At 50.9% G+C, this 112039-nt stretch carries 102 protein-coding genes and 3 pseudogenes (1 of these 105 running past the window's edge); 25 read left to right on the top strand and 80 right to left on the bottom strand.

The features are described 5' to 3' along the window. The 3 genes from ACFQI7_RS15795 to larE form a co-directional block, all read right to left on the bottom strand. Window positions 1-248: the start of a class I SAM-dependent methyltransferase gene (locus ACFQI7_RS15795; RefSeq protein WP_218097863.1), read on the bottom strand. It extends 346 nt beyond the left edge of the window; 248 of the gene's 594 nt are visible here — the first part of the coding sequence; it begins with the start codon at window positions 246-248; the stop codon falls past the left edge of the window. A gap of 175 nt (window positions 249-423) precedes the next feature. Further along, window positions 424-1416 (bottom strand): 2-hydroxyacid dehydrogenase, encoded by a 993-nt coding sequence (locus ACFQI7_RS15800; RefSeq protein WP_218097864.1) that lies wholly within the window; start codon window positions 1414-1416, stop codon window positions 424-426. 21 nt (window positions 1417-1437) lie between these two features. Continuing rightward, window positions 1438-2295, bottom strand: a complete 858-nt coding sequence (larE, locus tag ACFQI7_RS15805) for an ATP-dependent sacrificial sulfur transferase LarE (RefSeq protein ID WP_218097865.1) — start codon at window positions 2293-2295, stop codon at window positions 1438-1440. A 422-nt stretch (window positions 2296-2717) separates the two neighbouring features. Here larE and ACFQI7_RS15810 point away from each other — a divergent pair, with 422 nt between their 5' ends. Then, window positions 2718-3056, top strand: coding sequence for an ArsR/SmtB family transcription factor (locus tag ACFQI7_RS15810; protein WP_218097866.1), 339 nt, complete (start codon window positions 2718-2720; stop codon window positions 3054-3056). A gap of 14 nt (window positions 3057-3070) precedes the next feature. Next, the gene (locus ACFQI7_RS15815) at window positions 3071-3580 is read left to right on the top strand and encodes an SRPBCC domain-containing protein (protein ID WP_218097867.1); all 510 of its coding nucleotides are present in this window, start codon (window positions 3071-3073) and stop codon (window positions 3578-3580) included. 53 nt (window positions 3581-3633) lie between these two features. Here the strand turns inward: ACFQI7_RS15815 and ACFQI7_RS15820 are convergent, their stop codons facing one another. Further along, on the bottom strand, window positions 3634-4116 hold the full coding sequence (locus tag ACFQI7_RS15820) for a glutathione peroxidase (protein ID WP_218097868.1): 483 nt from the start codon (window positions 4114-4116) through the stop codon (window positions 3634-3636). 242 nt (window positions 4117-4358) lie between these two features. On the opposite strand from ACFQI7_RS15820, the gene ACFQI7_RS15825 reads away from it, so the two are divergent. Both ACFQI7_RS15825 and ACFQI7_RS15830 read left to right on the top strand, forming a co-directional pair. Continuing rightward, entirely contained in the window at window positions 4359-5660 is a 1302-nt protein-coding gene (locus ACFQI7_RS15825; RefSeq protein WP_218097974.1) for an AAA family ATPase, read from the top strand. Between the two features lie 24 nt (window positions 5661-5684). After that, window positions 5685-7406: a hypothetical protein gene (locus ACFQI7_RS15830; RefSeq protein ID WP_218097869.1), complete on the top strand. Its 1722-nt coding sequence runs from the start codon at window positions 5685-5687 to the stop codon at window positions 7404-7406. 213 nt (window positions 7407-7619) lie between these two features. Here ACFQI7_RS15830 and ACFQI7_RS15835 read toward each other — a convergent pair whose 3' ends face one another. The 3 genes from ACFQI7_RS15835 to ACFQI7_RS15845 all read right to left on the bottom strand — a co-directional run bounded on the left by ACFQI7_RS15835 (window position 7620) and on the right by ACFQI7_RS15845 (window position 11544). Further along, a complete protein-coding gene (locus tag ACFQI7_RS15835) occupies window positions 7620-8852 on the bottom strand; it encodes a serpin family protein (protein WP_218097870.1) in 1233 nt (410 codons plus the stop codon). Between the two features lie 211 nt (window positions 8853-9063). Further along, window positions 9064-10155: a DUF3900 domain-containing protein gene (locus ACFQI7_RS15840; RefSeq protein ID WP_218097871.1), complete on the bottom strand. Its 1092-nt coding sequence runs from the start codon at window positions 10153-10155 to the stop codon at window positions 9064-9066. Window positions 10156-10266: 111 nt separating this feature from the next. Beyond that, window positions 10267-11544, bottom strand: a complete 1278-nt coding sequence (locus ACFQI7_RS15845; protein ID WP_218097872.1) for an adenylosuccinate synthase — start codon at window positions 11542-11544, stop codon at window positions 10267-10269. A 110-nt stretch (window positions 11545-11654) separates the two neighbouring features. Here ACFQI7_RS15845 and ACFQI7_RS15850 point away from each other — a divergent pair, with 110 nt between their 5' ends. The 4 genes from ACFQI7_RS15850 to ACFQI7_RS15865 all read left to right on the top strand — a co-directional run bounded on the left by ACFQI7_RS15850 (window position 11655) and on the right by ACFQI7_RS15865 (window position 14603). Continuing rightward, window positions 11655-12536: a LysR family transcriptional regulator gene (locus tag ACFQI7_RS15850; RefSeq protein WP_218097873.1), complete on the top strand. Its 882-nt coding sequence runs from the start codon at window positions 11655-11657 to the stop codon at window positions 12534-12536. A gap of 93 nt (window positions 12537-12629) precedes the next feature. Next, window positions 12630-13130 (top strand): CBO0543 family protein, encoded by a 501-nt coding sequence (locus ACFQI7_RS15855; protein WP_377517078.1) that lies wholly within the window; start codon window positions 12630-12632, stop codon window positions 13128-13130. A 213-nt stretch (window positions 13131-13343) separates the two neighbouring features. Beyond that, window positions 13344-14309: a phospho-N-acetylmuramoyl-pentapeptide-transferase gene (locus tag ACFQI7_RS15860; protein WP_377517080.1), complete on the top strand. Its 966-nt coding sequence runs from the start codon at window positions 13344-13346 to the stop codon at window positions 14307-14309. Window positions 14310-14360: 51 nt separating this feature from the next. Continuing rightward, the gene (locus ACFQI7_RS15865) at window positions 14361-14603 is read left to right on the top strand and encodes a zinc ribbon domain-containing protein (protein ID WP_218097875.1); all 243 of its coding nucleotides are present in this window, start codon (window positions 14361-14363) and stop codon (window positions 14601-14603) included. Between the two features lie 113 nt (window positions 14604-14716). Here ACFQI7_RS15865 and ACFQI7_RS15870 read toward each other — a convergent pair whose 3' ends face one another. The 7 genes from ACFQI7_RS15870 to ACFQI7_RS15900 form a co-directional block, all read right to left on the bottom strand. Then, complete coding sequence (locus ACFQI7_RS15870; RefSeq protein WP_218097876.1) at window positions 14717-15238, bottom strand: GNAT family N-acetyltransferase; 522 nt, start codon at window positions 15236-15238, stop codon at window positions 14717-14719. A gap of 409 nt (window positions 15239-15647) precedes the next feature. Continuing rightward, window positions 15648-16283 carry a superoxide dismutase family protein gene (locus ACFQI7_RS15875; RefSeq protein ID WP_218097877.1) on the bottom strand — a complete coding sequence of 212 codons (636 nt, stop codon included), beginning with the start codon at window positions 16281-16283 and terminating at the stop codon, window positions 15648-15650. 125 nt (window positions 16284-16408) lie between these two features. Next, window positions 16409-17086 carry a GNAT family N-acetyltransferase gene (locus ACFQI7_RS15880; protein ID WP_218097878.1) on the bottom strand — a complete coding sequence of 226 codons (678 nt, stop codon included), beginning with the start codon at window positions 17084-17086 and terminating at the stop codon, window positions 16409-16411. Between the two features lie 18 nt (window positions 17087-17104). Beyond that, entirely contained in the window at window positions 17105-17968 is an 864-nt protein-coding gene (locus tag ACFQI7_RS15885) for a carbon-nitrogen hydrolase family protein (protein ID WP_218097879.1), read from the bottom strand. Window positions 17969-18179: 211 nt separating this feature from the next. Then, window positions 18180-19175 carry a helix-turn-helix transcriptional regulator gene (locus tag ACFQI7_RS15890; protein ID WP_218097880.1) on the bottom strand — a complete coding sequence of 332 codons (996 nt, stop codon included), beginning with the start codon at window positions 19173-19175 and terminating at the stop codon, window positions 18180-18182. Between the two features lie 212 nt (window positions 19176-19387). After that, window positions 19388-20317 carry an aldo/keto reductase gene (locus tag ACFQI7_RS15895; protein WP_218097881.1) on the bottom strand — a complete coding sequence of 310 codons (930 nt, stop codon included), beginning with the start codon at window positions 20315-20317 and terminating at the stop codon, window positions 19388-19390. A 45-nt stretch (window positions 20318-20362) separates the two neighbouring features. After that, window positions 20363-21364 (bottom strand): Gfo/Idh/MocA family protein, encoded by a 1002-nt coding sequence (locus ACFQI7_RS15900; protein WP_218097882.1) that lies wholly within the window; start codon window positions 21362-21364, stop codon window positions 20363-20365. Between the two features lie 126 nt (window positions 21365-21490). Between ACFQI7_RS15900 and ACFQI7_RS15905 the strand changes: the two genes are divergently transcribed. Both ACFQI7_RS15905 and ACFQI7_RS15910 read left to right on the top strand, forming a co-directional pair. Beyond that, entirely contained in the window at window positions 21491-22330 is an 840-nt protein-coding gene (locus ACFQI7_RS15905) for an AraC family transcriptional regulator (protein WP_218097975.1), read from the top strand. 124 nt (window positions 22331-22454) lie between these two features. Continuing rightward, the gene (locus ACFQI7_RS15910) at window positions 22455-24602 is read left to right on the top strand and encodes a DNA topoisomerase III (RefSeq protein ID WP_218097883.1); all 2148 of its coding nucleotides are present in this window, start codon (window positions 22455-22457) and stop codon (window positions 24600-24602) included. A 232-nt stretch (window positions 24603-24834) separates the two neighbouring features. On the opposite strand, the gene ACFQI7_RS15915 is transcribed toward ACFQI7_RS15910, so the two are convergent. Both ACFQI7_RS15915 and ACFQI7_RS15920 read right to left on the bottom strand, forming a co-directional pair. After that, the gene (locus ACFQI7_RS15915; RefSeq protein WP_218097884.1) at window positions 24835-25143 is read right to left on the bottom strand and encodes a hypothetical protein; all 309 of its coding nucleotides are present in this window, start codon (window positions 25141-25143) and stop codon (window positions 24835-24837) included. Further along, complete coding sequence (locus tag ACFQI7_RS15920) at window positions 25140-26048, bottom strand: TIGR01777 family oxidoreductase (protein ID WP_218097885.1); 909 nt, start codon at window positions 26046-26048, stop codon at window positions 25140-25142. Before ACFQI7_RS15920 ends, ACFQI7_RS15915 begins: the two co-directional genes overlap by 4 nt. A 355-nt stretch (window positions 26049-26403) precedes the next feature. Here ACFQI7_RS15920 and ACFQI7_RS15925 point away from each other — a divergent pair, with 355 nt between their 5' ends. After that, entirely contained in the window at window positions 26404-26841 is a 438-nt protein-coding gene (locus tag ACFQI7_RS15925; protein WP_218097886.1) for a MarR family winged helix-turn-helix transcriptional regulator, read from the top strand. A gap of 166 nt (window positions 26842-27007) precedes the next feature. Next, entirely contained in the window at window positions 27008-30883 is a 3876-nt protein-coding gene (locus ACFQI7_RS15930) for an ATP-binding protein (protein WP_218097887.1), read from the top strand. A gap of 287 nt (window positions 30884-31170) precedes the next feature. On the opposite strand, the gene ACFQI7_RS15935 is transcribed toward ACFQI7_RS15930, so the two are convergent. From ACFQI7_RS15935 to purT, 16 genes and pseudogenes are all read right to left on the bottom strand, one after another. Continuing rightward, on the bottom strand, window positions 31171-31968 hold the full coding sequence (locus tag ACFQI7_RS15935; protein WP_218097888.1) for an alpha/beta hydrolase: 798 nt from the start codon (window positions 31966-31968) through the stop codon (window positions 31171-31173). 33 nt (window positions 31969-32001) lie between these two features. Next, entirely contained in the window at window positions 32002-32343 is a 342-nt protein-coding gene (gene ytxJ, locus ACFQI7_RS15940; RefSeq protein WP_218097889.1) for a bacillithiol system redox-active protein YtxJ, read from the bottom strand. Between the two features lie 42 nt (window positions 32344-32385). Next, window positions 32386-32889 carry a metallophosphoesterase family protein gene (locus tag ACFQI7_RS15945; protein ID WP_218097890.1) on the bottom strand — a complete coding sequence of 168 codons (504 nt, stop codon included), beginning with the start codon at window positions 32887-32889 and terminating at the stop codon, window positions 32386-32388. Between the two features lie 89 nt (window positions 32890-32978). Further along, window positions 32979-35108, bottom strand: a complete 2130-nt coding sequence (locus tag ACFQI7_RS15950; RefSeq protein ID WP_218097891.1) for a hypothetical protein — start codon at window positions 35106-35108, stop codon at window positions 32979-32981. Window position 35109: 1 nt separating this feature from the next. Next, a complete protein-coding gene (locus ACFQI7_RS15955) occupies window positions 35110-36006 on the bottom strand; it encodes an ATP-binding cassette domain-containing protein (protein WP_218097892.1) in 897 nt (298 codons plus the stop codon). 13 nt (window positions 36007-36019) lie between these two features. Continuing rightward, entirely contained in the window at window positions 36020-37060 is a 1041-nt protein-coding gene (locus tag ACFQI7_RS15960) for an ABC transporter permease (RefSeq protein WP_377517142.1), read from the bottom strand. A 639-nt stretch (window positions 37061-37699) separates the two neighbouring features. Next, window positions 37700-38947, bottom strand: a pseudogene (locus ACFQI7_RS15965) (ABC transporter permease); the annotation flags it as partial. A gap of 26 nt (window positions 38948-38973) precedes the next feature. After that, entirely contained in the window at window positions 38974-40023 is a 1050-nt protein-coding gene (locus ACFQI7_RS15970; RefSeq protein ID WP_230414703.1) for an efflux RND transporter periplasmic adaptor subunit, read from the bottom strand. After that, complete coding sequence (locus tag ACFQI7_RS15975; protein WP_218097976.1) at window positions 40007-40696, bottom strand: ABC transporter ATP-binding protein; 690 nt, start codon at window positions 40694-40696, stop codon at window positions 40007-40009. The genes ACFQI7_RS15970 and ACFQI7_RS15975 overlap by 17 nt, the downstream gene beginning before the upstream one ends. A 131-nt stretch (window positions 40697-40827) precedes the next feature. Further along, window positions 40828-41340 (bottom strand): hypothetical protein, encoded by a 513-nt coding sequence (locus tag ACFQI7_RS15980; protein WP_218097895.1) that lies wholly within the window; start codon window positions 41338-41340, stop codon window positions 40828-40830. Next, window positions 41337-41807 carry a hypothetical protein gene (locus ACFQI7_RS15985; protein ID WP_218097896.1) on the bottom strand — a complete coding sequence of 157 codons (471 nt, stop codon included), beginning with the start codon at window positions 41805-41807 and terminating at the stop codon, window positions 41337-41339. The genes ACFQI7_RS15980 and ACFQI7_RS15985 overlap by 4 nt, the downstream gene beginning before the upstream one ends. A 75-nt stretch (window positions 41808-41882) precedes the next feature. Further along, entirely contained in the window at window positions 41883-43436 is a 1554-nt protein-coding gene (locus ACFQI7_RS15990) for a response regulator (protein ID WP_218097897.1), read from the bottom strand. A gap of 3 nt (window positions 43437-43439) precedes the next feature. After that, window positions 43440-45158 carry a sensor histidine kinase gene (locus tag ACFQI7_RS15995; protein ID WP_218097898.1) on the bottom strand — a complete coding sequence of 573 codons (1719 nt, stop codon included), beginning with the start codon at window positions 45156-45158 and terminating at the stop codon, window positions 43440-43442. 164 nt (window positions 45159-45322) lie between these two features. Beyond that, window positions 45323-45601, bottom strand: coding sequence for a hypothetical protein (locus ACFQI7_RS16000; RefSeq protein ID WP_377517089.1), 279 nt, complete (start codon window positions 45599-45601; stop codon window positions 45323-45325). A 60-nt stretch (window positions 45602-45661) separates the two neighbouring features. Further along, window positions 45662-46447, bottom strand: coding sequence for a TIGR00266 family protein (locus ACFQI7_RS16005; protein ID WP_218097900.1), 786 nt, complete (start codon window positions 46445-46447; stop codon window positions 45662-45664). Window positions 46448-46591: 144 nt separating this feature from the next. Beyond that, window positions 46592-47776: a formate-dependent phosphoribosylglycinamide formyltransferase gene (purT, locus tag ACFQI7_RS16010; protein WP_218097901.1), complete on the bottom strand. Its 1185-nt coding sequence runs from the start codon at window positions 47774-47776 to the stop codon at window positions 46592-46594. Window positions 47777-48093: 317 nt separating this feature from the next. On the opposite strand from purT, the gene ACFQI7_RS16015 reads away from it, so the two are divergent. Beyond that, window positions 48094-48408, top strand: a complete 315-nt coding sequence (locus tag ACFQI7_RS16015; RefSeq protein ID WP_218094652.1) for a winged helix-turn-helix transcriptional regulator — start codon at window positions 48094-48096, stop codon at window positions 48406-48408. Window positions 48409-48454: 46 nt separating this feature from the next. Here ACFQI7_RS16015 and ACFQI7_RS16020 read toward each other — a convergent pair whose 3' ends face one another. Next, a complete protein-coding gene (locus tag ACFQI7_RS16020; protein ID WP_218097902.1) occupies window positions 48455-48676 on the bottom strand; it encodes a hypothetical protein in 222 nt (73 codons plus the stop codon). Window positions 48677-48768: 92 nt separating this feature from the next. Then, complete coding sequence (locus ACFQI7_RS16025; protein ID WP_218097903.1) at window positions 48769-48963, bottom strand: aspartyl-phosphate phosphatase Spo0E family protein; 195 nt, start codon at window positions 48961-48963, stop codon at window positions 48769-48771. 236 nt (window positions 48964-49199) lie between these two features. On the opposite strand from ACFQI7_RS16025, the gene ACFQI7_RS16030 reads away from it, so the two are divergent. Further along, entirely contained in the window at window positions 49200-49901 is a 702-nt protein-coding gene (locus ACFQI7_RS16030; RefSeq protein ID WP_218097904.1) for a response regulator transcription factor, read from the top strand. Window positions 49902-49973: 72 nt separating this feature from the next. Here ACFQI7_RS16030 and ACFQI7_RS16035 read toward each other — a convergent pair whose 3' ends face one another. The 8 genes from ACFQI7_RS16035 to ACFQI7_RS16070 all read right to left on the bottom strand — a co-directional run bounded on the left by ACFQI7_RS16035 (window position 49974) and on the right by ACFQI7_RS16070 (window position 56028). Beyond that, window positions 49974-50711, bottom strand: coding sequence for a YhcN/YlaJ family sporulation lipoprotein (locus ACFQI7_RS16035; RefSeq protein WP_218097905.1), 738 nt, complete (start codon window positions 50709-50711; stop codon window positions 49974-49976). 140 nt (window positions 50712-50851) lie between these two features. Beyond that, window positions 50852-51337 (bottom strand): hypothetical protein, encoded by a 486-nt coding sequence (locus ACFQI7_RS16040; protein ID WP_218097906.1) that lies wholly within the window; start codon window positions 51335-51337, stop codon window positions 50852-50854. Further along, window positions 51330-52040 (bottom strand): trimeric intracellular cation channel family protein, encoded by a 711-nt coding sequence (locus ACFQI7_RS16045; protein ID WP_218097907.1) that lies wholly within the window; start codon window positions 52038-52040, stop codon window positions 51330-51332. Before ACFQI7_RS16045 ends, ACFQI7_RS16040 begins: the two co-directional genes overlap by 8 nt. Before the next feature lie 7 nt (window positions 52041-52047). Further along, window positions 52048-53124 carry a Gfo/Idh/MocA family protein gene (locus ACFQI7_RS16050; RefSeq protein WP_218097908.1) on the bottom strand — a complete coding sequence of 359 codons (1077 nt, stop codon included), beginning with the start codon at window positions 53122-53124 and terminating at the stop codon, window positions 52048-52050. A gap of 76 nt (window positions 53125-53200) precedes the next feature. Continuing rightward, the gene (locus ACFQI7_RS16055) at window positions 53201-53866 is read right to left on the bottom strand and encodes a response regulator transcription factor (protein WP_218097909.1); all 666 of its coding nucleotides are present in this window, start codon (window positions 53864-53866) and stop codon (window positions 53201-53203) included. A 1-nt stretch (window position 53867) separates the two neighbouring features. Next, window positions 53868-55262, bottom strand: a complete 1395-nt coding sequence (locus tag ACFQI7_RS16060; protein ID WP_218097910.1) for a sensor histidine kinase — start codon at window positions 55260-55262, stop codon at window positions 53868-53870. A 23-nt stretch (window positions 55263-55285) separates the two neighbouring features. Then, window positions 55286-55666, bottom strand: coding sequence for a kinase-associated lipoprotein B (kapB, locus tag ACFQI7_RS16065; RefSeq protein WP_218097911.1), 381 nt, complete (start codon window positions 55664-55666; stop codon window positions 55286-55288). Between the two features lie 20 nt (window positions 55667-55686). Further along, the gene (locus ACFQI7_RS16070) at window positions 55687-56028 is read right to left on the bottom strand and encodes a thioredoxin family protein (RefSeq protein ID WP_230414705.1); all 342 of its coding nucleotides are present in this window, start codon (window positions 56026-56028) and stop codon (window positions 55687-55689) included. Window positions 56029-56123: 95 nt separating this feature from the next. Between ACFQI7_RS16070 and ACFQI7_RS16075 the strand changes: the two genes are divergently transcribed. Further along, the gene (locus ACFQI7_RS16075) at window positions 56124-56342 is read left to right on the top strand and encodes a hypothetical protein (protein WP_218097912.1); all 219 of its coding nucleotides are present in this window, start codon (window positions 56124-56126) and stop codon (window positions 56340-56342) included. 79 nt (window positions 56343-56421) lie between these two features. Here the strand turns inward: ACFQI7_RS16075 and ACFQI7_RS16080 are convergent, their stop codons facing one another. The 3 genes from ACFQI7_RS16080 to ACFQI7_RS16090 form a co-directional block, all read right to left on the bottom strand. Then, window positions 56422-58035, bottom strand: a complete 1614-nt coding sequence (locus ACFQI7_RS16080; protein WP_218097913.1) for an ABC-F family ATP-binding cassette domain-containing protein — start codon at window positions 58033-58035, stop codon at window positions 56422-56424. Window positions 58036-58245: 210 nt separating this feature from the next. After that, the gene (locus tag ACFQI7_RS16085) at window positions 58246-60171 is read right to left on the bottom strand and encodes an ABC-F family ATP-binding cassette domain-containing protein (RefSeq protein WP_218097914.1); all 1926 of its coding nucleotides are present in this window, start codon (window positions 60169-60171) and stop codon (window positions 58246-58248) included. A 33-nt stretch (window positions 60172-60204) separates the two neighbouring features. Then, the gene (locus ACFQI7_RS16090) at window positions 60205-61266 is read right to left on the bottom strand and encodes a M42 family metallopeptidase (RefSeq protein ID WP_218097915.1); all 1062 of its coding nucleotides are present in this window, start codon (window positions 61264-61266) and stop codon (window positions 60205-60207) included. 88 nt (window positions 61267-61354) lie between these two features. Between ACFQI7_RS16090 and ACFQI7_RS16095 the strand changes: the two genes are divergently transcribed. Both ACFQI7_RS16095 and ACFQI7_RS16100 read left to right on the top strand, forming a co-directional pair. After that, on the top strand, window positions 61355-61684 hold the full coding sequence (locus ACFQI7_RS16095) for an ASCH domain-containing protein (RefSeq protein WP_218097916.1): 330 nt from the start codon (window positions 61355-61357) through the stop codon (window positions 61682-61684). 127 nt (window positions 61685-61811) lie between these two features. Further along, a complete protein-coding gene (locus tag ACFQI7_RS16100; protein WP_218097917.1) occupies window positions 61812-62243 on the top strand; it encodes a hypothetical protein in 432 nt (143 codons plus the stop codon). Window positions 62244-62258: 15 nt separating this feature from the next. Here ACFQI7_RS16100 and ACFQI7_RS16105 read toward each other — a convergent pair whose 3' ends face one another. The 12 genes from ACFQI7_RS16105 to ACFQI7_RS16160 form a co-directional block, all read right to left on the bottom strand. After that, entirely contained in the window at window positions 62259-62549 is a 291-nt protein-coding gene (locus ACFQI7_RS16105; RefSeq protein ID WP_218097918.1) for a Dabb family protein, read from the bottom strand. Between the two features lie 28 nt (window positions 62550-62577). Then, window positions 62578-64137, bottom strand: a complete 1560-nt coding sequence (locus ACFQI7_RS16110; RefSeq protein WP_218097919.1) for an ABC-F family ATP-binding cassette domain-containing protein — start codon at window positions 64135-64137, stop codon at window positions 62578-62580. Between the two features lie 135 nt (window positions 64138-64272). After that, window positions 64273-64668, bottom strand: a complete 396-nt coding sequence (locus tag ACFQI7_RS16115) for an NUDIX hydrolase (protein WP_218097920.1) — start codon at window positions 64666-64668, stop codon at window positions 64273-64275. A gap of 331 nt (window positions 64669-64999) precedes the next feature. After that, on the bottom strand, window positions 65000-68059 hold the full coding sequence (locus tag ACFQI7_RS16120; RefSeq protein ID WP_218097921.1) for an FIMAH domain-containing protein: 3060 nt from the start codon (window positions 68057-68059) through the stop codon (window positions 65000-65002). Between the two features lie 277 nt (window positions 68060-68336). Then, a complete protein-coding gene (locus ACFQI7_RS16125; RefSeq protein ID WP_218097922.1) occupies window positions 68337-69623 on the bottom strand; it encodes an extracellular solute-binding protein in 1287 nt (428 codons plus the stop codon). Between the two features lie 72 nt (window positions 69624-69695). Continuing rightward, the gene (locus ACFQI7_RS16130; RefSeq protein ID WP_218097923.1) at window positions 69696-70784 is read right to left on the bottom strand and encodes a Gfo/Idh/MocA family protein; all 1089 of its coding nucleotides are present in this window, start codon (window positions 70782-70784) and stop codon (window positions 69696-69698) included. A gap of 44 nt (window positions 70785-70828) precedes the next feature. Then, window positions 70829-71809 (bottom strand): Gfo/Idh/MocA family protein, encoded by a 981-nt coding sequence (locus ACFQI7_RS16135; RefSeq protein WP_218097924.1) that lies wholly within the window; start codon window positions 71807-71809, stop codon window positions 70829-70831. Beyond that, a complete protein-coding gene (locus tag ACFQI7_RS16140; RefSeq protein WP_218097925.1) occupies window positions 71796-72557 on the bottom strand; it encodes a sugar phosphate isomerase/epimerase family protein in 762 nt (253 codons plus the stop codon). The genes ACFQI7_RS16135 and ACFQI7_RS16140 overlap by 14 nt, the downstream gene beginning before the upstream one ends. Next, entirely contained in the window at window positions 72554-72940 is a 387-nt protein-coding gene (locus ACFQI7_RS16145) for a cupin domain-containing protein (RefSeq protein ID WP_218097926.1), read from the bottom strand. Before ACFQI7_RS16145 ends, ACFQI7_RS16140 begins: the two co-directional genes overlap by 4 nt. 37 nt (window positions 72941-72977) lie before the next feature. Beyond that, window positions 72978-73808 (bottom strand): phosphoenolpyruvate hydrolase family protein, encoded by an 831-nt coding sequence (locus ACFQI7_RS16150; protein ID WP_218097927.1) that lies wholly within the window; start codon window positions 73806-73808, stop codon window positions 72978-72980. Window positions 73809-73827: 19 nt separating this feature from the next. Continuing rightward, on the bottom strand, window positions 73828-75069 hold the full coding sequence (locus ACFQI7_RS16155; RefSeq protein ID WP_218097928.1) for a Tm-1-like ATP-binding domain-containing protein: 1242 nt from the start codon (window positions 75067-75069) through the stop codon (window positions 73828-73830). Window positions 75070-75111: 42 nt separating this feature from the next. Then, a complete protein-coding gene (locus ACFQI7_RS16160; RefSeq protein WP_218097929.1) occupies window positions 75112-76215 on the bottom strand; it encodes a glycoside hydrolase family 172 protein in 1104 nt (367 codons plus the stop codon). A gap of 338 nt (window positions 76216-76553) precedes the next feature. Between ACFQI7_RS16160 and ACFQI7_RS16165 the strand changes: the two genes are divergently transcribed. Further along, the gene (locus tag ACFQI7_RS16165; RefSeq protein ID WP_218097930.1) at window positions 76554-77216 is read left to right on the top strand and encodes a GntR family transcriptional regulator; all 663 of its coding nucleotides are present in this window, start codon (window positions 76554-76556) and stop codon (window positions 77214-77216) included. A 97-nt stretch (window positions 77217-77313) separates the two neighbouring features. Here the strand turns inward: ACFQI7_RS16165 and ACFQI7_RS16170 are convergent, their stop codons facing one another. Genes ACFQI7_RS16170 through ACFQI7_RS16185 form a run of 4 tightly spaced genes read right to left on the bottom strand, consistent with a single transcriptional unit; the run spans window position 77314 to window position 81003 of the window. Further along, window positions 77314-78210, bottom strand: coding sequence for a PP2C family protein-serine/threonine phosphatase (locus ACFQI7_RS16170; RefSeq protein WP_218097931.1), 897 nt, complete (start codon window positions 78208-78210; stop codon window positions 77314-77316). Between the two features lie 3 nt (window positions 78211-78213). Continuing rightward, window positions 78214-79740, bottom strand: a complete 1527-nt coding sequence (locus tag ACFQI7_RS16175) for a DUF6382 domain-containing protein (protein ID WP_218097932.1) — start codon at window positions 79738-79740, stop codon at window positions 78214-78216. 28 nt (window positions 79741-79768) lie between these two features. Then, complete coding sequence (locus ACFQI7_RS16180; protein ID WP_218097933.1) at window positions 79769-80290, bottom strand: A24 family peptidase; 522 nt, start codon at window positions 80288-80290, stop codon at window positions 79769-79771. After that, the gene (locus ACFQI7_RS16185) at window positions 80287-81003 is read right to left on the bottom strand and encodes a TadE/TadG family type IV pilus assembly protein (RefSeq protein ID WP_230414708.1); all 717 of its coding nucleotides are present in this window, start codon (window positions 81001-81003) and stop codon (window positions 80287-80289) included. The genes ACFQI7_RS16180 and ACFQI7_RS16185 overlap by 4 nt, the downstream gene beginning before the upstream one ends. A 165-nt stretch (window positions 81004-81168) precedes the next feature. Here ACFQI7_RS16185 and ACFQI7_RS16190 point away from each other — a divergent pair, with 165 nt between their 5' ends. After that, window positions 81169-82020 (top strand): hypothetical protein, encoded by an 852-nt coding sequence (locus tag ACFQI7_RS16190; RefSeq protein ID WP_218097934.1) that lies wholly within the window; start codon window positions 81169-81171, stop codon window positions 82018-82020. Window positions 82021-82098: 78 nt separating this feature from the next. Here ACFQI7_RS16190 and ACFQI7_RS16195 read toward each other — a convergent pair whose 3' ends face one another. The 8 genes and pseudogenes from ACFQI7_RS16195 to ACFQI7_RS16230 all read right to left on the bottom strand — a co-directional run bounded on the left by ACFQI7_RS16195 (window position 82099) and on the right by ACFQI7_RS16230 (window position 92376). Beyond that, a complete protein-coding gene (locus ACFQI7_RS16195; protein ID WP_218097935.1) occupies window positions 82099-84381 on the bottom strand; it encodes a hypothetical protein in 2283 nt (760 codons plus the stop codon). A 24-nt stretch (window positions 84382-84405) separates the two neighbouring features. Beyond that, complete coding sequence (locus tag ACFQI7_RS16200) at window positions 84406-85341, bottom strand: hypothetical protein (RefSeq protein WP_230414710.1); 936 nt, start codon at window positions 85339-85341, stop codon at window positions 84406-84408. 544 nt (window positions 85342-85885) lie between these two features. Continuing rightward, complete coding sequence (locus tag ACFQI7_RS16205; RefSeq protein WP_218097937.1) at window positions 85886-87448, bottom strand: TniQ family protein; 1563 nt, start codon at window positions 87446-87448, stop codon at window positions 85886-85888. Window positions 87449-87775: 327 nt separating this feature from the next. Further along, complete coding sequence (locus tag ACFQI7_RS16210; protein WP_218097938.1) at window positions 87776-89251, bottom strand: amidase family protein; 1476 nt, start codon at window positions 89249-89251, stop codon at window positions 87776-87778. Window positions 89252-89749: 498 nt separating this feature from the next. Continuing rightward, window positions 89750-90094: pseudogene (locus tag ACFQI7_RS16215) on the bottom strand (response regulator); the annotation flags it as partial. 156 nt (window positions 90095-90250) lie between these two features. Next, window positions 90251-90448 (bottom strand): annotated as a pseudogene (locus tag ACFQI7_RS16220) (MerR family transcriptional regulator); the annotation flags it as partial. Between the two features lie 304 nt (window positions 90449-90752). Continuing rightward, complete coding sequence (locus ACFQI7_RS16225) at window positions 90753-91211, bottom strand: hypothetical protein (RefSeq protein WP_377517106.1); 459 nt, start codon at window positions 91209-91211, stop codon at window positions 90753-90755. A gap of 454 nt (window positions 91212-91665) precedes the next feature. Then, the gene (locus ACFQI7_RS16230; protein ID WP_218103311.1) at window positions 91666-92376 is read right to left on the bottom strand and encodes a phytanoyl-CoA dioxygenase family protein; all 711 of its coding nucleotides are present in this window, start codon (window positions 92374-92376) and stop codon (window positions 91666-91668) included. Between the two features lie 164 nt (window positions 92377-92540). Here ACFQI7_RS16230 and ACFQI7_RS16235 point away from each other — a divergent pair, with 164 nt between their 5' ends. Beyond that, window positions 92541-93395, top strand: coding sequence for an AraC family transcriptional regulator (locus tag ACFQI7_RS16235; RefSeq protein WP_218103310.1), 855 nt, complete (start codon window positions 92541-92543; stop codon window positions 93393-93395). Between the two features lie 437 nt (window positions 93396-93832). On the opposite strand, the gene ACFQI7_RS16240 is transcribed toward ACFQI7_RS16235, so the two are convergent. From ACFQI7_RS16240 to ACFQI7_RS16260, 5 genes are all read right to left on the bottom strand, one after another. Continuing rightward, complete coding sequence (locus tag ACFQI7_RS16240; protein WP_218103309.1) at window positions 93833-95053, bottom strand: mandelate racemase/muconate lactonizing enzyme family protein; 1221 nt, start codon at window positions 95051-95053, stop codon at window positions 93833-93835. Between the two features lie 146 nt (window positions 95054-95199). Then, window positions 95200-99552, bottom strand: a complete 4353-nt coding sequence (locus tag ACFQI7_RS16245; RefSeq protein WP_218103308.1) for a X2-like carbohydrate binding domain-containing protein — start codon at window positions 99550-99552, stop codon at window positions 95200-95202. 279 nt (window positions 99553-99831) lie between these two features. Then, window positions 99832-100092, bottom strand: coding sequence for a GNAT family N-acetyltransferase (locus ACFQI7_RS16250; RefSeq protein ID WP_377517111.1), 261 nt, complete (start codon window positions 100090-100092; stop codon window positions 99832-99834). A gap of 1170 nt (window positions 100093-101262) precedes the next feature. After that, window positions 101263-102447 carry an NAD(P)/FAD-dependent oxidoreductase gene (locus ACFQI7_RS16255; protein ID WP_218103307.1) on the bottom strand — a complete coding sequence of 395 codons (1185 nt, stop codon included), beginning with the start codon at window positions 102445-102447 and terminating at the stop codon, window positions 101263-101265. A gap of 784 nt (window positions 102448-103231) precedes the next feature. After that, entirely contained in the window at window positions 103232-103630 is a 399-nt protein-coding gene (locus ACFQI7_RS16260) for a hypothetical protein (protein ID WP_218103306.1), read from the bottom strand. 315 nt (window positions 103631-103945) lie between these two features. Here ACFQI7_RS16260 and ACFQI7_RS16265 point away from each other — a divergent pair, with 315 nt between their 5' ends. After that, complete coding sequence (locus tag ACFQI7_RS16265; RefSeq protein WP_218103305.1) at window positions 103946-104227, top strand: toxin-antitoxin system YwqK family antitoxin; 282 nt, start codon at window positions 103946-103948, stop codon at window positions 104225-104227. 215 nt (window positions 104228-104442) lie between these two features. Here the strand turns inward: ACFQI7_RS16265 and ACFQI7_RS16270 are convergent, their stop codons facing one another. From ACFQI7_RS16270 to ACFQI7_RS16280, 3 genes are all read right to left on the bottom strand, one after another. Further along, window positions 104443-105006 (bottom strand): dihydrofolate reductase family protein, encoded by a 564-nt coding sequence (locus tag ACFQI7_RS16270; RefSeq protein WP_218103304.1) that lies wholly within the window; start codon window positions 105004-105006, stop codon window positions 104443-104445. 176 nt (window positions 105007-105182) lie between these two features. Further along, window positions 105183-105716, bottom strand: a complete 534-nt coding sequence (locus tag ACFQI7_RS16275) for a FixH family protein (RefSeq protein WP_230415763.1) — start codon at window positions 105714-105716, stop codon at window positions 105183-105185. A 212-nt stretch (window positions 105717-105928) separates the two neighbouring features. Next, entirely contained in the window at window positions 105929-106378 is a 450-nt protein-coding gene (locus tag ACFQI7_RS16280) for a hypothetical protein (RefSeq protein ID WP_218103303.1), read from the bottom strand. 165 nt (window positions 106379-106543) lie between these two features. Between ACFQI7_RS16280 and ACFQI7_RS16285 the strand changes: the two genes are divergently transcribed. The 3 genes from ACFQI7_RS16285 to ACFQI7_RS16295 all read left to right on the top strand — a co-directional run bounded on the left by ACFQI7_RS16285 (window position 106544) and on the right by ACFQI7_RS16295 (window position 108972). Beyond that, window positions 106544-107758, top strand: a complete 1215-nt coding sequence (locus ACFQI7_RS16285; protein WP_218103302.1) for a sensor histidine kinase — start codon at window positions 106544-106546, stop codon at window positions 107756-107758. Then, the gene (locus tag ACFQI7_RS16290; protein ID WP_218103301.1) at window positions 107718-108395 is read left to right on the top strand and encodes a response regulator; all 678 of its coding nucleotides are present in this window, start codon (window positions 107718-107720) and stop codon (window positions 108393-108395) included. Before ACFQI7_RS16285 ends, ACFQI7_RS16290 begins: the two co-directional genes overlap by 41 nt. A gap of 274 nt (window positions 108396-108669) precedes the next feature. Continuing rightward, on the top strand, window positions 108670-108972 hold the full coding sequence (locus ACFQI7_RS16295) for a hypothetical protein (protein WP_218103300.1): 303 nt from the start codon (window positions 108670-108672) through the stop codon (window positions 108970-108972). Window positions 108973-109159: 187 nt separating this feature from the next. On the opposite strand, the gene ACFQI7_RS16300 is transcribed toward ACFQI7_RS16295, so the two are convergent. The 3 genes from ACFQI7_RS16300 to ACFQI7_RS16310 form a co-directional block, all read right to left on the bottom strand. Beyond that, the gene (locus ACFQI7_RS16300; protein WP_218103299.1) at window positions 109160-109591 is read right to left on the bottom strand and encodes an MFS transporter; all 432 of its coding nucleotides are present in this window, start codon (window positions 109589-109591) and stop codon (window positions 109160-109162) included. Between the two features lie 34 nt (window positions 109592-109625). Continuing rightward, a complete protein-coding gene (locus ACFQI7_RS16305; RefSeq protein WP_230415761.1) occupies window positions 109626-110123 on the bottom strand; it encodes a DUF3221 domain-containing protein in 498 nt (165 codons plus the stop codon). Between the two features lie 186 nt (window positions 110124-110309). After that, window positions 110310-110834 carry a cysteine hydrolase family protein gene (locus ACFQI7_RS16310; RefSeq protein ID WP_218103298.1) on the bottom strand — a complete coding sequence of 175 codons (525 nt, stop codon included), beginning with the start codon at window positions 110832-110834 and terminating at the stop codon, window positions 110310-110312. Between the two features lie 331 nt (window positions 110835-111165). Between ACFQI7_RS16310 and ACFQI7_RS16315 the strand changes: the two genes are divergently transcribed. Then, on the top strand, window positions 111166-112039 hold an 874-nt coding region (locus ACFQI7_RS16315), incomplete at its 3' end, for an IS110 family RNA-guided transposase (protein WP_377517118.1).

Below are 112039 nucleotides of genomic sequence, written 5' to 3' on the forward strand. Positions count from 1 at the left end.
TTTTCGAAGATCGCCACTTTGCAATCGGGCCTGGCCAGCTCATAAATCGCCTTCGTAAAGATGCCGGTTCCCGCGCCTAATTCAACGACGTTGCGCGCTTGATCCCACGGGATCGGTTCGAGCATTTTATTCGTCAAACGGTTCGAGCTGGGAATAATGCTCCCCACGTCCCGCGGATTTTGTATGAATTTTTTGAGAAACATCCATTTGCCTGCTGCGGATGATTTGACGGATGTGTCCGATAACATCGGCGTTCAACTCCTTTGGCTCTCGTCTTTCTTCATGCAACTATCATATCTTTTAATGTTTAGAATTTAAGCAGGGAATTATTAAAGATTTTCTTAAGATATGCCCGGATAAAAAAAACGGCCCATACCGATATTGTAATCGGTATGAGCCGTATAAACCACCAGGGACGCTTGTCTATTCCACCAGAGACTGCAGCTCTTTCACCACATGCGGCGGCCGCCCGCCGGTCAAGGCGGCTACAAGATTTTGCGCTGCAAGCATCGCCATATCAAACCGCGTCTTCGCCGTCGCGGAGCCGATATGCGGCATCGTCACCACATTCGGCATGCGCAGCAGCGGATTGTCCGGCTGAACCGGCTCCACCTCGAATACGTCGAGTCCGGCGCCGCGAATTTGCCCGGTCTGCAGCGCTTCGATCAAAGCCGCTTCGTCCACGGTTTGGCCGCGCGAAGCGTTGATGAAAAACGCGGTCGGCTTCATCATCGCAAAATGCTCCTTGCGGATATACCGCTCCGTCTTTGGCGAGAGCGGCGTCATCAAGACGACGAAATCCGATTCGCGAAGCACCGTTTCAAGGCCGCAATATTGCGCGCCGTACTTTTCTTCCGCTTCCGGCCGGCGGCTGCGGTTATAGTACAGCAGTTCCATTCCAAACCCGTGCACCGCGCGTCTGGCGATCGCCTCGCCGATGCGCCCCATGCCGATAATGCCGAGCTTGGCATGGTGGACGTCCATCCCGAAGAAATCTTCTTCGCTCAAGCCTGCACCTTTTCGCCAGTTCCCTTCCTTCACGAACGCATCAAGCTCGGTAATGCGCCGCGCGGAAGACAACATAAGCCCAAGCACGAGGTCCGCCACCGTATCGTCAAGCACATACGGCGTATGCGTGCCGACTACTCCGCGCGCGCGCATCGCCTCCAGATCAAAATGATTGTATCCGACGGAGATGCTGCTCACCGCGCGAAGCTTAGGCGCATGATCGAGCAGTTCCTGATTGACCGGGCCCCCGGTCGTAAGCAAGCCTTCCACGCTTCCGAGCTCGTCAAGCAAACCTTGCCGGGAGGGCGTACCTTGGCCGTCCCACATCCGGCAGTCGCAATATTGCTCCAAATATTGCAGCACCTCAGAAGGGATTCGCTTTGTAATGTATATTTTCGGTTTGCTCATGATCACTAGCTCCTTCCTATGTTAGCTTAGTCCCGCTACCGCTTTGATCGACTGCTGTTCCGGGGACAGTACTTCATTCAAACTGCCGGAACGGTAACCCTTGAGATCGAGCGTGACATAGGCGTACCCGATTTCTTTCAGCTTCGCATGCACCGTATCCGCAACGGCGAGCACCTCCGCCAGTTCCGCCGCCGGTACTTCGATTCTTGCAAGCGTATCGTGCTGACGGACGCGCACCTGGCGAAATCCGAGCTGGATGAGGAAATCTTCCGCCTGATCGATCATCGACAGTTTTTGAGCGGTAATCATTTCCCCGTATGGGATGCGCGAGGATAAGCAGGCGAACGACGGCTTATCCCACGTCTTCAATCCGAATTTACGCGACAGATGGCGGATTTCCGATTTTTTAATTCCGGCTTCGAGCAATGGCGCCCTTACGCCCTGTTCGTGGGCCGCTTGCAGTCCCGGACGGTGTTCGCCCAAGTCGTCGGCGATCGCGCCGAATACGACGTGTTCGTAGCCGCGGGCGGCTGCAATCGGAATCAGATGGTCGAACAAAGAGTTTTTGCAAAAATAGCAGCGGTTGGTCGGATTCTCGGCATAACCGGGAATGTTCAGTTCGCTCGTATGAATTACTTCATGCGGGGCGCCCATCTCCTTGGCCAGCTCGATCGCTTCGTACTTCTCGCGCTCCGGATACGTCTCCGAATCAGCCGTAATGGCGAGTACATTGTCCTTACCCAAATATTCAAGCGCAGCTTTAAGCAAAAACGCGCTGTCCACCCCGCCGGAAAAGGCGACGACCACTTTCCCCATCGAACGGAGAATGTCGCCAAGCTGCTCATACTTCTGCTCTATTTGTTGCTCCATGGTTATCATGGCATTTGGCCTCCCGTCTCCCTCGCGCGCATTATTATGTATGCACACGTTTGCAAGATCGATTATCAATATCCTTCAACATCATTATAGACGCTTTTTACCGGAAGAAAAAGAGGGTGCGGCAAATCGCGTGGAAATCCGGCGTTCTTTCTTCGTATGTCGAACTCATTGAATTAAGCTGCGGAGACAGGCAAAATTCGCGGTGAGCAAGCGCTGCAGGCATTCGAACATCGTAAGTCGGCCTTCATTGTAAAATTTTTCTGCAATATTCCTTGACAGGAATATTCCTAATGGGGTATATTAAGAATGCAGATACGATTCCACGAAACAAACGAAACGAGGTGGCCTGTATAGCGGAAATTTGGATACCTTCGCGCCCGTCCCTCATGCAAGCAATCGTTTCATGAAAGGACCATAGCAACATGGATATAACGACATTTAGCGCACTGGCCGAACCCCATCGGCTGCGCATTGTGGAACTGCTGCTCGACGGCCCGCTCACCGTCGGCGACATCGCCGACCGGCTGCAGCTGCGCCAGCCGCAAGCTTCCAAGCATTTGCGTGTCCTGCTGGACGCCGGATTGGTCGAAGTTCACGCTGAAGCCAATCGCCGGAACTATAAGCTTCGACTGGAGCCGTTTCAGCAATTGGACGCTTGGCTTGAAACGTACCGCGGCGTCTGGGATGAGCGGCTCGATGCGCTCGATCTTTACTTGCAAAAGCTGCGGCAAAAAGATATTAAACCTACGGGTAAACCATGAGGAGGAAAATTAAAATGGCTAATCAAATGATTACGAAAGTAGAAGGTTCGGTATTGGTTCTGGAGCGCGTGTTCAACGCCCCGCGCGAGCTCGTATTCAAAGCATTTTCCGAGGCGGAGCATTTAAAGCATTGGTGGGGACCTCGCGGATGGGAGATACCGGTATGTAACGTCGATTTTCGTCCGGGTGGCGTCTGGCATTATTGCATGAAATGCGTCGACAAAAACCAAGGCGATTTCTATGGCATGGAATCTTGGGGCAAAGGGGTCTACGAGGAAATCGTCGCGCCAGAGAAGATCGTCTACGTCGACTACTTTTCGGATGCCGAAGGCAATGAAAACGAGAGCATGCCTTCCACCCGCGTTACATTGACCTTTGATGAGCATGAAGGCAAGACAAAGCTGATCAACCGGGCGCTCTACGCTTCCCCCGAAGCACTCAAAACGGTTTTGGATATGGGCATGGAACAAGGTATTTCCGAAACTTGGGATCGTCTCGACGAGCACTTGCAATCCCTGCAATAAGCTGTTGCCAACAAAGCCGTCCGTCTTTGAACGGGCGGCTTTTTGACGTTTCGTTACTTTTTCAATTCGGCTGCAATATCCTCTTCCAGCTGTGCCGGTTCGGTTCGCGCACTGAATTGTTTCACTACCTCGCCTTGCTTGTTGATGAGGAATTTGACGAAATTCCACTCAATGTCGCCCGTCCGGTACGGTTCAGGTACGCTCTCCACCAAATAACGGAACAGCGGATGCGCGTTATCCCCTTTTACATCCACCTTGGCAAACATTGGGAAAGTAACGTTGTAATTCAGCTCGCAAAACTGTTTGATCTCCTGCTCCGTCCCCGGCTCCTGCCCGGCAAACTGATTACAAGGAAATCCAAGAACGGCGAAACCTTGATCATTGTACGTTTCATACAGCGACTGCAGTCCTGTATAGTGCGGCGTCAACCCGCAAGCGCTTGCCGTATTGACGATCAGCAGCACTTTCCCTTTGTAATCGGCGAGCGACTGCTGCTCCCCGTCGATGGTCGTGACAGTAAAGGAATATATCGACATCTTCATTTCCCCTTGTCCTATTGGAATATATGCTCATTGTAGCATGAATGCGGATGGAATTAAAATCCATGTACATTAGAGAAAAGAATGGAGGTCTGTTACAATAGGAACGATATTCATACCACTTATTTTTCGCCGAAGGAGGTACGCATGCCGGTTCGCGAACGTTACAATGTGATATTGCATTGTCGGTTGCGGGCAATTGCCCAGGTGTAGGCAAACGGAATGCGGCAATGACGACGATGAACGAGATGCAGTCCATTCAACACAAAATCGAGGAAGCGATCCGCCTGCTGGAGGCGCGCTTTCTTGAGCGGGAGGAGCTGATCCGGCTGCTGCTGCTCGGCCTGATGAGCCACGAGAACGCCTTGCTCGTCGGACCGCCGGGAACGGCCAAATCGCAACTGGCCCGCGCGGTATCCCAGCTGTTCGGCGGCGGCCGATGGTTCGATTACTTGCTGACCCGGTTTACGACGCCGGATGAAATGTTCGGTCCGGTTTCGCTGCAGCAGCTCAAGCAGGACCAGTACGTACGGCAGACGGACGGCTATTTGCCCGCAGCGGATTTTGCTTTTTTGGATGAAATTTTTAAGGCAAACAGCGCGATTTTGAATTCATTGCTGTCCATACTGAACGAGCGCGTATTTTTCAACGGCCGGGAAAAACAAAAAGCTCCTCTGGTCTTCCTGATGGCAGCATCCAATGAATTGCCCGAAGAAAACGATCAGTTAGCCGCATTATACGACCGGTTCCTGATCCGCTACGAAGTGGGCTACTTGAAGCATATGTCAAGCTACGAACGGATGTTTCAGCTGCCGGATGAGCCGCTCCCAGCGCTTCTCTCCCTGCAAGACGCGGAAGCGGTGGAGGCGGCGGCTATGCAAGTGACGATACCGGAGACGCTGATCTACATGCTTTATCAGTTGAAAACGAACATGGAAGCGAAAGATTTCGCACTCTCCGACCGCCGCTGGCGTAAAATCGGACGCGTCTGGAAAACGTCGGCGGCGCTGAACGGACGCAGCGAAGTCAACGTATGGGACACGGTATTCACCCCGCACATGCTCTGGGACTTCCCGGAAGACGCATCCGCGCTGCACGAGCTGTTCCAGAAGGCGTTTCAAGAGGCGCTCGGGCAGGAAACGGAACGCGAGCTGCCGATCCGCAAATACGACCGGATCGCCAAGCACTGGGCGGGCAAAGAAGATGAATTGCATGCATTCCAGTTCAAGAAGGAAGTCGGCGGCCGGATGAGCAGGGAAGATCAGGAGAAGGCGAAAGCGAATTTGGAGGAGTGCCGGCAGGAACTGGAGGAAACGGCGCGCGAACTGCGCGGCAAGCTGACCCTCTGGCTGCAGCGGGAGAAAGATTTGCCCGGGTATATTCGCAACCGCAATTTTTTGCTGCTGCACACGGCGCAATATGCGGTAAAGTATACGCATTTGCGCATTCAAGGCGAGCGCATTTTACAAACGCTGCAGGGCTTGTATCGCACGCTGTTCGATCGCGAAATCCCCGGCGTGGAGTATGACTACACACTGTAATTGTCGATGGCGAGGTGAAAGCTCATGATCATCCGTGCGGCGCGAATCGACCGCTATGTGTTTGACGGCTATGTCCATTCTTCGCGGACCGCTCAGGAGTGGATTCGCGGGGCCAAAGCGCGTACATCTTGGTTTACGCTCGAGCTGTTCGCCGATTTCTTCATGTGTTTTTATTTGAAGCGCCCCGAGATCGACCGGGGCGCGGAGGAATCGCCGTTTCACCGCTGGCTGGTGGCGCAGCTGCAGCAGCAATACTTTTACCGGACGATTCATCCGCGAACGGAAGGCGAAGTAAACGCATCATTCAAGACGGCGCTCAAAGCGCTGATGTGGCTGACGAGCAGCTTCGAGGAGGAAGTGAAGCGGCGCAAGCAGGAAGAGCGCCAGCTGCGCACGATCGGCATGAACGACCGGCAGCAGCAGCAAGGCGACGATCAAACGCAAATGAGCGAACGGCTGTCGGACAAGCAGATCGAGCAGCTGAAGCTCGTCGGATACACGCTGCAGCAGGGCAAGCGCAATGTGGAGGAGAAGCAGGCGGCGCTCGACAGCCGGCCGCTCGCCGAGGCGGAAATTGCGGCGCTGAAGGTCCGCATCCGCTCGCTGCAGGAGGAGATGCGCGTCGACTTCGTGCGCCGCGACAAGCTGCGGCACAAGATGCAGAAAGCGGAGGCAGAGCTGGCGCAGCGCGAGAAGCAGCTGGAACGTCTCTCCCGCCGGGAGCAAGATACGTTCCGGCAGCTCGAGGAGCAGCTAGGCGCTTGGCTCAGCCGCTCGCTGAAAGAGTCGCTCGGCCGGGAAGACACGGAGAGCCTGAATGTGTTCGAGCTCTTGCAGGCCAGCCAGCAAATCGCGAACCGCCGCTGGGGCAGCGATCTCGGCAAGCTGCACCGGCAGAAGTTCGCGAACTATATGGAGTGGCTGGAGAAGCTGAAGCGGCATCCGGAGCTCGTCGCCTTTGTGCAGGAGGTCGGTCGGCAGGTGCAGCATCTGAAAGCGATGCGCCGAAAGACCCGCTCGCCGCGCGTCCCTGAAAACTACGACGATCTGCGGTATTCCGGCGACATTACACACATGCTGCCCTCCGAAGCAAGCTTGCTCGCCGATGAAGACTATGAGGCTTATTTCCTCGTTAACTGGCTGGAGCGCAAGCTGCTGACCTACAACATCTCCGGGTGGACCGAGGAGCCGTTCAAAGGTCCCGTCATCTGCATGCTCGATACGTCCTACTCGATGCGCGGCGGCAAGCTCCGGCTCGCGCAGCTATTCACGGCCACGTTCGCGGCGTTCAGCCTGCTGGAACGCCGCGACTTCATGCTGCTCCTGTTCGGCGCCAGCGGGGAGCTCATCGAGCGACCGCTTTACTGGCGGAAGCCCGATTGGCCCGCGTTTTACGCCTTGTCGCAGCTCGCCTTCGGCGGCGGCACGCACTTCGACGCCCCGCTCCGGCGGGGCATCGAGCTGGTGTCCGCGCAGCCCCGCTACCATGACGCCGACTTCGTCATGGTCACCGACGGCGTCGGCGCGATCTCGCCGCCGGTGCGCGAACAGCTCGCCGCGCTCGGAGCGGAGAAGCAGGTGCGCCTGCACTCGCTCATCATCGGCGCGGCGCGGCAGCATCTCGCCCAGCGCTACGACATCCTCGGCGTCTCGCACAACGTGCGCTTCGCCGCGACGTGGGAGACGCAGGAGAACGGCGAGCTGCTGCTCGACGTCGTCGGACAAGGCAAGCGGGCGCGCAAATAGCCGGTGCGCAAAATGTACGAAGATTGCTATGATCCAAGCAACGTTCGTGTCAGGCATCCTATGCGGCAACCCTGCAACCAACGAATCGTATTCAATTCGTTCGTATATAGCTCTGTGAAAAAGACGCTTTCAACCACAACCCAAATGTGGATGAAAACGTCTTTTCGCATGCGGATTTTTTTGACCGGACGTGGGTTCGAGGACTCTATTTCATCAAGGAGAGTAGATCGAGCCGGCAAACAGCCACGCTCCCGTCTGACTGTCCTCAATCGCCATGAAGAAGGGGCGATTCACGTTCATGAGGAACGGGGCTTTGGGCACTTCCGCCGAAGCTGTCTTCATTGTGACCGATGTGGCGGCGGCGGCTTCCGTCCCTTTCTCGTTAACCTCCAGGAACGTTTTGTGCATCACCTGCCCTACATACAGGTTTGGCGGGACCGAAGCAATTCCGGAAAAATCCGCTTTGCCCGGGTCATATGCAAGCCCCATGCCCATGGACTGCAGCGCTTTATCCAGCGGCTTTCCATATTCCAGCTTAAAGCTCGGCAGACGGATCTCCCCGACCTTTCGCTCAAACGGCTTCTGCCAGCGGGTTGCATCCGACCACAACAGATCGTGCAGCGCGGATAAAGAAGACGATTCATCCGGGAGGATGACGAGCATACTCATTTGTCCTTCCCCGTACGGAAGACGGATCGCTTGGAACCCTTTCTCTTGCAAATATTCGTATGTTCCCGTCCTGGACATCATAGAGACTTTTTTGTCGGTTCCATCGATAAGCTTAAACGACTCCTCTTTCGTGGAGGATGGGGCAAATTCATCCTTCCATTGGCCCTTAAAGTAGATGGCGTTTACGAGCACCAAATCATCGTCCGGATTTAATGGTTTGTTCAATATGGACGGTATTTTATTGCGCGTTTGTTTGTCCACCCAGCTGTTGATCGTTTCATGCGCCTTTGGATTGTTGAAATCGAGCTCCGTGACCTTGGCGTCGTAGAAGCTGCGGTTCAGTTCCAGAAACGCTTTGTGGAACGGCTTTCCTTTCCTCCCCCATAGGGAATTCGCGACATTCAGCTCGACCCCTTTTCCGGTCTTCTCGAGCAATGCCTTCACCGTTTTATAGCCTTGATTGACCTCCTCGGCCGACATGCCCGTCCAGCCTAACGTGGCGGCCATCACTCGCTTCGTATCCCCAGCGCTCCCGTTGTATGTCATGGCCAGTGCCATGGATACGCTCGTCGGCGAGAGGAATACATTGCTTCCTTTGTCCTCCAGCACCATTTGACGGTGGAGAGACAACCCAAAAGCATTTTGCGCTTTTACGATTCTCGCATCCAGCGCGGATGCGGCTTCAGCCCGTTTGTCCAAAGAGATGTCGGAAGGCTTTCCGCAAGAAGCGAGAAGCGCCGCCAAAACCAATCCGGCACATGCCTGTGTTACACGCATTCGAATCCCCCCCTGCCTTGAATTGTTCCTTCGCATTACTAGACGGGGATGAATACTTGAATGTTGCCGAATCGCTCCAATTCTCCTCCACATATCATATAAATAACCCCTTTGATATACATCGGATGAACCTGCAGGTTTTTCCAATGTCTATCAAAGGGGTGCATTTCATCTGACGAATGTAACCAACCGGCAGGACTGCTGATTACTTTTAACTAAAAACTTCTTCCCGCTCTTCGTCCATAATCTTCCGCTTCAGCCGCTCCACCAGGACGTCCAGCGGCTCCGGCGCCAACAGCTCGATCGGCGAAATACCCCGCTCGAACTGCAGCCAGTCCCCTTCCATGACGACGACGTAACGGTCGCCCTGCTTCGCGATATGGAGACGGTCTCCGAAGTCGGCGAGCAGCGCTTTGACCGCCATGTGACCCAGCTTCAGCTTCAACTCCAGATCCGGCTTCTGTTCAACCATGATCGAGGCCGCCTCGACGACCTGCTGCGGCTCCCACTTCTCCTGAAGCTCGCGCTTGTCGCTGTGCGCCCACAGCTCCATTTCTTCAAGCTCCCGCTCTTTTACTTGCGGCTGATCCTCATATACTTGCTCGACGTACTGCTGCACGAAGCCGAGCACCTGCTCGTTCATCAGCTCCGGTACCGATTTTTCATACTCGACATATTTGAGAAAGTCCTCGAAATAATTGGCATGCGACGACTGATGAATTTTCAGCTCCCGCACTTCCATCATGCCCGGTTCCGGCATATGCGGGTACATGATCGATTTCAAATTTTTCGCGTTAATCGCCATTTCCACTTTGTTCAGCAGGCTGCGTTCGTCGGTAATTCGCGCGATTTTTTGCTCGAAGTCGCATTTGAACACAAACAAAAACGGCTCGTCGAAATATTGATTCAGCTTGGCACGCACGACAAACATCGCCCCGCCTCGAATCGCGCTCGCATCCATATACGTCGTGACCAGCTCGTCGGCGTGACCCATAAATTGATCCATGGTCGAGGCTGTCCGCAGCCTTGCGAACAAGTTATAATTCGGATTCGAGTCCAGATCGTAGCCCGGTTCGGTCATGAACATGCCGATTTTGGTCGGCACCTGCTCTGCCTTCGGATTGCGCTCGGCTTTGCGCTTCGCCGTCTTGGCAAACTCCCCGTCCAAAAACGCGCTCAGCTCGCTTTCCGCATAATCGTATCCGTCCATCGTTACGTAATGCTTGGAGCGCTTTCCGCTCTGTCCGTCTTCCCCGTCCACTTGAACGACAAAAAAAGAGATGAATTCCACATCGAATTTCATGCTGCGCGTCCCCTTTGATCCAGCGTTGACTTCCGTCTCCGTTCGAAGAGACCGACTATCAGTATACTATAGTTTCCGCTGAAGATCATAGAGAAAAATGTCCGAATCGATTTAATTTCGGAACATTTGATCGCGTTTCGGCCCGACGGAAATCGTGCGAATCTGTACGCCGATCCGCTCCTCGATCGCCTGCACATACGCTTTAGCCTGCTCGGGCAAGTCGGCGAACGAGCGTACTCCCGATAGGTCTTCCTTCCAGCCCGGAAGCGTGGCATACACCGGCTCCGCCCGGTCCAGCTTGACCGTCACGGGGAACCGTTCCGTCACGACGCCGTCAATCCGATAGCCGATGCAAATCGGGATTTCATCCAAATAGCCGAGTACGTCCAGATTCGTCAAGGCCACTTCCGTCGCCCCCTGCACTTGGCAGCCATACCGGGTCGCCACCGCATCGAACCAGCCCACGCGCCGAGGCCGGCCGGTCGTCGCTCCGTATTCGCCCGCATCGCCTCCCCTTGCGCGCAATTCGTCGCCTGATTCCCCCAGCAATTCGGTCACGAAAGGGCCTGTTCCGACGCAGCTGGAATATGCTTTCACCACAGCGACAATTCGGTCGATCGAATAAGGCGGCAGCCCGGCTCCGACGGCGGCAAAGCCGGCCAGCGTCGAAGAAGACGTTGAGAACGGATAGATGCCATGGTCGGGATCACGCAGCGCCCCCAACTGGCCTTCGACCAAAATCCGCTCCTTGCGACCGAGCGCTTCATGGAGCATCTCGGTCGTATCGCATAAATACGGCCGCAGCCTTTCCCCTTCGCTGAGCAGCTGCGCAACCAGCGCTTCCGTCTCAATAGGCGCTTCACCGTACCGGTGGGTGAGCAGCACATTTTTCGCCGAGACCGCCGACTCGATCCATTCCTTCAGTCTAACCGGGTCCGCAAGCTCTCCCGCCTGGATGCCGAGCTTCGCGTACTTATCCGCATAAAACGGTGCAATCCCTTTGCGGGTAGAACCGAAACTGCGTGCGCCGAGACGTTCCTCCTCCAGCCGGTCAAACTGCATGTGGAAGGGCAGCACCAACTGCACCCGGTCGGAAATGCGCAGCTTCGGCTTCGGCACGCCTCTGGCCTCCAATGCGTCCAGCTCCGCCACCAACTCCGAGACGTTAAGCGCCACCCCGGGTCCGATTACATTTGTAATATGTGGATGAAATACGCCGGAAGGCAGCAAATGCAGCGAAAATTTCCCGTAATCGTTAATGATCGTATGCCCCGCATTGCTTCCGCCCTGGTAACGGACTACCACATGCGCTTCAGCCGCCAGGGCATCGGTGATTTTGCCTTTCCCCTCGTCTCCCCAATTCGCGCCTACAATGGCCGTAACACTCATGTTCATCCCGCCTTCTACTTGAGTATTTGCTTTCATCCGTATTATAGTGGATGTACAGACCATAAATGTAATGAATAATGCTTATATCCGTCATAAAGGGAGTTTATGTTATGATCGCCAATATGGAATGGTACCGCGTATTTTATATGGTCGGCAAAATCGGGAGCATTTCCAAAGCCGCCGAGGAACTGTTTCTGACCCAACCTGCAGTCAGCCACTCGATCAAACAGCTTGAAAAAAAACTGGGTGGCCAGTTGTTCTTCCGCTCGTCCAAAGGCGTCAAGCTGACGGCGGAAGGCGAAATCTTGTTCAAATATATCGAACAGGCTTATCATTTTATGGAGACAGGTGAACGAAAAATCGGCGAGATGCACCAACTGATGGCCGGGGAAGTCAAGATCGGGGCCGGCGATACGCTGTGCCGTCATTACTTGCTGCCGCACCTGGAGTCGTTTCACCGCGATTTCCCCTCCATCCGGCTGCAGGTTACGAACCGGACTACGCTAGAAACGTTGGCGCTGCTCAAAGAAGGCCAAATCGACTTCGGCATCGTCAATCTCCCGCCGGAGGACAAGCAGATCCACGTTCGTGAAGGCATGCCGATTCAAGACGGTTTTGTAGCAGGCATGAAATATAAAGCACGGCTCGCCGACCGGCTCGTCCCATTGCAAGAACTGCTTGAATATCCGCTCATCATGCTGGAACGAGGGAGCAGCACCCGCCGCTATCTTGACCGCTATGCCGAAAGCCGTGGCGTTGTGCTTCGTCCCGAATTTGAGCTGGGCAGCGTGGACTTGCTGCTGCAATTTGCCGGGATCGGGCTCGGCATCGCATGTGTCATCACCGATTTTATCGGTGAAGAGCTGCGCAGCGGACAATTGTTCGAGGTGCGCCTCGACGCACCGATTCCTCCTCGGCGCATTGGCATCATTACGCTGAAGGACGTACCGGTCTCCGCCGCCGCCCAGCGTTTAATGTCTCGTCTTCCGTAAACAGCCGTGCTGCTCCCTCATTCCCGATTTCGTTAAAATCGATTTGAAATGGCTATACTTGTTACATAAACAACGGCAAGGAGTCTACATCGAATGATACTGGCTACGAATGTGCTTTTTGTGTTAGCTGCCCTCGTTTCTGGTGCAATTAAGAAATGGAAAACGTACTATGAGACGATACTTTTTATTTCTTTTTGCGATTTGCTATATAACCTTCTGTGTAAGAACCATTTAACCTGGGCGTTTTATCCGGATTTTCTGTTAAACCATAAAACCACGGAATTGGTTAATTTGTTCGTTCTCCTGCCTGCGACAACAATGCTATACTTACACTTTTTTCCGAATCATAAAACGAAGCAATTCGTTTATTATTTAGGTTGGATTGCCGGATATTCCGTAATCGAATTTGTGTGGTTTCGCTTCGGCCGCATAACTTATCATCATGGCTGGAATTTTTATTGGTCCATTGGGTTTTATTTCGCAATGTTTTATGTCCTCCGAACTCACCATACCAATCTAAAGAGAGCATTGCTTTTTTCGCTTGTTGCGGTCGTTTTATTAATCATTACTTTTAAAATACCGATCTGGACATAGCTGCTCTTGTCGACATACCGTAACATAACCGGCGGTAAACATCATCCTCCTCAACTTCTCGCAATATTGTAAAAGTAAATGAGTGTAACCGCATACGTTATCAGTTGGTGGAAAATAGGAAATCTGCAGGCGAAAAGTTTCACTTTTATCCACGGACAATCTGTATAAAGATGAAGCATGGAGATGTGATCCGATCCTTATTCGAGAGTCGAGGTGCCGACCGTGAATCCCGTGCTGCTTTCCGTGTTATTTGCTTTTGCCGCTACAGCCGTATGTTGTCCCCTGCTGATCTGGGGATTGAAAAGCTTAAAGCTGACGCAGCCCATCCTATCCGAGCTGCCATCCGATCACCAGGCTAAACGAGGAACGCCGCTTATGGCCGGACTTATTTTATTTTGCGGCATTGCTGCACCCTTTCTCGTACACACTTCCCCGTTAACCGGCTATCTTGGTGCCGTATTCCTGCTGTTCAGCTTGATCGGTTTTCTCGACGACATGAAGAAAGCGCTGTTTCAAAATCCGTCGGGGATATCTGCCCGCACAAAACTTTTGTTCCAGTTCCTGTTCACCGCTGTGCTGCTGTATGTGCTTTATTCCTATTTTGAACTGAGCACCAACATCCCGGTCACCGCAACCATGGAGCTTGTCCTTCCGGTCTTTCTCTATTTTTCGATAGCGGCCTTATTTATCGTCGGCTCAGCCAACGCCATCAACTTCACCGATGGGATGGACGGACTGCTCATCGTCGTGTCGCTGCCCACGTACTTGTTCTTTTTTGCCATATCCGAGCAGCCGGAGGTGCAGTTATTTTGCCTCACTATGATCGCAAGCCTCATTGGGCTGTTGTTCTACAATCTTTATCCGGCCAAAGCGTTTATGGGAGACACCGGGTCTCTTGCCATCGGCGGCTCGCTTGCTTTTTTATGCGTGATGGAAAAGGTGGAAATTCTCGCGCCGCTTCTGTTTTTCGTCTACTTTGCAGAACAATTGTCCGTCATATTGCAGGTATGGTATTACAAAAAAACGAAGCTGCGTATTTTTAAAATGGCGCCGATTCATTACCATTTCCGGTTAAAATACGGGTGGAGCGAAAACACGATCGTCCTCGTGTTCGGCTCGGTATCGTGGGCTTGCGCGCTGCTCTGTTATATGTTGTGGCGGTATGTATTGGTGACCTAGGAGAAAGAGAGTACATAAGAAAAACTGATAAACAATGAAGGAGGAACGACGATGAGAATTGAGGATGCGATAGAGGAGAAATTCAAATGCACCAAGTGTCGCGGCACCAGTTGCCGGATCAAAGAAGTTGCGATGACCGGGACCGGGTTAAGCAAGCTGCTGGACATTCAACACAATCACTTTCTGTTCGTATCCTGCGAAAACTGCGGGTACGTTGAAGTGTACAACCCGAGCATTCTTGAAGGCAAGTCACGCGGTCAACTGGGGACGGTCCTCGATATTTTGTTCGGATAACTGCGAAAAGCCCACTTTGATGGGCTTTTTTCATTTGAACCAGCGGGTTATCTCAGGCTCGTTCATAGGCATGCTTTAATTACCGTCAGCCGATGCTTGTCTTCAGCAGCAATTCATTCCTGCGGCTTCGTTCCTATGGCAAGATGTTCCCAGCCATATGCGATTTCCGTCAATCGAGCCCCGCCGATTTCGAGAGTCTGCTTCATTATTTCCTTGCCTCCCATCGACTCGTAAAAATATTTCGCCGGATTGTCCTCCAGCACCCAGATTAACATCGACTGAAAACCTCTTTGAGAGACGGCGTTCATTATTTCCCGGACAAGCTTTTTGCCAATCCCCTGCCGTTGATACGCTTGCAAGATGTAGAGCGCGTACAACTCACCGGAATACAAGGGATGCCCTGAACGCTCCTTGCCTCCACTTGCAAAGCCAACGATCGCTCCTTCTTCATTTTCTGCAACAAATACATGCTGATCCGCCTTCAAATTGGCTTCCCAACGTTTTTTGCGGTCTTCGTAGGACAGCGTATCCAGGTAAGCATCCGGTACGATGCCGCGGTATGTCGTTTTCCAGCTGTCGATGTGAACTTTAGCAATGGCCGCCGCATCCGATAAGGCCGCTTTTCGAATCTGCATGATATCCGCTCCATTTGGGTGAATGAATAGCACATATTATACCATATTTCACCTATCCTGTTTCAGCAAATTATCCCTTGTTTAGACGATACGGCTCCCGGATGCCGGTCACTATGCCGGTAAATACGACATCAAACTGCTTTAATGCCTCGATTGGCTCCGGCTTATCGGCACATTGCCATGCCGAGATTTGCGATGGCAGCGCTGTTAACACAACACAAAATAGAATCACATGAATACGACCGTCCTCATGGATTTCCTCTCTTCTAAATATACATATATAGGATGCTTCTGACGCATTATACGCTATTGACGTATCAGTTAGCCTCTTTGTTCCAAGAGTTCACCCACGAAATAAAAATAGCGGATATTCAGCGCGCAGCTGAACATCCGCTATGTATACATTGTTTTACTGAATGACGCCGCAAGCGATGCGTGCGCCGGAGTTGCCGCTTGGGTCCGTCTTGTAATCGTCCGCCTTCTCATGAATGACGAGCGCGGTACCGCCCGGTTTCAACAGCGAGTTCGGCTTATCTTTTTCCAGCGTCACCATCTTGCTCACAAAGCTCGCTTGCGCTTTTCCGTCGGCGGCGACCATCAAGTTCGGAAGATCGCCCGCATGCGGTCCTTCCGGATTCAATTCGCCGTGCTTTTTGTGCTGCGGGTTGAAGTGCACCCCGGCTGATTCGAACTTCGGCGCTTCGCATTTTCCGTTCTCATGCACGTGAATGCCATGCTCCCCGCGTGGCAAATAGGCTGCCTCCACATCGAACTGTACACCGCCATCCACCGGCGTCAGCTTCGCTTTCCCGATGGACGTTCCTTTCAGACCGATCAGGTCGACGGTTACCGGAGAAGCTGTGCCCTCGGAAGAAGCCGCAGCATGACCGTCCGGATGCGCCGATACCGCATGAGCATCAGGTCCGGCTTGTTTGGCTTGTTTATTCGCGCCGGATCCGAACCAGGAAAACGGTTGACCTTGGCATGCGCTGAGCACGAGCACGAACGCTGCAATCAGCGCTACTTTCACAAGTCGCAATTTCATGTTAACCCCCCATTTACCCTTAAAAAGGGCATGTTGTCAATGTACAGTAGACCATTGTTGCCATAATGGGAAAGGTTAAACATGCCGCATGCAACTTTTTTAGCCGTGCGCTCCGGCTTGGATGGCTACGGGAAGAACGGATTGCGCCACTCCATCAGCATGGCGTAGTGGTGCGATTCGTCATCTTCCAGGTAGTTTGGAACAAGTTTTACCGGCGTACGTCCGCAGCGGAGCAAAAACGTCATGACCGGATCGTTCAATTCTCCCTTGAGCACCGCTTCCACATATGCATCCGCCGCCATGTCGTTAGCGACCCGGTGATAGCCGGGAAGGCGGCCTCCGCCGAGCAGCCGCTTCAGGCGGAGCTGAACGACCACCTCGTACATCGAGAGCATCAGCCATTTTCCGAGCCCGAGCTTCCGGTAAGCCGGCCGCGCGCTAATATCGACGATGTACAGCGTATTTCCATGCGGATTATGGTTACGGACATAGCCTGCATCCGTAATCTCCTCCCATGTATGCTCGGCATGAGCCGGATCGAAATCGACGATCAGGCCGGTAATGGAAGCGGCCGGCTCCCCGTCAATCTCGACGCAAAGCGCCCCCTCCGGAAAAAACCGGATATGATTGGCAAGCTGCTCCTTGTTCCACCACAGCTCCGAAGGAAACGGCGGAGGAAAGCTTTCCTGTTGAATTCGGATCAAGCCATCAAAATCTTGTTCCGTGTAGTTTCGGATGACCGCATGCACGTTCCGGTCACGCCCGCGATCATGCACATACAGCTCCTTGCGGTACGAAGTCACAGGCAATCCGCCTCCTTCCTAGCTCCAATCCGTATAAAGATCCGTTCGGCGGTCGCGCCATGTCGTAACGGAGCCTTTTTCCCGAATCTGGTGCAATAGCGATATATCCAGGTCGCCCGTAATGACCATATCGCCGTTGATTTCACCGACGGTCATCAAACCGCCCGGCGGAAACGGCACATCGTTCGGCGTTATAATCGCCGCTTGCCCGTAGTTGCCGCGCATGAAATCGACCGTTGGCAGCGAACCGACGGTTCCCGTCGTCACCACGTAAACCTGATTCTCGATCGTGCGCGCATGACATGTGTAACGCACCCGATGAAACCCGTGCCTGTCATCCGTGCAGGAAGGGCAGAACAAGATATCGGCCCCCTTCGCCCTCGCCATCCGCACAATTTCCGGGAACTCCATGTCATAGCAAATAAGAATCGCGACCCGGCCTTTGGCCGTATCGAACACGCGAAGCCCGTCTCCTGCCGCCATGCTCCATTCCTTTACTTCCGTCGGCGTGATGTGCAGCTTTCGCTGTTCCTCTACCCGGCCGTCCGGATAAAACAAAAACGCGGTATTGTACAAGCGGCCGCTTTCTTCAATGATGTGCGTACCGCCGATCAAATGCATACCGGTCTGCTTGGCCAGTGTGCCGAACAGCTCCATGTAGCGGTCGGTGAACTGCGGCAGCTCTTCAATGGACAATGCCGAACCGCTTTCGTCCCCCTTGCCGATCGACATTAGCTGTGTCGTAAACAGTTCGGGAAACAGCACGAAATCCGATTCAAACTCCTCAGCTGTTTTGACATAATGTGTAACCTGCTGCGCGAATTGTTCGAACGTGGAAATGGTGTGTAAATGATATTGCACTGCGGATACTCTAAGTTTCATGACCGTTCCTCCGTCTCCCTGTATCATCTTGTTATGAAGTTTTTGTGAGACATTATACCATCTTGTATAGGAGAACACCATGATTCGTCATCGGATTGACCCGGTTCAGATCGTACTTGTTTACCGTGTGTGCGAATTCGAACGATACGCATCGGTAAGGTTGATATTGAATGTAAGATCGCGCCTCACGGCTCTCCCGTTACGGCCAAGCTCATGCCTTGTCCCCGTTCGATTGCACTCCGCATCCGTACGCTTCGTAAAGCCGGGCAACCGAATGTCTGATAAAATCGACCATCTCTTGCGGTTCAAGCACGACCGCATCGGCGCCCAAATTGACGAAATAGCGGCTGAAAAATTCGATTTCGTCAGGTTGAATATACAGCGTCAGCTGACCTTCCCCTGACGGCTCTTCCTTCAATTCTTCCTGAAACCAGGCTTCCCAGCGGCAGCGGCGCACCCCTTCGGCCGTCAGCCGAACGTTCACCCGAAGCTTCTGATCCAAGTCCGTACCGCGGTCCGTCTCTTCGGGCGGCTTAAACCAATCCGTAATCGTAAAATCGCTTAAATCCACTTTCGGATGCGTTTCTTCCGTCCATTCGGCTTGAAGCACACGATCTACGCGAAACGACAAGTGCATTTCCTTCAAAAAACAGTACGAGGGACAGTACCAAAAACCGTTGTAGGAATACACGCCGATCGGTTGAATCGTCCGTTCTTTCGAGCCGTTCTTGGATTCGTACACGACGCGCAGCGGCCGCTGCTGCAGTGCCGCATCCAGAAGCAGCTTCAGATGCGGGACGGCTGCCGGGCGCTTCGGCGTCCAGAAGACGACGCGCTGTTTCATTTTATCGATCTTTAGTTTCGTATCGTCGGGAAGGTAATAATAAAACTTGTTTAACGCCGATACGGACTCCTCGTTAAACGGCAGCGCCCCGTAATGCTGGAGCGACTGATAAGCGAAAAACATCGCCACCGCCTCCTGCTCCGAGAACATGATGGGCGGCAGCATCCGTTCGTTCAACACCCGATACCCGCCGTACGGCCCGTATTCCGCATACAGCGGAAGTCCGAGCTCTCCGAGCACCTGCAAGTCCCGCATGATCGTTCGGGCGGATACATTGAATTCTTCCGCCAGCTCCCGCACGGTAAACCGTCTTCGTTTGTTGACGGCAATCATCAGTTCCATGAGCCGCTTCGATTTGGACACGAACGTTCCATCTCCATTTCTATTGCTTGATGCTCTCAGTATACCATAAGACTATGTCAGATCATGTCATAGTTAGGCAAGCCTCTGTCACTCCGCGCTAAACAATAAAGCGCCTCCCACCGTATTCTTTCGGCGTGAGGCGCTTTATGATTTGCATTTATGCGGGATATACCCGTAAATCATGCGTTCGAACTACTGTCACTGGAGTACATTTACTCCACGTGCTCCAGCCAGTTCAACTCGTCGCGTGTCAGAACGATTTCCGCTCCCTGACGGCACGATTCCAACTCTTCCGGAGATTGGGCGCCGATCAGCGCGCACGTCGGGAATGGCTGGTTCAGCACATACGCCAGCGCAATTTGAATCGTGCTGACTCCTTTCTCCTTGCCGAGCTGCTCCGCACGGCGCAACCGCTCCCAGTTGGCATCGCTGTAAAATACGCGTACCATGTCAGCGTTGTCACGTACCTCCGGCGTGAAGCGGCCGGTGAAAAACCCGCGCGCTTGCGACGACCAGGACAATAGTGGAAACTCATGCTTCTCGTGCCATGCGCAATCCGCGGCGTCGACCGATACGCATCCAGCCCAGAACGGCTCTTTCGCTTTCGCCAGGCTCAGGTTCGGACTACTGAAGGTGAACCCGATCTGACCGCTGGCTGCAGCGTATTCGTTGGCTTCCTGCAGCCGCTGAACGGTCCAGTTCGAGCCGCCGATCGCCTTGACACGGCCGGCGCGGATATGCTCGTTGAGCGCGTCGACGATGATGCTTACAGCGATGTTCGGGTCGTCACGATGTAAAGCATACAAGTCGATGTAGTCCGTACCGAGCCGCTCCAAACTGATGCTCAGGTCGTGAGCGATCGCCTCGGGGTTGACGCGCGGGCCGTTCTTGTCATGATGCGCGCCCTTGGTCAAGATGACGACATCCGAGCGGTTTCCGCGGTCTTTCATCCACTGGCCAATCGCTTGCTCGCTCTCGCCGCCGCAATACCCATAAGCGGTATCGATCGTATTCCCGCCTATGGCAAAATAGGAATCAAGCACCGAGCACACTTTGTCATACACGCTTGGGCGGAAATAGTCCGAACCTTGAATCAAACATGATACCGGTTTATCCAAACCTTCGATACGAATCGTTCTCATATAGGCCGTTCCCCTTTATTAAAGTAAGATGAGTTCGTTGATCGATTACAATTCTACACGTCTGCGCTCTCTTGCGGAGGTCAGGCATGCATCGACGACGCGCATGCCCGCAATAGCGTCTGCCGGCGAGTACGGCAGCGGCTCCCCGTTCATGACGCAACGGGCGAATGCATCCGCCTGCAACGCGTATTGGTTAACGCGCGGTACTTCCACTTCGCGTCTGCCGTTTTTGGTGATCACAAAGAAGTTATCTCCTGCGTCCTGCCCGACGGTATATGCACGCGGCAGCTCGATGCGGCCATCGGTGCCGAGAATTTCCAGATTGTTGCGGCCGAACGCCCACATGCCGCAATCGAACGTAAGCGCGACGCCGCCGGAAAATTCGATCAGACCCGACGCCATCATATCGACATTGTCGTGCTGTGGAGAAAACAACGCGTGCATTGTCGCCGCTTCCGGCTCGCGTTCCAAAATCATGCGCGCGGCTGTAAGCGGATACACACCGACGTCATACAGCGAACCGCCGCCCATGTTTTGCTTGAAGCGCACATTATTCAAGTTGCCGGCGCTGTTAAACGTAAACGCGCCGTGAATGCCGCGGAGCTCCCCGATTTCGCCGGAGGCGATGATTTCCTTGATCATCGCGTAACGCGGATGATAGCGATACATGAACGCTTCGGCAAACGTAACGCCGGCGCGTTCGCAAGCGGCTGCCATTTCTTCCATCTCCGCAGCGGTAAGCGCCGCCGGCTTCTCGCAAAGCACATGCTTACCGGCTTGCGCGGCGCGGATGGTCCATTCCTTGTGCAGATGATTCGGCAGCGGTATGTAAACGGCGTCGATCTCGTCGTCCGCAAGCAGCTCTTCATAACTTCCGTATGCTTTCGGAATGTTCAGCTTGGCGGCGGTTTCCTGCGCTTTCTCGATGCCGCGGCTCGCAATCGCCGCGACCTCTCCCGTCTCCGACAGCTTTGTTCCCGGAATAACCGCGCGAATCGCGATGCCCGCACAACCAAGTACTCCCCAGCGCAGCTTGTTGGCGCTCATGTCAACAGCACTCCTTTAGATCTATGATTTAATACGATATTGTCATTATATTGAACGAGCCTTAAAATGAAAATAAAAGCTTTTTGCAATCATATGACACAATATTGCTCTAATGGGAGGCACATGATGCGACGCCAAGTTCAGCTGCCTACGTTTACGGAGAATGAATATATGATATTGCCGGAGTCGGTGGGCTGGTACAAAGACTGGTCCGAGCATTCGGTCAACCGAAAAGCCGGTTCGCTCAATAATTTCAGCATTCATCTGGTGCTGGAAGGCAAAGGCTATTTGCAAACCGAAAAGCAGCAGTATACACTGCAGCGCGGGGACGCGTTTTTATATTTTCCGATGCAGGAGCAGCGTTACTACAGCGATAAGGACGACCCGTGGAACATTCGCTGGTTTCATTTTTACGGGGACACACTCAAAGATTATTTGCTGAACAAAGGCTTTCACCGCTCCCCCATCTGGACGATGCGCCAATGGAAACCGCTTGAAGAGGCGATACTGTCGCTGTTAGCGGAAGCGGAGGAGCATGGCTTTTTGCGTATGACCCGTCTGTCCACCTTGACGTATGCGGCATTAACCGAGTTTACGGCGCACGCCGCTTCGCCGACTACCGCCAAAAGCCCGGAGACGGAAACCCGCATCCGCGCCCTGCTGCCGAAAATGCAGAGTGAGGCCGCTCAGCCGTTCGATCTGGATTATTGGGCCGGCATCGCCGGGGTCAGCACGTATTATTTTTGCAGGCTGTTCCGGAAAGCGACGCAAATGACGCCGATGACTTTCATCACTTTATGCCGGCTTCAGCTCAGCAAACGGCTGCTTCTTGAGAAAGAGGAGCTGACGGTCAGGGAAATCGCAGAGCAGACGGGCTATCCCAGCATCAGCTATTTCAACAAGCGTTTTTTGGAGCAGGAAGGCATGACGCCTACGGAATACCGGGAGCTTTTTCACAAGCGATGATGAAACGCGGATCGAGACCATTTCGGGTCGGATGGCGAGGAAAAGTTCGTCTCGGCTCCCTCGTATGTTACAATAGCCTTTGGAAATCATTGCACGATGTCGTTTACAGCGGAAAGGAGTACTTATGAAATCGCTCGTTTTGGCAGAAAAGCCGAGCGTGGCCAAAGAAATCGCCCGTGTGCTCGGTTGTCATCAGAAACATAAATCTTATATCGAGGGCCCGGACTATGTCGTTACCTGGGCGCTGGGCCATCTCGTTACGCTCGCGGAGCCGGAAGATTACGATCCGAAGTTTAAGACGTGGAATTTAGAAGATCTTCCGCTGCTGCCTTCCAAAATGAAACTGAAGCTCATTCGGGAAACGACGCCGCAGTTCAAGGCGATCGCCCAACTGGTGCAGCGCAGCGATCTAGGCCAGCTCATCATCGCAACCGACGCAGGCCGTGAAGGCGAGCTCGTCGCCCGTTGGATCATGGAAATGACCCGCTGGCGCAAGCCGTTCAAGCGTCTGTGGATTTCCTCCCAGACGGACAAGGCGATCCGGGAAGGATTCGCGCAGCTGAAACCGGGGCAAGCCTACGATAACTTGTACCGTTCCGCGGTATGTCGGGCAGAAGCCGACTGGCTGGTCGGCCTCAATATTACAAGGGCGCTGACGTGCAAGCATCAGGCGCAGCTCGCCGCCGGCCGCGTTCAGACGCCGACGCTCGCCGCGCTGATGGAGCGCGAGCGCCAGATCAAATCGTTTCAATCCAAAGATTACTGGATGCTGCGGGCGCAGCTCGGCTCGTTTCAGGCGGTATGGCGGAGTGCGGCGCAGCCGGATGGAAGATTGTTCGACCGCGAGGCGGCAGAAGCGCTGCTCGCGCAGCTGAATCAGGCGCGTTCCGCCAAGGTCGCGCAGCTGAAAACGACAGAGAAGAGCGAACCGCACCCGCTTGCCTACGATTTGACGGAGCTGCAGCGCGATGCGAACCGGCGCTTCGGCTTCTCTGCGAAGCAAACTTCGAACGTGCTGCAGCGGCTGTATGAGCAGCATAAGCTCGTAACGTACCCGCGCACCGATTCGCGCTACTTGTCCTCCGACATGGCTGCGACGCTGCCCGCCCGATTGGAAGCGTTGAACGTATCGCCATATGCCGCGCTGGTCAAACCGCTGCTGAGGAAACCTTTGCCGTTGTCCAAGCGGATCATTGACGACAGCAAGGTGTCGGATCACCATGCGATCATTCCGACCGACGAGCGTCCGCAGCTGCATACGCTGAGCGCCGATGAACGTAAGCTGTACGATCTGATCGTGAAACGGTTTATCACGTTGTTTTATTCGCCGTTCCGCTTCAACGAAACGGCGGCGATAATCGACATCGGCGGAGAGCCGTTCCACGCCAAAGGGCGCATCACGGTCGACGCCGGTTGGAAAGCGGTAACCGGCCAGGAGACGACTGCGGAAACGGACGACGACGAGGAAGGGTCGGCCGGCGACGAGCCGACCTCCCTGCAATCGCTCCCGCCGCTGCAGGCCGGTGGTGAACTGAAAGACTTCCGCTTGCAGCTCCATAAGCAGGCGACGAAACCGCCGGCGCGCTACACCGAGGCAGGTCTGCTCACTGTGATGGAGAAACAGCACCTGGGTACGCCGGCCACCCGTGCCGATATTATCGAAAAGCTGCTGCAAACCGATACGATCGAGCGAAAGATGAATACGCTGCAGCCAACCGGTAAAGGCGCCCAACTGATCGAGCTCGTCGTCCCTGAGCTTCGCTCTTCGGAACTGACGGCTGCTTGGGAACAGGAACTGGAGCGCATCGCCAAAGGTAACGGTGACGCCGGTGCCTTCATGACGCGAATTCGGGAGCAAACGTCCGTTATCGTGCGTCAGGTCAAAGAAAGCGATGTGGAATACAAGCCGCATAATTTGACCCATTCCCGCTGCCCCGAATGCGGCACCCCGCTGCAGGAGATCAAGAGCAAACGAGGCAAGCGGCTCGTTTGCAGCAGCCGCGAATGCAGTTATTCGCGTGCCGCGGAACCGGCGTTGTCAGGCAAGCGCTGCCCGCAGTGCCACAAGAAGATGGAGATTCATTCCGGCAAAGCCGGAAAATACGCGCAGTGCCGCCCTTGCAACGTCGTTGAGATGCTGAACGACGCCGGCGGCGGACGCGCTTCGAAACGGCAGCAGTCGCACCTCGCCAAGCAATTCAGCGACAACGTGCAGCTGTCCTCGAGTCTAGGCGACGCGCTTAAAGCCGCGCTGAACAAGAACGAGGATTAATCCTGGTATAACCAAGGCAAGACGCTCGAGATGGATGGCGGTGCCTTCCTTTTAGAAGGCATCTGCGAGCTCTTCAGATCAACGCAATCGACATCATTACGCGCTTCGTACGATCCGAAAAAGAGCACCTCCGCCGATAGTTGGCATGAGGTGCTCTTTGTATTTTGTATATAGGGCATCAGGCTTCATTCGAGACTTAATCGAATGAAGCGAAAGCCACGCTCCCGGCGAATCACCGCACAAGTTCCGAAAGCCTCGGCAGCACGTTGCTTTCATAGAAGGAACGCAGCTGCTCCTTCTCCAGTTCCGTGAACTGGAACTCACAATCCCTGCCTTCATCCTGCGGGACGAATTGCACGATTGCGCCATCATGCGTGCAGATCAGCAGTGCCGTCAAATGTTCCAGTTCTTCCGGCAGCTCGCTGCCGTCCGTCAAGTCAAAGCTTACTTCAATGTCCAACCATTGACCCCTGCGTTCCGCCATAGCCCGCATATTCGCAAATCGAATCTCCTTCAGTTCACTCGAACCGTATTGTATCATTTGCGCACCACCTGATTTCCCGTGACCAGATTTCTTAGCGCAAGGTCGATACTCGGAAATAAAAAAGGAAATTGTTTGTTCATAGCCACGAGCGGGATCACCCGTTGTCCTTTGAGCAGCAACTCGGATAATTCCCCGAACATCAGCTTCATGACAAAAGCCGGTACCGGGAACAAGTAGGGCCTATGCATCGCTCTTGCGAGCGCGCGGCCGAACTCATCGTTTGTCACTGCATGCGGAGCCGTTGCATTGACCGGACCTTCGATATCTTCATTTTCGATGCAAAAATCGATCAGACGGCATATATCGTCAATGTGAATCCAGGACAGCACTTGCTTGCCGCTTCCTACACGGCCGCCCACTCCAAACTTAAACGGTAATGCCATCTTCGGAAAAGCGCCGCCGTCATTTCCAAGCACGATGCCTACTCTCAGCAAGACGACCCGCGTATCGGGAATATGCTCTGCCGCCATCTCCCATTGATCCACGACTTTGGACAAAAAATCGTCCACATGCAGCTCGCTTTCCTCGGTAAACGTTTCTTTCTCGGATGTGCCGTAGATGGAAATGCCCGACGCGTTGACAAGCACCGGTTTTTTTTCCAACCGCTCGATCATGCTGCTGACTCGCTCAACGGCATCGAGACGGGATTTCAAAATCCGCTCTTTCGCCTCGTGAGTCCAGCGTTGATTGATGGACTCGCCCGCCAAATTGACGATCGCATCCACGCCTGCAAGCGGCATAATATTCGTCTCGAGCTCCGACCAGGTAATATGCCGGATCATCGGATTGTCAGAACGTTTTTTTTGGCGGGAGATCAGAACGATCGACGCCTTTTTCTTCAAATAATAATCTGTCAGATGCTTGCCGACAAACCCGGTGCCGCCAGCAATGGCCACTTTCATGCGCTGTCCTCCACTTGTCGAATGCCGTCACCGCCTGCGCGCGTGCCGGACGCAACCTGTAATAAATAAGTGCTTTAATCTTTATTATATAACAAAATTGATATTATACAAAAATCCATTCCATCTTTTTGAAAAATCGTAAATGAAAATGATTTACAACCTCAATTGCAACCGATTATAATCTAGTTGATTTCTACCTGCAAACAAAACTGCATGAAATAGGATATAGATTGCCGGACGCCTTGCCAGACGGGACCAACACAACCGCTTCAGACAGCATTTACAAGTGCGCACCGCCTTCGAATTGCCATTGTGTTGAGCCGCACGATATAATAGGGGTCATGGAGGTTTTATTATGGAAACGAGAGAAATGCTGGAGCATTTTGTGACATATTTGCAAACGATTAACCGCCATATGCGTTCGAAAGCTTTCGATCAGCAGGAAAGTCCGCTAACTCGGGTGCAATGGCTTCTCCTCCGACACCTTTACCGCAAAGGACCTTGCACGATCGGTCAGCTCGCGATCCATCTTGACGTTCGCTCCAGCACCATGACGCAAATGATCGACAGGCTGGAGAAAGCGAATTTCGTTTATCGTGTTAGCAGTCAGCCTGATGCGCGTGTACGAATGGTAGGGCTTACCGATGAGGGTACCGCCATTATCCACCGGACGGAATCCGAATGGGCGGAGACGCTGTCGGACGCGTTCGGCCAATTTAACGAGAAGGAACGTCAGCAGTTTTTACAATATATGCAGCGCCTGTCCGAAGGATTGCCGAAGAGAGGATCATAATTTATTGCATGCTACAGACTCCGCAAGGGGTCTTTTTTTTCAAGACTTTGGAAATGAAACTATGAAGTCGTTTACCAGTACTGGAACTCATTGCAAAATATTGGTTGCCTCAAGTAGCCTAAGAAAGTACAATTAGTGGACAACGACGCGTACGGAGGATATTCCCTTGACTTGGAACTTGGAAACGGCGTTTATGGAGCGAATTCAGGAGCATGCTCAATCCATTATTTACCGTGCAAAGCATCGTGATACGGGGAAAGTAAAAATTATCAAGCAAAGCAAGTCGGCGGCTTATGACGCGCTTCTTGAGCAGGAATACGCCAACAGCCGGCTCTTCAAACATGAAGAGATGTTGGTTCCAGCGAGACGGCTTGTGCTTGAAGGCCGCCCTGCGCTCGATTTGGGCGAAACCGCAGCGATTCCGCTACCCGCCTATTTGACAGCCAAGCCGCTGGACATCGTTGAATTGTTGCAGCTAGCGATTGCCGCCGTTCAAATGATTGGCAAGCTTCATCGGTTGAAGTATGTCCATCAGGCGATTTCCCCCTTCTCTTTCTTTATCGAAACGGATCGAAAGAAGCTGATTCTGACCCAGCTGCAGCATATTTGTTCCCTTGTGTCGTTTGGAGATAGTGAAATAGTGCAAGATGAAAGTGCCTGCGCCCTTGATTCAAATGCATTAGACGAAGAACATTTGCCGTATGCGGCTCCTGAGCGCATGAGCGACACGGCATTCTCCTTCGATGAACGGGCGGATTTGTATTCGCTTGGTGCGTTGTTTTACCGATTTGCAACAGGAAAACAGCCATTCTATCATAAGGACGATATGGAGCGGCTCCATACTCTCACGACGCAGCTCGAAGCTGACGGGCACGTACCGAAGGCGTTGTCGGATATCATTTTGAGATGCATGGCCGTTCAACCGGAGCGTCGCTACCAAAGCGCCCAAGCGTTGGAACGGGATTTGGAGCTTTTCTTTCTTCGGCTGCGCTCCGAATGGAACAACGGCACCCCTCCCTCGGTTACCGCGGAATCAACCATGGAACTGCAAATTTCTGATACGCTGTATGGCAGAGATTCCGAGATGCACACGCTGCTTCAGTCATACCAGCGCGCGTTGTTAGGGGGTTTTGAGACCGTATTCGTCAGCGGTTTGTCGGGCATCGGCAAATCGTTTCTGATCCATGAGTTTCGGCAAACGATGCAGCGTGGGAAAGGTTTATTCATGTCCGGCAAATTCGACCAGTATAAGCAGGAGATTCCGTACCGAGCCATTCATCAAATTGGACGCCAGCTGTTTCATCATCTGCTTTCGCTGGACAAAGAACAATATCAAGTGAAAATACAACAAATTAATGACGCTGTCGGGCCTAACGGTCAAGTGCTGATCGATATGAACCCGGATTTGGAACGTATTCTCGGCAAACAGCCCCCACTGGCGAAACTGCCGCCTACGGAAATGTACAATCGGTTTCTGATGACGCTTCATCAATATTTATCCGTATTTTCAACGAAGGATCATCCGCTTGTTTACTTTTTGGACGATTTGCAATGGGCCGATCCCGCTTCCATCCAGCTCATAACCGATCTGCTGCACAGCTCAGACGGCAAATACATCATGTTTATCGGGGCGTACCGGGGCCAGGAAATTACGGATAACCATCCGCTGCAGCGAATGCTCGTCAAGCTCTCCCGCATCCGGCGAATTCAAATGTCGCACATCGTGCTCGAGCCATTGAGCGAGTCGCACATGAGCAAATTGCTAGCCGATTCGCTTCATCCCACAAAACAGTCGATAGCGACGCTGGCAGCGCTGCTGATGCGCAAGACGAAAGGCAACGCATTTTTTGCGAAGCAATTTTTTCGTTCGCTATACGATCTCCGGCTGCTGCGATTCAATGTGTCGGAATATTGCTGGGAATGGGATACTGACCAAATCGACGAGCTTTATATTACCGACAATGTAGTGGATTTTATGATGACGAAAATTCGCCGTTTGCCGGAACCGGTGCAGCGGATTCTTATGGATGCCGCCTGCATCGGGAACGAATTTACGCCGGAAACGCTCTCGCTTGTGACAAAGCTTCCCGATGGCGAAGCAGCCGTGCTGCTCACGAAGGCGATCGATGAAGGGATGCTGTTGCGCATTGCCCATATCCGTTCCCCTGATCGTTCCTCTTCGGCGTTGTATAAATTTATGCATGACCGCGTTCACCAAGCGGTGTACTCGATCGTGCCGAACGAGGAAAAGAAGCGGATTCATCTCCGGATCGGCCAGTCGCTGCAGCGGGAACTGAACTTCGAACAACGGGAGGACCGGTTGTTCGATATCGTCAAACAGCTTAATCTTGGCGCTGAACTGCTCGATAAGCTCGAGGAAAAAGATAATCTGCTGATGCTCAACTTGAAAGCATGCCGTAAAGCGAAAGGGAACTCGGCCTACGAAACGGCGTTTCATTACGCTGTGAGTGCAGTGAATTTACTTCAGCCCGGCGATTGTTGGATTGTTGCATACGCCACCGCCTTCGAGGTCCACATGGAACTGGCCGAGCTGAACTATTTGTGCGGACATTTTGACGAGGCAAAACGCATCTTCGCAACCCTTCTGCAGCATGTAAAAACGAAATTCGAGAAAGCGGATATTTATAATTTGATGATGGTGCTCTATACGAATCTTGGCCAGCATGAAGAAGCGCTTCAAGTCGGACTTGACGGTTTGCGCCTATTCGGGATCAAATTTCCATCCCAAGTCAGCACACCGCGTATGCTGTGGGAAATGGTAAAAGCACGTTATTATGTTGGGCTGAAACGGCCGGAAGACTTGATCGATCACCCGCTGATGACGAATCCGAACCATAAAGCCGTCATGCAGCTGATGGTCAATCTCATTCCGCCGTCCTACTTTGTGAATTCCGGCTTATACATTTGTTTGATGCTGCGCACGTTCAGTTATTCGCTGCATTATGGTCATTCCGAAGGGTCGGCTTACGCTTACTCTGCCTATGGCGTCATTGTCAGCTCATTGCTCGGCAGGCTAAAATCCGGCAGAGCTTACGGCTTGCTCGGTCTCCAACTGAGCGATATGTTCGACCATCTGCCGACCAAGAGCAAAGTATATTTTGCATACGGCGGCTTTACGAGCTCGCTCAGCGGCCACATAGGAGCCAATGTCGGCTACTTGCAAAAAGCATACCAGTACGGCATAGAATCGGGCGATTTTGTATACGCCGGGTATTCGATTACGTTCAGCTTCTTTTTGCGGCTATTTCGGGGCGATCCGTTATCTGAAGTACTGAAGGAATCGGACGCCTACCACAGCTTTATATATAAAGCGCAGGATCAGGATGCGATTTCGATTTTTACCGTACTGCAGCGGTACGTGCTTTATATGAAAGAGGCGCCGCTAGCATTCCAGCAAGAGCAGAAGACCGCTCAGGACGATGCCTTTATGACAGACGACGAAGTCGATCACTTGGAGCGGCTGACGAACAAAGCGACCATCCATACGTATTACGCGCTTCGCGCGCAATCCTACTACATGATGAACCGGCTCGAAGCGGCTGAACGCATTTGCGAGCTTGCGGAAGCGTCCATAACCACCGTGTTCGGCTTGCCTCATATGCATTTGCATCATTTCCACAGAGGGATGGTGTTCGCCGGGTTGTATGCCTCACGGCCAGAGGCCACCCGGAAACGGTATAAGCGAATGATTCGCAAAAGCCTGCGCTTTCTGGACAAATGGTCCCGTCATTCACCCGATAATTTTTTGCACTTGAAGCTTCTGCTCGAGGCCGAATGGAACCGGATCATCGAGAAACCGGAGCTGTCCGCCTCTTTATACGATCAAGCGATCCATCATGCGGGTTTGCAGCGTTTTGTTCAATTCGAAGCGATGGCATGCGAATGTGCGGCTAAATTTTATTCGGGAACCGGTAAGCCGGCCGAGGCTTCGTCTTATTACGCGAAGGCGTTAGCATTATATAAAAAATGGGGGGCAATGAGGAAAGCGGCGGATATGGAGGGGCAACAGCCCATTCTCTGATCCCGTTCGCAAACGGATTAACATTTTGTGACCGCTACACAAAAAAAGCAACCTACCGTGAGCTGTTACAATCGCGTGTCTTCTGCTGGGAGGATGCATTCGCCGAAACGACATATTCCACGTTCAGTGGCGCGGCGCGGCAGGCTTAATAAGAAAAAAGCGTCTCTAACCGCTTCGGATTGCAGCGGAAAGAGACGCTCTTCTTTTTGTTGGTGATGCGATATATCGCTCGAGTGCCGATCACCGAAAATCGGCCCATGTGCGTAAACCCTGGACGGGAACTTCGGCTACGCTTGTGCAAAATACTGCTCGATAAACCGGAGCGCCTCTTTCAAATGAAGCCCAAAATAATCCCAGTTGTGGTCGCCCTCGAATTCAAGATATTCATGCGGATATCCAAGTTGGTCGAGCAGCACTTTGTACGCGGTGTTCAGCGGATATAAATAATCGGACGTCCCGCAGTTAAAATGCAGTGCCGGCCGCTGCTCCCCCCTTACTCTCTGGGAAGCAAGCACATGCAGATCGTGCTCTCGTACATAAGGTCCCTGCACCGGTCCGATCATGCGCGAAATTTCGGTTCTCAGTAGATCTTCGGTCATCAGCGCCGTCGACATGAGTGCACCCGATATGCTAGCGGCGGCGCCGAACAGCTCCGGATTGCGCAGCGCGAGTACGAAGGCTCCATAGCCGCCCATGGATAATCCGCATGCCGCACGGCTGGAACGGTCGGCCACCGTACGGAACTCCCGGTCTACGGCAGGAATGAGATCATACAACAAGTAGTCTTCAAATCGTCCTGCACCGTTATACCAGTTGATATAAAAGGTTCCTTGTCCGTATCCCCCGTCGCTCGGCATCACGACGATGCTTTCACGGAATTCGCCCGATGCGATCATCGCATCGAGCGTCACTTCGACATTGCCTTTCATGATCCAACTGGCTTCATGGCCGTACAATCCATGCAGCAAATAAACGACCGGATAACGCCGGTCCTGCGAAGCATCGTAGCTCGTAGGCAAGTACACGTTACAGAGCTTGCGCTGATATAAAGCGCCGGAAAAAAACGGAAACGGCTGTACGCTCATGCGGCAACCTCCCTTTTCTGCCGATCGGTCGGCTTAGTTGAGTACGGCAGTCATATGCGCCTTTGTAATGGACCAATGGGAAGTATTCCATATGGTTTCCTTATTTTTAATATATAAAATTTGCGGAGAAGCATGCTTCACGCCGGTATCTTCGGCAATTTGATTGGATACGGGGCGCGATTCGATCACTTTTACCATGACATAATCCACGTCGGTGTTCGGTTCTTTGGCCAAGTAGGATTCATATTCATCCAGCGCATTTGAGCTTACCGGACAAGCCGTGCTATGCTTTAATACAACGATCGGCTTAACGCCCGATCCTTCCAGAAGTCGATTCCACTCTTCGATCGTCGTAATTTCTTTCCATTGCGTCATATTTAGTCCCTCCGTCTTGTTTTTCAAGAGATGAATATCGAATTATTTGCGATCGTAATAATAATGCTCGCCTACCGGTTGCGGCCCCAACGTTAGGATGCCATACGAGTACCGGGGCTGCCTGCGCTTGTCGGTCGGGGAACCGGGGTTAAAGAGCAGCACCCCGTTACGGCTTTCCATATACGGAATATGGGAATGACCGAACAGCACCACATCGACTGTTCCTTTACCGTCGCCGTCGAGAAAAGCACGGTAAGCCGTTTCCGATGTAGAGCGGCCGCCGTCGCCATGGACGATGCCGATGCGATATCCGGCTATCTTCAGCACCTTGCGCCTTCCGAAACGTCTGACGATCTCCAGACCGTCGTTATTGCCTGCCACTCCGTCCACCGGAGCGATCAATGCGAACAGTTCAACGACGCCTTCATCCATCCAATCGCCCGCATGCAAAATCATATCAACGCCCTGAAGACCTTCCACCAGCGTATCCGGCAGACGAGCGGCTCTGCCGAACATATGAGTATCGGATACAACGCCTATGCGCATACGCGGCTGAGTCCTTTCGTATCAGAATTATTTTTATTTTACCATAACCACCCTCAAAAGAAAAAAGCACCGCAAGGGCGCTGTAAGGTTTATTCGAGTACTACAAACCAATCCACGAACTGTGAGGCAAGCAATTTCCGCTTTCCTTGAAGTTCGGAGAATACGGATATTTTATATTGCTTTAATTGCTCAACCCTAAATATAAGTTCTGCATCCGCTTTCGTTATTTTGTAATCATGCAATCCCAAATCGACCTTTTTATCGTCATCATCCGGTTTCGACTCTAAATAGAAAACTTCCTCGATCGTAACGTTTCTTCTGGAATCTTGGAATTGAATGATCAACTTTTGACCGTCGGTAACGGTCTCATAGTAGTTGTCCCTTTCCAGCTTGTAATCGAAAGCGATCGTCAGCTTCGTCCGGTCCAGTCCAGTTTGTATCCGCGATAGTGTAAGCTTGTATGGAAAAAACTCGATATCTTTCAAATTCGATTTCGGTGTCGCATTTTCCGAAGGGATTTCCATCTCAACCGCATTCAAATAGGCATCCGCTTTCTCATCTACTCCCGTCCAGTGCGTATCTGTCACCGCTTCTCCGATAACCATCTTAAGACCAGCCGTATCCATGTCTTTCGGCAGTTTCGCGATCAGCGATTGCATCGCTTTGCCTGAAGGATTAAGCTTCTGTTTCACCTCACGGATTTTCATCGGAAACAGCCGATCGTCCGTTGTCTTTAAAAAAGCAGCGACTTTCGGCAGCGCCGCCGAACGCTTCTCCATATTCGTCGTTTCCAGCTGCACTTCATACCATTGTGATGTATCGTCTGAGTACGTGTTGACCGCACTGGGTGCGTACGTCGCGCTGCGCCCGGCTCCGGTGATCGGCTGCTTATCGCCGAGAACAACCGTCTTCAGCCCCGTTCCCGTTAGGGGCATATCGAACTGTGCCATCTCTTCCGTTGTCTGCTCGTTCACCTTCTCATTCACAACGAGCTTGGCGGAAGAATACGGGTAGGAATACGGAATTTTGGCCGCAATTTGCACATGCATCGGAATACCTGGAGGAAGACCCGCTGCACGATCCGTACGTATCGCCTTTGCCTCCACTTTGACCCCGTCATCCAGCAGGAAGTACGCTTTGAGTTCCGGGAATGGCAGCGAAGTCGTTTCCTGATGCGTCAGCGTCAAATCGGCGCTCAAAATATCCTGGTCTTCCCAAGGCATCCGCTGCAGCTTCTCTACCTGCAAACGATACGTTCCTGTCAAATTCGTATATTCGACCGGACTTCCAACAGGAATCGTCTCCATCGAAGCCGCCGGCACCGTGAGCGAAGCGATCGGATAATTCAGCTTCTGATCGCTTGTTATGGAGACGGGCTGGGAGATGACGACTTCCCACTCGCCCGCAGCCGCCGATTTCGGAAGCAACGAGCCTTTCAATTGAAACTCTACGGAAACCTCCGGCGTCAGCAGCTGCTTATCGGCCGGAACGATGGCCTCGAGCGGATACAACGCCCCGTTTGCCGTCCGCAGTGAATATTGCAGCCCGGGAAGCTTCAAACTGGACCCTCCGTGGTTCGTCAGCTTCAGCATCAACCTCGGGGACAAATGCGCTTCCTTCTCCTGAACGTAATTTTTCGTTACTTGCGCTTCCACCGGGAAGCTGCCGAAGTTCAGCGTACGGCTGCCGCTGGACGTCGAGAGGACCGATCCTACATCATCCGGGAAGGAGATTGCGCCTACCGTTTCTTCAAGCGCAGCCAAATTATAATTCCAGTGCGTGATACGGAATTTCAAGTCGCCGAGCGTTACGCTGTCGTTAACCGGCGCATAGAACGAATAGTCGACCTGCTGGCCGGCGGGTACCTCTTTCTTTGCTTTGTCCTGAGGCAGCAGCTGCGCTTCGAATTCCGTTCCGCCTTTGCTGCCGACGCGCACCCAATAATCGAGAAATGGCAGTTCCTTTGCTTCTCCGTTATTCACCGTTATGGTAAAGAACAGCATACGGCCGTTCTCCGAAGGCAGGATGACCGCATTTTTCAATTCAAAGTATGCGTTCTTCGTAACGTAAACCATATCGAGCTGCTGCGCTGCGGACAATACGTCGCGCTGGTATGCCTCGCTCTGGGCGTTCACAACTGCCGACGGTCCTATACCCGCTGCCGGGACGGCGGCCAGCATGAAGATCAGCGCCCATTTCACCTTATTCGATCGGTACAATTTAGCGTTCCTCCTTCTCTTCCGGGGGCAGCAGCACGATGCGGCCATCCTCCACCTGCACTCTCACCTTGTTCGACTGTTTCAAACCGATCGTCTGCAGCATCTCCGACGGAATCTGAAGCCGCCCGGCTTTGTCGATTACGGCATATTCCACGTGGGATTCTTCCTCTTCCGCCTGCAATGCGCCCTGTTCCAGCTCAGCAAGCTCGTCGGCATACGATTTCCGCCTTATAATTTCCGAGGACGTTTTGCCATCCCGTATCGCAACGACGCGGTCGACTTTTTTGGCGAGCAGCGGATCATGCGTAACAATTACGACGGTCAGTCCCAGATTCCGGTTCAAATCGCGGAACAAATCGAGTATCTGATTCGCCATCTTCGTATCTACCGACCCGGTCGGCTCATCGGCAAGCAGCAGCTTCGGCTGATTGGCTAAGGCGATAGCGATCGCAACCCGCTGCTGCTCGCCTCCGGACAGCTGGTTCAGCTTGTTTCCTCGCCGGTGGCTTAGTCCTACCGCGTCTAGCAATTCGATGGCCCGCTCCCTCTTGCGCTTGCCTTTAAGCAATATCGGCAGCTCCACATTTTCTTGCGCCGTTAAGTAGGGGATCAAATTGCGCGCATTGTTTTGCCAGACGAATCCGACCGTTTCGCGCTTATATTTCACCAGATCCTTCTCGGTAAACTTGAGTAAATCTTTCCCGTCGACGAGCAGTTGGCCCGCCGACGGACGATCCAAACCGCCCAGCATATTGAGCAGCGTCGATTTGCCGCTGCCGCTGTTGCCGATAATCGCCATCAGCTCGCCAGGCTCGACATGAAGGTCGAGCCCTTGCAGGGCGACGACCTCGAGATCGGCAATTTTGTATATTTTTACGAGATTGTCACAATGTATCAACGCACAGCCTCCCTTAGTCCTCCCCAAGCTTGACAGCCTGATGGATCTTGATCCGGGACAGCATCGACCCGAGAATGAACAGCCCGATCGCCAGCATGACGCCTACGATCATATAGAGCTGCATCTGATCGCGCGGATCGAAAGTAACCTGGAACGGCGGCACCTGCGACGACGTTTGCAGCGACAGCTGAAACATCGGCACGAACAGCCGGCTCGTCACGTTCCCGAGCAGCACGCCGATAGCAATCGCAGCTCCTGACGTCATGAGCTGCTCGCCGACCAGCATCACCATGAGCTGCCGGAACGATATCCCCATCGCCCGAAGAATCCCAAGCTGCAGTACCCTTCCCGACAATGATAGCACCCAATAAAGCAGGAAGCCGCAAAAGCTGATAATGATGGAAATCAGGAAGCCTAGCGTCATGACCCCGTTGATCGCAAGCTGGAACGGATCGTTTTTGACGCGGATCAGCATTTGTTTCGCATCGCTCAGCTCCGAGACCGGAATGTTCTTGTCCTCCATCGCCTGATAAAGCTGCTGGCTCCCCGCGTCCGGCTTCATCTTCAGCCAAACATCGTAAGGCTCGAGCGCCATATTGTTCTGCATGTACGATAAGTGGCCGACGACGAGCATCGGGTATTTGATCTTTGGCGCCGTTTTCGCATTGCCCGCTGCGGTACCGGATGTTGGCGTTTTGTCGTTAAAATTCGGGTTCGGGTTCCATGACGGCCAGTAATCGATAATGCCGTAGATGTTGAACATGGCGCTTTCCACGCCGTTCCAGCCAGCATATAAATGGTCGCCCGGCTTCAAATGGAACCGGTCGGCAATCGAGCGGGAAATCAATACGGCCGAAGGAGACGAAGCCATCATATTCAAATAGTCGTAAAAATGATGATCGAGCAGTCCGTTCCTCAGCCACGAGGTATAACCGAAATCATCCGTATCGATGCCCATCATCGTGATCGTTTCTTTCTCTTTGCCGACGGTCACCGTCGCATCTTTTTTCACAAACACTTTGGCCGCATGCTCCACGCCCGGAAGCTGCGTCATCGGAAGAAACGGCGGCTCGGAATACTGCACTTTTTTCTTCACGACCGGAATCGGCACAGTTGGCGTTACCGGTGCGGCGGGGGCTTCTTCATCCCCTGTGTCCGTTTCGTCCGTTTCTTCTCCAGCGCCCGCGATCGGCGCATCGTCTTCCCATTTGATTTTCACTGCGATATCCGCACCGTTCGCGTACAATATTTTCTCGCTCGCGTTTTTGTTAATCGTCCGCGCTGCACTGGCGCTGAACATTCCTGTTGCGAGCGTTACGCTCAGGAACACCATGATCGCCTGATACTGCGTCGTCGATCGTCCCACCTGCAGCAAAGTCGAATAGAGCGAAGGCGGCCACCATTTTCGTCCGACGGCATACAGCAGTTGGATCAGGAACGGATAAATCCGCAGCAGCAAAAAGGCGGAACCCAAAATGAACAAGGCCGGTACAAGAAACAGGAGCGGATCGATCTGCAAGTCCGAAGCGTCCAACCCCAGTGCCTGCAAGTCGCCCATCCGCCGACGGAAAGTCTGCAGTCCATATAGCGCGACGCCCATCAGCACGATATCGATAAAATATTTGTGCCAGAACGAATGCTTATGCTGACGAGCCATCTGCTGCTTGTGACCGACAATGGTTGCCCGGGTAGCGAACAGCACCGGCAAAATCGTCATGACGATCGAGCAAAGCACGGCAACGAGGCCGTATTGATACGCATCCTCGGTTAAATTCACTTTCAGCGCCGCACGCTGAACGAATTCGAGAAAGCCGTTGGAGGCGCCGAGCACCTTCGTCAACTGAAGGCCGAGCAGAGGTCCGATCGCAAGCGCCATCGCGCCCAGGAGGACGCCCTCGATCAAGTAGCTCGCTACGATTTGAAGCCGGCTGGCTCCACGGCTCCGCAATACGGCGATCTCCGTCTTTTGCCGGTCGGTGATCAGATTGGACACCATGAACAAATAGTAAGCCAGCATGATCATGACCGGAACATTGAGCGACCAAAGCATCACCCGGAGCTTCTCTTCTTTCGCGTAATAACCGGCCATCGTCTGCAGCGCAGGCGCTTTCATCGATACATTTTCGAACCGCTCGCCTAGAAAGGCTTCGGTGCCATTATACGCGGAAGCGAACTTTCCGATCGAACTCAGCTCCATCGCGTTGTAATCGACGGCCGTATACCAGATGGACGAGCGCACGAACGCCAATTTATCTTCCATGAACGATTTTTCAAACGTTTCGAACGGCAGCAGGAAGCTTCCTCGGTAGCTGGACAAATAATTGTACCAGTACAGGTCGTCGTATGACTTTCGGTCGATGACGCCGACCACTTTAAACCGCAGCGGATTCGCCCCTTCGTCTGAAATGACGAACTCGTTGCCGACGATCATTTTCATATTGGTCAGCGCTTCTTCCACAACCAACACTTCGTATACGCCGTTCACCGGCTCCTTCTTGGGCCACTGTCCGTCTTTCAGCGCCGCATGCGCTTCCAAGTCGCTCATGCCGACGATATCGGCCACGCGGTTCACTTCCGGGTCTACCCGCTCCGGATCGACAGGACTCATTTTGTACCGGTCCGTCGCTCTCTCGATCATGTAGCTCTTGATCGGCAAATCAAGACGCGGCAGCATTTTGTCCTGCATATACCGGTCGGATTCGCGCATCCGTTTGACCGACTCTTCCGGCCCCAGGTCGCTGGTCGAATACACGGACGTCCACAGCACGCCCGGATATTGCTCCGAATCGGTTTGAAGCAGCTCCAAATCTTTTATCAACAAACGATGCAGGATGGCGTTCGTGTAGATCGGCATACTACTCGCCAATCCAACGGAAATGACAAGTCCGAGCAGCAAGCTCAGCTCGAGCCACTTGTTCTTGACCATCTTGCGAATCATCATGACCAATAACGCCACGAAGCGTCACCTCAATTGTTTAAAATCACCTTCTGGCCTTCCTTGAGCCCCTTGCGGATCTCCACTTCGGTCGAAGAGACGACGCCTTTCTCGACATCGATTTCTTTGCGGCTGTCGCCTTCCAGCACCTGAACGTAATCCCGGCCAAGGTAAGAGCGCAGACCGACTTTCGGGATCATAAGCACGTTTTCCCTTTGTTCCGTGACGATCGTAATGTCTGCGTTGTTGCCTATAGTCACTTCGGGCGGCAAGTCGGTAACGGAAATGACGACGGTTTTGGCGTTTTTGTCATTAACCGCTTTGACTTCGGATTGCGGTGCGGTTGCGGGAATTTGCACGACCTGGCCTTCAAACGGCTTGCCCTTGATTTTCACAGAGGCCTGCATGCCGACTTGAATGCCGGTCAAATCGTTCAAGTTGGAAAATTCGTACACCAGCTTCATTCGTTTCGGATCTGAAACGGTGACCAGCGTCTTGTAAGCTGTAACCGGATCGCCCTGCTTGATCGGATCGACGAAAGTAACGATGCCGTCGACGTTCGAAACGAGCTTGGCCCGCTCCAGCTGACCTTTCAATAAATCAAGCTGAATTTGTTCCTTCTGCACGTCAAGCAGCTTCAACCGAATCGAGGCGGCGTCGCCGCGCTGCTCTTCTTTCGTCTGATCCAGCACGATTTTGGCCTTCTCGACGACGATTTCCTGCTGCTTGATTTTGCTGACCAGATCGCCGGTCTCCAGCTGAGCGATGACATCCCCTACCGCTACTTTCGTGCCGAGCGATACGTTCATGGCGTTGAGCCGTCCGCCCGACTCGGGAAAATACAAGTACTGCAGCCGGTCCGACGCAAATGTTCCGACTCCGGTAACCTGTTTCGTAATGTTGCCCCGCTTCACCTCGTACAGCTCGAAATTTTCCTTGACGGGTTTGACCAGCGGCGGCTTCAGCGCCTCTTCCTCTCTCGGAAGCAGACTGCAGCCGGATAAAACGGCGGACAGCGCAACCGTTACGGCTAGCGGAGTCCACAACCGTTGCCCGCCGGCAACCTTATCCTTGTTCCACAATGTGTCCATCCTCCAATGCGTATACTTGATCGACAATCTCCATAATGGCCGGGTCATGCGTCGTTAAAATGATCGTCATGCGCTCCTGCTGCACCAAATCTTTGAACACCTTCATCACCTGCAGCCCCATGCGGCTGTCTAGCTCCGCCGTCGGCTCATCCGCGAGCAGCAGCGAAGGCCGGTGCGAAATGGCCCGCGCGATCGCCACGCGCTGCTGTTCGCCGCCGGACAATTCGAACGGGCGATGCTTCATCCTTGGCTTGAGGCCGACAAAATCAAGCGCCTGCTCGGCATACTCCCTCCGCTTGGAGGCGGCAACCCCCGCGATCCGCAGGCCGAATTCCACATTCTCGTAAGCGGACATATAAGGCACGAGCGCGAACGACTGAAATATTAACCCGAGCTCCGTCCGCCGCAGCTCATTGCGCTGCTTATCGGACCATCCGGTAATGTCCTTGCCTTTGAAATAAATCGCGCCATCAGTCGGCCGGTCGAGCGATCCGAGCATGTTCAACAGCGTTGTTTTGCCGGAGCCGGAACGCCCCTTGAGCGCGACAAGACGACCGGGTGCAATGCTCAGATTCGCTCCGCGCAGCGCGTGTACGGCTGCCGATCCTTTGCCGAACGTTCGGGTGACGCCGACGGCTTCGATGATCGGTTCGAATTCCGCCATCAGACGGTAAGGAACATTCACGGTGCTTGCCCCCTTTCTATGAAAGCGTTCTCTATATTTTAGAGTAATGTTTTGGACAGCATAAAAAAAGACACCTTTTTGTTCGAAAAGGTGTCTTTTTGTTGGATAGCTCAGCCTGCTGCAGTTCTTCTTGGCACATACCGCTGCACCAGCTTCAACAGCGCAATATTCAAATAGTAGACCAATACGTACACCGGGGTCGAATAAAAAGGATTCCAGCCTTTGTATGTAAACACATGAAACCAATACGCCGAGATCCATTCCATCGCATTCGTAAGTATTGCGCAGCCTATTACATATCCGGCCAGTTTCCAGCCCTTCAGCCTCCATCGGTCGTAATAGAAGAGGACAAAGAATGCAGCCGGCGGATAAGTGAAAACGTACATTACCCAATCAAAATACTCGAACTCGGGATGATCTCCGTAATCATACAGGTCATACGGATTCACCGCTATCGTAAAATCAGCCGTTTGCGCCAAGCAATAATTAAAAATCCAAATGCACACGACGGTCAGCAGCGAGAATCGGCGGGGAAGCGATAGCCAGATGGACCAATTGGCGAGCGCAGCGCAAATAATAAACCATTCGTTCGCGTCGAATCGAACCGGGGGAAACAAGATCATGAGCCGAAGCCCTCCCTTCTCATCAAAGCGCGAAAGACGGCCGTAAACGCAGCGGATAAAGTAAAGATAAGCGCGAAGAGCAGCGCGGAACGAGTAAACGACCAATTTGAGAACAAAAGCAGTTTATTCATAGCTAGCACACCGTCGCCAATCATTAGCATCCCCAGGCAAATCGCAAAGGAAAGCAGCCGCAGCACCATACTCCGGACGGATACGATCCATGCGATTGACCAGAGGACCAGGCTCGGATTGATGATCAGCGCCGTTTGCTTTAATATCCAAAAGGTTTTCGGATGGCCGTCATACTGCACGTAATTTAAGTTTAATGTCGTAATCGTAAAAAACATCTGCTCGAAAGACGCGATAAAACACCAATAACTCACGATTTCAAGCGGGTGCAAATAACGTTTAAGCCAAAATACCGTCGATAGCGCGAAGAGACTGCACGCCAATACGAGACCCAGCATAACGAAGACTCCTTTAAAACCGATACTACTTTGAAGTATTCGCCTACTTCAGGAAAGTTATGTAACCTAACGCGGTCACATTAGCTCTACGTATTCCTTGGGCGTACATCCGACCATCCGTTTGAACGTTTTGGCGAACGCTTTCGCATCGTTGAAGCCGACCGCTTCGGCGATTTCGTACACCTTGCGGTTTCCGCTCTTCAACAGTTTTTTGGCCGCATCCATGCGGATGCGGGTCAGCGCCTCGGACAACGACTCTCCGGTCTCTTTGCCGTACAGATCGCTGATATAGCTGCGGCTAAGTCTCACATGATCGGCAATATCCGTCGTACTAATGGGCAAATGATAATGCGCCTGCATATACTCGTAAGCTTTCCGAATAAACGGGTTGCGCGATTCCATCCATTCATATCCCGAACCGCTGAGCAGCTCTAACAATCCGGTCATCGCCGATTCCGTTTCTCGTAGCAGCGTCTCGAATTGCAGATGCCGCCGCGGCGCTTCCGGAGAAAGATATGTTTTGCCGAAATCGTTCAGATCGAGCCATTCGTTGTGCTGCCGCGCAAAGGCGGCGGAGAAGCTGAGCAGCTCCTGAAAATAATCGTAAACAAGCTCCGCATTCGGTTGCCGCGCCCGGATTCGATTGCCGATCTCCGCCAATGCATGCATGACCGCGTTACTGTTGCCTCCGGAAAGCGCTCGCAGGAGATTATGCTTTTCCGCTTGCGGGAGCAGTTCTTCTCCGGTCTCGGCCGCTGCCCGCACGTTTCCGTAAAAATACTGCTCCCGCTCTTCGCGGTGACGATCTAATGCGGCCTTTAAGCCTCCGATACCGCGAATTCCCGGAATGGCGCTGACATAGCAAGGCGTGTCGAATGTGACGGAACGTTCTTCGACCAATCGTTTCAATCTTGCAATGGCCTGTTCCGGGTCAAAGAGATTGCCTTGGCTGCTTCCGGCTGGCAGCCCCTCGAAAATAAGCATCGCCTGACGCTCGCTCCATGGAATGACAGCGAACGCCTCGGGAGACGACCAGTCTCCAGACGTCCACGGAAAACCCGCGGCCAAATAGAACATATAGCTTGCATATGTATTCGTGAAGGTTTCTTCTTCCGGAAAAAGCCGCCGGAACGCCCCTTCGTTAGGCTCCGCGTCCGTTTCCAGCATGCGCCGAAGCTCGGCCCCGGTTTGCGATTGCCGCGACTGCTCCAATTGAATGCGGATGCGGTTAAATTCTTCCGCTTCCGACCGTTCGCGGAGCAGCGATTCTTTGGCTTCTCGAAGCACAATGGCCAAGTTCTCGGGTTCCATCGTAGGCTTTAATATATAGTCCCGCGCGCCGAGCTTCATCGCTTCCTTCACGTATTGAAAATCGTCCAAACAGCTAAGCACGACGACAGCAACACGCTTCGCACCGCCGTTCAGCTTCCGCACCAGCTCCAGACCGTCCATACGAGGCATCAGAATGTCCGTAACGACAATATCGACCGCGCCGGTCTTTACCGCTTCCCACGCATCCGCACCATCTTCCGCTTCGCCGTACCACCGCAGTCCTTCCGATTCCCAATCGATCATCGTCCGAAGCACTTGACGAATAATCGGCTCGTCATCCACAACCAAAACGTTCATGGCCTATCCCCCGCTTTGATGGATCGGCAGCGTCAGCCGGCATACGGTTCCTTCGCCGGGCTTGCCGATGATATGCAAATGATATCCGCTGCCGTAATAAAGCTTGATCTTCTCCCGGATATGCCGCACGCCGATACCGCTCATCCGTTCACGCACCCGAACTCCACCCGTCTCCTCATCCGGTTTTTCCGTATTCTCCTCCGTTATCCCGATTCCATTGTCTTCAACTTCGCAAATCAGCAAATCTCGTTTCGGATCCAAACTGACGTTGACTCGGATCAAGCCTTCCCTTTTCGCAGGCTCGATGCCATGAACAATTGCGTTTTCAACGAGCGGCTGAAGCAGCATGCATGGCAGTAAGCAGTGGTTCGCACCTGCCTCTACCACACACTCCAGCCGTATTTTATCACCGTAACGAAAGCGCTGGATTTCCATGTAATCTTGCAGCAGCCCGACTTCTTCTTTAACGGTAATGAAATCTCCCTTTTTTCCCAAACTCGCTTGCAGCAGCCGTACAAGCGCGGTCACCACTTCGGAAATTTGCGGCGTTTTATGAAGCTTGGCCACCCATTTGATCGTATTCAGCGTATTATATAGAAAGTGCGGATTCAGCTGGTACTGCAGCGCTTCCATCTCGGCCTCTTTCTTGAGCGCTTCTTCCCGCTTCACTTGACGAATCAGTTCCTCCAGCCGGTTCAACATTTGATTATAGCTGTCTCCCAACTCTTGCAGGCTGCTGCTTTTACCGACCCAGTACGCTTTCCAATCGCCGCGTTCCGCCCGTTTCATCAATTGTCTCAAATGTTCGACGGGCGATTGATAGTATCGCCTATATAAGAAAGCGCTTGCGCCGCCAGCAGCAATCAATGTCAAGGCAAAAACGAATGCCAGCGGCACAGCGTTGCGTCTACCGGACAACAAACCCGGGGGCGTGATTTCTGCGCGCGAATACCAGGCGGCCTGAGGAATATCAAGAAGCTTCTGGGAAATAAACCGACCTCGCTCCCAATTATCGAAGCTGCCCTGTTCATTGCCGTGGCCGGGCAAGGCCACCGTCGGTTGTCCGGGTGCTTGATACCGATACAGGAGCTGCCCGCGATCGTTGTAGACGATCATGCCGCTAAGCAGCTGCTCTCCTGCCGTATCCTTCAACATTCGCGCGACATTCAGAGACAGCGAGACGGTTCCTTTCACCACGCTTGTGCCTCTTTCCGTAATCGGCATGACATAGATCAGTTCCTTCACAGGGTCAGACTCGCGGCCCGGAATATCCGATGCGGCATAGAGCAGCCGCTCGTTACGGGATATAGCCGGCAGCATCCGGGATGCAAGCGCCGAGCCTTCGGGATCCGTCTGATTGCAGAGCGATATTCCGGTTTGATCCTGCGTCACGCACAACTCCGAAATATACGGAAACTGTGCCGCTTGCCGCCGGATCATGGCGTCCAGTTCGTCCCTTATCCCTGCATCCTCCGGCGTTTCCCGGCTGAAGCCGCTTTCGGCAAACCGCCGAACGACATAATCCGACGCGAGAAACCGGATCGTTCGATCAAGCTCCGACACCGTGTGCTGCATGCGCTGCACGATCTGACCATGCGTCCATCGCATCTGCTGCTCCGTCTGCTCGCGGACAAGGGACGCCGTCTGTACGTATACAAAAACAACGGATCCGGTCAAAATCAGGGTGCATGCCGCTCCAATATATATAAGTAAACGAAGCATGTCGTTCCCGTCTCCCGTGGTGCGACTTAAAAAAAGCCCATGGGCATGGCGCCCACGGGCTTTGTTGACCGGGTCAATTGCGGCTTCATCCGTTGAAAAGGACACACCGTTCCTCCGGCCGAAACAACCGGCCGTCTCCCGATCTGCATCGGCTGAATTGCCGATTAAGGAGTTCCCGCCAATTCCAGAGCCTGGGATGAGATTTCGCTTTTGAACTTGGACATGCAGTTGCAAAGAAAATCTTTGCGGCAAATCGGGCATGGTTCCTTCAGCAAACGGTTAATATGGGTCGGCACGGTTGCGCCTTCCGCATCTTTCCCGTAGATCAGACGGCAAACCGTGCGATCTTTCAACTGCGCTACAATTTCAAACAATCCGTTTTTCGGATTGCGACTTACGATTTTGGCATCGACGACCTGGGGTTGATATGCCAAGTTGAGCACCTCTTTCGATATGTAATGGCATCTTTGGTAAGGTTGTACTAAGAATGATATCGCTTTTTGTTACTTGCCGTCAAGCAGGTTGCCAAGGCCTCCCAAGATGCTGCCTTCTTCCTTCCGTCCGCCCGGTCCTGCCGCGCTGATGACGCGATCCGCCAAACGGCTGAACGGCAGCGATTGAATCCATACCCGGCCCGGTCCGCGCAAAGTAGCGAAGAACAATCCTTCGCCGCCGAACAGCGCGGTTTTGATGCCTTTGACGAACTCGATGTCATAATCGACGTCCTGCGTCATGGCGACAAGACAACCGGTATCTACGCGAATCATTTCGCCAGGCTGCAGCACCCGCTCGCAAATGGTCCCGCCCGCATGAACAAAGGCGAGCCCGTCGCCTTCGATCTTTTGCATGATGAAGCCCTCGCCGCCGAAAAAGCCCGCACCAAGCTTGCGCTGGAAGTCGATGCCGATCGATACGCCTTTGGCTGCGCACAAAAACGAATCCTTTTGACAAATCAGTTTACCGTTAAGCGTCGTTAAATCCATAGGCAAAATCCGGCCCGGATAAGGCGAAGCGAAGCTGACGCTTTCTTTGCCCCGCCCCCGGTTCGTGAACACCGTCATGAACAGGCTTTCGCCGGTCAAAAGACGCTTGCCGGCGCCGAACAACTTGCCCATCAGCCCCGACCCTTGATTGCTGCCATCGCCGAATATCGTTTCCATTTGAATATTTTGATCCATCATCATCATGCTGCCCGCTTCAGCGATGACGCTTTCCCCGGGATCCAGTTCAATTTCGACATACTGCATTTCGGTTCCGTTAATACGGTAATCAATTTCATGAGCGTTCATGGTCCCACTCCTTAAGGTTCATATAATACGACATGCTGCAGCCGTCAGTTCAACTGAAGCTGCGCACGCGCTCAGGTTGCTGTGTAATCCATACGTTTCGCAACGCGGCGCGGTTTCATTCAGTTGCAACCCCAAGCGGAACGATCATTGATCTCCGTATTCGATCCGCAAGCAGGACGCCGCTTCTTTCGCTTGTCTTCGCGCCTGGCCGACATCGTCAGAAGAACTCAGTGCAACGGCCATCCGGCGCCCGATCTTCGTCTCCGGCTTGCCGAACACACGAACTTGCGAATTCGGCACCGACAGCGCCTCTTCCAGTCCCCCGATGCGGAACGACTCGGATTCGCGGTCCGCTTTCAGCGTGTAAGATGCGCCGGGCGTAAGCAGTCGGATCGTAGGAATCGGAAAGCCGAGAATCGCCCGCACATGCAGCGCAAATTCGGACAAATCCTGCGTAGCCATCGTCACCATGCCCGTATCGTGCGGCCGCGGGCTCACTTCGCTGAAATATACTTTGTCGGGCGCAAGAAACAACTCGACTCCGTAAATTCCGGTTCCGCCCAGCGCGTCGGTAATCGCTCCGGCGATACGTTCCGCTTCGCGGATTTGTTCTTCGCTCATCTCATGCGGCTGCCAGGACTCGATGTAATCTCCGTCCTTTTGAATATGCCCGATCGGCGCGCAATAAGTCGTACCCGATACGGAACGAACGGTAAGCAGCGTAATTTCCGAGTCGAAGCGGATGAACTCCTCTACGATGACCCGCGTTTTTTTCGCACGCCCGCCTTCCATCGCATAATTCCACGAAGTTTCCACGTCGTCCGGCGTGCGGCACACGCTTTGCCCTTTACCGGAGGAGCTCATGATCGGCTTGATCACGCATGGCGTGCCGATCTCGGCCACGGCGGTCTTCAGCTCCTCCAGGCTGTCGGCAAACGCAAACTTCGCGGTCGGCAGTCCTAACGTCTCCGACGCGAGACGGCGGATCCCCTCCCGATCCATCGTCAGCCGGGCGGCGTTCGCGGTAGGAACGACGCGGTAGCCTTCCCGTTCAAGCTCTACAAGCGTCTGCGTGGCGATCGCCTCAATCTCCGGCACGATCAAATCCGGCCGCTCCTGTTCAATGATCCGGCGCAGCTCCTCTCCGTCCAGCATAGGAATGACATAAGAGCGATGCGCTACTTGCATGGCGGGCGCCGAAGCGTAGCGGTCTACCGCGATGGTCTCCACACCGAGCCGCTGTGCTTCAATGACGACTTCTTTTCCCAATTCGCCAGAGCCGAGCAGCATCATTTTTTTTGCCTGTCCCGATAAGGGAGCTCCATACATAAAATAATTCCTCCTAATTGGTCAAAAGGATGAGTGCGAGCAAATCGTTCCATCCATATTTTTTGCCTAACGCCTTTATACTGTAAAAGACGGCATTTTTCAACCCAAATTTATGCAAAACGCCCAGACCGCTTATATTTCGACAAAATCACGTTCCAACTTGCGCTTGGCACGCGTACCGGAAGTCGAATCGTTAGTGAATCCGAATGTTTTGTGTTAAAATAAAAGTATATTACTAATAGTTAGTGAGTTGCTACAAAAAAGCTTACATTTGTCAAGTAGCTTATGCTAAAATGTATGTAAAGAGGTGAAAGGCAATGGCAGATCAACTGCATTCCATGTGTCCCAAATTTGAAGCCGCCTTCGAAATTCTCGGCAAACGCTGGACCGGACTGATTATCCGCGTCCTGCTGCAAGGGCCATGCCGGTTCAAAGATATATCCGAAATGATTCCAGGAATGAGCGATCGGATGCTGGCCGAACGGTTTAAAGAATTAGAAGCGGCCGGTCTGATCTCCCGTCATGTATATCCCGAAACGCCGGTACGAATCGAATACGAGCTTACGGAAAAAGGAAAAGCGCTCCGTCCGGTAATGGACGAAGTGCAGCAATGGGGAGAGACGTGGGTATAATTCCTGCGTCCCTTTTTCCCTTATAGAGGTGCCTGGTAGTCCTTCCTCAATGAAAAGTCGGCTCCGCTATAAACGTGACCGGGTAATAGTACATCCGTTGTCCGCATTCGGGACATTTCGATACGTTCTGCTGATCGTTCAGCGAGTTCATGAACATAGAAAAAGAAAAAGACGATTCATGATTGATCGTCTGAATAATGTCTGTATGATCTACATAAGCGCAGCCGGCGGAACTGCAGCAAGCACGCACTTTATAACAGCTATTCACGATATCCACGCATCCTTCCAAGACGGTTCCGCAGCAAAAACGGTATATTCTTCTTGGTATTTCCATCTGCCCGGAATATCATGCATGTATGATTAATGCGCCATCGCGGTTTCTTGTTTTTGGAGAGGACAGGAGCGGCTCATCGCTTGAACGATCAGTTTGTCAAGCTCCATGCTTTTCTCGACAACATTCGAGTCTGTCAGAGCGCAGCCTTGGCCGATGACAAGCGTATTCAGCTCGTCGACGCAACTGCGGATTTGCCGTTCCAAATATTCACAAATGAACATAAGCTTGTCCCCCTTTGTACATCTCGATCTCATGAATTCGAGATACTTCATAACGCATGTGTTCTTTATAACGGATGATCGGCGCCGCCAAGTCCAAAGCGCGATGCCTTGCCGGCGGGTTAATACTATGGCTTTCTGATGTTTATTATGATCGGAATTCGTTTAATAAGTTGTAATCCCCTGTTTGGCAAATATAAATTTTTCTAACACTTTCCTAACAATTCGAGGTGAAATGGATGTCTGTCGTTTTGCTGATAGAGGATGATCAAAGTATAGCGGATATGATATCCATCTATTTAAGCGAAGACCAATATAAGGTTTATCGCGCGGGTGACGGGATGCAAGCGAAGCTGCTATTTCAGGAGCACGACCCGGACGTAATCATTCTCGACTTGATACTGCCGGATACGAACGGGATCGATTTGTGCCGGTATTTCCGCGAAAGCTCCTCCGTGCCGATCCTTATCGTTTCGGCGAAAAACGAGGTGTCCGAACGGGTCAATGCGCTGCAGATCGGGGCCGACGACTATTTATGCAAGCCGTTCAGCATGCGGGAGTTGGCTGCGCGGACAGGCGCGCTGCTTCGCCGCTCCGCGATGTCGGGAAGCCCGCTGCGCAATTCGCCCGCCGTTATGGTAAAAAGCGTCCCGATGAAAGATATCGTAGTCGATTTGGAAAAGCGCTGTATTTTCCTGCACAATCACCCGGTCGATACGACATTTTCCGAATTCGAGATCATGAAAAATTTTTGGATGAATCCCGGTAAAGTATTTTCCCGCGAAGAGCTGCTGAACAAAATACGCGGCATCGATTCATTCGTCACGGAACGGTCGGTCGATGTGCATATCACCAATCTGCGGAAAAAAGTCGAAGTCGATCCGAAAGAGCCCAAACATATTAAAACGGTGTGGGGCGTCGGCTATAAGTTTGAAATATAGACCTTTCATACAAGACAAACGCCGCTTTCCCGGTTGCACCCGGGAGGCGGCGTTCATCGTTGAGGCGAAAATTTACTTGCGGGTATTTCCATCGACTGGGAATACATGCTGCACCATCGTGTTGAACTCGTTCAAATAATCGTACAGGTTGCCCTTTTCCTTCTCTTCTTTGGCGTAAAATTGAACGCGTTGAACGAAGTTCGGATTGGCTGAAACGAATACTTGTTTAAACGACTTTTGGGAGAATGCCTGCGTTTGCTTGCGGATGTCGGTAGCCGCCTCTGTCGAGAGCCCCCCGTGCTCGGTCCACGAAATGCGATCCGGTTTCGATCCTGTCCCGAATAAGCCCATTCCGCCTTTCGAATGGACAGGATAGTTCGTAACTTCCGGGGAAGCCTCCGCATCCGGATTATGCCCGTCAAGCACAACGGCGACATATGCGTTCGCTTCCGTCACCAGCACCTGTGCGGACTGGATGCCCGGCAAGCTTCTCAGTTTCTGCGCCACCTGCGGATCGAATTTGATCGTTTTCGATAACAATGGATTGTTCGGGTCGAGCGGATATCGGTTGCCTGCCTCGTCCGTCTGTTTCTGATTTTGCTCGCCCACCCAGCGTTCCTTGACGCCTAATGAAGGATTCTCATTATTACGGGAATCGCGGTCAAATAGAGCTTGCTGCCGGTAGTCCTCCATCCCGCCTCCCGGCCTGCTGGCCTGCGGCCTGTTTCCGCCGCAGCCTGCGGCGGTCAGCATGCAGCCAATGCTTATGGCCAGCAGCAGCCGGCATTTCCGGCGTTTTGCGATGTTCATCCTGTTGTACCCTCCCTGTCTGCAGCCTCACACAAGTTGTTGCTTTCCCACTTAGGATGAATCAACTTACAGAAAATATGCGGAAGCGGGAGCAAAAAAAGGAGCTTCCTCATCTAAACGGAGGAAACTCCTTGCCTAAGCTATTCTTTATCGTGACGGTCCAGACGTTCGAGCAGCTTGCGCACTTCTTCCTGCGACAGCTCGCCTGCTTGTTTGAACAAGCGAAGCTGTTCCTCGATGTCCCGGCCAATCGCTTCATTCTCGGCTTCCTGATCCGCGTAGGAAGGATCGAACCATACGTAATCGCCATCCGGCCCGTTGCGCAGAAAAGGCTTGCTCCAGTGACCCGGATATTCGTACGCCGCATCGCTAAACATGATGCCGAGCACGTCATCGCTGGCTAAAGGCATCAGTTGATGGAATATTTCCTCCTGCCCCGCTTCTGGGCCGACCGCGGCGAAATTGCGGTGCAGGTAAGCGTAATGGAGGTAATGCTCGCCGGTCGCCTTGTCTTTGGCAATCTCATACAGCTCCAGCGCATCTTCCTTTAACGATTTGACGGTCTCCAGCCTGTCGGCGATGGAAACGGAAGACACGCGTGTGCTGTCCTGCCATGATTCACTCACCTTTTGCCGCCTCCTTTGTCTCGGGTTTGCTCGAAGCTAACGGCGTCGCAGCCGAAGAGACGTGTGCCGACATTTCGTCGTGAAGGCGAAGCGACCGCCTAGGCAGCCGCCATTGGAGCTGCACGGACAGCATGCGCAGCGCAACGATCGCAAAGAATAGCGATAGAACCGGTACAGGGCCCTCAATAATGCCGAGGCCGATCACAAGCCCTGACAACAGCCCCCAGACGGCGTATATCTCGTCGCGCAGCACAAGCGGCTTGCGCCCTGCCAGCACATCGCGAATGATGCCGCCTCCGATGCCCGTCAGCATTGCGGCTACCATGACGGCGCTGAGCGGCACGTTCATTTGCGCAGCATACATCGCGCCTTGGATCGAGAAGGCGGACAAGCCGATGGCGTCGAAGAAGGACTCCCACATTTTCCATTTGCGTATCCAGCTGAGCGGGACGACAAATACGAGAAAAGCGGCAATGATCGCAGTGCGAAGATATAGCCCTTGCTCCCATAACGTCGTCACCGGGATGCCGATCAGTAAATTTCTTACGACGCCGCCGCCGAATGCCGTTACGAGCGCCAAGACGAATACGCCCAAAATATCGTACTCTTCTTCCATCGCTACAACGGCACCCGAGACCGCAAATGCGATCGTGCCGATCACGCTGAATAATAATTGCAGATTGATTTCAAGCAGAGCTTCCATGTCAAGCTTACAGACTCCAATCCAGGTTCACCATATTGCCCGTACGGGAAGATTCATAGATCGCTTCGAGCACCAAGCTGTTGGCGAGGCCCGACATTGCCGATGTGAGCGGCTCTTTACCTGTGCGGATACAGTCGATGAAGTGGCGGCTCATCCGCGCGCGAGGACCCTCGTCATTAGCAGGAGCAGTAAGCTCAACATCCGCTGTACGGTCGAAGAGTTCCGTATGTAATCGGCCTTTGCCTTCGCCGAGCGATGCACCGCCTTCCGTTCCCATCAAATACACATATGCTCCGTTGTTTTGAAAATTCGTGTGCGCCGCCCAGCTTACGTCGAGCGTCAAGGTGCTTCCGTTATCAAGCTTGATCAGCGCCGTGGCGAAATCTTCCACATCGTAGAAACCGTTCCAATCCGGTTTCCCCCAAGTGCCGATGCCGCGCTTCTGCGGACCGAACTCGGCGTAAGTCGTGCCGAATACCGATACCGGCTTCGGACTGCCCATCAAATGGAGCGATACGTCCAGCATATGAACGCCGATGTCGATCAGCGGTCCGCCGCCGGATTTGTTCATTTGCGTGAACCAGGTGCCCCAACCGGGAATCCCTTTGCGGCGCATCCATCCGGTTTTGACATTATAGATTTGCCCGAGTGCGCCTTTCTCGATTTGCTCTTTCACTTGCAGGTTGATCCATTCCCAACGTCTTTGATGCGACATCATGAGCGTTTTGCCCGATAGCTGATGTGCTTTTACGATTTCCTTCGCCGCGGCGGCATTGATGGCCATCGGTTTTTCGAGGAGCACGTGTTTGCCGGCTTTCAGCGCATCGATCGCAACCGGCGCATGCGCTTCATTCGGTACGCATACGACGACGGCATCGATGCTTGGATCTTGCACCAGCTCCTGATACGATTCGTACACTTTCGGAATGCTGTACTTGCTCGCTCTTTCCACTGCCAGCGGCTGATAGACATCCGTTACGGCCGCCACTTCGACATCCGCCAATTTCTTGAACTCCTGGATATGCACGTTGCCGATGTTGCCTGCGCCAATAATGCCGATTTGAATTTTATCGTTTGCACTCATGCTTCCTCTCATGCCTCCATTGAAATATGATCACAGCAATTATCAAACAGTTCCTACTATACCACCAAAAGGAAATTTATAAAATCCCCATATCTTTCGCTTTTTGCGCAGCTTCCTTGCTGCTTTTCCCGCCAAGCTTCTTCAGAATATTGCCGACATGCACTTTGATCGTACGAATGGAGACGACGAACTTATCGGCGATTTGCGTCTGCGTATGCCCTTTTTCAATTAAATCCAGCACTTGGATTTCCGTCGGGGTCAGCAGGTTTTTGAGCTCCTTCAACCTCACCTCGTGCTCCAATTGTTTTAAGCGACGGAATTCCTCCCGCATCTGGGCGGCCACGCTAGGATGGATCGCGCTGCGGCTTTGGTAAGCGCTGCGGATCGCTTGCGGTATTTCCGTAAAATTGGACTTCACCATATAATCGACGGCGCCGGCTTTGAACGCTTCGAAGATCATTTCCTTTTCTTCCATCGACGAGAGCATGATGACTCGCGCGCCGCTGCATTTGACGATCTCGGCGGCAGCCCATAAGCCTTCCGGGTTATCGGACATCATGATGTCCATGAGTACCACATCCGCTTCCGTCTGCTCCAGGAACGCCACACCCGCTTCTCCCGTAGAAGCTTCGCCGATGATCTCGATATCGGGCTCTTTTTGCAGATAGCTCTTGAGTCCTCTAAGCCAGTCGGGATCGTCCTCGCAGATGAACACGCGAATGTTCGGAGCATTCGATTCCATATCAGTCCAACTCCTTTTGGGCCGGCAGCCGCTTGGTCTTCGGGAACTGCATGAATACGCTCGTTCCTTGTCCGGGCTTGCTGTGAATATTCATCGTGCCTTTATGCTTCTGAACAATATTATAACAATAGGACAGCCCCAAACCGAAGTTTAATTTTTTCCCGCTCTTGGTCGTATAGAACGGATCGAACACGCGTTTCAGCTGTGACTTTTCCATTCCGCTGCCGCTGTCTTTAATTTCAACGACAATTTTGCGTTTCGTTTCCGTCAGCCGTACCGTTAAATCCCCACCACGCGGCATTGCCTCGAGCGCATTGGTCAGCACATTCGTCCATACTTCCGTCAGCTGTGCGCGGTCTCCGATCAGCAACCCCTGGTAAGCGTACTGTTCCTTCACGTTGGCGGAAGACAACTGCGGCGCCAGCATGTGCAGACATTCGTGCAGAAGCTCCGCAGGGTGCAGCTCCTCCAAGTGAAGCTCAACTTCTTGCGTTTGCCCCTGAATACGGTAAAGCATGTCGTAAATATGCTGCGACGCCGCCATGATCACTTCGATGTCCTCCACGACCTGCTCGGGAGAGGTGCGGCCGTCCGCCGCCTCCGTTTTGATCTTCTCGCCGAACAAGCGGATTTTGCCGACATCGTTCTTGATCGCGTGATTCAGGATCGACGTTCCGGATGTGATGGCGCGAAGCGTATAGTCGAGCTTTTGGTTCTGGATCGAAATTTGCAGTCCCATGAAACCATAGCGCAAGCTAGAACCGATAATGACGGCGAGCGTAAACGCGATCACCCAGGCGTTGTAGCGCCATAACTCGTACATTTGAAAAAAAGCAGGCAGCACGTATAACGTAAATAAGGCAAAAAATAAGGTCGGCGCCGCTGCTGTTGTCGTGAGCAGCCGGCTTCGGCGCAAAAAAGAATTGCGCTCGCGCAAAACGGAATGAATGAGCATCGCAATCCCGGCGATGATATACGGCGTCGCCCAAAAAATAACATAATGGTAAGGAATCGGGTCCCCCGGCTTCGGCTCGAAGGCGAAGGAAAGTGCCGGCGGAATTAACAGCAGCCACGGGATGAACCGTTTCCCGTATCGGTCCCATAACGGATAGTCCGGGTAATAATGGATTGCAAACATCAGGAACGTGTACGGCAGCCCGTAATAACATGTAAGCGAACAGATGAGTTCCGCTTTGGACAGCAGCAGCGCTGCCGGCTCCGTCAACCATTGCCGATCGAATGCATACGGGACGACATGATCGGCAATGACCGCTGACAACCCGCCGCTGCCGCCGGTAAATGCGATGGCGCTGAGCCAGCGGGTCATCGGCCGTTTCGGGTCCGTTACCAGCAGGAGCAAACCGACTGTCCATAAACCGATAAGCACAAACAGCATCGCTGTCACTCCCGCCCGTCATTCTAGTACTCTTTCTTTAATTGCTCCAGTTCAGCCAAGCATTTCTCCGCAAACCGAATCGTCCGCCGAAGCTGATCCATATCCGTCTCCAGCGCTTGCTGCAGCGACTGCTTATAGTCGGGAACGGTCCCATGATAAGGCCGAATCGTATCGATCGGCATCAGAGCGATTTCCTGGAAGCTGAGCGCCCGCCGCTGATGAAAGTACGCAACGTCCGGATTATCCGGATGATGCAAATTCCCCTGCGTCGGATGGTTGAGTACCGCGAGAATTTTCACAGCCGCTTTCGCCGCCGACGTCTGTTCCACGATTTCTCCTACGTACTCCCCTGTTTTGTATGACGCTCTAACCAAGCTGCCTACAGTTAATCCAATTTGGTTCACTCGGTTATCCTCCTTCACTTTCAAATTGTATGTGCGTCTTGCTTAATAAAGCGATACAGTTCATCGACCGAGTCCATGCGATACCGGCGCTGCGCAACCACTCCTCTGTCCAGCTGCAGCAAGCAAGGCACGCTCTCGACCTTCCACTCGAACGGCAAGCTTCGGCAAACATTCACATTGCATTTGCCCAGGGGAAGCCGCGGGTCGAGTTCCAGCACAATTTCCAGCATCCGTTCGCCGACCTTGCATGTACCGCAAAGCGGCGTGTAAAAAAATACGTACCGGATTGCCGTGCCGTCTACGGACGCATCGTCTGTCGTCCATTGCTGCAGCTGCGCTTCCGTCCATTCTTGCAGTTTCATCCGCCTCGCCTCCGACTCTTTCAGTAGTAAAGTATTGCTTCCGGGCACTCTTATCCAGTAGAATGAAACTATTATGGACAGGGTAGGTGTATACGATGTCGGACTCCACGAACACGAACGATACGTCGGGGGCTCCCGAAGCCACGCGCAAGGTGAGCCTGGCGGACGCGATTAAAAACAAGCTCGCACAAAAAAAGCAATCGCAGCATGATGCAAAGGGCAACGGTCAGCAACGCGCAGGCAATGATGCCGTGATGCGCAGCCAAAATAACAAAAAGCCGAACAACCAACGGCGTCGAACCGGCGGAAGCTGATCGGGCCGCATGGAAAAGAAGGATGAGCGCTGTCTTCGCTTGAAGGCAGCGGCTCATCCTTTTTTTGCGTTGGCCCGTCTTACGCGTACAGCGCGTCCCGCTGCTTCTGGATTTCCGCGTTATCAAGATACTCGTCGTACGTGATCATTTTGTCGATCATGCCGTTAGGCGTAATTTCGATAATGCGGTTCGCAACCGTCTGTACGAACTGATGGTCATGGGATACGAACAGCATCGTGCCGTCGAAGTCGATCAACCCGTTGTTCAGCGCCGTAATCGATTCCAGATCCAAATGGTTCGTCGGCTCATCGAGAATAAGCACATTCCCGCCGGTCATCATCATTTTGGATAGCATGCAGCGCACTTTCTCGCCCCCGGACAGCACACTTGCTTTCTTCAGCGCCTCTTCTCCGGAGAAAAGCATGCGGCCGAGGAATCCGCGAAGATAAGACTCGTCTTGGTCTTTCGAATATTGGCGAAGCCAATCGACAAGGTTCATGTCCGTTTGGAAATACTCAGAGTTGTCCTTCGGGAAATACGCCTGCGTCGTCGTTACACCCCAAGCATATTCACCGGCATCCGCTTCCAGCTCGCCCATCAAAACTTGGAACAGCGTCGTCTTCGCAATGCCGTTCGGACCGACGAGGGCGATTTTGTCGCCTTTATTTACAGTGAAGCTAATATTGTTCAGCACGGGCTGTCCATCAATCGATTTGCTGAGCCGATCAACGGTCAGAAGCTGCTTGCCCGCTTCGCGCTCCGGCGTAAATTTGATGAACGGATATTTCCGCGTGGACGGTCTGATGTCTTCCAGCGTAAGCTTTTCGAGCGTCTTTTTACGCGAGGTCGCCTGCTTGGACTTGGAGGCATTGGCGCTGAAACGGCGAATAAACTCTTCAAGTTCTTTGCGCTTCTCTTCGACTTTTTTGTTTTGCTCGCGTACCAGCTTGAGCGCAAGCTGACTGGACTCGTACCAGAAGTCATAGTTGCCGACATACAGCTGAATTTTACCGAAATCGATGTCCGCAATATGCGTACACACCTGGTTCAGGAAGTGACGGTCATGGGATACGACGATAACGGTGCCTTCATACTTCGCCAGGAAGTTTTCCAGCCAGTTGATCGATTCGATGTTCAAATGGTTCGTCGGCTCGTCGAGCAACAGAATGTTCGGATTCCCGAAGAGCGCCTGCGCAAGCAGCACGCGTACTTTCTGGTTGCCGTCAAGCTCCTTCATCTGCACTTCGTGAAGCTCCTTCGGAATGCCGAGACCGATCAACAGCTCCGCCGCGTCCGATTCCGCCTGCCAGCCTTCCAGGTCTTGGAATTCGCCTTCCAGCTCCGCCGCACGCATCCCGTCATCCTCGGAGAAATCCGGTTTGGCGTAGAGCGCATTCTTTTCTTCCATAATTTCAAACAAACGGGAATGCCCCATCATTACCGTACGAAGCACTTCCACATCGTCGTATTCAAAATGGTTCTGTTTCAGCACCGCCATCCGTTCGCCTGGCGTGATGCTGACCTCCCCTTTATTCGGCTCCAATTCGCCGGACAAAATTTTCAGGAAGGTGGACTTCCCTGCGCCGTTCGCCCCGATTAAACCGTAGCAGTTGCCCGGCGTAAACTTGATGTTTACATCCTCGAACAGCGCTCTTTTGCCGTATCTCAAGGTGACATTCGTGACCGTTATCATGAAATAACAACCTACTTTCCATTGGTAGACTGAAGCAAACCGTATAATTATCGCTTCCAAACGCATATTATATCATAAAAATTGGCTGTTCCCAACCGTATTGGGCTTATCCGCCTATATTTATACATCGAACGGGTGCCGTTACATCAAGCATGCGGTCGGTAAAACCGGCAGAGTGTAAGCCTGAAAATGCTTTCGTTCCGGATTACCTTACTTGGTCTTGGCGATGCTCTCGACGAGCTCGGACAGCTCCGCCCATCGATCCATCGCTTGTTCCAACTGCGCGGTCAACTCCTGCTCCTCCTGAAACAGCTGCTGTACTTTTCCGTAGTCGCTGCCCGCTTGGGCGATCTCGGCTTTGACCTGCTCCAGCCGTTCTTCGAGCCCGGCGATTTTGGCTTCGATTCCGTCCCACTCTTTCTGTTCATTGTAAGACAGCTTCTTCGGCCGATTCGAATCGCGTCTGGATTCATTGGCCGCGTTTGCTCCTGACGGTTCCGGCTTCGTCTCCCGCTTCAGCTGCTCTTCGGCCTGACGCTCTTGTTTGACCGCTTCCATGTACTCCGTGTAGTTGCCGAAAAAGCGGCGAATGCGTCCGTCGCCTTCAAAGACGAACAGGTGGTCGGCCGTTCGGTCCAGGAAATAGCGGTCATGGGAAACCGTAATGACGACGCCGGGGAAATCGTCCAAATATTCTTCCAGCACGGTTAACGTTTGAATGTCCAAATCGTTCGTAGGCTCGTCGAGCAGCAGCACGTTTGGTTCTCCCATCAATGTGCGAAGCAAGTACAGCCTGCGCTTCTCCCCGCCGGACAGCTTTCCGATCGGCGTCCACTGCTGTGCAGGGGAGAACAGGAACCGTTCCATCATTTGCGCCGCCGTTACGCTATCGCCGGACGCCGTACGCACCACTTCCGCGACTTCCTTGATATAGTCGATCGCCCGCATCTTATCGTTCATTTCGACGGTTTCCTGCGTGTAGTAAGCGAGTTTCACGGTCGGACCGACATCGATCGTGCCGCTGTCCGGCGTCAGCCGTCCGGCCAGCAGGTTAAGAAACGTCGACTTCCCGGTCCCGTTTGGACCGATAATGCCGATACGGTCCTCCGGCAGCACGATATAGCTGAAGCTGTCCACGATCGGGCGCGACCCGAACGATTTGGAGACATGCTCCAGCTCCATAATTTTTTTGCCGAGCCGGCTTCCGCCGAGCGAGATGTCGAGCTGTGCGGCAGGCCCATCCACTTTCTTGTCGCGCAGCGCGACGACGCGTTCGATCCTCGCTTTCTGCTTGGTCGTCCGTGCTTTGGCACCTCTGCGAAGCCAGGCTAGCTCGCGGCGCAGCAGATTTTGCCGCTTATCTTCTTCCGCGGCTTCCCGCTCGAGACGATCCGCTTTCTTTTCCAAAAATGCCGCATAATTGCCTTCGTAGCTGTACAGCTCCCCGCGATCCAACTCGAAAATGCGGTTCGTGACCCGGTCAAGAAAGTAACGGTCATGCGTGACAAGCAGCAATGCCCCCTTCCACTTGCTCAAAAACTCTTCGAGCCATTCCACCGTCTCGTGATCGATATGGTTCGTCGGCTCGTCCAAAATGAGCAAATCCGCCGGTTGGATCAGTACGCGAGCCATCGCGACCCGTTTGCGCTGGCCTCCGGATAGCATGCCGACCTTTTGCCCGAAATCGCGGATGCCGAGCTGGGTCAGCACCGTCTTGGCGACAGTGCCGGCTTCCCACGCGCCCGTTGCGTCCATGCGCTGCTGAGCGGCGAACAGCTTCGCCTGCTTCTTCTCGTCCTCGGGCGACAGCTGCAGCTCCGCAAGTGCCGATTCGTATTCCCGCAGCGCCTGCATGAGCGGCGTATCGCCGAAGAACACTTGCTCCAGCACCGTCGATTCGGTATCGAAATCCGGATTTTGCGGCAAGTATTCCACACGAAAATGATTGGCGTGCGTCAGCTTTCCTTTCTCCACGGGTTCGAGCCCGGCCATCACTTTCAGCAGCGTCGATTTTCCCGTTCCGTTGACGCCGACAAGTCCGATTCGCTCCTTCTCGTTGATTTGAAAGTCGATATGATCGAACAGCACTTTCTCGCCGTAGCTTACATAAAGTTGTTCCACGGTCAAAATATTCATGAGCGCTCCGCTCCTTTCTGGCTGCACTGCATTTTATTGCTTGTCGTAGCCCGCTGCCGGCTCCATGACATATGCGGCAAGCAGCGTCGTCGTATGGCGTATGCCGTCCAAATGCGTTCGCTCCATGGCATGGGATGCGTGTACCCCGGGGCCGATCAATGCGGCACGAATGTTGTTGCCGCCCCGGAGCGCCGCGGAAGCGTCCGAGCCGTATTGCGGATAAATGTCCACCGCATAGGACAATTGTTCGCTCTCCGCAAGCTCGATCAACCTGGAGGTCATGGCGTAATCGTATGGCCCGGAAGAATCTTTCGCACAGATTGAGACGTCAAATTCGGTACAGCTCAGATCGTCGCCCATCGCCCCCATATCGACGGCAATCATCTCGCTGATCTCGCCGGGAATCCAGGCGGCTCCGTGCCCTACTTCCTCGTAGGTGCTGATCAATATTTTCAGTGTATACGCCGGCTGCAGCTTCTCCCGTTTCAACCATTCGAGCAAACCGAAGATGGCAGCAACGCCGGCTTTATCGTCAAGATGGCGCGATTTGACGAAGCCGTTTGCTTTAAATTCCGTTCGAGGCTGAAAGGAGATGATATCGCCTACACGAATGCCTAGCGCTTTGACATCGTCCGCATTGCGTACTTGTTCATCCAGCCTTACTTCCATTACCGTTTCTTCCCGCTTCATCTCGCGCGCATCGGGGTACACATGCACCGACGGCTTCGTCGTCATGATCGTCCCGTCATACACGTTGCCATTCCGCGTATGCACCTGGCAATATTCGTTTTCCACAGAGCCGAGCATGTAGCCGCCAACCAACGTGAAGCGCAGCGCGCCGTTCGCTTTAATCGACCGTACCATCGCACCCAGCGTATCGACGTGCCCGGATATGCCGATGACGCGCTCGCTGCTTGTGCCCGGCACGGTGATGATCCCGCAGCCTTTGGGGGTGAAGCTCATTTCGTACCCGAGTTTATTCGCTTCCGCTGCCAATTTGTTCATGACGTCCCCGCAATAACCGCTCGGACTTGGCGTGGACAGTAGCAGTTGTAACAGTTCCTTCACATAATCCATTTGAATCCGTTGTTTCATCGCGATTCATGCCTCCGTTATTTGATTCTCGTGTCATTTTCGTGTAAGCTACGTTAGGATTCTAACTTAAAGGAGGTTACAACAAACGATGTCTGAAACTTTGCCACCGAAAACCTGTAGTATCGACCGTCTTGTTACCAAAGAAGACGATGTTGCGAAAGTGCTTAGCGGCGAAAAGACCGCAACCCGCCGGAACGGCCGATATGCCGATCCGGGCGAAATTATGGAACTGAACGGCCGCCAATTCGAGGTAACCAAAGTGTACCAGCAGTCGCTTGGCGAATTGACCGACGAAGCGGTGAAAACCGAAGGCTTCGCGAATGTCGATGAGTATAAAAATTATATTTTATCGATGCATGCCGGCATGCCTTGGCTTCCGCAAATGAAAGTCTGGGTACACGAATTCCGCGCGATCTAAAGATACAAAAACAGTGCAGCGGGCAAACGGACGCACGCCATCCGCGCTTATCGGTCTGCGGTTGGCCGTGGGCAAGTGCCTGCTGCACTGATTCAGTTTTTAATTAAGGCTTGGAGGCTTCTCACCCATGTATCCTTGGATCGTATTCATTCATTCCGTCAGCGCGATGGTATCCATCGGACCGTTCTTCGTGCTGATCCCCATGCTTCGCAAGCTGCAGACCGCGGAAGGCGAGCTGAAATCTTCCTACCTGGACTCTTTTCACTTTGTCGTCCGATTATCCAAACACGCCGGTCATGTCCTTGTCTTCTCCGGATTGCTACTCATGTGGCTCGGCCGCTGGCCGTGGACGACCCCTTATATCGCGGGAACGTTCGTCGTTCTGTTCGCCTCGCTTTTTTTCATGGCACGGGCCTTTTCCCCGACGATCCGCAAACTCCGGCAGCCTGAGAACGACCATCCGGCCCTGCTGCGAAAGCTGAGACGATCGCTTTACTTATATTTGTTCGTGCTGTTCGTTATGCTGTGGCTCATGATGATGAAGCCCCTGCTGTGGTAACCATTGCGCCGTGGATCAGCTTTCAAAATCGACGCAAACGCTCGTTCCATCCAGCACCTGCTTCATATGCGCTTTGACTTCCATATGAAGCGGGTGAACGTCGTATTTCTGCAGGTCGTCCAGCGAATCGAATTTCGTAATCAACGCAATGTCATAAGACCGGTCCTGATGAAGCACGTCCATGCCAACTTCGATATGCCGGAGGTACGGAATTTTTCCTTCCATGTTCTTCAGTACATCGTAAGTCACTTTGACGGATTCCGGGGATCGGTCTTTTAATTTGAAAAATACAACATGGGTAATCATTCTCGGCTCGACTCCTCTACCATTATCTTTATTTCACAGCGTTGGCCGCGGACCATTGTTCCACGTCCCATACTTTCGTAACCCAATCCTCGTAAAATTCCGGCTCGTGGCACACGAGCAGCACCGTGCCCTTATATTCTTTCAGCGACCGCTTCAGTTCGTCTTTCGCCGCAACGTCCAAGTGATTGGTCGGCTCGTCGAACAAAATCCAGTTGCTTTCCCGCATGAGCAGTTTGCACAGGCGCACTTTGGCTTGCTCTCCGCCGCTGAGACTGCTTAAAGGACGCGTAATGTGCTCATTGGTTAATCCGCACCGCGCCAGTGCCGCGCGCACCTCATGCTGATTCATATGGGAGAACTCATTCCATACATCGTCAATCGGCGTCAGATTCGGCGCCTTTACTTCCTGCTCGAAGTAGGACGGATACAAGAAATCGCCCAGATACGTTTTGCCGCTGAACGGCTCTATTTTACCCAAAATTGTTTTCAGCAGCGTCGATTTCCCTACGCCGTTGCAGCCGACGATCGCAATTTTGTCGCCTCGCTCAATCGACATGTTCATTTTCGGAAGAAGGGCATGCGAGTATCCGATTTCCATGTCTTTTCCCTCAAACACGAGACGGCCGCTGGCGCGCGATTCCTTAAACACGAACGTCGGCTTCAGCGCCTCCTCCGGGCGGTCGATGCGATCGATCCGTTCCAGCTGCTTTTGACGGCTTTTGGCCCGGCCGGATGTGGAATACCGCGCCTTATTGCGCTGTATGAAATCTTCCTGCTTCTTGATATATTCCTGCTGCTTTTCATAAGCGTCGATATGCTGCTGCTTGTTGATATCGGCCATTTGCAAAAATTTCTCATAATTGGCCGTATAACGCGTCAGTTTCGCAAACTCCAGATGATAAACGACGCTGACGACTTTATTCATAAATTCCGTATCATGGGAAATCAGCATGAATGCGTAAGGATAATTTTGCAAATAATCCGTGAGCCATTCGATATGCTCCACGTCCAAATAGTTGGTCGGCTCGTCCAAAAGCAGCACCGTAGGCTGTTCGAGCAAAAGCTTGGCGAGCAGCACTTTTGTCCGCTGTCCGCCGCTGAGCTGCGCCACGTCGCGGTCCAATCCAATGGCAGCCAGGCCGAGACCGTTAGCCATTTCCTCCACTTTCACGTCAAGCAAATAAAAGCCGCTGTTTTCCAGCCGGTCTTGAATTTCGCCCATCTGTTCAAGCAGCAGTTCCAGCTGCTCGGGATCGGCATCCGCCATCTGTTCCGTTATGCCGTTCAGCTCCTTCTCGAGCTCGAACAGCGGCAAAAACGCATCTTTCAGTACTTCCCTGACGGTTTTGCCCGGGGTCAGCTTCGTGTGCTGATCCAAATAGCCGTAATTCACTTTCGGCGTCCATTCCACTTTCCCGGTATCCTTGAGCAATTGACCGGTTAATATATTCATCAGCGTCGATTTGCCGACGCCATTCGCCCCTACCAGACCTACATGCTCGCCCGGCAGCAGGCGGAACGATACGTTTTTGAACAACACTCTGCCACCAAAACTGTGACTTAACTCTTCAACCGTTAACAAGCTCATGAAAATTTGATTTCCCCTGTCCTTGAAAAGTAACTTATATAGTATAACATTAGAAACGATAAGTAATCTAGATGAGATTACGTTTCGAATGTTTCAAGGAAATTTACCGATTTAACGCGGTCGCTCCTCCTCGCATTACTTCGATCCAGTCTCGAGAAAAGTCAATACCCGCTTTACTTCCGGATGATCGGCCACTTCATTGACAGGAAACCATTGCAAGTCAACTAATTCCTGTTCGCTCTCGCCTAGTTCGGGATCGCTGCCCAGTTGTGCCGTACCGCCGATGATTTTTCCAAAATAGCAGTAATAAGTGCCATTTATTTTCGCACTGAAATATTCGCACACTTGATCCGTGATTTCGATTTCAAGTTCCGTCTCTTCCTTCGTTTCCCGAATGGCACATTGCGACGGTGATTCGCCGGCTTCTATTCTCCCGCCGGGGAAGGTCCAGAACGTCTCATCCTTGTAAGTTTGTCTTACCATTAAAATCATGCCGTCATTGACGATCGCGGCGCAGCTTCGGTTTGCCATACTCCGAATCTCCTCTCCTCTTCTGTAGTAAAGCGGAATGGAATGATCATACACAAGTATACAACAATTTTTTGCGTTTCTGCTGCACTCGGATTGATCCCTGTATACCCCTATGCATCCCAAATCATGAATGGTCGATGCGGCCGTAACAAAACATGCAGCCAATCGATACGAACGTCATAAAAACCGGGCAGCCTGTCGTGGGCTGCCCGGTTTTTATACAATTTAGCTGTGATGCGGTTCAATAGTTCTTAAGTTTCTGCCTTTTCGGTTGCCCGCTGGATTCCCATTTCCGGATCGCATTCCTTATCATTGTCGGGCATGCATCGTCTTATGAAGTCCATTGTCGCCGCAGATCGGAAATAGCGGTCTGCAGCAAACGACGGGCATCTTCGAATTCCGGATCGCTCAGACGGGTATCGTTCAGGTCATCGACAAATTTTCGAATAAATTGTTCCGCTTTAACGTGATCTCCCTTATCGCGGTGATGACTCGCCTGGCGCAAGCTGTTATCCAACTGGCGGTAAAGCTGTTCGTCCAAAAGCCCCGTTGAGCGGTATTCCGATAGTTGGCCTGCGATCGCCGGAACCGTTGCAATAACTTGTATCGATACCGGCTCCGATGCAACTGTCGTTCCGTCCAGCGTCACTTCAGCACGGACATCTGTCCGGCCCGGAGAAAGTGCAATCTCATGACCGTACACGTCAACCGATACGACTTGCGGATTGCTCGACACATACCGGACGGTTGCCGCCTCGAGTTTTGCCGGCTTGCCGTTCGCCAGCATCCCCTTCAGCCTAAGATCGGTCGATCCGTTCCAGGGAAGAACGGGTTCGTACACGGCGATTTGGACGGACTGCAGTTTAACCGGGACCTTGAAAATATCTTTGCCGGACAAGGAGTAATATACGCTTCCATCTTTGTCGAGCGCGATCACGTTCGCTTTCGGAGACAACTGATCGAAATCCAGCGTAGCCGGATCAATGACCGTGATCGCTCCCCCGATCGTCGAGTAAATATAGCCGTCATCGCCGAAAATCAGGTCGAAAGGGCGCCAGCTGCCCGAATTGTCCAAGTTCGGAGAATAGAGCGTACGACTTTTGACAACGCCCAGCGTAACCGGATCGAGCGCAAAGACGGCGCTTCCAGTCGCCCCCCATACAAGTCCGTCCGGTCCGATGGCAAGATTGCCGATCATCGGCGGCTTATGTCCGGGAAGCTCCAGATTGCGCTCGAGCAATTTCCGCTCGCCTGCAACATCCCATACGAATAGCTTAGCTTCCGATTCCGTCGGCGTTATGCCCAATCCTCCCTTGATGGTGGTACTTCCGTACAACTTTCCGTCACTGTAAGCCAAACCGGTTATGCTTTGGTTATGGACGAGTTCGGAGTTTTCGTATTCTTTCCATTTATTTGAGCCCGCATCGTAGATAGTTAACTTTCCTCCCAGGTGCCCGTAATCAGGGATCGTACCGATAAACAGCTTATTGTCGCCGGATGCGAATACATACGGCCGGTCCTGTTCCCGAATGTCATAAGCACGGTACGGATTGTTGCCGGACGCGGTGCCGTACTGCCAAGGCCGCGCCGGATCGTATTCGAAAATTTGCGCTCCTCCGTACATCCCGAAATAAACTTTCCCGTTCAAAAATCCGACGCTTTCCGGCTGCAGCGTATGGAATTGTTGAACTTTAAAGCGTTTTTCGTCCGGATCGTAGACACTCACGCCCTGGTGATAGCCCCCGATATACAGCATTCCGTCCGGCCCTGATTTTAACGAATGCGTCTGAACAGGCGAACCGGGCACTTCCAGATTCACCGCAGTCGATCTACCGCTTACGGGGTCGAACAGAAAACTGTCGCCGTAAGACGTGACTCCCGCAAGCACGGTTTTACCGGCGAATTCTCCTGCAGCGGCGCGAACCCAGCCTAGCGTTTTCATCGCCGTAGTGGCCATGGACGGCAGCATGCCGGCCTCTTGGCGGGCACCCGAATCAAGACGGTAACTGCAAATTTTGCTGCCGCTCGTATAGTAAACGAGATTTGTCTCGTCTGGAGAAGGAGGCGAGATTTGTCCGCCAAATCCGAACGAATCGAGCGGCTGGAACGTTTCCTCGTCCAGCACGTATAGAGATCCCGCCGTTGCAAACAGTTTCCCGCCGTATGCGTGAACGTCGGATATGAATGTGCTTTGGGTCGGAATCACGATCTCCGTCTTCCCGCCGGTCGTCCGGTCATACCGGATCACGACCCGCGGTTCCTCACCAGCGTATGTACCCAAACCGGCGTATATGTACCGGTCGGTTACCCCGAGACCGCGGACATATTCTTTCCCCGGCACCATCGTTCCCAAATCCCGAAACCGGTTTGTCTCTGTATCATATTCGAACATTTTGCCTTTCGGGTATACCGCACCGTACAAATAACGGCCGTCAGGCGTGGCATCAATATCCCACACAAAGCTGCCCGAAGGGTTCAACCCGAGATCCGTTATGTTCCGCTCACTCGGAGAATACCGGAAAAGCCGGCCGGTTTCCGAACTGGCAAAATAAACGTTACCGTTCGGCGAGTATGTCATCCCCCATACGATGCTTGCTCCCGTAACCTGCTGGGAGAAACGCCTTTCCCCCGTCACGGCATCCAGCGCATAGAACGTACCCGGAGCGCCGTTAGCAAAAAAATAAGATTCCGGCGTACCGTCTTTCCCCGTCCCGATGGCGGCCGACTGCCCCAGCTTGTTCAGCACGGCGTCAGGGATCGTTTGAATCGGACCAAACTTTTGTCTCAATAAACTCTCTCCCTTTTTTATCAGCTTAATATCGTCAAAATTGCACAAGCAGGTCGTTTTCGCCCCCGAATACGGCAGCACCCGCACGCCTGCAGCACCTTCCGGTACCGTTCCTTCCACAATGGCCGGTACCCACTGTCCGGATGTCGGACCGCCGGTCCATGATGTGGCATAACTGTGATGCTTTCCTTCGGCGTTAACGAACTCCATGTACAGGATAGCCGTCCCTTGTTCGACCCGGATATACGCCTCGGACCGGAACCGCTCCCCAGGCTGTGCCGCAATGATGGCGCTCCATGCTCCACCGTTCAGCGTAGCCGACTGATCGTCTACTCTCAGACTGTAACGGCCGCTTTTATAAACATCGCCCGATACAGCGGCTCCTCCCGCACGGACCGGAATCCATCCCGGAATTATTCCATTTGTCGGCTCCTGTTCAAACCCGGGATTTTCAAGCAAATTGTCCGCTGCCGCTTCAGCCGTAACCTGATTTTCGTTCCACCCCGCCGATTCTTCGTTGTCAGCGAACGCTTGAGTACTTAATAACATGACCGCTACCAATACGAAAACAAGCAAACCGGCAAGCCGAGATCGCTTCATCATCAGTCCTCCCTGCTTCTTAATAGGAACTCGGATTTCAAGGAAATACGGGAAAGCTGTCCAGCTTTTCTCGGATTCATTATTTCATACATATGGTATCGCTTCAATGTATTTCCAGCGTCTTAAATAAGCCCAAAAATAATCGTTCCCCTGCGGCGTTCAGCCTGATGCAGTATTCAAAAACTGCGAAGATCTATCGCCGCTTGCCTTAAATCAAAAACGCGCCCCTGCAAAAATGGCAGGGACGAGTTTTTGATTGTGCACATCCACATGTAATCGTTTACTTATTAGCCGCCAGTTCCGTCGCAATTTTTTGATTGGCACGTTCCTCCGCTTCGCGAAGCGCGGTGTTCACATCTTTCCCCTGAAGAATGGCACTCATGATGTTTCCGATCTCGGCACCGGCGATATCCGTGTATTTGTTGGAAGGCAATATGGAGGCGGATTTTATCGAAAGGGCGCCTTTTATATTTTTACCCGCCAATCCTGGAACGTCCGCTCCGAACAATTGTTTATATTTCGGATCGTTCAAGGAAGACAACCTTCCCATTCTAGCCGCACGCACTTGATTTTCGTCACTAAGAATCGCCGTGATCGCCTGGAAAGCTTCTTCCTTATGCTGGCTGGCCGAAGTAATGACAAGCATATGAGATTCTGTTCGGAGTCCGATTCCCGGTCTTTCCGCAAATACCGGGTAAGACGCAATGTCCCAGTTCAACTCCTTGTTTTCTATCGCGCGGGTCACGATCGAGAACCAATCGGCCAGCATCGCAAGCGTATTGTTTTTCATAAAATTATCGCGCGCTTTCCCTACCTCCTTATTGCCTGGAGGAATCTCCTTTACCGCTTTCCACATGGTGAAAAATCGTTTGAAGCCATCTGCAGTGAACGTTGCCTTATTCGTTTTATAGTCGATGACCGGGAGCGACATCTGGGATATTTCGAGATTATCCAGACCGTAATACGTCACATTATTTTCCACTCTGCCGATTTTTTTCCCGAGCTCGACCGCATCTTCCCAGGTCATCCCGTCTTTTGGGTAAGGGACGCCGAATCGGTCAAAAATGTTTTTGTTATAGTACAGTACGCCGGTGTTTAACGAAAAGGGCAGTGCCGCCAGTACGTTTCCGAGATTGCTCCTGATCTTGATCGTTTCGATCGCTTGTTGGTCGAATTTGCCCAAATCGACGTTATACTTCTTTACCAGCTCCGTAAGATCGTAAGGGACGTCAAGCTTATGAAAAAACGGCAGTTGAACGTCCGCCGAGTAAATCATATCCGGCAAATCTCCCGCAGCGACCATTTGCTCCAAACCGTAGCCGGTCGGTGCCGTGAAAAATTCAAGCGTAATGTGAGGATATTTCTTTTGCACGGGGTCCGTTAACAGCATCTTGACTTCGTCTTGAGATATTGTCGCGCCGTGCTGCAATATTTTCAATGTAACCGGTTGCTGGGATGCGCTTGACTTGCCTGGCTCGGATGCGCTATCGCCCCCTTTACTGCACCCGGACGCCGAGATGACTACAGCCGCACAAACGAGGCTGGTGCAAAGCTTTTTGATTACCATCCTGATTCCCCCAATTTGTATTTGAAGGTGGTTCCTTCTTCTGAAGGAAAAATGGCCGTATGCGGCTGCCACTTACGAGTTAAGTACGGCTACTGTACCTTCCGGCGTATTACGGTAAGCTTCGAGCAGTTTGAGAATTTCAAGCGACTCCTCCAACGTTCCTTTTCTCGGCGGTTCGCCTCCAAGGACGCTTTCGCAAAAATGCAGCACTTCCGGCACATAGCCGAGGTAAAAAATATTTTTGTTGTACAGTTGACCCAGCGAAAATTCCGGCTCCCAATGCAGCGGCGCGCTTTCGGTATCCACCATATAGGACCTTGATCTTCCGTATTCGGGAGGTTTGGCTTTGCGGTAATATGTTACCTTAACTCCATTGTCGACAACGACGTTCGCGCCCTTGCCAATCACTTCCAACCGCTCCAGCGGACTTGCGCCCGATTGTCCTGCGGTCATATGCATGGTTCCAATCGCTCCGGAAACAAATCTCATATTTGTAACGGTCCCGCCGTTAAACGGCTCTCTTTCATACGATAAATGACTGATTTTCCCCATCAAGTAATGAATGATCGAGCCCGGGTGAAAAATATGGTCAACCAGGCTTGTGATTCTCGTTAAATCGGACCGTTCGGCGAACGGCGGCATATGCTGCGGATAACGGATGTAGATCGAAGACGGCTGTCCGAACTCCGGTGCAGAGATGATTTGATTCACTTTCTCGATCGCGGGAAAAAAAATTTTTTTCAACCCGGTCATCACGTATTTGTTGTTGGCATTGCTGGCATCGATCAACTGCCGCACTTCATCGGTGGTGGCGGCCGTCGGCTTTTCCATCCAGACATGCGCTCCGAACTTCAGCACATCCAGGGCAAGATCCGTTGCCTGCACCCGGCCGTCGGGATGGTAAGACGTGACGATAAATACCGCATCCGGCCGCTCGCGTTCGAGCATCTCTAGATGGTCGGTATAATGGTTTCGCGCACCGAATTGACGTGCGAAAGCCGCTGCACGTTCGCCGTTGATATCGCAGATGGCTGCCAAATCTACTGGGGCGTATTGAAATGTCGGGTAAACGTTACGGAAAGAATGTCCTCCGGCGCCGATAAAACAAATCTTCAATTTCCGGTCGTATTCGAAATTGTACTTGACTTTGGAATTGTCCATATGGTTTTTGCCTCCGATTTAAACGGTTTCGCCCGCAGTTCGATTTATTTGCTTTCCTCATAAATGACCTTGACAACCTCGCCGTTCTCCGCCGATCTTTTGATCGCTTCATAAAAAACCATGCTTTTATAGCTTTCATAAATGTTGGATCTTGTTGATCTCTTGCACCGTACCGCTTCAAGGAAGTCGGCGATTTCCGCCAAATGCCCCGTTTCATTCCCGCTGTCTCCGCTGCTTATAAAGGTCGGCGGTTCCCGCCACTCTACGGCCTTGCCGTCCTCGGCAATTTTCCAGCAGGAGGAGTTATGGATGCTCATAAAGTTTCCGCCCTCCAGCGTAATTTCCACTTCTTCCGTAGGCAGCTCGTACGTTCTTCCGCAATTGAAGCTCAGCGAGCCGATGGCACCGCTTACAAATTTGACGCTAACCGCATAAGCGTTTGGACCTTTGCTGAAGCTGAACACTTCGCTTATATCTCCGAACAGGTATGGAGTAAGGTCGATCATATGGATCGCAAAGTCCAATAAAAAGAAAGATCTGGGCGAATCGTTGCTGTAGGGCGCCGACGCATAATCGACGGAAATCGCGTAATGTTTGGAGGAATCAAACGACGCCAGCCATTTCTTCGCGCGATTGTAGGCTACATTATAGCGTTTTTTAAAAGCGGTTGTACACAGCACCCCGGTTTCTTGGGAGATTCGCGCCATCTCCAGCGCCATAGCGGCATCGGGTGCGGACGGCTTCTCCGTATACACGGGAAAACCGAGTTTCATCAGCTTGATCGCCATTTCATAATGTTGTTCCGGCCCGATACAAACGATGACCGCATCCGGTTTTTCGATCTCCAGCATTTCGTCAACTTTCGAATACGGCCGGCTGCCATATCGTACGGCGTTCGTCTCGGCTTTCGATAAATCCTTATCGCAGACGCCGACCAGTTGGCCGCCCCCGGTTCCGAGATATGGATAAATCCGCTTTGAAGACAATCTGCCGGCCCCGATCACGCAAACTTTAATTTCGTCCATTCGGCAGCGCCTCCTGTATTCGGTTGATATATTGGAACGCATCAGCCAAATAGGTCAGTGTGTTTTCCTTATCCTTCACTTCCATCTCGATGACGTACGCTCCGGAATATCCGGCATGATGCATGTGCTCAAGCAAGCCGGTCAGATCAATTTCACCTTTTCCGAAAGGTACCGATTGCCCGCCGATCTGGTCTTTAATATGGACAAGGGCGATGGAATCACCCAGAAGCTCGCAGCCTTGCCGCCAGGAAACGCCTGCCGTATGAAAATGTCCGACCTCAAGCAGCGTCTTCATCCGGTCATCGCCGATTCCTTCGATCACCTCCCGGTAGTCTTCGATCGTCGAGATCGCGCTGCCCGCATGATTTTGTAAAACCGGCGTAACCGGAAGATGCTCCGTCGCATCGAGAAACGCTTTTGCGGTTCGAATATACAGCTCCTGACTCTTCGCTTTGAACAAAACAACTTTGACTCCCAGCTTCGCCGCAAATTGTGCCGCCCTAACGGCGTCCTGCAGCGATTCATTCGATAGACCGGTCACGGCAGGCAAATGAAAGGAGTAGTAACGTACCCCGAACCGCCTGGAAATGTCCAAATAGCGCGAGGGGGCAAGACGAGTTTCAAATGCCGATCGAACCCAACCGGTAAAAATCTCGAACTGCCTAAACCCGATGGAGGAATAATGCGATAAGACTTCCTCCAATTCCATATCCGGATTGCAGCACGGGCTTGCTACAAGCCGGTTCAAGATTGCCCCATTTCGACCGATTCGCCGATCGTATCTCTCCAGGCCGAATCGAATACGACCATCACGACCGCTTCCGTGTCTTGCATATTTTCCGCATGATGCCACACGCCTTGCGGTATAACGATAGAGTCGCCCGGATTCATGACGACCATTTCACCGCCCGGCAGCGTGTGCCGAATAACGCCGGAAACGACATGCAGCACTTCCGTACAATTCGGATGCATATGTTGGGGATTTCCTCTGCCCGGGTTGAACGTTACTCTGCCGATCGTCATCGTCTCGCTGGTTCCCCCTCGCCCGCTGATGAGCCATTGCAGTGTTCCCCAATCTTCCTTGTGTACGGGAATTTCGCTGTTCGTAACAACAGCAGCAAAGTTGTTCATTCTCCCTGACTCCTATCATCTAAATTTATAAGTCGAATCATTTCATGGTGATTGTCGTAAACCGACGTATTTGTTCGGTAATGGCCTTTTCCGTCGGGAGCCGCTCCATACTGGATGCTCCGTAAAAGCCGTCCACTCCGGCTGTACGCCGAAGCACGTATTCCACGTCTTCCGGCTCTGAAATTTCACCTCCATGGCACAGCACGATCACTTCCGGGTTGACCTTCTTGGCCGCAACCGCAATTTCCTGCACTTTGGCAGGGGTATCCTCCAAGGAAAGCGCGGTCTTCGCACCGATCGCTCCCTTGGTCGTCAAACCCATATGAGCCACAATAATGTCAGCCCCCGCTTTCGCCATCCGTTCCGCCTCGTCCGGGTTGAATACATAAGGGGAGGTCAACAGCTCCAGCTCCCTGGCTTTTCGGATCATCTCGACTTCCAGCTGATAGCTCATGCCGGTCTCTTCCAGATTTTTCCGGAACATCCCGTCGCATAATCCGACCGTGGGGAAATTTTGCACGCCGGCAAATCCGGTATCGCGAATTTGGCGCAAAAAATGATCCATGTTGCGAAACGGATCGGTCCCGCACACCCCGGCAAGCACCGGCGTCTGCTTCACGATCGTAAGCACTTCTCCCGCCATTTCCATTACGATGGCATTCGCATCGCCGTAAGGCATCAATCCGGCTAACGAGCCTCGTCCAGCCATACGGAATTTGCCGGAGTTATAAATGACGATCAGATCGGCCCCGCCGCTCTCCTCGCATTTTGCGGAAATGCCCGTGCCTGCCCCCGCTCCGATAACGGGTTCGCCTGCGGCGATTTTGCGCTTGAGAGACTTAATGATTTCGCTTCTGGATATTGGCATAACTTGTAATCCATCCTCCCTATGAGCTAATGCTGCACCTTTTGCTTTTTATCATTTCAAGCAATAATTCCACCGCCGCATCGGCGAATGCAGGATCGTTGATGTTGGCGTCGATCTCTGCAACCGGAATGTCTTTCCGGAGGTTGGACTTGAGTGCCGCAAACATCGCTCGATCCGCCTCAGGCCACCAAAAATCGTTGCCCTCGCTATCCAGGATGGATACTCCTTTTTGCGGCAGCAATACTTGAACAGGACCCTTCGCTGCATTGGCTTTTTCGGCAAATATTTGACCGAGCCTGGCGTTTTCCTCCACATTCGTTCTCATTAAAGTAACGGACGGGTTCCATACGACCAACTTTCGACTCCGGTATTGGAGTGGCACCGTCTCTTCGCCTCCGAAATTCACCATATCGATGCAGCCGGGAACGATGAGATGGGGAATCCCGGCTTCTCCGGCCGCTTCCAGACGGTGAGGTCCTGCCGTGAAAACGCCGCCGCATAATTCGTCCGCCCATTCGGTTGTCGTAATATCGAGCAGCGCGGCAACCATGCCGTCACGGACCAAATCCTCCATCGTTCTGCCGCCGGTGCCGGTGCAGTGAAACACAAGGCATTCGTACCCCGCTTGTGTCAACTGCTCCCTGCAGCGGTTAACACATTCCGTCGTATTGCCGAACATCGTAATGGCTACGATCGGTCTGTCGCTCTCCGACCGCGCCGATTCCGGCTCCATGTCCACCATGCCGCATATCGCTCCGGCCGCCTGCTCGTAAATGCTGCGGCTGATCCGATTCAAGCCGGCTACGTCGACAACCGACGGGAATAACGTAATATTTTTCGTATCCACAATCGCTCTCGTATCCCCGCTTGCTGCCGTCGATACGAGCACTTTCGGAACGGCGATCGGCAATCCCCTCATAGCGGCGCCAATCACGGAGGTTCCTCCGGTACCGCCCATACCGAGAATGCCTTGAAATTCCCCTTTCGCATACAGATCCCGAATGAGTGCCGATGCTCCCCGGCTCATCACTGTCATCGCCATGCCGCGATCCTGCCGCTCCCTCAAATCATGAACCGACGCGCCTGCTGCAGAGGCGACGGCATCCGCGTCCCAATCCGGTTCGACGTACCGCGCTGACCCCATCACACCGATATTGACCGTAACGACGGTGTGGCCGCGGCTTTCAATCCGTTGACGCACGAAAGCATATTCTTCGCCTTTCGTATCGAAAGTCCCGATTAATAAAATGCGTTTGGACATATGCAACCGTTCCCCCTTCATCCAATCAAGTGAAAACGCGAGTCAAATCACCTCAAGAAAATCGGCCTCCGGCATTGGCGGATGCGGCATATGCGGTTCGACTTGATACCAATAGGCAAGCGACGAGATATCATCCTGCAAAGGCAAATAGCGGCCCCCTGACGGCTCATGATTGCGCCAGCCCAACGCTTGAATCGTAACCCGCAAATCTTGCTTGAACCTGATCGGATCCATGATATGCCACCGATACATGCCGAACCGCTGCTGACTGCGATAAAGCCCGTCGGGACGAATCACCTGGGGCAATCCGAGAAATGCTGTAGAAAACTCGCTGTATCTTCCGTTTGCACCTTTAGGATACTCGAAGTTCCACGCTCCGCCGAAGTAATCTTCCGTCCCGGTGCCGCAGATCGTCGGAAACTCCCGGTCCCCGTCCATAAAAAACTTGATCTCGCCTTCGCCCCACCAGCCGTTATTATTAACTCCCCATGCGATATAGGTGCCTACATAATGGCCTTGACCTTTAATGTGATCGGCAATCGTATGAACTTCTTTATAAGGCAAAGGGTTGTTTCTGTTCCAATAAGCATGGAAATACGCAGCATCCTCGGGAATTTCGGTCAAAGTATACGTGATTTGAAAATACAGAACGACCGGCTCATCCCCCAGATTTTCCAGCGTCAATTTCGCCGATCGGCGAAACGGCATCTCCCAATAGCAGTTAAACCCTCCTTCCGGATTCGCGGCAACCGGCATGGAATTGACGTGGGCATACTCACACCATCCGTTGGAAAAGAAATCACCGTACGGAACCTGTATCGAGGCATCCTGCTCATCATCCCAGTACCCTCTGAAAACAAGCTTTCGCCAGTTTTTCTTATGAGTGGTCATCCAGATGTGCTGAATTGCACCCGGTCCCTCTATGTCGGCCAATGTAAACGTGGTCTTGCCGGGAATTACTACGGAGGGAGAGACTTTCCAGCCTTGCCCGAGTCCCCGAGCTGCATGGGCTCCCGTCCCGTCTGTCGCCATTCCGCCTTTGCCTTTCTCTCCGGTGAAATTTTCCGCACTGATGGATCTTGTCTCCGCGTTGGAAACCTTTGATAAGTTTCCGAGTCCCATCCCTAAACCATTAAAATCCGGCATTTCCCAACCCTCCAAATATAATGATATCGCTTTCACATTGAAGTCCAAGCGTGATGTCATTAGTTGATATTTGATACTTGATACTTCGCATGCGAATCATGCTTTTAAAAATTCCATAAAATACCATTTTGGAATTGGTAATTGTATAATGTATATTGTATAATTGACTGATAATTTAATTATATTTTCAACTTCGTTGGTCGTCAATATATAAATTCCACTTTTATGAAATTGTTTTTTTAACGTATATACATGATGAATCTCCCGCTATGACCTCATAATTGTGAGTGGCAGATGCTGTAAAACGGTGATATAGTAAAACCATGAGGTGACAAGGTATGCTTAAAAAATTGGGTAGAAAAGCGTTACGGCACGATGTCTACGATCAGTTGCTTCAAGCGATCGTATCCGGCGAATTTGAAGCAGGAGAACATCTCGACGAGAAGGAACTTGCGGATAATTTCGGGATCAGCCGCACCCCGCTTCGCGAAGCGATCAATCGCCTTGTTCATGACGGGCTTATTTTGGAAATTCCTTTTAAAGGGAGTTTTGTTCGGAAATTTACACCACAGGAAGTTAACGATATATACGAAGTAAGAAAGACGCTCGAAGTACTGGCCATATGTATGGCTGTTCGAAATATGTCGGAGGATGAATTGAACGAAATTACGGCCATCGTCAATAAAATCGCTGCGGCGCAAGAATCGGGTGACCTGCTCGCTTATTCCGAGCTCGATACGTCATTTCACGAAAAGCTTGCCTTGTTTTCCAGAAACAAGACGTTGGTGCGCATGCTAGAGTCGCTTGGCGTTCAGATCCGGGTCATCCGCCATATGGCCAACAAAAACAAAGAGGTCGTATCCCGGTCCCAATTCGAGAGGGTTCGCATATTGGAGGCGCTTCAGCAGCGCAATGAAGCGAAAGCAGCGGCGTTCATGGAGGAACATATCGATAATATCCGCCGTGACGTCGTCTCGATTCTGAACAATTCGTCAAAGTAAAAAAAGAAGAGGATCTTGGTCATAGCCTTGATCCTCTTCTTATTATGTTGTCCTCATTTAGTGCAAAAAAGATCCGAAGCAGCGCTCCAGATCCAATCTACAGCTTATATTTCACTGCAAAAGCATTTGCCCGCATATGCCATCTGTGCCAAAGCAATCGAATGCGCAGCGGGAGCTCCTGGCTGAACGGCTTGCCGCGGCCTAACGGTTTGAGCAGCAGCAAGCTGATGTTGTCGTCCGGACGGCGGTCCATCGCTCTGGACATGAGCGTCTCGCAAATCCGTTGCGGTTCTTCGCCATTAGAAGCAGCTCGCTGTAACAATAGCGCGATGGCTTCATCGGAGAAACAATCGTGAAACCCGTCGCTAGTGAGCATGAACAACGTTCCGGGAGCATAGTAACCGGAATGGATATATAACTTCGGCTCGCCGCGCATTCCGAGCGATTGCAGCAATATGTGCCGTTTGGGATGCAATCTCGCTTTTTTCCTTGACAGCAGCCCTTTGCGCACTTGCTCGTTGACCCAAGTATGATCGCTCGTAAGCCGCTTCAACCGGTTTGTACGAGCTGCAAAACGGTAAACTCGGCAATCTCCGATATGGATGATCGTGTACACGGACTCCACAAGCACAAGCACTGTAAGCGTAGTCCCCAGATGTTGGGTGAGCTCACCGCTCCGTTCCTTCAGCTTGCAATGAATCGTCTGGAATAATGCCGCGGCGCTGTTCTCCAATGCCTCCAAACGACGAGCGCCTGCTATGAGACCGGGCAGCGTCAGCTCAAGCCATTCCCTGACAAGCCCAATCGCAAGTTCGCTCGCGAGCCCCCCGTCCCCGCTGCCCCCGATTCCGTCAGCCAGCGCCACCACTGCGTAAGGGTCGCCGCCTTCGTTCGTACCCAATCGAAGCAGCGAACGGTCTTCATTTATCGTACGGAACCAGCCTGAGTGCGTATCCGTCCCATATTGCCAATGCACGGCGATCGTTCTTTTCAACAATTATAACCCCATTTTAAATATCAGCTCGGTCGTTACGATCTTTACTATATCACCTTCCTTCAAAGGATGCACCCGGTAAGGCACCAATATTTCGCCGTTTAACGTAGTGCCGTTTCTCGAGCCGAGATCCTTAATGCCGTAACCGGCTTCCTCTTTCACGATTTCCGCGTGTAACCGGGACACGCCAACTTCCTCCTGCACCCAATCCGCGCCTTCTCCCGCTCTTCCGATGACAAAGCTGTTTTTGTCCAGCAGCACTTTCTCGCAAACCCCCTTTTTTCTGTATTCCAAATAAGGCATGGAAGCCACACCCATGGACGGATCAGCGGAACGGCCTAAAAAAACGGTAGCATCCGCGCGCTGAAGCAATGTAGTATTCATATCCATCACTGGTTCAACCCGAGATAAAGGAGCTGGGTCTGGCGCGGAGTCGCTTAACCCGATCTCGTTAAAAAAACGGCTGTCTCCCTGTTCGTGAACGCCAAATTCCGGTTCATCCGAAAGCTCATTTGGCCGTTTCAGGCGAATATTGCGCAGCAGCAGCACAGCCGCAACGCCTACTATTGAAGACGCGCCTGCGCATCCGTATAGCATGTATCTTTCCATGGATTCCGCATACAGTTTCCAGATGAAACATAGAATCAGCACGGCCATAAGCACAATAAGTAAATGCTTTCTGCGGCTTTCTTTCACTGTGCTGTCTATCATATTCGGCAAAGTTTCCGAAACCATCGAGGCTCCTGGCGTGTCCGACGACGAAAAACCGGTCTCGATCCGCAGCAGATCCGCCACTGCGCTTCGTTCGGGTGTAACGATGCGCCGGTCAACCAGCCGTTTCTCAGGTACAGTGGCCGCCTGTTCGATTCCATGGGTACTCCATTCATGCAGTTCCTCACTATGATTCGGGTATGACGGATGTGCCGCGGTTTGCGACAAAACCGTCGCTGTGTGCCGCATATGTTTGAGAAGCAGCTGCTTCAGCTCCGGCAAATTAAAATTATCCTCATACAAACAGTTCATCAATTCTTGATAGCCGTTGCCGTTCAGCTCAGTTACACGGTGTATCCACTTTGAAGCGAGCTGCTGCAAATCTGATGCCAGCGGTTCTTTTCCTTCCAAATGTTCCTTTGGTACATATGTCAAATACACATCTTCCAGACCGTTACCGCAATAAATAAAATCCTCTTTCAAAATGTACCTGCCCGGCAGCAGCATGTACACTTTACTGTCGCACAGCACTTCCACAATCCGGTGCAGCAGCGAAAAATACTGATGCATCGTGAGTTTCTCCATTCGCAGAAAATGGGCAAGCATCCTTTTTCCGGTGATCTGATAATACAGCTGAATATTGCCTTCTCTCGCCTCGAGCTGAAGTTCAAGCAAGTGTGGGATTCGATTGGCGGCCATCATATGCAATTGAAAATCGGAAAGCTCCTCTTGTGTTAAACCTCGGATAGAGGACAACACCATAAAATGTCCGTGATGGTTCACATAATCTACTGTCAAGTCATAAATCGGTTGTGCCATCGGCGATCCCCTCCCTAATCTATTGGACTTATTGGGCGTATAACTGCATGAACGCGCAAGCTGTACCGGGCAGCACGGCCCACATAAATGGAAACCGAAGTTGCGATTCCGACTTGGCCAGTGCCGTTCTCAATGCAGTAGTGTCACGAAAAACAAACAGCTGCAGCAGCCTGAGGGCAACGGCTTTCAAGCGCAGCAGTCCTTCCGTACGACACAGCAAAAAAGCAAGACCTCCTGCTCCCGCGAGCAGTAGGGATGCCGTCATGGCGTATATCGAGAAGCCGGCCCCGGTTATTGCGCCAAGCGCCGCAAAAAATTTGACGTCGCCCGCTCCGACTGCACCGATGGCATATAGCGCCAACATAGGCAGCAGCCCGCAGATTAGGCCGACAGCGGCGAAAACAAACCCTTCCCAGCCGTTCGTTATCGTATGCAGCGCCAATCCTGCGACGACTCCGGTCAGATTGAGAAGATTCGGTATTTTTTGCCTTCTTGTATCGGTTACGAATGCAATGAGCAGCAATGCTGCTGCAAGCCAATATGCGATCATCCGACTCCTCCGATCCATGCGCGCTCTACAGCTTTCTTTTTCAAAATGACGGTTTTATGAAAAAACGGAACGGCGAACTTGTACTCGTATTCAGCCTCGATGGAAAGAAATGCCTCATTTTTGTCATCGAAACTGGGAAAGCCGATTTCCGTCACTCGGAACCGATCCTTGTCCAGCTTAGGAATGCCGGAAAGGGAAGCTACGAGAGGCGTCGCCGCTTTTGCCAGCTGTTCGTTCAACTTTTTCTTTGCATCCTCGCTGACCGAGCCGCCCCATGCTTCCAACTGCTCGCGGCGCTCTTTCTCCAGACGAACAAGCTGCAGCAGCGGATCGGGGATCCAGCGCTCGTAATCGTCAGCAAACGTTTCGGCATCCAGCACCTTTTGCCTCGCCGCTTCCGTCATCGTAATCACATTGCCGAGCCATGCGCTCGGGGCGCTCGATGCCCATTGCGACTGTCCCACCCGGTATATTTGCTCGACGGGATACATGTTGGCCGCAACGACTTTCGCCGTTTCCGAAACAGCCGATTGCAGAGCCATGTCAGCCTGAGCCATGCGGATAAACCCGAGCAGCACCATAAGAAACGCAGCGAAAAAAGGAAGCGTGAACGCAGTTTCAACGACAATGCTGCCTTGCTGCCCTTTTATAATGCCAAAGATCGGCCTCAGCCTTCGCATTCGCGCGTATGCTGTTATTTTACTTCGCGTCATTTTTGACCTCTTTTCGTATCGGACTACCGATTTGTGAATTATGTTCAAAGAATGTTCATGATTTCCAATTACAAATGATTAACAAATCGACTGAGATGTGGTATATTTCGTACAGTAACATTTCGTATACGAATTGTTTTATAGAGACAAAGGGAGAGAAAAAAAATGAACAAAACAAAAAAGCTTTTCAAAAACAGTTCTTTGCAAAAGAAAATGATTTCTGGCGGCCTGGCTTGTACCTTGCTGTTCGGCGGGGCCATTCCAGCGGCTTTGGCAGCTGAAGAAACGACGGCAGTACAAACCACTGTCAGCCAGCAACAAGTTGGCGTAGTTGATCTGCTTGTTCAGAAACGCCTTCAGTCGGCTGCTTCCGAAATCTCAGCCATATCCGGGAAAGACTTTGCAAGCGTGCAGAAAGACCTGAGCAGCGGACTATCGATCGTCGAAGCTGCCAATATGTCTGCAAATGCACTGATGAATTCTATGCTTCCAACTTTTAGCCAATATATTATTGAGGCTACTCACACCTTGTTGTCGGAGGATCAAATCGCACAATTGCAAAAAGAGGGACAAGCGAAGTTGGTGGAAGCCCTCTCCACTTCCGGCTATGTAGCTAATAATGACGTTGTATCCAAAGTAGAGAACAACTTGACAGCGAAGATCGACGATGTTCTCAAAAGCAGCGGGTATGCTGCAAGCGAAGATAACGCAGTGGAACTTCAAAATGTTGTTGCGAAACGGTTTTCCACTATTATTGAAGATGCGGTAGACGCATCCGATCTGACATTGACCGACGTGCTGGTCCAATTGGAGCTCGGCAGTAACCTCGCCGAAGCCACCGGAATGGATTCGGCTGACCTGTCGATCCAACTGCAACAATTAGTGAACGAAGATATCGACAACGCTGCAGCGAACGGAATTAATGCATTGACGGTTGAAGAAGCAAAAGCAGATGCTGCCAAACTTATCGAAAAGCTCGTCACGGAAAAAATTTGGGTTGCTTCCGAGCAAGCTTAAGCATCCGTTATACCATATCAGCAAGTGCCGTTCGGAACATTCCGACGGCTCTTGTTGTTTTTGGTTTAAGCCGTACTCCTAATAATTCAGATGTGCCGTTCTGGTGATCAGACATCGGTTGCCGCTCCCTTCGCAGCCTGCAAATCCGTTTTTCCCTATTGCTCTTAATACACCGGGCATAAACCACAAACGAAACGAAGCGGTAGCCGTCCCTGCAATGTATGTCGGAGCTGAACTTAAATCGGTGCCGGTATTTAATTGCAGCAGCGCTTGCATCCTCGACAATAGCACCGGTTCGCGGCTGTGCAGCAGTAGAAATAACCGCAAATAGTCTTTATACCCCATCGTCAGCATGCTTCCGAAGCTGCGAGACAGCGGAACCTGCTCTCCTTGGATCAGCTTGGTCATGTCTTGCATCGCATGTACGGCCCCCTCGGCAACGGCCGCGAGCAGTACGAGCATCGGCGAACCCGCCGCAAGCATTCCTTTGGAAGGCTTAAGCAGCTCTTCGGTCACGCTTACCGCCAATCGAAGTGCGAACATTTCCGCATAGGCCATGGAGTAATTACCGGCGCACGAGTGTGAGCCGTACAGCAAAAATTCCACTTCTTGGTTCGTCAGGGGATGTGTATCCGGCTTCGAGAGCTCCTTCGATCCTTTGACCGCCCCGGAAGCGTCCATCTCTAGCCCCAAGGTACGGTAACTGAATTTGCTGACCGCAAACTCATCGACATAAAATTCATCCCGTACATCAATCGCAAGATCGCCAAGAACGGAAAAAAGTTTCATCGCGCTTAATCCAGCTGAATCCGCTCCCTTCAAGTCGATATCGGGAACCGGCTGTGCGCTTTCGGCCTTGTCATTTCGTTTAAGGTACGTCTGGTAATATCCTTGGCTGCCGGCAACCGCGGGATCACCCTGCAGCTTGTTATACATCGCTTCAAAAGGATCTGCCCCGGAAACGAGGCTGCAGCTGCCGAGCCCTTGACGGACTTGATCCAGAACGGGCTGCGCCTTCTTTCGCTGCTCTCTTTTCTCCGCATTGACAGCGCTTCTTTTTTGTTCACGCTCCGTCTGCATCGGACTGTACTTCGCATACAGTTGCTGCGTTTGCTGCAGGAAGCCGTCCAATGCGGTCACGGTAGACGAATACTTTTGCGACGTAAACAGCAGCCCGTCTTGTATTTGGGCACGAACGCTCGCAAAAAGCGATACCGTTCCGCCAACGCCGCTATCCAGCTCGTCCAGCTCCTGACGATCGATCAGCTTGACGCTTGCGAATACCGATTCCGCCTCCGAGCCGCCGCCCGGCGTCCCTGTCGTCCGCCCGAGTTCCTCATTCAGATCGTCATTCGCTTTTTTTGCCTTCTTGATCGATTCCTGGAACGACGACTTCAGCGAAGATAAAGCGGCATAATCCGCCTCGGATTTCAGCTTCAGCAAGGCCAGCAGCTCGGCATAGCGCAGTAAATCCCGCAGCAGCCCCTCATATTCGCTTACGATCTGCGCTGCCGCATCCGCCTGAGTCTGCAGCGCATTGCGCGATTGAATCAGTCCAGCGATAGCTTGAGCCGCACCAGGTCCCGCTTGAGCGAGCGAAGCGATGGACATATCGATCCCGCGAATGGAATCTCTAAGCGATTGAAGCTGTTTGTGCGCGTTTTGCAGCGTGGATCGCACTTCTTCAACCGTGTGGATGCCGATTCGTCCGCTAAGCTCATTCAATTCGCGCAGATTGGTCAAATAGAACGGGTGCAGATTCACTGCCTTTTCTTTGAGGGCATTAAAATCCTTCCACGCTTCGGACATCTTCTCGTCCCGTTCCTCGAGAAGCTTCTCCACCTTCTCCGCTTTTTCGGCGAAGCGGGAAGCCCCGCTTATTTGCTGCGACAAACCGTTCTTCTGAAATTTATCCCGAATCTCAAGGCCGTACAAGATCGGCGCGCGGTATTTCATTTCCTCCAATATTTGCCGTTTTAGCACTTCGTGGTTCGCGAGGGAGTACATCGGAATTAAACGGGCTGTACCTTCTTCCAGCTTAGTGTCGATCAGCCGAAAATTCCCCGCTTCTTCGCTGTCGCCGGATAAATTGCCGTCTACCGCACGCTCGAACAGCTCCGTTTGGTCATCCGCATCCCGTACGAGCCCATACAAACCGTATGCTTGCAAAGGACTGGAGTACGAGGATAACGTCGATCGTACCCCCGCCTTTACCGCGTTTTCCGTTTCCCTCTCCGCGTTTTTCCATCGCACGATATCGATCAACAAACCGCAGGCAATAAAGATCGGAACCAAGATCAATAACAAGTAGATCGAGACCGCTCCTTGCTGGTCCGACCCCCACTGCTTCCACCGCCGCAATAACTCCCCTCCATCCCGTCAAATTTATTCATGCAATATGAATACAATTCCATTTCGCTCAAGCTCCTGTTTCAGCCCCTGACTCAGTTTCACTTTATCCTGCTTGGACAGCTTGAAGAAATGCCAGACCACTCCATGAACCTGCGTCCCCTGCTTCAGCAGCTCCACGTCCTTAGACATTTGGACTTCGCGTAAATTTTTCTCGTTAAACGTATAATACGCTTGATGCGCAATCCCTCTGACGTCGAGCGCGTCGATCTCCCGTTTCGTATCCGGGTTCACCTGCACTTTTTCCTTCGTTCCGCCGACAAGCGTACGCAAATATTTGGCAGCCTCCTCATGGTTTGTAATCTTTACCGGCTCTTTTACGGCGGTTTTCGGTTCGACCAGCGACTGCAACGCCTCTCGCGGCTTAATGCGGCCCTTGATCTCGGCGATGAACGTACGCGACAAATCGGTCAATCGTATCGTCTCCATCGGATCCGTCACATAAGCGTGCGCATCCGCGTCAACCGACGTTTTGCTCCATATCCGGGCAACATACGCCGGCGAAGTGAAAGTCTTCTCCAGATCGACGCCGATTTTGCGCAGCAGTCCCATGTTTTCGTAGAGCAGTTCGCCTCGCCATGTTTGCGGAAATACAGCGGCGCTTTTTGCCAGCTTATCCGCAGGCGCAGATCCGGCCGGTGCCGAGCCGCTTAGCGGAAGCGTTACTTTCACCGCACCCGTCGGGAGCAGGAAGCTGAATAGATTGGACAAGTTGTCGTTCGTCAGCCGCCAGTACAGACCATCGTTGGAACCGGCGTTTACTTCTCCGGTTTGCAAATCTTTGCCGCTGTTGTCCCATACGAAGGCTGTCCGCTCCGCAGATAATGCCGCCGCCTGCAAAAGCGATGCCTGGTTGTACCAGAACAGCGCAACAAACAGCAAGCTGACCGTAATGATAAAAATGAGCGGCATCGTTAACGAAGCCTCAATCGTAAATTGTCCGGACGCGTTTCGTAAAAATCCGGACTTCCGCTTGGCGCGTTTCATTGAATTACGGTGTTGTACGCGGCGAGAGGTTGTCCGCATCGGATCGTATAGAACCGGACTGGCTGTTGATGGTTCAGGAAAATAAAGATCGTTAGTAACAAGTCAATATTTCCGTGGCCTATTTGATTTCCTTAAATATAAAATTTCGTGGGGTAAGTTTGTATGTGATGGGCAGATTCGTTAAGTTGAACCCAAAAAATGTGGAAAATAAAAGTTGTTAGTGAAATTTGCAGTAGTAAAGATAACCGAATAGTCCCTTAAACTTTCGACACAACAGAGATCACCAAAGGTCACCGCCTGCGGTGTACCAATAATTTCATTACTCCCATAGTGTAGGACAATGTGATAATGGTCCAGCCGCGGCGTTGTTCGTTTGTGCTTAAGACTTACGGACTTATATGACATAATCATCAGAGTGTCCCCTGGATTTTCCATATGGCTATGTGTTACATGTGTTTTTTTCGAATGACTATTGAAATTCAGCTAGTGGCAAGCGATAACCTGAGACTCTTTTGGGAAAGTTAGCTTCTGTCCACTCATAATCATATTTTATAAGAAAGTCATACTGCGCCTTCCCTATAACATCAAGTAACTGATTTCTTGTAATATTCGGATTTGATTTTTTAACTTCAATAACTTGTTTCTCTATCTCCTCACAACGACATTTGATGTAATCAGTATTAATTCTGAGGGAAGTAAAACAAATTAAGTCTTCATTATTTTGATGATACATTTTGATATACTTTTTAAATGTCTCAAGGGAACAGCCTAGTTCGATCGCATTGTTTTTTGAAATTCCACTTTGATCGTATAACTGTACCAATCTGACGAACCATTCTCTTGTTCTTTTCGGGTAAAATACTCGCTTCTCTCCGTTTCTTTGTATGAGAGGCTTCTGAATTATCACTACGGAATTAAACCTTTTACTTCTTTTCGAGCTAAAAATGATCCCGCAAACAGGGCAAGTGTAAATTTGATCATAAGACTTTGCTTTTGGATCATATGTCCGTTTAAAACCGTTTATCAAGCTTAGACAACTAGGATTATGACATTCTATAGGCGTTTCATCAACCAAGGGGATATTGGATGCAATAATTGGTAATGGTCTTGTTAAAAATGCTTCTGCGCTGCCAGCAAATAATCTCATATTAAGTATTTGCAAAATTACTGACCATTGTTTAAGTCCTAAGCTATTTAGCGAAAAAGCTCTGACACTAGACGATGTCGAGATATTCACTGAAGCAAGTTTTTCTTCCTCAAATTGACTATTCAAATATTCAATATACTCTTTTTCTTTAAACGCTCCTTTTTTCAATACTAAATCATTAGCTAATGCATAGTGGAAGTTAAGCCCTTTCATTATTTCACAGTTTATTTCATCTTTATACGCTAGCAAGAATTCTATATCCTGCAGTACGTTTGATTTAAGTTCATCTCCCTTCACATGAAATGCATATTTTTCAAATTTAGTTCCGCAGTTATTACATTGAGGAGTAGTCAGCAATTCTGTCCCTTTTTTATTAGCAAACGATTTATTACATTTAGTACATTTTGAAAGTAGATCAATCTTATGTTTATAACACATATTCAAATCCTTTATTTGATGAATACGATGTATGTAGCATACTCCATTCGTATAATAGTCTTCGATTGAGCAAAGTGGACAATAGTTAATTTCCGTCGAAATATTTGAGGTTTGTCCAATTTGTATCTGTGAATTACTCTCGTTACACACATAGAGCATTTCAAGTACTGATTTTTGTTTAACTCTGCTTAGAAATATCCTGAAAATCGGGAGATACGTATGGTCAAAAATAAAGTTAGTGAAGTCATACGAATTTTTGCCGGGTATTGCATTTAAGAACTTGCCTATATTTGTTGTAAATAAAGCATTTAACCCTGTATCTTTCCCTAATATCTTTCTAGCGGTTTTAATAAAATTTTGTGAACCACTTTCTTTATGGTACCGGAAAATGATACTACGTATATCTTCGTCAGGTAATGGTGGGGGAGTTACAAAATGCTGGAGCATAATACACACCTTTTTTAGGTTGTATTATTCAACAATAAGTCCGATTTTATTACATTAATTTGGTATTTTTTTCATCGCTTTGCATCGAGCCGTTAGATTCTAAAGTAGGCTAAACGTAAACATTTAAAAAAATACCGCCAGCTTGTCTGGCGGACTTACCGTTCAGTTCACTCCTAATATAACTAAGTATTTTTCATTATAAGGAAATTAATGGTAAGTGTCCATGTAAAACTGCACAACCATTTGTTGAACAAATCTGCCCTTTAGCGCATTGACGGCTGCCCCTGCGGCAGCCGTTTTGATGTTGAACTATCGTTCTCCGTTAGCTTAGCCCATTTCTGGTTGACGACGGATTAGTGTTGCCTGCTCAAAACTATAGGCGATGCTGATTAGCGTGGGCTCACTTAAAGCCCTCCCGGAAAAGACAACACCAAATGGCCCCTGCGTCGAATCGCCATCAGCATCAATTGTTCCTTTTGCTGAATAACCGGCGGGCACCGTAATAAGGGGATACCCTAACCGGGCAGCAATGTACATGCCATCAACGTCACCGGGTAACATTAAAGCATCTAAGCCGTGTTGATCGAGTACATAGTCAATCCCTTGCGTTACAGCCGGATGGTTATATTCTTGTCGTTTAAGTTGATATGTTGTCTCGTTTAGCGCATTTTGTTCCGAACGAATCAGATTATCTTGGCCAAACTTCAATGCGGATGCAGCGTGTTTCTGATTATAAGCTATCAGATCTTGAAGAGAATGTACGGGCAGATCCGAGTTCAACTTTGATAAATAGCGATTCAGGCCTGTTTTGAATTCGTAGCAGATAACATCATTGTTCCATGGATGCTGTTCCAAATGGAGGTCCACAGGATCGATAACTGTAGCACCTTGCTCACGCAGAACATTAATGGCGGATTCCATGATGGAAAGTCTTTCTTCATCCAACGACCGATAGTAATGTCTAGGAATCCCAATTCGAGTTTTACACAGAAAGTCTCGGTCTAGATAAGTTGTGTAGTCATGAAAAGTACGATGTGTGCTAGTCCAAGTTGCCTTATCGTTTTCGTCAATCCCGACGATTGCCCCAAGTAGAATCGCTGCATCAGTGACTGTCTTTGAAATCGGTCCTGGCGTATCCTGACTTATAGAGATTGGGATAATTCCGCTGCGGCTCGCAAGCCCTACAGTAGGTTTTATTCCGACGAGAAAGTGTTGGCTGGCCGGCCCAATAATCGAACCTGCGGTTTCTGTTCCGATCGCTGCTGCTGTCAGGTTCGCCGCTACGGCTGCAGCCGATCCTGAACTTGATCCGCTGACGAAGAGCTTGCCAGGTCCATATGGATTCAACACATATCCTCCTCTGGAACTGTATCCAGCTGGCATACGATTGGACATAAAGTTCGACCACTCGGTCATATTGGCCTTACCTAGAAGAACAGCGCCAGCAGCCCGGAGCTTTGCGGCTACGAACGCATCTTCAGGAGCAAACGACTCAGCCAATGCGATTGAACCAGCGCTCGTATGCATCCGGTCGTACGTATCGATGTTATCCTTTAGCAGGATTGGAATTCCGTGCAGCGGCCCCCTACTACCTGTTGTATTTCGCTCAAGGTCAAGATTCCTTGCTATTTCAAGAGCATCTGGATTGATCTCTAATACGGCATTGATCAGAGGATTATACCTATGAATGCGTTCGATATATGCAAGGACGAGGGCTTCGGATGTACATTCACCCGAAGACATTGCCTTTTGCATGCTCACCAAATCGGCTTCCTGAATCCAATCTTGTAAGTTAATGCTCATATATTAAAATACCCCCGGTACTGGTAAATTTTCGGACAACAGTAATATGGTAACATGCTGCCTTGCCAAGGGTATAGGTAAAGTTTTGATTAGATAAGAATGTATCGGTTGGGCATCGCAGTAGAGCTTGTATTTTCCCGAAGGTTAATGTTGTAACTAAAGTAATCTGCCAGTTACTTCAATGAACATCAAGAAGAGCTGCCCAAGTTGGCAGCTCCACGCTATCGTTCTCCGTTAGTTGAGCAAATAATCAAAAATAATTTGGATGACAAACCCCCACTCGTTAGAATAGGGGTTTGTTATTTAGGACTGATATTGCATGATCTCTTTTATTTCTTCACGAGTGCGTTCGTCATACTCCCAAGTGCAAAGTTGAAGCACTTTTGAAATCATTTCTTGTGACATTGGTTCATTATTTGTGTTGTCTTCTCCGAATTCTTTTTTTATAGCTTGGAATGTTTGTTCGTTAAAAGTAACATTTACATCGTATATCCTAATTAAGGCATCAAGAATGGTTTCTTCTTGGAATGGTTTTACTACAAAGTCTCTCGCTCCTTGTTCAAGAATCTCTAAAATTACAGGCAAGAAGCCTTTAGCGGACAAAGCTACTATTTTTGCGTCTTTGTCGATCTCCTTTATTTTTTTTGTTGCAGTTATGCCGTCCATTATAGGCATTTTAATATCCATGATAACAATGTCTGGTTGTTCATCAGCAAACTTGTCAACAGCTTGTTGACCGTTCTCCGCCGTAACAACGAAATAACCATGCTTTTCTAAGATTTCACCCAGGATTTGTCGCATAAAAACTACATCATCAACAACCAAAATCTTCTTCGCACTGATTCCCTTTTCATCCCTTTCTATCTCATTTATTCTTCGATTAACAGAAGCGATTGTCTTCTCTAGAGCGTTTTTTTCAATCTCAAGTTGTTGAACCCTTGCACTTAAGGCTAGTTTTAACCTTTGTCTGTCCAAATACGCTCCATTATGTAGTAGTTCCCTGATGGCATCTAAGCTGAAACCATATTGCTTAAGTTCAATTATTAATAATAGTTGGCTAACTTGCTCTTTTGAATAGTACCTGTAACGGTTACTCTCTTCAACGTGTACGGGCTTTAGCAAGCTAATTTCATCATAATACCTTAGTGCATCAACTGATGTTTTAACGATTTTCGATATTTCGCCAATTGTATACACCAAACCCCTCCTTTCCAATATGTTCCTCTGACAATGACCATGATAAACCCTCGGGTAACTCCAAGGTCAAGCAATGTTTCATATTTTTTATGATTTAGAAGGTTTCATTTCGTATCAAATTCTCCAAATGGCGACTTTAATAAATGGTACCATCCTATGCTAAACTGCCCTTTAGTTTAACGACAGAAGGAGCAGCCGCCTCGATGGCAAACTGCTCCTGGATCGCTGAACTATCGTCTCCCGTTAGCTGAATTATTTTGGCAGCTCTTTGTTAATGTGCTCCCGTTATCAATAGTTTAGAGATTTATTTTCTTTTTAATAATTTATGAATACTCGACGGCTGTAAGCCGGCTTGAATAAGCAATATAATATTGAAACCTGATTTCCCGTAGCTTAAACGATACCAATAATAATTTATATATTCTATCACGGAAAAAATATAAATTAACATACCTACAATTAGGTCTCTTTTATTCTGTACGAGTATTATCAATAAAATAATTACTAACACAGCTAGAATAAGATTCATACTTCTAAGCACAATCAGGGTTTTCAGCATTAAAAATGGTTTCTGTTTACCTGTTGAATAAGATCTAAATACCCAATACAAAACACCTTGAAATAATATAAACACTAGGAATGATAGCGCAAGCAAGCTCGCCACTCCTAAATCTAAATAAATTTTATATACAACCAAAAAAGAAAAAGCGGCTACTAACTCACCCAACGCAAGATTCAATAGGTGTTTTCTTAGTTTTCTCATAAACCTCCATTTTAAAGCACATCAACAGTCCTTGATCGAATTGACGTTTTCATTTTATCACATTAGATTGTTAAGCATAACTGCCCGTTACTTCAACAACATCAAAGAGAGCTGCGGCGCTGCTGATTATATATTCTTATAGTAAGAACAGGTTGCTTTTGGTAAAATCAGTTAAAATAAGTCGCATAAGGAAAGCCCATATTTATTTAGTATCATGTGTTGTCTTCCAACAATAAAGGTGGTGTACGTATCCTGGCAGATAGTATCGCATTGTTTATTCTTGAAAATTTCACACGCTGCCGACATCGATAACGGGCTTGTTGAGCCCTACCCATGGACCGGTTGGGCTAGGCGCCACGGCAACGCCTATCCGTTGATTTAATAGAAAAAAAGCCGTAAGTTACACGGCTTTTAATGTAGATGCTTTATATAATATTATAATAGATTTCATGCATTATTTCTTCAGCGCAGACAGCAGCTCGCGGTCCGTCAGCAGTTTGCCCGTTTCCGCATATCGACAAGCAGACGATGCTACCTGGAAAGCATAGGCTCTTCTCGGCTTGTCGGTATTATTCGTTTTGCTGTGATGCAGCGTCTCTCTGTGAAAAATAACGGCATCTCCGGGCGCCATCGGCTTGCATGGCATTCCATTCTCAGGGTCTGCAGCTCGTCGATGTTTAGCGCCGGCCTCGTTAATATTCGCTTGACGGCCTAAGCGATGGGAACGCGGTGCAAGCCACAAGCCTGCATTTTCTTGCGTAATCGTATCGAGGGCTATAAACCCGTTGAGCATATGACCTAAAATGTGCGTATACATGTTGTCTTGGTGCCAAGCCAATCCTTCCCCATGCGGATGCACTACGGCATACATCCCCATCCATAGCCTTACTTCGTTACCAAGTATTTTCTCATAAATATCGATCAAGGCTGCGGATGAAAGCATGTTTGCCGTTTCCGGGAACTGCGCGGCGCTTTTGTCAAAATGAATGAAGCCATTGGATTTCCATTCCCCGCTTTCGGATTTGCTCACGAAATCCGCCTGCTCCAGGTTGATTTTTTCTACCGTTTCAGGAGTAATCAATCCCGGCGCATAGAAATAGCCCTCGCGATAAAACTCTTCGATCATTTGCTCCGTTAGTACAAAATTAGAAATGGCTTGTGTCAACAGGTTCTCCTCCTTATGCGTTATGACTTCAATGTACTGCAAGCCCGACGGAAAAACTGCTCGAAAGCAACCAATAAATTGTATTTTTGTTCATAAGAAGCTAGGATACAATTAGTTGACGATATTAGTAACCTAACGATGATGGGATTTCACGGAGGATTTATATGTATTACGATGATATCCGACTGGAACGTGAATTGAACTTCGTGCAAAAGATAGGAGCTTTAACCGAGCATGACATGCACCTGCACGACGCTTTGGAAGTGAGCATATTACTGGAGAACGACGCAAAATACCGTCTTGTTGACCGCGACTATTACGGGAAGCCTGGAGACGTCTTTGTGTTCCGTCCCTTTGAACCGCACTATAATCTTGCGCAAAGCACGGAAAAACCGGTGAAATGGATTATGCTGCTGTTTTCCCCGTCAATCGTCAAGTTCATTCCGGAAGGAAGTAAATTGCTTCAGCCGTTTTATACGGCCGCCTGCCGCTTCTCCCCGTTAATACCGGCACAATCGCCATTTGCCGGCTTGATTCATGCTGCTGCAAAGCAAGCAGTCGCTGAGGAGGAACAGAAGCTTCCCGGATGGCAGGCTAAGCAATATTTGTACTTTGTCGATATTCTCGTGTCGATATTTCGTTATTATTTAGAAGGATTTCGGGATGTTTCCTCTATGGGGAGAAAGCCGAATGAGGCGATGATTCGAGTAATAGAATTCGTTCTGTCTCATTTTACGGAAGAGATCGAAATGGATCAATTGATCGTCATGTCGAATATGCGGAAAACGATGTTTTTCAAACAATTTAAAGAGCTTACGAGTCTCTCTCCTAATGAGTTTATTAGTCGACTTCGGCTGCAATCGGCCCTTTATTATTTGGATCATACCGACAAATCGATTACCGAAATCGCTTATGAATGTGGCTTCCACTCCTTAAGCTATTTCAATAAGCAATTCAAGCAGTTTAGGGGCATAGCTCCGAGAGAACATCGGGCCAAGTTAAAAGTACGGAATGAATAAGGAGCTGCTTTGATGGCAGCTCCACTCTTGGCTATTTGTTGAATCAGCTCCGGCGTATCGCGGATCGATTCGTCGGACTGGCCTTCCAGCGCACTGGCCAGTCCATTTCGGACCATGCTTAAATCCCGATACGTTTGATCCAGCTTCTCGATAACGACGCCGATTAAGGATTCATATTTGTTCATCGCGTTGCTCCTTTACCATGATTACAAACTTGTTACCGATCGAACTTCACGCTCATTCGGAACGGTACTAGGAAGGCTCCGGTTATAACGGTCCCGAACGAACGCCGTCGCCCGTTTCGCGACTCTCTCGGCTTCGCGGCCGCCCCAGATTTATTGGAACCCCCTCCGACTAGAAGGTCTGTTAGTTCCTTTATAATATGCAGCTATCCTCTTCGATAACCTCCCCGGCACCCGTTACGACAACCGACAGCTTTAAACGAGGTAAGCTTTACGTAGAACCTTGTTAACCACCGAATAATCCATACCAAGTCCGGGACCCGTAGGCGCTCGAAAGACGCCGTCTTTAACTTCCATTTGCGGAGTGAACAGGTAGTCGCTCACTTTAACACCCGCCTTATCCTCCTGGAACTTCCCAATATTCGGAATGTACGTTGCAAAATGAAGCATATAGATATACCCATATCCGCCGGAAATGTGTGGTGTGACAGGCATGCCTTTTAAAGCAGCCATTCTGGCAACACGGGTATTCCTTATAAACCCTCCATTATACTGTAAATCAGGCTGTACCACTTGAGCGGCATCATTATAAATAATCCATCGGAACCGCCTTATACTGGTTTCTTGTTCGCCGAAGGCCAGAGGAATTTGAAGAGCATCCGCAACCTCCTTGGTATCTTCAAGATGCTCGAATGGACAAGGCTCTTCATAGAAGAAAGCACCAATCTCCTCCAAAATCTTGCCGTATTTGATAGCTACAGGAGGATCATAGGAACCGTTTCCGTCAGCATGTATGGCGAAATCATTACTGAACGTTTTGCGTGCTAAATAAATAAGCGCTTCAGAGCGCCCTTCTATGGAATCGGCATTTTTGCTCATTCGGCCGCCCACTTTGAATTTAACAGCCCTTGCACCCGTCTCAGCGACTTTTTGCTGCAGCACTTCAATCTCCTCTTCAGGCGTTGTACCCCTGTTGCCGCTTGCCACATATATAGGGATCTCGTTTCGAATGACGCCTCCGAGCAGGTCACCGATCGGCTTGCCGCTTATTCTGCCTAACATATCAAGCAGGCTTGCCTCCACCCATGATATGCAGCACCACAGAGCAAGCCCCGACAGCTTATAGTTGCTTTGGTACACATAAACACCATCCAAAAGCAATTCCAAATCTCTTGCATCCTTACCTATAAAGTAAGGGATGATCAGCTGCTTGAGCAGAGGATGCAAATAAGCTGCACGTTCGCTTGCCACAGCAACCCCCTCAGAACCATCCTTCGATCGGGTCCGTAAGAAATACAATCCATTGTTGAACAACAGCTCGATGGATTGTATGATCACCGGGGAAGCAATACCGTCCACATTCAGAACGGTAGAATTCGCCGCTTCCTCCAGATCTGCGATGCTAACGTTGCTTTTGGCTTGAATAAGAGAGCTATCCAAGTGTAAATAGGTTAAATCGTTATATGTATTTACCATGTTGGTTCCTCCTTTTGTTTAAAAAATGACTTCACAACATTATCGCTATCTCCACAAAACCGCGCTCGCTCTGCTCTTAATTCGTTAGTAAGATTAAAGGAAGCAGCCACGACTGCTTCCTTTGTGCAAATCACTGCGCGAATCCATTATTCGGTTACTATAATGGTCGACGTTGCTTCAAATCTCTTACCATCATTCAAGCTGCCGTTAACGGTTACTTTGATATCGCCGGAAACGCTGCCCAGCGCTGCGATTACTTTTTGTCTGTCGAATTTGACCATAAGATCCTTGACCTTATTGCCGTTATAGTCTCCAAGCTCCGCAGGCGCTGTCTGCGCATCCACGAATACCCCGTTCACGTTTAATTTAACGGACGTCGCCTGAATCAGCGAGGGATCATAACCCGAGGGCAGTTCGATATAAGCGGTCATCGAATTGGCGCCTCCGCCGCTTTTTTTATTCAGCGTGCCAGGGTTCAAATCCACGGATGCTGCAATCGACACGTCAAAGGTAAATGATTGGACGGTTACATTGCCGGCCAGGTCCTCAGCGGTCGCGGCTAACGTATTGCGGCCCGCCATATGCGCCAGACTCACAACCTGCCCGTTTGCAACCGGCTGCCCGTTCAAGGTTGCGGTCACATTGCCGACGCCCGATATAACATCGTACACGGCATATGTAACCGTCAACGAATCCGAGGTCTTATACGAAGCAGCAGCGTGAATAGCGACCACGGGCTTCGTTTTATCGATCCGAATGCCGTATACCGAAGACGTCGCCGTGTTGCCCGCCTTGTCAACGGCCGTTCCCGTCACGGTCAGATTCGCGCCTTCCTTTGTCAATACAACGTCGGGCGTCACCGAGGCAAGACCGGAGCCGCTGTCGGTTGCCGTAAAATGAACCGTGACGTCTTCTTTATACCATCCGTGTGCGTTCGGCTGCGTCGTTGCTGCGCCTGTAATGACCGGCGGCTTCGTATCGACTATGGTGACCGTTTGCGTAGCCGTCTTCGTCGCTCCACTCGCGCTTGAAGCCGTCCATGTGATGACCGTCGTCCCGAGCGGAAAATCCTTCGGTGCATCGTTGGTTACGGTAGCTCCGACCGACGATGTGGCTGTGCCGATATCCACTACCGTTCTCTCGTCCGTCGCCTCTACCGTTATATCCGCAGGCACGATCAGCGTAAGCGAAGGAGTCGAATCGGACACCTGAATCGTTAAGACGAGGTCTTTGCCTTCGCTAAAGTCGAATGTCAGCTTCGACGTTCCCAGCGGAAGCGTCGATAAAAATTGTTTTTTAAGCAGGATCGTGCTTCCATTGCTTCCGTATACGGAGTCCGTGATAGAATAATCCCGGTCGGTTAACGTATAAGAGCCCGATTTGATTGCAATCAAATCGTTGCCGTTAAAGACGACCGTAACCGGTATGTCCTTCTGTTCGGCCGTATTTTTATCAAAAACCGTTTCCGTCGGATTCATGGAAGCATCTTGCGGAATGTAGTAAACTTCAATTTCGTTGATCGTCGGCTCCTTGTAGACGCCTGATTCCAACTTGGTGGAATTGATCCAAAGCCTCAAGTATTGCGATGTCACCGGCGCAAAGTTAATCGTCTTGCTAGCTCCGATCGAAGTACCCGCGGTTCCCGGAATATCGATATAATTAATACCGTCATCCGAATATTGCAGCATGTAAGAGTTGACCCTCACATAAGAGACTTCCTTAATAACGACCTGATTATATTTGATTTCGTCACCGAAATCGACGCCGAGGAATTGATTGGTGACCTTTCCTTTCTCCGCGGACCAGCGGCTGTTGCTTGCGATACTGCCGTCAAACGCTTTGGAAGCGCTGTAGTCGGCGCTCCATTGGGACGAAGCGAAGTACGTCTTGTTCAACGCTAGGCTGGCATGCACTACGTTGAGAATGAGTACGGCATCGCTTCCCGCACTGAAAGTGAACCGCAGCGTATACTGCCCCAGCTCCAGCTTGGATAAATAAGCTTTCTTCAAAGCGACGGAAGTTCCGTTATTTACGTAATCGACGCCTTCCGTTAACGTGCGGGATGCATCCTGGATGGCTACCAGCCTATTTCCTTTCAAATCCATGCTCACCGAGCTGTCTCCTGAATTTTGGGAGTAATTAATGGAAGACGCGCCCAACTGGGAACTCGCTGGAGGAGTGACCTCGATTGTCAGGAGAGCAACATTCCCCGAGCTAAAGGAGAACGTAAGGGAATGTGGACCAATGGCAAGCTTCTCCAAATACGATTTGGCCAGAAGGATCGATTTGCCCTGATTGTTGTAGTCCGTCCCTTCCGTTAATGCGCCCGTAAAGTCTCGAACCGATGCCAAAGTATTCCCGTTTAAATTCAAATTGACGACAAGATCGCCCGCGTTTTGCGGGTATTGAATATACGAAACCGCCAAGCCCGATTGAGCCGGAGGCAGCCCAGACGCTTTGATGCCGATCTCGGCGAATGGAATCTGCTGGAACTCCGGTATGCGCGAGAAGATCAGTGAGTCGTCTTTGAGCTGAAAGTTGCCGTTCGCCGGATCGACAAAGCCGAGATCGTCTTTATTTGCGAACGAAACGTTATTCGCAAACGTGCCCAGCTGCATGTTCCGGCTGTCCCCTGTGATCGAACCGCTGTTTATTATCACATTATTGCGCACCACATTCCGTTTCGGCAGCAGCGGGTCGTCGTTCAGTATGTTCGGAAGCGTAGGGTAGCGCTGGCTCCAGATGTCGCTCTGATACGGAACTTGATCGAATTTGCTCATTAAGGAAATATAGTTTTTTTCGCCGGGCTTATAGTCGCGCGTCATGAAGGCGATCGACGTACCGGTATCGATGACGATATTATTTTCCACCACGTTCTCCCGGCCGTTGGCCAGCTTGAACGCCTGTTTGCCGATTTTATAAAAGACGTTGCCGCGCATTTCCACTCCGCTCATATAATCGTCCAAATAAATGGTAGCCGTAGAAACTCGCAGGTCGCTTGCAACAATATCATGGAAATAATTATAGCGAATCACATTGCCGCGCCATACGAAGCTTCTCCCTGAATAAATCGCCGATGCGTCGGCCGTTTCTTTGACCACATCGTAAATTTCATTGTACTCCATAAGATGATCGTTGCCTCTAAACTGCATGGCCAGGTGAGGCGCATCGTGCATTTTATTATGGGTGGCGCGGTTGCCTACTCCGTTAAGCTCTACCGCGGAAGTATACGTTAATTTGATCCTTGCATAATTGTATATATCATTGTTGTCGGCATAGTTTCCTGCGGGAGTCAGCGTCGTGAAATTGCCGCCGTTCAAGTAGACGCCGCCATTCCCCATGCTGTAGATGCTCGAGCCATAAACGCCGTTGTTTTTGCCGCCGTTAATTTTGACGGCATAGCCGCCCATTTTGCTGATTTCGCAATGCGTAATCAGGTTGTTCTCTCCGTCCGTAATATCGATCGCGTTCCCCCGGCTCACCTCTATCTTCAGGCCGCTGAAAACGATATTGGAAGCATTGTTCATCGCAATCAGGTTTTTGTCGAACCGGGACAATTGAACCTTGTTCCCCTTAAGCGGTATCGGCGGGTAAAGATACAGAATGCCCGTGCCGCGGTCGAGGTACCATTCCCCCGGCAAATCAAGCTCTTCTAGAATGTTGTAGAAATAAAAGCGCTGTCCCGCCTTCATGGCATAACTGGACGCGTTGTAGGTTGAAATAGTCTTCTTGGCCATATCGATCGATTTGATCTGCAGGTCGTTCGTAGCCCAATCGTTTCCCCAGTAACCGAGCATCCATGTATATTCCGGGCTTTTCCACGAATGCAGCCCGTCGCCGTTATATGTAAACGTGTAGCCGGTACCCGCTGCGGCATCGCCCGCATAAACGACCTGATTCACCGTGGTGAAACCGTTATTGGGCCAACGGGCAAGCGTCATTACATTGCCGTTGACGAACAGCTCGGGTGCCACCGCCAAATTATTGCCCAGAATGCCGTAATCGGTTATTCCAATCGCTTTAAGATCCGCCTGCAGCACATGGCCGCCGGCCTCCTGCGGTATTCGCTGCAATACGGCCGGGTCCGTCACCAGTGTAAATAAAGAGGAGTCCAACGTATCGCCTCCGGTAAACGAAACCTGCTCGCCACCATACGATTTGTAAACGACGGGAGCATTCGGGGTACCTGAATCGCGGTCATCCAGTTGGAACGTCCCGGTAAACCTGTACTCTCCTCCCCGGATATTGACGGTAATCCCTCCCGCAGGAACAGCGCCACCGCTTTTCAACGTACGGATCGTATCCCGCGCTTTCTCCAATGTGGCAAAGGGATGGTCGATGGAGCCGTCATTTGAATCATTGCCGGTTACAGCCACGTACAATTGAACCGATGCGTCTTGCCCGGCAAATGCCGGATTCCCGCCGCTCATTCCCAAGAAGCTGCCGGCGAATGTGGAAACGGCGGTCAAGAGAGCAAGCACCTTTTTTTTCAACTTCACATGCCTCACCTCATCCGTAATTATTGTTTTGCACACGTTAAACTAAATGTGAATGCGCTTTCAGATAAAGTAAAAATGGAAGCTCCCTTGTACTGGATTTCCTACAATATATCTTTTATTCCAAATTTTACTTTATAAACTGATTTTAATCAAAATCGTTGGAATGGACAAGATGATTGTTTTTGCACCACAGATTTATCTCACCAAAGGATAAACCACCTTGTTTCGTATTTTACTCGGAAGCTTTTCCATAGTTGTGGACGAAAATATAAATATCGATTATATAAGTGCCTTTTGATATCTGATTTGGCTTAGTTCTATGCCTCTAATAATTTTCCTTTCAATTCCATCATGCCTAAACCCATGTTTCTCATAAAAGCTAATAGCATTTTTATTTTCTTTAAGTACCCATAATATTGCCGTAGTATATCCAAGATCTTTTAATTTCTTTAAGCCCCAGTTAAACAGCTGTAGCCCTAAAGTTTTGAACAAGATATATTGCAGAAATTTCACCGCTACTGTTTTGCAAATCCTTGTCACTACAAGCTTTCAATATCAAACAGCCAACAGCATTTATTGTCAACTAACATAATTGCTATTCGTTCCGAGCCTTGAATAAGAACATTATAAAAGTACTCTCTCTATCGACGGGTGTATACTGATTTAGAAAATCGTTAGGCAATATGCCTTTATACGTATTTCGGTAAGATTCTGAATGGACAAATCCCAAGTCCCTTGCATCTTCTATCCTAGCCATCGTATTTCTGTCATTACAAATCCCCTTTTTATAGGTATTTCCTGATATTATTCGGCAATTCTACATCCATTCCTTGTCAAGAAAACTGCCCGTTACTTTAATCAACAATGAGGAGCTTGCCGCGAGGCAAGCTCCCACTATCGTTCTCCGTTAACTTAATATCTTAGAGCAGAAATAAAGTCAATGTCGGTATGTATAACGATTTTGCTAGTCAATCTAATATATATTTTTGGAAATATTCCATTGGACTTGTACGATTACCTTGCATATTGCTTGAAAACAGTAACTATACGCTTATCATCATTTACAATAATATACTGTCCGCCCATTCCTCTAGCGAAATATGTCTTCCTGCTTCATCATTGTCATCATTTAATATCCACCAATGATACCCGTACGACTACAAGTTTCCTCGTATTCGTTTCTCCTCGATTTCAAAATTTATTTTGCCGATTTTCTTGGCCTTTGGCCGGCGTTCGTCTTGCTCTCAAGTTCACCATAAATCATTACGTTACGTTAAGTTCAAGTGGAAATCTGGATTTTTTTGAAGACAATAATGTTGTGCAAATCGTAGAAATAACCGGGTTCAGATAACATTCAAGGAGTAACTGCTCAATGACCTGTGTCCCTTCTTGCAGTCTAGTACGCTGAAATAAAATAATGACGGCGCGAGGACAAGATTTATGATATTGTAAGTTGAACATTGTCCTCACCCCTTCCGATTTGAACTTTAATTAAATATTACCACACCCAAGCAACTTTGTTCAGGAACGAAACCATTATTAAAATTTTATACCAATTCCTGCCGATGCGGATGAATGCTCCATCGCTATTTGCAACAGATTGCCGATACCCGGATAAGCTTATCTGGATTTCGTACGAGCTAGGTTCTGGCTAGCTTTTATGATGCCGAAAGCGCTAGCCAGTCATTTCCGGGATGCTAGAGTTCGTATCTATCGAAGCGTGCTGGCTAAATCCCATGCCAGCTTCTTGGCTTTCCACGCAAGCTTTCCCGTTATGATTATATCAAGTCCCCATTTGCGTGCCCAGAGCAACCCTCGACTTTCCCCCATGCCTATGCAGAAGACATCCATCACCGATTCGTGAATCGGCGCGGGGCGGCCCTTTAGATCAGCCATCACAATTTTCCCCAATCTAGTCGCCTGTAACCCGCCTTCTTTACACGTCATCTGATCCGCCTTGCCGGTTCTCGGATCGACGATTCTCGCACAGTCTCCAATGCTGTATACGCCCGGCATCCCTTGGACGCGATAACATTCATCGACCAGTACCTGCCCATCAGGAGTAAGTGGCAAGCCCATGCCGCGAAGGACCGGATTGGGTATTAGACCAATCGTCCATATGCAAAGGCCGGCCGCCAAACAACCGCCGATGTTCAACTTCACAACTCCTGCTTCCTCCCGCATCGCCTTACGACCATGAAGCACCGTCACTCCGCATTCGCTGAGCGTCTGATCCAACTTCCTTCCAACTTTCTCCGGCGCTTCCGGGAAAAGCCGTTCCTGTGCATTCAGCAAATAGACGGAGATATCGGACGAACGCAGCCCCAACGCCACTGCTTCCCTCTGCATAGCGAGCGCCAGCTCGGCTGAAGTTTCGATGCCGCTGATGCCCGCCCCCGCAACCGTGATTGTCATCAATCGTTTTCGTTCCTCGAGGTTCGACTCGCCGGCAGCTTTCCGCAGATTGGCACGCCAACGCTCCCGAATGTGTGCCGCGGCTTGCGGGTCGGTCATAGCGATGCCGCCCTGATCGGGATCCGGCCTCCGAACGATGCTGCCGACCGTCACGACCAGCAGGTCGTACGACATCTGAGCGTCACATCCTTGTGCATCCGTATATCGGATGAGTTTCTTTCCGCTCTCCACAGACTTAACCGTACCTTGCACAAATTCGATTCCTTCCGAATGCCAGCGCTTCCATGGAACCATAATCCCTTCCCCGCTCGCGGCCGGCCGGAACAACAACACTTTGCGCACATGGCCGAGCTGCTTGTCGAACAGAACAAACCGAATCCGACGCCCGTTCGCCATGTTCCGGGTCGTATCCTTCATTGCTTTGAGCGCTCCAAGCCCTGCATGACCTCCTCCGATGATGATACACGTCAAGTCATTCATCGTTATTCAGCTCCTTTTACGTTTTGCAAATATGACGATGTAATACTCTGATTTGTGACAGCGGAAACGAACGAATGATAAACTTTGCATGAGCCGGTCTCCCGGCCAGCCGCACAGCTGCTTTCATACCGTCGTCGAGTCGAGCACCTTCAGATAGAGCACTTACGTCATTCGAAACGACAGCGGTCTTGTCGATAACGGGGGGCTTTGCCATGAGCCGAGTAACGGACTGAAAGCGATGCTCGTCATTGAGAACGGCCAGGTCAATTTCCGACAGTTCGGAGCCAAGTCGCTGCAGGACAGAATGTCAAATACGATAACAAGCTCCATATGATGTGTTTTTTTGAACATCTGGGGCAAGGGCGTCACCAAGAGCATTACAACTACGCGGACAGCAATTTCTCGGCATTGAGCTTTGGCGAGTATATATTTGAAGCTTTCAACGGGGATTGTATTGAGAGTAGAAGCACGCGCTTTATGCATACCGCAAATCTGCCCGTTAACTTAACCAACGGGCGCCAGTCTAATACTTTATTTTTTCAGTCTACAACTTTATTTTCCTAGTCTAACACTTTATTTTTCCAGTCTAATACTTAATTTTCTTCTTACAATCGATCCGTCGCGAATGACTTCAATCGACCAGGCAACGGAATTTTTAGAAAATCCAGTGACCACGCATTGCTCCCGCTTGAATAACGGATATAAAAGTGGAGCGCCCCGCGGCAGCTCCACGCTATCGTTACCCGTTAGCTTAACAACTTTTTCAACTGCTTCGCTCATTTTCTCACGATATATTTAGCTTCCCATTTGTATTCAAAGCAATCTCAATTGCTTCGTGAAGAAAAAATAATCGATTTAGTAAGTCGACCTTACTTTCGGAGGCTACCGCAATCAATAAGTTTTCATGCCAATAATTCGAGAGGGTCTTTATTTCCTCACGTAAAAGCATAAGAGCGTCGGGTTCTTTAACTTCTAAGCCATTATCATATATCTGCGCTATTAATTTTAAGTCAATACTCAAAGCAGGTAAGTGCCAATAGTTATATATCATCGAATCCGTTCCTAAAGGACGCTCGAAAATAACATGTTTAAGATAATGTTCATACCAAGCATCCTGTTCATCAGGGTTTGTCGGGTAAGGAATCTGTTCATAAGGAAGATGAACCGTAATTGAATACGACAATACAATCACCTACTTTCAAATCAAATCGCACTACTCAAAATGTCCTTTTATGTTTCAGCTGCTTCACCATCTTGCATTACTAAAGGAATATATTCTTCGTTCTTTACCGTATTCCCTTTCGTACTATCCTACCCATTTTCACGCAAATCTGCCCTTTAGCGCAATGACGGCTGCCCCGTGGCAGCCGTTTTGGTGTTGAACTATCGTTCCCCGGTAGTGAAGAAAAACAGGAAAAATGATCACTAATAGGGCAATAATAAATCATTATCATTTAGCATGATATAATAAACAAAAAGCTGATATCGGAGGCAAGCCATGGAAAATGAAAAATGTGACTTCATACACCCAAACGGCGTCAAGGAAAAGAAATTGGAAGTTATTGATGGTTACACGATAAAGTACCACGCAAACGGAAAAACAATATGGTCAAAGGGAAAAATGATTAATGATAAGCCAGATGGCTATTGGGAATGGTATCGTGCAGAGGGAACATTAAAGCGTTCAGGGTATTTTGACATGGGCGAGCCTGTTGGTGAATGGGTCACCTATGACAGCAAAGGCAATAAACACAAAACTACCAATCGTGATAATGAATAAAATGATTTTGCTTATCCATTGCTGTGTGTAACCTGCCAGTTACTTCAACGGACAACGGCAGCCGATCTTGTGCCGGCTGCCGTAATTGTCTCGTGGAGCTATCGTTATCCGTTAGCTTAAAAATGGAAGACGCTCATAACTTCCGGCTTTCGTAATTTCACTTGATTTTAGTAAGCTCGAAAGCGTATCTCCTGAATTTCACTCTAGCGTCGCGGTCAGACGATCACGCGGTAGTGAAGATGAACAACGCCGCTTCGGAAGTGGCGCTCACCGAGCAGCTCGAGTCGCATGCGGAGGTTGTCCGGCAATGCTCGCTTACCTCCACCCAAGACGATCGGATTAACAAGCAGATGACACTCGTCGATCAGTCCCGCGCTCATCGCCTGCCCAGCAAGCTCGGGGCCGCCAATCGTAATGTCGGCATCTGAAGACTCTTTCAGCCTCCGAATCGCATCAGGATCGAATTCGCGCTCGATCCTCGTCCTGGCGCTTGAAACGGCCTGAAGCGTCCGAGAATACACGATCTTCTCAGCAGCTCGCCAGATCTGCGCGAATTCCCGCATTTCCTCCGGTTGATCGCCTTTTTTGGCGCTCGCCGTCTCCCAGTACACCATCGACTCGTACATTCGACGCCCGTATAGGTAGGTGCCAATCGGCCGCTGGAAGTCAGTCCAGAACGCAAACTCCTCGTCATCGGAGATCGACCACTCGATATTGCCGTGCTCGTCCTCCATGTAACCGTCCAAAGATACGTTAGTAGGGTAGATCAATTTAGCCATTTCAATAACGCCCTCCAATTTTCAGTTTCCAACGCAACCAAGGCCTGCCCTTTCTGAAGTTGAACAAAGAAACATCCATTTTTTATAATAACACTAATTAGAAGTATTCTACCCAGTTAGCGAAACGAGGCCGCGATTGAACCGCGGCAGCCTCACTGCTGAAGTGTAAGGGATCTCTAGTCTCCGTTAGAGATCCTAGTGGCGGGTAGTTCCATGACCAGTGGTGCCACTCTACTCTGCTCATGTTGACTGCCAGCAATCGTTTCAACTGGTGAATCTTGTGTCGTTACGGAAGCGGATGGTTCTTTCGTGGCAGTAACCGTGAAAGGGATCTTCTTCATGGTGTGGAAATCACGTGCAGACACATGGTAATAGACGAAGTACGATCCCGGTTCAGTAATGGGCTGCTTGGCGATGTAGAGTCCATCGTTTTGGAAAGTAGCAGGTAGCATCATATGAGGCTCTTGCCCCTCTTTCCACCATTCAAATATGACTTCGCTCGCATCATCCACTGGTTTACCATCCTGGGTAACGGTTACTGCAAAAGTAACGTTGTCTCTGGCAGCAGGTTGACTCGGTTCGAGCGTGAATGTGGCTTCGACTGGTGTAGAAGAATGATGAGCTGTTTGTTGTTGATCTTGACCACATGCGATCATGGCAAGGAGCAAGAATAGGCACGGCAGCATGTACATCAAGCGTTTCAATTCCATCTAGAATCATTCCCTTTCTGTTTCAAGCTCATTAGTTCCTGGTAGAAGAGCGAGTCACAGTCTGATTATGGTCTCGTCACCGCGCAGGATCGCCCAGCGCAGGGGATTCGTAATACATCAGGTTTATCATGCTGCGGTCAATGGTAATGGTCAAAAATTCAATGCCGCTTCCCATCAGATTTTATGCAATTGCAAAGGTGTCCTCTCACTTGTTACATGAATATCGGTGCGAGCAGAAAGGCTGCAATAAAAAAATCCAAAACAGTGCACCATTCCGCATACCACCGCCAGACGATCTTGTTGCTCCGAAAATGAGCAAAGTCCCAGACCGCATGGCCGATATAACCTGCCGCAAGCAGGATCAGTCCCGTTTCTCTGTCGACATACAGAGACACTAACGCGATAATGCTGAAAAACAGTAATGCGGCCGCCTGTATCAAGATGGTACGAGCCCCGCGGAGATGACCGCGAATTGCGCCTGCAATCGGGTAGACAAGCGCGATGAGAATCAGGATAAATGACATGGGATCCGTCGAAGCAGGGAGCCCTGTTGCGGCCATAGCTAACGCCACCAATGAGGGCCATCGTTTCAGCAATTGTATGCCTGTAAACTTCAATCTTCCTCTCTCCTTGACATCTTCGTCTTTTCTGGCCAATTCCATGGCAATCACTCCTCGTTTTCTTTTGCACACCAAAAATAACACAATGCAATTCCTTTTACGTCTATCTGCAGTTGATTTTTATTTAGCGTCTATATCGATCGATTGATGTGCAAGACGGATTCATCTGTTATGATGAAGTAAACCACCCGAATGAAGGATTGAAAAATGAATAAAAACATATTTCAGCACGTTAACGCCCGCGCCGCACATACTATCTTTATCGTTGCCTTTTTCATATTGATCATGCCAGAGTATCCGTTTCTGCATATCCACGTACTTATCGTTTACGCTGCCTTCGCGGCTTGTTACATATGGATGGCGGCAGCACCTAAAGGATGGTGGAATGCTAAGAGGTATGTCCTTGCGGTTTGCATTCTTGCTGGCATAACCCTCATCATTCGCATCGTTCATTCCGATTACCCTGATCACCGCATTTTCTGGCCGCTGCTGTATATGCTGGGTGTGGCCGATCCGAAATGGAATCGTTCAACCGTTACTCTCGCCGTCTTCACTGTTTGCCTCATTTTTGCAATGATGCTGGTCGACAAGGTCTCATATGGCGCTCTAATTGCAGCTGTCCTAATGTATATCGCGGTCAGAAATCAAAGCCTGCTTCACGAAGCGCATCGCACGAACCGAAAGCAACTGGAACAACTGAACACGGCATATTCCGAATTGCAGCAAACATCCGTTCAGGCGATGGGGTATGCTGCGCTGACGGAGCGTACGAGATTGGCACGCGACATTCATGACGGGTTTGGACATCAGATGACCTCGCTAATTATTCAACTTCAAGCGTTGAAGCTGATGATTCCGCAAGATCCGGCTGGGGCGGCAAACAGCGTTGACGAAATCCTGAAGGTTGCCAGGAAAGGGATGGATGAGGTAAGGCTAGCAGTAAATGAATGGTCGGACGATGAGAAGGGCATGGGACCGATCGCGCTGAAAGGCCTGGTTTCTCATATCGAAGCCAATTCTATGATACGGATACAATACAAAGAAATCGGACCTATCGGTGAGTGGCCGGTTGAATGCAGCGTAATACTCTACAGAGTCTTGCAAGAAGCGTTAACCAATATCCTCAAGCACGCTGATGCGAAACAGGTTAACATTGTAGTGGAAGAAGAGGATGAACATGTAAAGCTTCTCATTACGGATGACGGTTATTTCAGCGACGAGAAACCTTTGAATTTTGGATTTGGCCTAAACGGTATGATCGAAAGATGCAAATCTGCCGGAGGGAGCATCGTTTTCACCGCAAATTCACCGAATGGATTAAAGATACAAGCTGTTATTCCGCTTACTATTACAGCGAGTACGGCATATAAGGAGACGTTTCATGCAAACCGGGAAGGTGATTCGAATCGTACTGGTGGATGACCAGCCTTTCATTCGTAAAGGACTACGTTACATATTGGACATTCAAAAAGATATGCAGGTGGTCGGTGAGGCTTCGACCGGAGAAGAAGCAGTCGACATTGCATTGCGAAACGTTCCGGATATCGTCTTAATGGATATCCACATGCCGGGAGGAACGGGTATCATGGCAACAACGTCTATCGTTGAAGCTTTGCCTGACACAAAAGTCGTCCTCTTAACAACATTCGATGTTGAACAGTATGTGTTTGACGGGATTCGTGCCGGGGCCTCCGGCTATTTATTGAAGGATACGGAAACCGATGAATTGCTGAGCGGTATACGGGCCATACACCGGGGGGCAACCCTGTTCAATAGCAGCACGGCCAAACGCGCTCTAGACCAAATATTAACTTCAGGCATGCAGGAGCCGGATTCGGATTCACCCGGGAAAGAACGGCTGCTTGGTGCCTTGACGGAGCGTGAAACGGAAGTATTGCAGCTGCTTGCTTACGGTAAGAGAAATCACGAAATATCTGCAATTTTATGTATTTCTGAAGGCACAACAAAAACGCACATCCACCATATCATGCAAAAACTTGGGGCGCAGGACCGCACACAGGCAGTGGTCACTGCAATTCGAATGAAGCTTGTGAAATAGATAAGGATCAATTGGAGAGGCTTTGCTCGGGGAATCGATCTTGAAATCGGAATACTTCCGATCGATAATTGCGTTGGCTTTATTTGGATTGATTGCGTATTCTAAAATCAAATTGTTGAAACGGTCACCGGTAAGGTTCCTGCCCGGTGACCATTTTTCTCTGCATCAACCGGTCCTGTATAAAATGAAACAGGCTGCATGACATCTTTATCAGACGAATTTCTTTGCCTTTATAGAAGAGTATTATTAAATAGTTCGTACACGGCGCAGGACTATGAAAGCCAGGACTGCCACGATTAGCGCCAAGTCGGCACTGATCGCGGTAATGTCGTTGAGAGCGTCTGTAAATGCGGCGTGGGCGATGAGCATTAGTCCGTCCGCGCCGAGAATGGCTCCTCCAAGCGCCATGCCCAACTCACTGCTCGTTTCGGACATGGCCGATGCCGATCCCGCCCTTACCGGTGGGGCCGAACCGACGATAAAGTCTGTTGCAAGAACACCGATCGACCCCATCACGATCGCGATAACCACGTATCCGGCAATAAGCAGCGCAAATCCGGATGAGCTGGCAACTTGAGTCAACAATAGGCTCCCCACAGCCGTTATCACCAAACATGTGCTTACCACATGTCCTGGGCTAATTCGACGGACAATAGAAGACGCGAGCATAGAACCGACCGTTACCGCCAACATTGACGACAGTGTCCAAATTCCTGCTCTCAGCGGGGACAGACCCTCAACCAATTGGAGATACTGGCTGATAATTAATCCGATTCCGCCGATTCCGCCATTGCGGCAGTACAATGCAACATCATCCCCAAGGAAACGCTGATACGACAGTCTTTCAACTGTTTAAAGTCGAGCAGCGGATGGTCCATTCGGCGCTGCTGGACGAAGAAAGTAATGCCGAATGCTGGTCCTGCCAGCATTGCTAGCATCGGTACGCCATGTAATCCGTCCTTTGCCCACTCTTTCAACCCATAAATGAAAGGCATAATCGCCGCCAAATACAGGCACACGCTTGACAGATCCAATCGGCCGGATCCGGCATCACGATACTCGGGCAACAAAATCGGCGCGGTAATCAGCAAGACGATCATAACCGGTACACTAAACAAAAACACTGCGCCCCAATGGAAGTATTCGAGCAGCACCCCGCCGGCAAGCGGACCGACCGCCATTCCGCCAGATTCCAAGCTTTCGTCTCCGTTAGCGGGGGAGGAGGCACGATTATTTATCCTCTATTTGAACATTAGATTCAACTTCCCCTTGTTTAATATGAATAGTCCAAGCATCGGATATCGCATCATAATTTGCTGATTTAATAACAGGTACTTTATTATTCCCATGTATTGTTAGAGCTTTTCGAATGGCTTCTGCTTCGGTTAATTTTGCGTTGTTAGGTTTATTGCTTGGGACAAATGAAACCTTTTTTGCATCAGATTGACCAGGGTATGATATAGCCACTTCTTCAAACCATACTTGAACCTTTAGACCGATTTGAACCTTATTCGGAGCATTTGAGAACCAAATGGCATTATAAAACTCTTCAACCCCACCTGTTGAACTAAAGTCTTCAGGCACAGGGCTGACGACAAGAAACCTTCCATCCTCTATTTCTACAACATATCCCTCAATGCCTGGTTCAGCTTTAAATGTTTTTGAATTGCAAGCAAAAAACAATAAGCTAAACATTAATAAGAATACAATGAACAAAGATTTCCTCATCGTACACCTCCTCCATGCTTCAGACGTTTTTACATTAATGCTTGTTGCGTTATCCTGCCCGTTAGCGGGGAAAAGGCCACAGTTCAGTCCGTGGCGGTCTCATGGCGTAGAAATTGAGCTATCGTTTCAAGTAAGCGTAGCGTAGTCTCAAACGGATTGACGTAATCTTACTTAAACAATAAGTGGCTAAAGTAAAATGTTATTGCTTTTTTCTACATTCGCAAACCAACAAAGGAGTCTATTGTGATGAGCGATGATTTGTTGAGCGCTCAATTCCCCTCTTGCCCATGTGCTGTGTGAGTCGCTTGCAAGCGTTACTTCATACCCTAAACTTCTTGCATGACGACATGTCGTATCAACACACAGTTCGGTTTGGATTCCTGTCAGAATAAGTTTCTTTATCCCTTTCTCTAAGAGAACTTCCTGTAAATTAGTTTCATAAAACGAATTCGGTGTCTTTTTTTGGATAACTTCATCTTCAAATCTTGGAAGGATATCCGGATGGATTTTCCACCCTGGAGTCCCATGTTCCAATGCTCTCCCAGGTCTTGCGCTATGTTGTATATAGATGATTGGAGTTTTAGATGAGCGAGCTTGCTCGATAAGTAATTTTATGTTTCGCAATAACACATCGCTGTTATATACAGGATTGTTTTCGTGGAACATACCCACCTGAACATCAATTACCATTAACGCGACTTGACTATCCATTCGTGCCTCCATGAGTATACTGATTCAAATATGTATTCTTCACCCATCAAACATTACCTTCTATTTCCAAAGTATCCTGCCCGTTAGCCCCCCATGCCCTGTCGGGCGCCACAGAGGATGAAAATTTTGGTGCGACGTTTTATACTATTCTTACGGCTGGTGAGGAAGGTCGTTGCGCTATGGTGTCACGAACCCATCCGTTAGTCTGACTACGACGACCACGGTGCACCACGGAATGTCGCTCCTTTCAGGAAGCACGCGGGGTAGAGTAACCCTTTGCTGGTTGTTGCGCCAGTCCTCTCAATTCAACTGCCGTAGAAAGGTGAGTATTATGGATGTCCTGATCGAGCGAGCATGCGGTTTGGATGTTCACAAGAAGTCTATTACTGCTTGCATCGTAACCCCCGAAGGAAAGGAGATTAAGACGTTTCGTACCCACACGGTTTTCCTGCTTGATTTGATCGACTGGATCAAGCAACATCGCTGCACTCACGTGGCCATGGAAAGTACCGGCGTGTTCTGGAAACCGATCGTGAATTTGCTGGAAGCTGAAGAGATTCAGTTCCTCGTCGTTAACGCCCAGCACATCAAAGCCGTTCCTGGCAGGAAAACGGACGTAAAAGATGCAGAATGGATTTGTAATCTGCTCCGCCACGGTCTGCTGAAACCCAGTTACATCCCAGACCGGAACCAAAGAGAACTTCGCGAATTAGTTCGTTACCGTCGCAGCCTGATTCAGGAACGGTCCCGCGAACACAACCGGGTCCAAAAAGTGCTGGAAGGAGCCAACATTAAACTAGCTGCCGTTGTCTCTGACATCATGGGGGTGAGCAGCCGCGATATGATGGATGCCATGATCGAGGGCGAAGAAGATCCGGAAAAGCTGGCCGCATTCGCCCGAAGAACGCTGAAGAAAAAGAAAGAAGAGCTAGAGCTAGCCTTGCGTGGAAATATGAGTGCCCACCAGCGGATCATGCTCCGAACCATGCTGACTCACATCGATTTTCTGAATGAACAAATTGTTGAACTGGATATAGAGGTAGCCAAACGGCTCGACCCTTTTCAGCAGGACATTGAGCGGCTAGATACGATCCCGGGAATCGCTCGCCGTACTGCTGAACAAATCTTGGCCGAGGTTGGGACCGACGTTGGTTCGCGCTTCCCTTCCGCTGCCCATCTCAGTTCATGGGTTGGTCTGGTTCCAG

The sequence above is a fragment of the Paenibacillus allorhizosphaerae genome (assembly GCF_042659105.1).
In the GTDB taxonomy this organism is placed as follows: Bacteria; Bacillota; Bacilli; order Paenibacillales; family NBRC-103111; genus Paenibacillus_G; species Paenibacillus_G allorhizosphaerae.

Coding starts and splice junctions, on each gene's coding strand:
- ACFQI7_RS16190 (WP_218097934.1), top strand. CDS start 81,169: ATGAACAAAACAAAAAAGCTTTTCAAAAACAGTTCTTTGCAAAAGAAA.
- ACFQI7_RS16100 (WP_218097917.1), top strand. CDS start 61,812: ATGTATCCTTGGATCGTATTCATTCATTCCGTCAGCGCGATGGTATCC.
- ACFQI7_RS16165 (WP_218097930.1), top strand. CDS start 76,554: ATGCTTAAAAAATTGGGTAGAAAAGCGTTACGGCACGATGTCTACGAT.
- ACFQI7_RS16125 (WP_218097922.1), bottom strand. CDS start 69,623: ATGGTAATCAAAAAGCTTTGCACCAGCCTCGTTTGTGCGGCTGTAGTC.
- ACFQI7_RS15875 (WP_218097877.1), bottom strand. CDS start 16,283: ATGAAATTGCGACTTGTGAAAGTAGCGCTGATTGCAGCGTTCGTGCTC.
- ACFQI7_RS16280 (WP_218103303.1), bottom strand. CDS start 106,378: ATGGAATTGGCCAGAAAAGACGAAGATGTCAAGGAGAGAGGAAGATTG.
- ACFQI7_RS16235 (WP_218103310.1), top strand. CDS start 92,541: ATGTATTACGATGATATCCGACTGGAACGTGAATTGAACTTCGTGCAA.
- ACFQI7_RS16030 (WP_218097904.1), top strand. CDS start 49,200: ATGTCTGTCGTTTTGCTGATAGAGGATGATCAAAGTATAGCGGATATG.
- ACFQI7_RS16290 (WP_218103301.1), top strand. CDS start 107,718: ATGCAAACCGGGAAGGTGATTCGAATCGTACTGGTGGATGACCAGCCT.
- ACFQI7_RS16185 (WP_230414708.1), bottom strand. CDS start 81,003: ATGACGCGAAGTAAAATAACAGCATACGCGCGAATGCGAAGGCTGAGG.
- ACFQI7_RS16085 (WP_218097914.1), bottom strand. CDS start 60,171: ATGAATATTTTGACCGTGGAACAACTTTATGTAAGCTACGGCGAGAAA.
- ACFQI7_RS15905 (WP_218097975.1), top strand. CDS start 21,491: ATGCGACGCCAAGTTCAGCTGCCTACGTTTACGGAGAATGAATATATG.
- ACFQI7_RS16155 (WP_218097928.1), bottom strand. CDS start 75,069: ATGTCCAAACGCATTTTATTAATCGGGACTTTCGATACGAAAGGCGAA.
- ACFQI7_RS16035 (WP_218097905.1), bottom strand. CDS start 50,711: ATGAACATCGCAAAACGCCGGAAATGCCGGCTGCTGCTGGCCATAAGC.
- ACFQI7_RS16130 (WP_218097923.1), bottom strand. CDS start 70,784: ATGGACAATTCCAAAGTCAAGTACAATTTCGAATACGACCGGAAATTG.
- ACFQI7_RS16295 (WP_218103300.1), top strand. CDS start 108,670: ATGAAAGCCAGGACTGCCACGATTAGCGCCAAGTCGGCACTGATCGCG.
- ACFQI7_RS15985 (WP_218097896.1), bottom strand. CDS start 41,807: ATGCTGGGTCTCGTATTGGCGTGCAGTCTCTTCGCGCTATCGACGGTA.
- ACFQI7_RS16265 (WP_218103305.1), top strand. CDS start 103,946: ATGGAAAATGAAAAATGTGACTTCATACACCCAAACGGCGTCAAGGAA.
- ytxJ (WP_218097889.1), bottom strand. CDS start 32,343: ATGACGCAATGGAAAGAAATTACGACGATCGAAGAGTGGAATCGACTT.
- ACFQI7_RS16305 (WP_230415761.1), bottom strand. CDS start 110,123: ATGAGGAAATCTTTGTTCATTGTATTCTTATTAATGTTTAGCTTATTG.
- ACFQI7_RS16090 (WP_218097915.1), bottom strand. CDS start 61,266: ATGAAACAACGGATTCAAATGGATTATGTGAAGGAACTGTTACAACTG.
- ACFQI7_RS16095 (WP_218097916.1), top strand. CDS start 61,355: ATGTCTGAAACTTTGCCACCGAAAACCTGTAGTATCGACCGTCTTGTT.
- ACFQI7_RS15900 (WP_218097882.1), bottom strand. CDS start 21,364: ATGAGCGCCAACAAGCTGCGCTGGGGAGTACTTGGTTGTGCGGGCATC.
- ACFQI7_RS16225 (WP_377517106.1), bottom strand. CDS start 91,211: ATGAGAAAACTAAGAAAACACCTATTGAATCTTGCGTTGGGTGAGTTA.
- ACFQI7_RS15850 (WP_218097873.1), top strand. CDS start 11,655: ATGATCGCCAATATGGAATGGTACCGCGTATTTTATATGGTCGGCAAA.
- ACFQI7_RS16105 (WP_218097918.1), bottom strand. CDS start 62,549: ATGATTACCCATGTTGTATTTTTCAAATTAAAAGACCGATCCCCGGAA.
- ACFQI7_RS16240 (WP_218103309.1), bottom strand. CDS start 95,053: ATGGTAAATACATATAACGATTTAACCTATTTACACTTGGATAGCTCT.
- ACFQI7_RS16270 (WP_218103304.1), bottom strand. CDS start 105,006: ATGGCTAAATTGATCTACCCTACTAACGTATCTTTGGACGGTTACATG.
- ACFQI7_RS16075 (WP_218097912.1), top strand. CDS start 56,124: ATGTCGGACTCCACGAACACGAACGATACGTCGGGGGCTCCCGAAGCC.
- ACFQI7_RS15990 (WP_218097897.1), bottom strand. CDS start 43,436: ATGAACGTTTTGGTTGTGGATGACGAGCCGATTATTCGTCAAGTGCTT.
- ACFQI7_RS16055 (WP_218097909.1), bottom strand. CDS start 53,866: ATGGAATCGAATGCTCCGAACATTCGCGTGTTCATCTGCGAGGACGAT.
- ACFQI7_RS16025 (WP_218097903.1), bottom strand. CDS start 48,963: ATGTTCATTTGTGAATATTTGGAACGGCAAATCCGCAGTTGCGTCGAC.
- ACFQI7_RS16045 (WP_218097907.1), bottom strand. CDS start 52,040: ATGGAAGCTCTGCTTGAAATCAATCTGCAATTATTATTCAGCGTGATC.
- ACFQI7_RS16255 (WP_218103307.1), bottom strand. CDS start 102,447: ATGAATGACTTGACGTGTATCATCATCGGAGGAGGTCATGCAGGGCTT.
- ACFQI7_RS16120 (WP_218097921.1), bottom strand. CDS start 68,059: ATGATGAAGCGATCTCGGCTTGCCGGTTTGCTTGTTTTCGTATTGGTA.
- ACFQI7_RS15925 (WP_218097886.1), top strand. CDS start 26,404: ATGGAAACGAGAGAAATGCTGGAGCATTTTGTGACATATTTGCAAACG.
- purT (WP_218097901.1), bottom strand. CDS start 47,776: ATGTATGGAGCTCCCTTATCGGGACAGGCAAAAAAAATGATGCTGCTC.
- ACFQI7_RS16210 (WP_218097938.1), bottom strand. CDS start 89,251: ATGAGCATTAACTTACAAGATTGGATTCAGGAAGCCGATTTGGTGAGC.
- ACFQI7_RS16160 (WP_218097929.1), bottom strand. CDS start 76,215: ATGCCGGATTTTAATGGTTTAGGGATGGGACTCGGAAACTTATCAAAG.
- ACFQI7_RS16080 (WP_218097913.1), bottom strand. CDS start 58,035: ATGATAACGGTCACGAATGTCACCTTGAGATACGGCAAAAGAGCGCTG.
- ACFQI7_RS16175 (WP_218097932.1), bottom strand. CDS start 79,740: ATGGCACAACCGATTTATGACTTGACAGTAGATTATGTGAACCATCAC.
- ACFQI7_RS16150 (WP_218097927.1), bottom strand. CDS start 73,808: ATGCCAATATCCAGAAGCGAAATCATTAAGTCTCTCAAGCGCAAAATC.
- ACFQI7_RS16050 (WP_218097908.1), bottom strand. CDS start 53,124: ATGAGTGCAAACGATAAAATTCAAATCGGCATTATTGGCGCAGGCAAC.
- ACFQI7_RS15895 (WP_218097881.1), bottom strand. CDS start 20,317: ATGAGAACGATTCGTATCGAAGGTTTGGATAAACCGGTATCATGTTTG.
- ACFQI7_RS15975 (WP_218097976.1), bottom strand. CDS start 40,696: ATGGCGGAATTCGAACCGATCATCGAAGCCGTCGGCGTCACCCGAACG.
- ACFQI7_RS15915 (WP_218097884.1), bottom strand. CDS start 25,143: ATGATACAATACGGTTCGAGTGAACTGAAGGAGATTCGATTTGCGAAT.
- ACFQI7_RS16135 (WP_218097924.1), bottom strand. CDS start 71,809: ATGGACGAAATTAAAGTTTGCGTGATCGGGGCCGGCAGATTGTCTTCA.
- ACFQI7_RS15815 (WP_218097867.1), top strand. CDS start 3,071: ATGGCTAATCAAATGATTACGAAAGTAGAAGGTTCGGTATTGGTTCTG.
- ACFQI7_RS15830 (WP_218097869.1), top strand. CDS start 5,685: ATGATCATCCGTGCGGCGCGAATCGACCGCTATGTGTTTGACGGCTAT.
- ACFQI7_RS15855 (WP_377517078.1), top strand. CDS start 12,630: ATGATACTGGCTACGAATGTGCTTTTTGTGTTAGCTGCCCTCGTTTCT.
- ACFQI7_RS15865 (WP_218097875.1), top strand. CDS start 14,361: ATGAGAATTGAGGATGCGATAGAGGAGAAATTCAAATGCACCAAGTGT.
- ACFQI7_RS15810 (WP_218097866.1), top strand. CDS start 2,718: ATGGATATAACGACATTTAGCGCACTGGCCGAACCCCATCGGCTGCGC.
- ACFQI7_RS15920 (WP_218097885.1), bottom strand. CDS start 26,048: ATGAAAGTGGCCATTGCTGGCGGCACCGGGTTTGTCGGCAAGCATCTG.
- ACFQI7_RS16115 (WP_218097920.1), bottom strand. CDS start 64,668: ATGGCAAACCGAAGCTGCGCCGCGATCGTCAATGACGGCATGATTTTA.
- ACFQI7_RS16015 (WP_218094652.1), top strand. CDS start 48,094: ATGGCAGATCAACTGCATTCCATGTGTCCCAAATTTGAAGCCGCCTTC.
- ACFQI7_RS15800 (WP_218097864.1), bottom strand. CDS start 1,416: ATGAGCAAACCGAAAATATACATTACAAAGCGAATCCCTTCTGAGGTG.
- ACFQI7_RS15980 (WP_218097895.1), bottom strand. CDS start 41,340: ATGATCTTGTTTCCCCCGGTTCGATTCGACGCGAACGAATGGTTTATT.
- ACFQI7_RS15835 (WP_218097870.1), bottom strand. CDS start 8,852: ATGCGTGTAACACAGGCATGTGCCGGATTGGTTTTGGCGGCGCTTCTC.
- ACFQI7_RS15845 (WP_218097872.1), bottom strand. CDS start 11,544: ATGAGTGTTACGGCCATTGTAGGCGCGAATTGGGGAGACGAGGGGAAA.
- ACFQI7_RS16285 (WP_218103302.1), top strand. CDS start 106,544: ATGAATAAAAACATATTTCAGCACGTTAACGCCCGCGCCGCACATACT.
- ACFQI7_RS16060 (WP_218097910.1), bottom strand. CDS start 55,262: ATGCTGTTTGTGCTTATCGGTTTATGGACAGTCGGTTTGCTCCTGCTG.
- ACFQI7_RS15820 (WP_218097868.1), bottom strand. CDS start 4,116: ATGTCGATATATTCCTTTACTGTCACGACCATCGACGGGGAGCAGCAG.
- ACFQI7_RS15995 (WP_218097898.1), bottom strand. CDS start 45,158: ATGCTTCGTTTACTTATATATATTGGAGCGGCATGCACCCTGATTTTG.
- ACFQI7_RS15825 (WP_218097974.1), top strand. CDS start 4,359: ATGAACGAGATGCAGTCCATTCAACACAAAATCGAGGAAGCGATCCGC.
- ACFQI7_RS16110 (WP_218097919.1), bottom strand. CDS start 64,137: ATGAGCTTGTTAACGGTTGAAGAGTTAAGTCACAGTTTTGGTGGCAGA.
- ACFQI7_RS15840 (WP_218097871.1), bottom strand. CDS start 10,155: ATGAAATTCGATGTGGAATTCATCTCTTTTTTTGTCGTTCAAGTGGAC.
- ACFQI7_RS15945 (WP_218097890.1), bottom strand. CDS start 32,889: ATGCGCATAGGCGTTGTATCCGATACTCATATGTTCGGCAGAGCCGCT.
- ACFQI7_RS15910 (WP_218097883.1), top strand. CDS start 22,455: ATGAAATCGCTCGTTTTGGCAGAAAAGCCGAGCGTGGCCAAAGAAATC.
- ACFQI7_RS16145 (WP_218097926.1), bottom strand. CDS start 72,940: ATGAACAACTTTGCTGCTGTTGTTACGAACAGCGAAATTCCCGTACAC.
- ACFQI7_RS16310 (WP_218103298.1), bottom strand. CDS start 110,834: ATGGATAGTCAAGTCGCGTTAATGGTAATTGATGTTCAGGTGGGTATG.
- ACFQI7_RS16180 (WP_218097933.1), bottom strand. CDS start 80,290: ATGATCGCATATTGGCTTGCAGCAGCATTGCTGCTCATTGCATTCGTA.
- ACFQI7_RS15935 (WP_218097888.1), bottom strand. CDS start 31,968: ATGAGCGTACAGCCGTTTCCGTTTTTTTCCGGCGCTTTATATCAGCGC.
- ACFQI7_RS16200 (WP_230414710.1), bottom strand. CDS start 85,341: ATGCCGCTCATTTTTATCATTACGGTCAGCTTGCTGTTTGTTGCGCTG.
- ACFQI7_RS16275 (WP_230415763.1), bottom strand. CDS start 105,716: ATGGAATTGAAACGCTTGATGTACATGCTGCCGTGCCTATTCTTGCTC.
- ACFQI7_RS16070 (WP_230414705.1), bottom strand. CDS start 56,028: ATGAAACTGCAAGAATGGACGGAAGCGCAGCTGCAGCAATGGACGACA.
- larE (WP_218097865.1), bottom strand. CDS start 2,295: ATGATAACCATGGAGCAACAAATAGAGCAGAAGTATGAGCAGCTTGGC.
- ACFQI7_RS15885 (WP_218097879.1), bottom strand. CDS start 17,968: ATGAAACTTAGAGTATCCGCAGTGCAATATCATTTACACACCATTTCC.
- ACFQI7_RS15870 (WP_218097876.1), bottom strand. CDS start 15,238: ATGCAGATTCGAAAAGCGGCCTTATCGGATGCGGCGGCCATTGCTAAA.
- ACFQI7_RS16005 (WP_218097900.1), bottom strand. CDS start 46,447: ATGAACGCTCATGAAATTGATTACCGTATTAACGGAACCGAAATGCAG.
- ACFQI7_RS15960 (WP_377517142.1), bottom strand. CDS start 37,060: ATGACGCAGCTTCCGGGCGTGGAGCATGCGGCCAAAGTGTTTGTGAAA.
- ACFQI7_RS16205 (WP_218097937.1), bottom strand. CDS start 87,448: ATGCTCCAGCATTTTGTAACTCCCCCACCATTACCTGACGAAGATATA.